The following is a 102408-nucleotide window of genomic DNA, read 5'->3' on the forward strand; positions in this document are numbered from 1 at the left end:
GTTTTTGCTGTCGTAGTAAGAGGGCCGTTAGCTGAATAAAGAAACGTTACATTAACATATAGGACGACCTTTCTGCTTAGGAGGTGAAGCAGTGAAAAATAAATTGATTGCATCATGTTTGTATTTAATTCTCCTATTTTTCTTATCGGGTTGTATGTTCCCGCAGGAAAAAAGAGCGGAAAATCAAGTACCTTATGAAAATCAGCTTGCTTCCGTTCAGCAAGCGGTTGATCAATACAAACAAGATAACAGCGTGCTTCCTATAAAAACAAAGGATGAAGAGACACCGATATACCAAAAATATGTTATAGATTTTCAGCAGCTAATGCCGCGATATATGCAAGAGCCGCCAGGAAATTCTTTTGAAAACGGCGGGTTTTATCAATATGTGATTATTAATCCGGAAGAGGAAGCAGAAGTAAAAGTAATTGACTTGCGTATTATGAGAGAAATACAAGAACTACAGCGAGAAGTAAATAACTATATTAAAGAAAATGAATATGCACCTATTGAAGAACCCATTGGACCTGAAGTTTATTCCATAGATATGGAGAAGCTGGATTACCATCGTGATGCAAAAGTGGAAAGTCCATACAATGAGACATATTTGCCCCTAATCATAAATCAACATGGAAATGTTTTAATCGATTATGCAATGGATTTAAATATAGCTTTGCAAGAAAATGACCATGATTTCAATAAAGGTGATGACATAAGAGAAATATTGACGGACCATTCGCCGATAGTACCTGTATTCTCTGTTCCATATACGATTGATGACAATGGAGAGCCGTCATTTAAAAAAGAATAACGATATAAAAAATAAAGAAAGACACTTCCTCTTGTAAAACATCAGGGGAGTGTCTTTTTTACTTACAGAAACCATTCAATTACTATATTATTTAATGCACAGACTGACGAGTCGGTGTTGTGTAGAGCTTGTTTCATTAATATGGCTATAACCGAATTTTCTAGGTTTTGAGTGAGATATAAGGATCCTCTCTTTTAAAGTTTGAAGCATATAAATGTGAATCATAGCATAAGTAGAAATGAGAAAGTCATATCCGTCGGACATTATCATAAATATATAATGTCATACATGCAAGACCGGTATCGGAATTTCACATTGAACAGGAGGGGATCTAGTGGAAAAGGTTGATATCTTCAAAGATATCGCGGAGCGGACCGGTGGAGACATCTATCTAGGAGTAGTCGGAGCAGTCCGTACCGGTAAATCCACTTTTATTAAAAAGTTCATGGAGCTTGTCGTTCTTCCTAATATGGAGAGTGAAGCAGATAAAGCACGCACTAAAGATGAACTGCCGCAAAGTGCTGCCGGGAAGACGATCATGACAACAGAACCGAAATTTGTTCCTAACAATGCTGTTTCGTTAGAAGTGGATGAAGGGCTTGAAGTAAATGTTAGACTCGTGGATTGTGTTGGATACGCCGTGGAAGGTGCGAAAGGATATGAGGATGAAAATGGACCACGAATGATAAACACACCCTGGTATGAAGAACCCATCCCTTTTCAAGAAGCAGCAGAAATAGGAACACGTAAAGTTATTCAAGAACATTCAACTTTAGGAGTTGTTGTTACTTCAGACGGTACGATTGGTGAAATCCCTCGCATGGATTATATGGAAGCAGAAGAGCGGGTGGTAGATGAATTAAAAGAAGTTGGAAAACCTTTTATAATGATTGTCAATACAGTCAGGCCTCACCATCCAGAAACAGAATCACTGCGTCAAGAATTATCAGAAACGCATGATATCCCAGTGCTGGCATTAAGTATTGAAAGCATGACAGAACATGATATTCATAACGTATTAAGGGAAGTTCTTTTTGAATTTCCAGTGCATGAAGTAAATGTTAATTTGCCTAGCTGGGTAATGGTATTAAGAGATAACCATTGGCTCAGACAAGAATATGAGCAGTCCGTAAGAAATACAGTAAAAGATATTAAAAGGCTGCGAGATGTGGATAGAGTTGTACATCAATTTGCAAATGAATTTGAGTTTATAGAAGAAGCAGGTCTTGCTGGAATTGAAATGGGGCAGGGAATTGCGGAAATCGATCTTTTTGCTCCAGATCATTTGTATGACGAAGTATTAAAAGAAGTTGTAGGAGTAGAGATTCGAGGAAAAGATCATTTGCTTCAGCTTATGCAAGATTTTGCTTATGCAAAAAGTGAATATGACCAAGTGAGTGAAGCGCTAAAAATGGTAAAACAGACAGGGTATGGGATAGCTGCTCCCGCATTAACTGATATGAGTTTGGATGAACCGGAAATTATTCGGCAAGGTTCCCGTTTCGGAGTAAGACTGAAAGCAGTAGCACCTTCGATTCATATGATAAAAGTAGACGTAGAATCGGAATTTGCTCCTATTATCGGCACAGAGAAACAAAGTGAGGAATTAGTTCGCTATCTCATGCAGGATTTTGAAGAAAATCCACTATCTATCTGGAATTCTGATATATTTGGAAGATCATTAAATTCGATTGTGCGTGAAGGTATTCAAGCCAAACTTTCTCTGATGCCTGAAAATGCAAGATACAAATTAAAAGAAACGTTAGAAAGAATAATAAATGAAGGATCAGGCGGATTAATCGCTATTATTCTTTAATGATTAAAAAATAAGTTTGAAAAAGGAGCAGTGTATCAAGCTGCTTCTTTTCTATGCGGAATAAGTTTACATAATAAAATTATTTAAGACTTATATCACTGCTCATCTTTTGCTTTATACCTACCCTTATGCTAAAATTTTTCAAAGGTTATACTTAATTCGATGGGGGGAAAAATAGATTGCCTACTGTTGATCATGATAAAATAAAACAAGCTGTTCGGTTAATATTAGAGGCTGTTGGTGAGGATCCAAATAGAGAAGGGTTAATGGATACACCTAAACGGGTTGCAAAAATGTATGAAGAAGTTTTTCAAGGAATTCATGAGGACCCGTCTGAACATCTACAAACAGTATTTGGAGAAGACCACGAAGAATTAGTGTTAGTTCGTGATATTCCGTTTTACTCCATGTGTGAACATCATCTTGTTCCGTTTTATGGTAAAGCTCATGTAGGATACATACCAAAAGGAGGAAAAGTAACCGGCTTAAGTAAACTAGCTCGTACCGTTGAAACGGTTGCTAAAAAACCTCAGCTTCAAGAAAGAATTACATCGACAATTGCTAATACCATAGTTGAAACCTTAGAGCCTCATGGGGTTATTGTTGTAGTGGAGGCAGAACACATGTGTATGACCATGCGAGGTGTTAAAAAGCCTGGTGCTCAAACGGTTACATCGGCGGTTAGAGGTACGTTTGAAAAAGATGATGCCTCAAGAGCGGAAGTATTAGCATTAATAAATAGATCTTAACTTTTTAAAGCAGGTGATGATATTGAATAGTAAAGACGATTTTTTTGTCATTAAAGCCGAAGAAGACGGTGTTAACGTGATTGGTTTAACGAGAGGTACGGATACAAGGTTTCATCATTCAGAAAAACTTGATAAAGGCGAGGTTATGATTGCACAGTTTACCGAACATACATCAGCAGTAAAAGTTAGAGGGAAAGCTGTTATTCAAACCAGCCATGGAGAATTGAAAACGGAAGAATAAACTGAATGTATAGGGCTGTGAACTTATAGGAACGGGGAATGCAGCAGGAAATAGGAAATATACAATACAGTTATATCCTGTATTATTGTGTGGGAAATGTTGGCTGTAAGCCCAATTTTCTAACGCTGTTAGGATTGTTTAAAAGTAAATTTAATGTAAAGGGCGTACTAAAGCCACCACTTACTGCAGTAAGTGGCGGTTTTAGACAGTTTTCTTTTTAAGCGCTAAGTCGAATTTTCTAATATTAGAATGGATCGTTAACAGGAAACGATAGAGGTTTCGACGGATTTCGCTTCTATGCTATAATAGCACCGTTAACTTTTTTTACAGTCAGGAAACTACGAAAGAACAGCATAAACGTTGAAGCTGCGCTAAGGTTTCTAGTGAATTACATATCATCACCAAGCTAAAATTTTGGGGGGACGTCTAACATGATTCAATCACAACAACAGGCTGAGGAAGTTAAAAACATTGAAGATCAGTTTTTAAAGATGACTACCCACCCATACTTGAAAAAACATATTGATAGTGCAGAAATAGAGTATGATATTATATTCTTTTTGTTAGAAATAATGAAGGAAACTAGTCTTACTCAAGAGGAAAAACGAGAACAGATACTATCTGCTCTGCTTGTTCAAGCAGCTTTTCTTACGCACGAAAAGGTTCACAATACAACGTTAGAAGATAGTAATGAAAAAAAACCAAGACAGCTAACTGTTTTAGCAGGCGACTTTTTCAGCAGTCTTTATTATTTTATGCTTGTTAAAAATGTACATGATGATATACTTCCTGTTTTTAGCAGCTCGATTCAGAAAATAAATGTTGAAAAAATGAGTCTGCATTTTTCTGAACATCAATCTGAAGGTGAATTGATGAAACGTTTAAAGACCGTTGAGGGAGGCTTTATAGCTGACATAGCCTTTTTTTATAAAAAAGACGAACTTGCTTTTCTTGCAGAAAAATTCTTTTTATTAAAACGATTATTTAAAGAAAAAGAAAAGGCAAACTCAAAATACTTATCGGCATTTGCTTCAGCTATTCATTCATTTAGCGAAGGATATAGAGCAGATGAGGTTACAAACTGGCCTCCAGTACGGACAAGCAGTTTTTTAAATGATAAAATTTCTGAACTGCAGGTGAAATTACAAAACCAGCTGGATACTTATCCTGCTATTCATAAGGTACCGCTCTATAATCGGCTTAATAATTGGACCAATCTGGAATTTGAAGCAAAGATAAAGTAATGGGAGAAGGGATAAGATGCAAAAGTCCAAAGAAGAAAGGGTACATGAAGTCTTTGAATCCATTCATGATAAATATGATCAGATGAATTCTATTATAAGCTTTCAGCTTCATAAGTCCTGGCGTAAAGATACGATGAACAGAATGAACGTTTTTCAAGGAGCGAAAGCGCTGGACGTTTGCTGCGGAACTGCTGATTGGGCTATTAACCTTGCTGAAGCGGTGGGAGATAACGGACATGTTATTGGATTGGATTTTAGCCGGAATATGCTTAAAGTCGGCAATCAAAAGCTTAGAAATAAACAGCTTTCAAATGTAGAATTGATAGAAGGAAATGCTATGAGCCTCCCATTTGAAGATAATACGTTTGATTATGTAACTATTGGATTTGGTTTGCGTAATGTTCCTGACTACCAAACAGTACTAGAAGAGATGCATCGTGTACTAAAGCCTGGCGGATTGGCAGTATGTCTTGAAACCTCCCAACCAGAACATAAAAAAGTTAAAGGTGTCTATTCTTTTTATTTTAAGCGGGTGATGCCGCTTTTAGGGAAATACTTCGCTGGCAGTTATGAAGAATATTCCTGGCTGCAAGAGTCGACAATGTCCTTTCCGAATAAAAGTTTGCTTGCTGTTCTTTTTTCTGAATCGGGTTTTCATCAAGTAAACGTGATACCATATTCCATGGGCACAGCTGCTGCACACTTTGCAAGAAAAGGAAAAGCAGCTCAAAGCGAGGAAAATGTAAGATGAAAAAACTTAAAATAATACTAGAAATGATCAAATTTGAACATACCGTTTTCGCCCTTCCTTTTGCATTTTTAGGTGCAGTGTTAGGTAATTTAATGGTAGAAGGAAGTTGGCCTACGATATCAGAATGGATTTGGATCACTCTTGCAATGGTTGGCGCAAGAAGTGCAGCCATGACCCTAAATCGAGTGATTGATGCCAATATTGATAAAAAGAACCCTCGAACCGCTGATAGAGCAATCCCTGCTGGATTGATCACGACCAGCCAGAGTATTTTATTTATCACTGTTTCCTTTCTGTTATTGTTTATTTCTGCTTATCAGCTCAATATGTTATCAGTTTATTTACTTCCGATAGCAGTGTTTTTTCTTACTTTCTACTCTTATACTAAAAGGTTCACATGGCTTTGTCATGTCTTTCTTGGTATAACAATCGCAATTGCACCTCTTGGCGGCTGGGTAGGTGCTACAGGTACTCTTCACAGTGAAGCTTTTTTATTGTTCTTAGCTGTTGCATTTTGGATTGCAGGTTTTGATATTATTTATGCTACCCAGGATGCTGATTACGATCGGCAGGTAGGCCTTTACTCTATACCTGCAAGATTTGGTGTGAAAAAAGCATTATACTTAGCACGTTGTTTTCACGTTATTAGTTTTATATCTTTGTTAACCCTTCACTTTTTATCGCCTCTTTCTGTTGTATATTTAGCAGGTGTTTTGCTAGCCGGTATCATTATGGCTTATGAGCATTCCATCGTAAAACCTGATGACCTTTCCAAAGTAAAGGTTGCTTTTTTTCCAATGAATGGAATTTTGAGTATGGTTATGCTGTTATTTACGATTGGGGATATTCTTCTATGAATGGAAATAAAAAAGTGTTTACGGTAGCAATTACTGGGGCGAGCGGAGCAGTATATGGCGTGCGTCTTGCGCAAATATTACTTCAGAAACACCATTTCGTACATTTTTTGGTAAGTGAAGCTGGATGGCAAGTTTTTCGAGAAGAACTGCTTCTAGATACTAGTGACCGAGAAGCTTGTCTAGAAGAGTTATTTTCTAAGTCTTATCAAGAAAACTTAAAAATCCATGACTTGCGTGATTTTAAAGCACCCGTTGCCAGTGGATCGTATCGAACAGACGGTATGGCAGTTATTCCTTGTTCTATGGGAACCCTTTCTAAAATTGCAAACGGCAACTCCGGTAATCTATTAGAAAGGGCAGCGGATGTGGTTTTAAAGGAAAAGCAAAAATTAATCCTCGTTCCAAGAGAGACTCCGCTTAATGGTATTCACCTTGAAAACATGCTTAAAGCTGAAAAAAATGGCGCTCATATCATTCCGGCAATGCCCGGGTTTTACCATTTGCCGGAAACAAAAGATGATCTTATTAATTTTGTAGTAGGAAAGGTTTTGGACGCATTACATGTCCATCATTCCCTATTTACAAGGTGGGGGAGCGGAAAATGAGTTTAACCATTGGAGAAATTTCATACACTAATATTTTACCTATGTTTTTTTATATAAATCGAGAATATTTAAAGGCTAAAGGATGTACTTTTATCCCAAAAGTCCCCTCTGGTTTAAATGAAGGAATGAAACAAGGTACGATTGATGTTGGAGGTATTTCTTCTTTCGCATTTGGCGAAGCTTCCGGACAATATCAACTAATGCCAGGCTTATCGGTATCTTCTTATGGAAAAGTCGGTTCTATTTTTTTATTTTCACATAAACCTTTGGAAAAACTTGAAGGCGCAAGTATTGCCTTAACTTCTTCGAGTGCAACTTCTGTTCATTTACTAAAAATCATTATGGCTGAATTCTACGATTTTTCAACTATTCATTACACTACAATGGCGCCGGATCCGGTAGAAATGAAAAAAAATTACGATGCTTTTTTATTGATTGGCGATGACGCCATTCAAACTTCCTGGAAAAATGAATCAGAATTATACTGTTATGACCTCGGAGAACTGTGGTTAAATCATACAGGTTATCCGATGACATACGCTGTTTTTGCAGTGAGAAAAGAGGCTGTACGGGAAAAAGAAAGCGTACTGAAGCTGTTGTATAAAGAATTTTTATATAGTAAAAAACGCGCTCTTCATACACACTTAAAAGAAATGACCTCTTCTATTCAAAAAGAACATGGAGGAACTAAAGATTTTTGGATAAATTATTTTAGGAGTCTGCATTACGATTTTCAAGAAAAGGAAAAAGAAAGTCTTTTGTATTATTACAACCTAATGTATAAGCATGGGTACTTTAGTCAACCAGTAAATAAGATTGATATGTGGCTTGCAGGAAACGAGGTGCAATACTTATTTTGAAGGTGAATATAATGAAGTTGGCGGACTTATATTTGTTTCTAAAATCGGACATAAATAAAATTGAAAAAGAGCTGGAAAGGTCCGTGGAAGCTCAGCACCCTGTATTAAGGGATGCTTCTCTTCATTTGCTTCAAGCAGGCGGAAAACGAATCCGGCCTGTATTTGTATTGCTGAGTGCTAAATTTGGCAGCTACGATATTGAAAGGTTAAAACATATCGCAGTAGCTTTAGAGCTTATTCATATGGCCTCTCTCGTGCACGATGATGTAATAGACGATGCAGAGCTAAGAAGAGGAAAAAAGACGATCAAAGCTCAATGGGATAATCGTGTTGCTATGTACACTGGTGATTACATATTTGCCAAAGCAATTGAAAAAGCGGCTTACTTTAAAAATGAAGACATACACCGCATTATTTCACGTGCCATGCATGAAATGTGTCTGGGAGAAATTGAGCAAATCAGGGACCAATACAATTGGGATCAGACATTAAAAACGTATTTAAGGAGAATTAAGCGAAAAACGGCTTTGTTAATTGCAGTTAGTTGCCAATTAGGAGCAGTGAGTGCAGGAGCCTCTTCAAAAGATCAATCACGGCTGTATCATTATGGCTATAATGTTGGAATGTCTTACCAAATCATAGATGATATTCTAGATTTTACTGGAACCGAAAAGGAACTTGGCAAACCTGCTGGCAGTGATCTCTTGCAAGGTAATATTACGCTGCCTGCACTATATGCTATGTCCAAGAGTTCGAGTATCCGCTCAGAAATCTCCGAGCTATGCCAGAAAAAAGACCATTCTAAGATCGACATTACCCCCGTGTTAGAAATGGTAAAAAGCTCTGGCGGTATTGAGTATTCAAAAGAATTAAGCAAAAATTATTTAGCAAAAGCGTTCATTGCTCTAGAAGGGCTTTCCGATATTTCTGCTAAAAAATCACTAACTGATATAGCAACTTACATAGGCGGGAGAAAACGTTAATTACCTTTCCTGTAACTTTCTCCTTTGCAGGAAAGGTTTATAAGGGTTTTCGTTGCTAGCGCTTTCATAGTTTGTTATAATCGATAAGGTTTAACTGTATTACATACAAGGAAAGAGGGATAGTAATGGAAAAAACATTTATTATGGTAAAACCAGATGGAGTGCAACGTAATCTAGTAGGAGAGATTGTTCAGCGTTTTGAAAGAAAAGGGTTTACGCTTGCAGCTGGGAAACTAATGTCTATACCAAAAGAACTAGCTGAAGAACACTATGGCGAACATAAAGATAAACCATTTTTTGGCGAATTAGTGTCTTTTATAACCTCTGGTCCTGTATTTGCTATGGTATGGGAAGGTGAGGGTGTTATTAGCACAGCACGTAAAATGATGGGTGCGACAAATCCTGCTGATGCTGATTCAGGAACGATTCGAGGAGATTTCGGTGTGCAAGTAAGTATGAATGTAATTCATGGATCGGATTCACCAGAAAGTGCTAATAGAGAAATTGGATTGTTTTTTAACGAAAGTGACTTGATTCAATATAAAAAATCAGTTTCAGAGTGGGTTTAATGAACGTATTCATAACGTCTTTTGCTGATGCAGCGAAAGACGTTTTTCTTTCGAAATGAAAATTTTTGAGTTTTCAATAAATGTCAGCAATGTGCGGACATGGTATAATGAGACTAGTTTCGAGAGAGAGGACAATCATTCATGCAAACCCAGTCAAAAAAACATCCTGATAAAGAAGAGTATATTAATGATGATTACACTAGCTTTGTTCGTAAGGTAAAAAAGAAAACGGGCATAGATCTATCGATGTATAAAGAAGCTCAAATGAAACGCCGGCTTCGTTCTTTCTTTGAAAAAAAAGAATTTGCCAGCTTTGAGGATTTTTTTCATAATGGGATTAATAAGGATGAAGACGTCCTTGCCGAGTTCTTAGAAAGGATGACGATTAACGTCTCAGAATTTTTTAGAAATCCTAAACGGTGGGATGTTTTATCGGACGTTATTCTGCCCCGCCTTTTAAAAGACAAAACAAAACTTAAAGTTTGGTCAGCAGCCTGTTCGACCGGAGAAGAGCCTTACACCTTGTCCATTATTCTTGATCAATATTTGGGCAGCAAAAGCAGTTCTATACTGGCAACAGATATTGATGAAGCTATTCTTTTGCGTGCAAAAACAGGATTTTACACAGGGAAAGCGTTAAAAGAATTATCACAAGATATATTATTACATTATTTTATTAAAGAAACATCAGGTTATCGAGTGAAAGATACGTTAAGAAATAGGATTAGGTTTAAGAAACATAACCTCTTAGCGGATAAGTTTGAGACTGGATTTGATCTGATTGTTTGTCGGAATGTACTAATATATTTTACAGAAGAAGCAAAACATAATATATATAAAGAGTTTAATAAAGCACTTAATACAGGCGGCGTGTTGTTTGTCGGCAGTACCGAACAAATATTCAACCCGGCCCATTATGGTTTTGAAGCAGAAGATACTTTTTTTTATAAAAAAATAAATGAATTGGAATGAACCAGGTCTACATATCTAAAAATGATTCATTGGTTCTTTTTCGTAAATTCTAAAAAATTCTTTAGCTGTGCACACATAAAAAAGCAAATATGTTATCATTTAATGCATAAAAGCACTAAAGAGAGAAACGGCAAGTATGTAAAGAGGAGTGGAAAGTAATGAGATACTTAACAGCAGGGGAATCACACGGTCCGCAGCAGACTACAATTATAGAGGGGCTTCCAGCCAACATGGAGCTGCTTGAAGAGGATATTAATACAGAGCTAGCCCGCAGGCAGGGAGGATACGGACGAGGGCGCCGTATGCAGATTGAAAAAGACAAGGTGCAGATTCTAAGCGGGGTACGTCATGGGAAAACGACCGGTGCTCCGGTAACTCTTGTAGTAGAAAATGATGATTTTAAACATTGGCAGAAAATTATGGGAGCAAAGCCTTTATCTCCAGAGGAAGAAAAGGAAGTCAAACGTAAAATAACCCGTCCGCGTCCTGGCCACGCTGACTTAAATGGAGCTATAAAATACAATCACAGAGATATGCGGAACGTACTAGAACGTTCATCTGCCCGAGAAACAACTGCACGTGTTTGCGCAGGTGCTGTCGCTAAGAAAGTATTGAAAACGTTCGGGATAGAAGTCGGAGGACAAGTCCTCGAAATAGGCGGAATTAAAGCAGACAACCCGGCTTATGAAAATGTGAACGATTTAAAAGAAAGAACCGAAGCATCCCCTGTCCGCTGTCTCGATAAAGAAGCGGAAACCAAAATGATGCAGGCCATTGACGATGCTAAAAAAGAAGGTGATTCAATAGGGGGTGTGGTGCAGACTGTAATCAGCGGTGTGCCGTCTGGTCTTGGGAGCCACGTTCATTATGACCGAAAGTTAGACGCAAAAATAGCAGGAGCAGTCATGAGTATAAACGCATTTAAAGGAGTAGAAGTCGGTATTGGCTTTGAAGCAGCCAGCCGTCCTGGAAGCAAAGTACACGATGAAATTATTTGGGATAATGAAAACGGGTATCAGCGTAAAACTAATAATTTAGGCGGATTTGAAGGCGGAATGACAACAGGAATGCCAATTATTATTCAAGGTGTTATGAAGCCTATCCCTACGCTATATAAACCATTAGAAAGTGTAGATATTGATTCTAAAGAGCCGTTTAAAGCAAGTATTGAACGTTCAGATAGCTGCGCTGTACCGGCAGCATCTGTTGTGATGGAAAACGTTGTAGCTTTTGAAGTTGCAAGTGCTTTGCTTGAAACGTTCGGTTCTGATCGTGTAGATGCGATTGAGAGGAATATCAATGAACATATTCAGTGGTCGAGGGATTTTTAATGAAACAATTAAATATTAATACCTCTAATCAATCTTATCCTGTTTATATTGGTAACAATATTCTCGAAGAAGTGCCGGATTTGCTCGGTTCGTTCTTAGGTGATAAGAGTAAGGCACTGATTATTTCGGATACTAATGTTAGCGTGTTATATGGAGATAAGCTAAAAAGGATTCTTGAACCAATTCTCCCGGTGAGCATTGTTACCGTACCAAATGGAGAACATTCAAAATCAATGGCTAGTTATGAAAAGCTGCTGACTGCTTGCATAGAAGAAGGACTTGATCGCCAATCGGTTATTTTTGCGCTCGGCGGAGGTGTGATAGGTGATTTAGCCGGTTTTTCAGCAGCAACTTATATGAGAGGGATTCCTTTTGTTCAAGTCCCTACTACACTATTAGCTCATGACAGTAGTGTAGGAGGGAAAACGGGAATAAATCATTCTTTAGGAAAAAATTTAATAGGGGCGTTTCATCAGCCATCAGCTGTCCTTTATGACACGGGTACTCTGACTACACTGCCTGATGAGGAATGGCGTTCGGGTTTTGCTGAGATGATAAAACATGCATATATTCAAGATCCAGATTTTTTACATTGGTTAAAAGAAAATGTGAAAACAATCGCTGATGTTAAAACGGATAAAATCCGCCAATTTTTAAAACGTTCTATTGCCGTGAAAGCCGAAATAGTAAAAGAAGATGAAAAAGAGGCAGGCATTCGCGCATTTTTGAACTTTGGGCATACACTCGGCCACGCACTAGAAAAGAATTCCGGTTATGATGGGCAGATTACTCACGGTGAAGCTGTGGCAGCTGGGATGGTATTTGCTATGCGGTTGAGTAATGAGTTAGGGCTTTCCGCTTGGAAAGTGTCTGAAGAGATAGATTGGTTGAAATCGTTAGGTTACCCGGTGGAGGCACCTTCTCAATACTCTGTTCAAAAATTAATAGAAGCTATGAAAAAAGACAAAAAAGCAAGTGCAGGAAATATTAAGTTTGTGCTGCTAAAAGAACCTGGCCGGCCCTTTTTATACACTATAGATGAAAAACTTCTATTTGAATTGCTTTCGAATGATCGAAGGGGGATGACTAGGAATGATTAGAGGGGTTCGCGGAGCAATTACAGTTGACAATAATACGGAAGAAGATATAGTAAACAGTACAAAAACGCTGCTTGAAAAGATGATTAATGAAAACGAATTGAAACCGGAATATGTATCACATATTTGGTTTACAACGACTTCTGATATAGATGCTGCATTCCCAGCAAAAGCGACGCGCTTATTTGATGGATGGCAATGGGTTCCTGTTATGTGTGCTCAAGAGATAAATGTTTCTGATAGTTTACCATTGTGTATTAGAATCATGCTGACGGCAGAATTGGATACAGCGCAAGAAGATGTACAGCATATTTATTTGCGTAAAGCAAAACAACTTCGTCCTGATTTGGAGTTGACAAAAAAGAAGTAAGGTGTGTAATATAGAATTAGTTTAGTTGAGATGAGAAATGATAATGAAATACTAAAATATATAATATTATAGTCGAGCAGAGTGCAGTTAGAAGAGAAGAGCAGAGTTCAGTGGAGCGGAGTATATATGCAGAACCGCCTGAAACTGGATGTTTCAGGCTTTATATTTTTAATAATGGCAGCGGCAATTTGATTTGCAACACTTTTTTGCTTTACTTCCCGCTGTTTACATTATTCCTTCTTTGTTCTCTCCTTCCCTTCATGCTCTCTTCTTGTCAATTATAAGAGGTGAGCCCATGTCAGAATCTTCCTATCCGTTATTTAAAGACCAATCTTTGCGCAATAAAATGGTGCCGTATGTTAGACGGTTCTTTACGGATACTTTAACTCCAATAGAAGTATTTAGAAAACTTGAAAGTGAAGCCGTATTTCTGCTTGAAAGTAAAGACGAAGCGTCTCCTTGGTCCAGGTATTCATTTATTGGACTATCTCCGCAATATAAAATTCAAAGTAAAAATGGGAAATACGTATTTGTAGACAATAGCGAAAGAATATTACTGCAAAATGAAGATCTTGCTGTATTGTTTGAAGAGTCCATTGCATGGCTGAAACCGGGATCACCTTCCATTGAAGTGCCTTTTAAAGGGGGAGCTGTCGGTGTTATTCCTTACGATACAGTAGAAGAATTTGAGCCAGACTTGAAATCAAATGATGATTCTGAACGTGAAGATGAAGTTGTTCTTCTATTTTGCCAGACGTTAATTGCCTTGGATCACGATACAAAAGAACTAACATTTATTCATTATGACGCCGATAGTCAATCAGATGTATTGCATCGTTATGAAAATTCAAAAGAGATTGTTTCTAGGTTGATGGAACAACTTACTTTAGGTTCTAAGGAAGAAGCGTTTTTGTCACCAATAGCAAAAACAGTAGATGTTGATTTTGATGGGGTCCGTTCCAATTATCCTAAGGATAAATTTTTGCATGATGTGGAGAAAATTAAAGAATATATAAAAGCTGGTGATATCTTTCAAGCCGTACTTTCACAGCGATTTGAAAAGGAGGTCACTGTTTCAGCTTTTGATATATACCGCACCCTTCGAATGATTAATCCATCACCTTATTTATTTTATTTAAAACTTGACGATCAAGAAGTTGTAGGAAGTTCCCCTGAAAGGTTAATTCAAGTACAGGATAATCATGTGGAAATTCATCCGATTGCTGGGACTAGAAAGCGTGGAACTACAACAGAAGAGGACGGCGAATTAGTCCGTGAACTTTTAGATGATGAAAAAGAGAAAGCCGAACACTATATGCTGGTTGATCTTGCAAGGAATGATGTAGGCAGAGTAGCAGAATATGGCTCTGTAGCCACTCCTGTATTACTTGAGATCGGGAAATTTTCCCATGTCATGCATATTATTTCGAAAGTAACGGGGAGACTTGCTGCAAATACAAAGCCAATTAAAGCTCTGCAAGCCTCGTTTCCAGCTGGAACCGTTTCAGGAGCACCAAAATTTAGAGCTATGGAAATATTGAAAGAATTAGAACCTGAGCGACGCGGCATTTATGCAGGAGCAGTTTGTTATTTAGGATTTGATGGCAACATTGATTCTTGTATAGCCATCAGAACAATGATCGTTAAAAATAATAAAGCTAAAATACAAGCTGGTGCAGGGGTTGTAGCAGATTCTATACCTGAAAAGGAATTTGAAGAAACGCAAAATAAAGCGGCAGCCTTATTAAAAGCAGTGGAATCTGCAGAAAAAATGTTCGGGAATAATGGGGAGGAGAATGTTCATGCTGAAAAATATATTGAACGGATGTATTGAAGGAGACACGTTGACAGAAGAAAATGCAAAGGCTGCGATGGATGAGATAATGCAAGGAAATGCAACAGAAAGTCAAATAGCCAGCTTATTAACCGTATTACGTTTTCGCGGGGAGACAGTAGAAGAAATGACAGGTTTTGCAAGATCTATGCGGGACCATGTAATAAAGATTCCTCATAATGAAAAATTTGTAATTGATACATGCGGAACGGGTGGAGACAAAAGTTCAACATATAATATATCCACTGCTTCTGCTATTGCTCTTTCTTCTTTTGGCGTAAAAGTAGCTAAACATGGAAATCGTTCTGTCTCATCAAAAAGCGGCAGTGCCGATGTGCTAGAAGAATTAGGCCTTTCTGTACAGACTACACCAGAAGAAGCAGCTGTCTCTCTGGAGCGTCATGATATGGCTTTTTTATTTGCCCCTTTATACCACGTAGCGATGAAACATGCAGTTGCTCCTAGAAAAGAAATTGGGTTTCGTACTATTTTCAATTTATTAGGGCCTATAACAAACCCTGCAAATGCAAACGGACAGGTTATAGGGGTTTTTAATAAAGAGTATGGTTTAAAAATGGCACAGTCTCTTCAGCGCATGGGTGCAGAACGTGCTATGTTTGTTACTGGTGAAGACGGTCTTGACGAAATGACGATAACCGGGAAAACATATGTAACGGAACTAATAGATAATGATATTAAGCAGTATTCGATTACACCCGAGCAATTCGGCTTAAAAAGGGCTGACATTAAACCTGTGCAAGTAAATAACGCAAAGGAAAGCGCTCGTCTGATTGAAGGTATTTTTCAAGGAAGTGTAAGTGGTGCTGCCAAAGATATTCTCGTGCTGAATATAGCTGCAGGACTATATATTGCAGATCAAACCCCATCCCTTGAAGAAGGGGTTAAGGAAGCTAAGAGAGTAATAGAAAACGGTGAAGTTCTTAAGCAATTGCAGCGTCTTAGAAAAGAAAAGGTGGAAGAACAGCATGCTTAATAAAATTATTGATACAAAAAAATCAGAAATACAAACTATACAGCTGCCCCCTCAAGCAGATGTATCAAAATACTCTTTAAAGAATGCTCTAGCACAACATAGTGACGTGCAGGTTATTGCAGAAGTGAAAAAAGCATCCCCTTCCAAAGGGTTAATCCGGCCTGGTTTTCATCCAGAAAAAATTGCAGAAAGTTATCAAAAGGGAGGGGCAGCAGCCCTCTCGGTCTTGACTGATGAACCATACTTCCAAGGGAAACGCGAGTATTTAACGGTGGTAAAACATATGGTATCCATACCTGTGCTGCGAAAAGATTTTATTATCGATAGATTACAAGTAGAAGAAAGTGCAAGAATCGGAGCAGATGCCATTCTTCTAATAGCAGCAGCTCTTGAGCCGGCCCATCTTCACGAGCTGTACGAGGAAGCACACGAAAAAGGATTAGAAGTACTCGTTGAGTTTCATTCTAAAGAGGAACTTGAAAGTGTGCTGAAAATCTTTAAACCTGCTATAATTGGTATTAATAACCGGGATTTACGGACTTTTAAAACGACATTGGCAGTGACAGAGGAATTGAGTGAATTTATCCCTTCTGGCAGTGTGCTTGTAAGCGAGAGCGGTATATATACGAATCAAGATATTCGTACAGTTCAGAATGTCGGGGCTGATGCTGTTTTAGTTGGTGAATCTTTAATGAGGCAGTCTGACGTCGAACTTGCTTTACGACAATTAAAAGGAGAAAGATCTCATGACTCGTCCTTACTTTAAACTATGCGGACTTCATTCAGAACAGGATGTAGAGGCTGCACGTTTTTCCCATGCTGATTATGTAGGGTTTGTATTGGCAGAAAGCAAAAGAAAAGTATCGCCTAAAGAGGCTGCTTCCTGGCTTGAAAGGCATCCATTGCCGGAAAAGAAGGTAGCAGCCCTCTTTGTTAATGCCCCATTAAAAGACATTAAAGATGTGGTTAATGTTCTTTCACCTGATATCATTCAACTGCATGGCTCAGAATCTCCTGAAAAGGCAGCAGAGACGAAACTGAAAGTTGGTTTGGAAGTGTGGAAGGCTCTTCCTCACGATGAAGACACCATAAAGCGAATGGAGTATTATTTAACCAAAGTAGATGGATTTGTTATTGATGCGAAAGTAAAAGGAGCCTGGGGAGGAACAGGTGAACGTTTTGATTGGTCACACGTTCCAAAATATGTTGAATTTGGAAAAGAACACGGCATTCCTGTTTTCATTGCTGGAGGGGTAAATCCAGACAATGTAGAAAAGCTGATGCCATTTCAGCCATGGGGAATTGATCTATCTAGTGGTGTTGAAACAAAAGGTGCAAAAGATAAACAGAAATTGACTCGTTTGGAAATGAGGTTGAATAAAAATGAGTAGAGTCTATCCGGACAACAATGGACGTTTCGGCAGTTTTGGAGGGAAATTTGTCCCTGAGACTTTAATGTATGCCCTCGAAGAATTAGAAAAATCATTAACAGAAGCATGGGAAGATACGACATTCGTTGAAGAATACAAACATACGTTAGCAGAATATGCTGGTCGTCCAACTCCTCTCACGTATGCAGAAAGACTTACCCAGAAACTGGGAGGAGCAAAAATTTACTTAAAAAGAGAAGATTTGCTTCACACTGGGGCGCATAAACTTAACAATGCTGTAGGACAAGCGTTATTAGCTAAACGAATGGGAAAAAGCAAAATCGTAGCAGAAACTGGCGCTGGTCAGCACGGGGTGGCGACGGCAACTGTTTGTGCACGTCTTGGCCTAGAATGCAAGGTTTTTATGGGAGAAGAAGATATGCGGCGCCAGGAACTAAACGTGTTTAGAATGGAATTGCTAGGTGCTGAGGTTGTGCCAGCAGTTTCGGGGAGCAAGACATTAAAAGATGCTACAAATGAAGCAATACGTTATTGGGTGGCTAACGTAGAAGACACTTTCTATCTTATCGGCTCTGTTGTTGGTCCGCATCCTTATCCAAAAATGGTCAGAGATTTTCAACGAATTATTGGAGATGAAACAAAAGAGCAATTACAAGATAAAGAAGGGACTCTGCCAGATGCAGCAGCAGCATGTGTTGGGGGAGGAAGCAATGCTATCGGTATGTTTTATCCATTTTTAGAAGATAATGTAGAACTATTTGGAGCAGAAGCAGCAGGGAAAGGCATATCGACTAAAAAGCATGCAGCTACTATAACGAAAGGAACTAAAGGGGTTATTCATGGATCGCTCACTTATTTAATTCAGGATGAAAATGGGCAGATTATCGAGCCTTACTCCATTTCGGCGGGTCTTGATTATCCGGGAATTGGACCAGAGCATGCTTATCTTGCAGAAAGCGGCCGAGTCGCTTATGAAGGAGTGACTGATAAAGAAGCGCTAGAAGCCCTATCGCTATTAACACGAGCAGAAGGAATACTGCCTGCAATTGAATCTGCACATGCTTTGCACCTTGCTTTTAAAAAAGCAAAAGAGATGAAGGAAGGACAAACCATTGTCATCTGTTTATCCGGAAGAGGAGATAAAGATGTTAATTCCATAAAAGAAGAATGGAAAAGGAGTCTAAATCATGACTAGATTGAGTGTGAATGAAGCGGCTAAAAAAGCAGATTATCCACTATTTATACCGTTTATTATGGCAGGAGATCCCGATCCATCTACAACAATTGAACTTGCGCTTCGTATGGAAGAAGCAGGTGCACATATTGTAGAACTAGGAATTCCTTATTCGGATCCCCTGGCTGATGGTCCGGTGCTTCAGCGTTCGGCAAAAAGAGCTTTGCAGCAGGGAATGAGTCTTACGCGCGCGATGGAGCTTGTGCCAGACATGAGAAGAAGAGGTTTAACGATCCCCGTTATCATATTTACGTATTATAATCCAGTATTGCAAATGGGAGCAAAAACCTTTCTTGATAAAGTCAAAGAAAATGAAGCTGATGGAGTTTTAATTCCAGATCTGCCATATGAAGAAAGCCAGGATCTCACAGTAACTGCTAAAGAAAATGGCCTGGCTAATATTTCACTTGTTGCCCCCACATCGTCGACGAGAATCGAGAAAATAGCGAACAAGGCAGAAGGGTTTTTATACTGTGTATCCAGTTTAGGAGTTACGGGAACGAGGGAGTCTTTTTCAGAGGAAGCATACACATTTATAAAAAATGTCAATTCGAGCAGCAAAGTTCCTGTAGCTGTCGGCTTTGGTATTTCAAAACCTGAACACGTAGAGAATCTCCAAGGAGTATGTAATGGAGTTATAGTAGGCAGTGCTATTATGAAAAAAGTAGAAGAACGTTTAAGCGAGTTATCACAAGAAGGAAAAATGAAACAAAATGCTCTCGAAGAAATAAAATCATTTGTTTCTTCTCTCATTTCGTCGTAACATAGAACAAGAGAGTAGAATTTATTAAGGTGAGGTGCTAAAGTATGAAGTTCAAATCACAAATATTGGGGATGACGCCATATAAACCGGGAAAGCCAATAGAAGAAGTAAAAAAAGAACTCGGTTTAAAGGTAGTCCATAAATTAGCTTCAAATGAAAATCCATATGGTGCCTCTCCAAAAGTACAGGAAGCGATTAAACAAGCGGCATTGCATCCTGAAGTGTACCCTGATGGTTATGCGGCAAACATTAGAGAAGCAGTGGCCGAACATTTAAATGTTAAGCAGAGTCAATTATTATTTGGAGCTGGTTCAGATGAGGTCATTTTAATGCTTTGCCGTGCTTTATTGACACCAGATACCAATACCGTGATGGCAACTCCGTCTTTTTCTCAATATAAACATAATGCTGTTATTGAAGGGGCTGAAATTAGAGAAGTTCCATTAAAAAATGGCATACATGACCTGCCAGCCATGCTCAATCAAATAAATGACAAGACAAGGATTGTATGGGTTTGTAATCCGAATAATCCTTCTGGCACATATGTTGGAAAAGAGGAGTTTGAAGATTTTTTACAGCAAGTTCCTGATCACGTCCTTGTCGTATCGGATGAAGCTTATATTGAATATGTTACAGCCAAAGATTTTCCTAATACGCTTTCCTATTTAGATAATTTTTCTAACTTAATGGTGCTCAGAACTTTTTCTAAGGCTTACGGCCTGGCTTCTATGCGAATCGGCTACGGTGTTGCTGCCGAAGATCTAATGAATAAACTTGATCCAGTTCGGCCGCCCTTCAATACGACCACGATTGCACAGCATGCCGCTATTGCAGCATTAAATGACAAAGCGTATATAGAAGATTGCAGAATAAAAAATAGAGAGGCGTTGGATCAATTTGAAGCCTTCTGTGAGGACAGAAAACTTTCCTATCTGCCTTCACAGACGAATTTTATGTTAATTCATACAGGCATTTCGGGCGATGAAATGTTTACTTCCTTGTTGAAGAAAGGAATTATTGTTCGTTCAGGAGAAGCTCTTGGTTTTCCAGAGTGGATACGGATTACAACTGGTACGAGTGAGCAAAACAAATATTTCTTACAGGCATTGGAAGAATGTTTACATGAACACAAACATTCTATTAAAGGATAAATCTAACGCAGCGGCCTGATTCTAGTAGTTTTATAAAGAATAGTCCGCTGCCTTTTGAGTTCGGAGAGAAATCTTTTAGTGCCTCGAAAGAAAAGAGAAGGAGGGGCAGGATTGGTGAAAAGAAAAATATGCATTATTGGTATGGGTCTTATAGGAGGGTCCATCGCTTTAGCCATAAAAAAAGAGCATAATGTACATATTACGGGAATTGATATTGACAGCAATCAATTAAAATTGGCTCAGTCACTAGGAGTCATTGATGAACCCGCCGAAGAATTAGCAGCAGGCGTAGAAGATGCGGATTTAATCATTATTGCTGTTCCTGTTACAAAAACAGAATGTATAATTGAAGAATTAGAGACCCTCTCATTAAAGAGTGGGGCTATTGTAACGGACGTTGGCAGTACAAAGGAAAGAATATTTCATAAAGCAAAGCAGTTATACAACAAAGGTGTAACTTTTATTGGGGGCCATCCTATGGCAGGATCCCATAAAAGCGGAGTCCAGGCAGCTAAGTCTCATTTATTTGAAAATGCATTTTATATACTAACACCTTGTGAAAATACAAACACTAATAAAATCATTCAACTTCAAAACTGGCTGAAAGGGACAAAAGCCCGTTTTATCGAATTGACACCCAAACAACATGATAAACTTGCAGGATTGATCAGCCACTTTCCTCATATCATTGCTGCGGGACTGGTCCATCAAGTAAAAAATACAGAAAATGAAGACGAGCTTGTTTCTAGGCTGGCAGCAGGCGGCTTTCGTGACATTACGCGTATTGCTTCCGCAAGCCCGGTAATGTGGAGAGATATTCTTTTACACAATAAAGATACTATATTATCACTTCTTCATAATTGGAAAGAAGAAATGAACAATGTCGAACAGATGCTGAATGAAGAAGATCCAACTGAAATTTTACATTATTTTTCTGCGGCTAAAACGTTCAGAGATGGTCTTCCAACAAAAGAAAAAGGTGCTTTACCGGCATTTTATGACTTATTTGTAGATGTCCCGGACCACCCAGGTGTAATATCTGATGTGACGGGAATTTTAGGTGAAGCAGATATTAGTATTACTAACATTCGTATTATTGAAACGCGAGAGGATATAATGGGAGTGTTGCAGCTTTCTTTCCGAACAGAATATGACCGGGAAGAAGGACGTCAACATTTAGAGAATGCTTTATACGAAACATATGTTATGGAATAAAAAAACAGCAGCAAACTATTCTGGAGGATTGTAAAATTCACAAGGATAGTTTGTTGTTTGAAATTCTATTTAAATTAAAACATAAAATATTATTGACTTTTACCTGCACTTCGTTATAATAAAAGTAGCGTATGGTTTCTCTCCACTCCTATCCATACTCTTAATTGAATAGCATTTTTGCTAACCCGATTTGTAAGCGTTTACTTATCGGGTGTTTTTTTGTCTGCAAGTCCTTTTGTACTAACGGCCTTTACCTGCACAGTTCATATTTTTTCGTTTTAGCTCATATCTTCGTGTAAAAGACAAGAAAGGTGAGGAAAACGATGAAATATTGGCTCGTTAGTGCTTCGGAAACAGACAGAGGAAAGATCAATATGAAAATTGAAAATCAATCTATTTTATATAGAGGACGTCATCAATTTGATACTACGATAAAAATAAATGCCAAAGGTTTTCGCATAGAACCTGCAAAAGTGGCAATAGGTGGAGCAGTGAAGCAATTTTGCGGGAACGATAGTGTAGAAAGATGGAAGAAGTTAATAAGAAAAGGGATCACTACCTCTCTAATGATTATGCCGATATCTAAAATAAAAAAAATAGAAAAGATAACAGAAGAATCACTATCTTGTTTAGATAAAGCTCCTATTGATTTTATACTTGTTCCATCTATTAATAGTAGAGATTTCACCCCTGAAGTGGTTAAATGGTTAATAAAAAATAACTATCCAATGGTTGAGGTTTTTTTTACTTCTTTAAAAGAATGTCAGTACGTTTCTTGGGATTGGGTTAAGCAAGCTGTTGGTCCTTCTTCGATAAGCTTTACCTTTTGTTTTCCGCCTCTTTATACAAAGGAAGATTTACGATTGAAAGAGAATTGGGAGACAGCACTTTCTCAGTTATTTAATATAGTTACCTTTCAAAGAGGGGCAGCATTAAATAAAGATGAAATGCAGATAACCGGAGTTTATCCTTCTAAAGGCACAATTGCTCGAGGAGATGCTGATTATTTGTTATACTATGATTTCAAAAGAGAACAAATAGAAAACGAAGTATCTGCAAAAATGGGACAAGAACCTGATATTGTAGTATTAAGAGGGAAGGTTTTAAAGGCTGGATCACATATACAGATTGGTGAAGGGTTTGGGCGTTGTTGTAATGACTTTCTCCCCGGACGCCTTCGTTCGATAAATGGTGTGTAAACGTTGGAGGGTTAAAAATGAAAAAGAGCCTTGAAGACATAATTCAAGTTATTCAAGAGGGTGATATAGAAGAGGGACTTAAAAGCCTTGAGCAATATGAAAAGAGTGCAGATCATCAGGAAAAATATGACCTTGTACAATTATACGAAGAATTAGGGAGACTAGATAAAGCAAAGCCTCTAATAGAAGAATTAATTAATTATTACCCTGAAGAAGGAGAATTATTAACAATGGCAGCCGAAATTGCTATTGATATGGACGAAGAAGATGAGGCGATTGAATGGCTGTTAGAAGTTAATGAAGAAGACGAAGCTTTTTTACGGGCACAAATGCTTCTTGCTGATCTTTATCAATTGCAAGGTCTTGATGAAGTTGCAGAAAAGAAATTAAAAGATGCGCTGCAAAAAGCTCCTGATGAACCCGTCCTTTTAGCTGGTTTAGGAGACTATTATTTAGATAGAGGGGACTTTGCAAAGAGTATTCCTTATCTAAAGCAAGCAGAAAGAATGGGGTTTGAATTTCCTGAAGGCGGCTTAGATCTGAGGCTTGCTGAAGCATACAGTGCTACAGGAGAGTTTGAAACGGCATTACCTTATTATCGAAAAGGATTAAACGAAAAAACAGATCCTCATGCTATGTTTGGAAATGGTTACACTGCCCTGCAAATAGAAGACTATGACTTGGCCGTTAAGTCATTTAATAAGCTAAAAGAAGCTGACCCTGATTTTGTTACGCTCTACCCATATTTGATTCGAGCTTACGAAGGCTTAGAAAAATATGAGTTAGCACTGAAAACAGCAGAACAAGGCTTATCTGTTGACGAATATAATGATACATTGTTTACAGAGGCAGGAAAACTGCAATTGGCATTAGGAAATGAAAAAGTGGCAGAAGAACGGTTCAGAGAAGCATTATCAATAAATCCAGGCAATCAAGAAGCTGCGACTTCTGCTTTGGCTTTATGGCTTGAACAGGAAGACTTTGAAGCGATAGAAGATCTTGTTACGTACTTAAAAGACATAGGAGAAGAGGATGCTAGCTTTGATTGGTATCATGGAAAAGCTTTATGGGAAAAAGAAGATTTCCAAAATGCGTCACAAGCATATGAAAAGGCTTCTGCATCTTTTATGGGTAACGAAGAATTCTTAGAAGATTACGGAAAGTTGTTATTAGAGCTGGGACATAGAGACCAAGCTTTACAGATATTTAAAAAGGCATTTCTTCTCGACCCCTCAAATGAGTCACTTCAAATATTAATAAATGAACTTGAAGATAATTTTTTATAATGGAACGAAAGGAATGAAGAGTTTGCTGTCGAATTATACTGTAAATATACTGGGTGGTTAATTCGTAGGGGGATTTGAGATGAACAGTGCAATTTCTACAATCGAAAAGAGAGACTTTTTAAAATGGCTCTTAAAAGGACAGCATATAAAAAGAAGAGAATATGCATGGATTTTAAATTACCTCCTAAGTGACAGTCATTTGCTAGAACATGTTCATTTCGTTGAAAAAGCAGAGTATTGTCCGAAAGCAATTATTTTATCAGCTGAGGGCCTCAGTAATATTCCATTTTCATTTCACAAACATCAATATGTTACGATGGACGCAGAAAGATCATTCCATGACATACGGCTTCATCCGGATGAAGAATTATACGTCCAGTTAAACTTTGATGACGCAGATTTTCAACGTCAATATGTGTCTGTATTGGAAGAGAATCCTTATTTACCAGGACGTGGACAAGAAAAACTGCTAATGGAAGTGGTTGCAGATATAATATTAAATCAGGCTGTAATTGATTTTAAACTTCAAACATTACGGGAAAATATTGATAGAGCCTTAGAAAAAAAGAATAAAGAAGAATTTTATGCTTATAGTAAGGAATTATTAGAATTAAAGCGCAGCATAGACCCATAAACTTTCATTTGAGTTTTTTTAGCGCTGTCCCTCAAAGGACAGCTTTCTTTATTCTTAGGAAAGTTTAATTTTGTTAGGAAGAAAAGTGCAAGAAGACTAAGGCTTCTGCCACATGGATTTGGCGGGAAGCCAACTTTTTAATGATTTCTATAATAAAAAATAGAAAGCGGGTAAAAATATGAAATGGACTACTGAGGATATACCGTTCTTCATAAATGAAAGAGAATATATTGATACGGCACTTATCCCCCTTTTGCCAATTGATTTTGGAAACGGGATACGCCAAAGTGCTGCGATGAGTGAGTTTATTACAGTCATTACAGCTGAGCTGGAGCGGCAATTCAAGGGAAGAGTACTCCTCGTTCCGCCGTTTACTTACTTAGATTCAGAAAATATTACTGTTTGTAGGGACAATCTCGAACAATGGACAAACAAAATGAAAGAAGAAATGAAACATGTGATATTAATAACAGCAGACCCTTCTTGGAAAAAGGTTGAAGCAGATATAGAGGATTTATTAGTATGGATGCCTCTTGTACCTTTGGAAAATATGGAGTCAGAATACAAGAGACAAGTAGTCTCAGAGCAAATAAAACAGCTTATTCCTTTAATAATGGACAAATGGAAAAGTAGCCCTTAACGTCGAAATTGCTCGCAAAATAGACCCGTAAAAGATTGACAGCATATTGAATACTAGGCTATCATGAGTATGTCCTAGTTTTGTAAAAGTGTGTGTAAAATACGTCCGTAAGGACCGAACTTATATAGCAGGGGGGGATATGTGGTGAGTGAAAAAAATCATAACGTGTCGAGGCGTCAATTTCTGACATATACGCTCACAGGTGTTGGAGGTTTTATGGCTGCAGGCATGATACTGCCTATGGCAAGGTTTGCGATTGATCCCGTGCTCAAAGCTGGAGCTGCAGGTGATATGAACGCTGTTGCAGAAGTTGCTGACCTGACGGAGGAACCGCAGCGATTTGACTTTTCCTATGAGCAGCAAGATGCCTGGTACACATCGGAAGTTACGGAAACAGCATGGATTTATCAAGAAGGAGATGACATTGTAGCTCTTTCACCGACTTGTACTCATTTAGGGTGTACAGTGAATTGGGATGCAAATGAAGATCATCCAAATCAATTTTTCTGTCCTTGTCACGGTGGACGTTTTGAAAAAGACGGGACAAATATTGAAGGTACTCCGCCGACTGAGCCGCTTCATAAATATCAGGTTGAGGTGCAAGATGGAACGGTCTACCTTGGAAAAGCTGAACCACAAATTTAGGAGGGGCGTCATTTATGTTACAACGTGTGTATGAATGGGTAGATGAACGCCTGGACATCACTCCAATGTGGCGTGACATCGCTGACCATGAAGTGCCCGAGCATGTTAACCCTGCTCATCACTTTTCAGCGTTTGTTTATTGCTTTGGAGGGTTGACATTTTTCATTACTGTCATTCAAATATTGTCCGGGATGTTTCTTACGATGTACTATGTACCCGATATTGTAAACGCCTACGAATCGGTCAAATATTTGCAAGGTGAAGTAGCGTTTGGACTTATTGTACGCGGCATGCACCACTGGGGAGCTAGTCTCGTTATAGTGATGATGTTTTTACATACCTTGCGCGTGTTTTTTACCGGTGCTTACAAACGACCTAGAGAATTAAACTGGGTTGTAGGTGTACTTATCTTTTTTGTTATGCTTGGATTAGGTTTTACAGGCTATTTACTTCCATGGGATATGAAGGCGTACTTTGCAACAGTAGTAGGGTTGCAGATCGCTGAAAGTGTCCCGCTTATAGGTACTCTAGCTAAAACGTTATTAGCGGGGGATCCGGAGATTATAGGAGCTCAAACACTGACTCGCTTCTTTGCTATTCACGTATTCTTTTTGCCAGGAGCTTTGCTTGGCTTGATGGCAGCTCACTTTATAATGATTCGAAGACAAGGCATTTCCGGACCGTTGTAAGTGCAGCAGGTACGAAAAATGGATAAGACAGAATTTATGAGGAGGGAAACCAATGCATCGTGGAAAAGGTATGAAATTTGTTGGGGATTCCCGCGTGCCTGCCGAGCGAAAACCGAACATTCCAAAAGACTATTCTGAATTCCCTGGGAAAACAGAAGCGTTTTGGCCAAACTTTCTACTGAAAGAGTGGTTGGTTGGGGCAGTTTTTCTAATCGGTTATCTTTGCTTGACAGTAGCACATCCATCTCCATTAGAACGGATGGCGGACCCTACGGACTCCGGTTACATACCATTGCCGGACTGGTACTTTTTATTTTTGTACCAGCTTTTAAAATACGAGTATGCAGCTGGTGATTTCACCGTCATCGGAGCAGTGATCATTCCAGGTCTCGCTTTTGGTGCTCTACTCTTAGCACCATGGCTTGATAACGGACCAAGAAGACGTGCTTCACAACGGCCGGTTGCTTCTGGGTTAATGATTTTAGCTGTTCTTGCAACGGTTTATCTTACCTGGGAATCGGTGGATCACCATGACTGGGAAGCAGCAGCAGAACAAGGTGAAATGCTAGATGAAGATGAAGCAGCCGCTGTAGAAGAGGTTGATACGGAAGCAGAAGGCTACGAGATATTTGCTGATCAAGGTTGTATAGGTTGTCACGGTGATCAGCTTCAAGGTGCAGGATCTGCCGGACCGGCGCTCTTTGATGTTTCTTATGACGCTGATTCTATTAAGGATATCGCGGTTAACGGTATTGGCGAAATGCCTGCTGACCAGTTCGATGGTTCAGATGAGGAACTCGATATTCTTGCTGAATACATTGCCAGTGGGGGTAACCCGGAAGGTAATGACGGTGAGAATGAGGATGATGAAGAAGGATCAGACGAAGAGACTGAAGATGGTGAATCTGAAGAATAATAAACTCTTAATCTTAGCTGCCCTTTTAAAAGGGCAGCTTATTTCATTACAGGATGGTGGCGGAAATTGCAACTTTTTATAAAGTTTTTAGGAATGCCTTCTATACTGACCCTTCTTTTGATTGTAAATATATTAGGTACAATCTATGGCTATTGGTGGTACAAAGTACAGCTTGAGCAAACACCATCTATCTTCCTTATTTTTGTGCCAGATAGTCCTACTGCGAGTTTGTTTTTTTGTATCGTACTTGTTTTATTTTTAAGTAAAAAAAGCAATGGTTTAATAGAGGCTTTGGCATTGGTAACTCTGATAAAATATGGATTATGGGCTGTTGTAATGAATATAGCAGGCGGAGCTTTTGGTGATGAACTCCAATGGCAAAATTATATGTTAATAGCTTCTCATTTTGGGATGGCCGTCCAGGCTGTATTGTTTTCACCATATTACCGAATAAAAGTATGGCATTTAATGGTTACAGCAGTTTGGACCTTGCATAATGACATTATCGATTATGTTTATGGAATGCACCCATGGGTTTCACCGGCGATTAGTGACTACATAACACATATTGGTTATTTTACATTTTGGTTAAGTATTTTTTCTATTACTGTTACTTACTTTTTAGGTGTGAAAAAAAACAGACATACTTTAGAACTTCCTTCATTGTGAAAAAAGTCCACCAAATAGGAAAAGCGCAAGCGCCTTGCCCACGAGCGACAAGTCCTGGAGGGTCGGCATATGGAAAGCTGCTCTTTGCTTTCCATTGACGAACCGAAGGAATCTCGAGTGAGTAGGCGCTGGAGCTAGACATGTAAAACGCCAACTATTTATAATTTCTTGCCTTTTGAAAAAAACCCTTCCGGTCTACTCTTGTCCATTTATTCATAGAATGTGACGAGGAGATTAGGAGGGATTTTTATGAGAAATGATAGCGTGTATGGTTTGCATAATACGCTGCTCAAATATGGATTAGCTGTTATTTTAGGCATATTATTATTTTTCTCTACAATAGGACAAACTATGGCCGAAGAACACGCTGATGTGGACTTGAAAGTGATAGACGAGAAAGCATCTCTAATGTATGATCTCGTAAAAGACGGCAAGTATGAGGAAGCTAAACAGTTACATGAATGGATGGCAGTACATTTTCCTTCCGTTTCATTTGACGATTACGCCATGAATACCAATCAAATGTCAGAATTGTTTCGCGCATTTGATCGAGCAGGTGAATCTGTAACGAAAGCAGAGTTAAGTGAACAGCGGCGAATACAATATATATTTGCTTTTCGGCTGGCTGTTGATGCTGTCATTAGTAAAGAAAACCCTTTGTGGGAAAAATCTGCTGAGAGACTGTTATTAAGTCTAGATGGGATAGAAAAACAAGTGAAACAGGAAGATCCTGAAGCTGCTCGTCAATCTTTTCAAGATTGGCAATTACAATTTGAAATGATACGGCCTGCTATATATGCAGGAGTAGAAGAAAAGCGTTATATGCCTTTTATATCATATGTTCGTTATTTGGATCATCATTCAGGCTGGGTGGAGTCAAAGGATGCTGAAGAAGTAAGAAAATTGAAATCATCTTTACATGACTTACTTTCTGAAACAGAAGAACAGTCTTCAGCAGATCCTTCGCTATGGTTAGTAATGATGTCTATCGGCAGTGCGATATTTGTATCATTGACATATGTAGGCTGGAGAAAATATAAGGGAGAGAAGCAAAGACAACATTTAAGGGATTAACTTTCAAATAACCGTCAAACTCTGCGAGGCAGCTTCATTGACTTTATTTGACGAATTAAATAAAATAAAAATAATTCATAAAAAACACTGGAGGGGGTAATAAAGCAATGGGTTTATGGATTTTGTATATAGCAGCATTATTAATTATTCCAATATGGGCACAAATGAAAGTTAAAAAAGCTTATCGTAAATATTCAAAGGTTTCAAACTCCTCTGGGTTGAGCGGAGCTGAAGTTGCGAAAAAAATATTAAATGAAAATGGTATTTTTGATGTGACGGTAGAGCCAGTAAAAGGACAACTTTCTGATCATTACGATCCAAAAGCGAAAGTTGTACGTTTATCAGAAGACAATTATTATGGCACAAGTGTTGCTGGGCAGGCTGTGGCAGCACACGAAGTAGGCCATGCTATTCAAGACGCGGAGGATTATGCATTCCTGCGTTTCCGTCACACGCTAGTACCTGCAGCTAATCTCGGTTCAAACTTATCATTTTTCCTGATTCTAGCCGGCATGTTATTGCACGCGAGCGGACTATTGCTCGTCGGTATTGTATTTATGTCTGCAGCAGTACTATTTCAATTGGTAACGCTGCCTGTTGAATTTAATGCGAGCAGTCGTGCTATGCACCAGATCGTATCTACCGGTATCATTAGAAACGATGAAGAAAAAGAAACGCGAAAAGTTCTTGATGCTGCAGCATTGACTTATGTAGCTGCTGCACTTGTTGCGGTACTTGAGCTGGTTCGATTTGTTTATATGTATTTCTTGATGAATGAAGAATAAAAAAGCGCAAGCCCCCTTATAGTGGGCGCTTGCGCTTTTCTTAAAAGGTAAGAAATTATAAATAGTTGGCGTTTTACATGTCTAGCGCAAGCGCCTACTCGCTCGAGATTCCTTCGGTTCGTCAATGGAAAGCAAAGATCAGCTTTCCATATGCCGACCCTCCAGGACTTGTCGCTCGTGAGCAAGGCGCTTACGCTTTTCTTAAGTAGAATGTATCGGTTTTTTATTTTCGTCCAATGTGAAGCCTTCTCCTGCGACATCCTGTACATCATTCACCGTTACAAAAGCGTGGGGATCTGCTTTTTCCACTAAATGTTTTAACCGTACTACCTCATTTCTGCCAACGACACAATATAAAACTTCTTTTTCCGACCCAGTAAAAGATCCTTTTCCCCTTAGTACGGTAGCTCCGCGGTCCATTTCTTGAAGAATCATTTGCGAAATTATTTCGGTTTTCTCTGATATAATAAAAGAGGCTTTCGCCGAGTAGGCACCTTGTTGTATAACGTCTATCACTTTAGCAGCTACAAATACTGCAACTAGTGTATACATTGCTTCTTTGTAATCCAAATACACGAGAGATGCCGTAATAACACATGCATCAAAAATAAAAAGGGTTTTTCCCATACTCCATCCTAAATAACGAAAACCTAATTTAGCGAGGATGTCAGCTCCTCCTGTCGTACCCCCGTAACGGAATACAATTCCAAGACCAGTACCAATGAACACCCCTGCAAAAAGAGCTGCCAATGTCATGTCTTGTTCAAGAGGAAGGCGGAGCAGCGGATATTTTTGAAAGAGCCACAAGAAAAGCGAAATTCCAATAGTACCGATAATTGTATATGTAAATACAGTTCTTCCTAGTATTTTCCAACCAATGAAAAATAGAGGTATATTTAAAAATAAATTGGAATAAGCAGGGTCTAATTGAAAAATAAAATACAAAATAAGCGTAATACCAGTAAATCCTCCGTCTGCCAGGTTATTTTGCATATTAAAATAAACGAGACCAAAAGACATAATAGCTGAACCGAGAAGGATAAAAAAAGAATTTTTCACGTGTTTCGTTAATTTCAATGTCCTTTCCTCCTTTCTAAAAAAAGCCTTGCTAAATTCTACCTCATTATAAGAAAAACATATCGAACAAGGCAAGATTCATTAAGATTGTCAAATGAAATGGAATTCGATACGATAAAGTGGAAGGTGAGGGATTCATATGCAGACAAAAACAATAAAAGAAATGCAAAAAGAAGTGGATAACCATATTTCACAATATAAAGAAGGATATTTCAGCCCGCTTTCGATGCTTGCTCGATTGAGTGAAGAAACTGGTGAACTAGCTAGAGAAATCAATCACTATTACGGAGAAAAACCAAAAAAAGAAAGTGAAACAGAAAAATCCCTAGAACAAGAAATGGGAGATATTTTATTTGTATTGATTTGTTTTGCTAATTCATTACATATCGACCTTGAGGAAGCATTTGACCTAGTCATGGATAAATTTCAAACAAGAGATAAAGACCGCTGGACAAAGAAAACGGAAGGAGACGTGGAATAATGGCAGCCGATACAAAAATTATTATTGCTGGTCCAAGAGGAAAGATGGGTAAAGAAGCTGTCCAACTTTTACATGAAACGGAAGAATTTCAATTAGTTGCAGCTGTTGATTCAAAAAATAACGGGAAAACAATAAAAGAGTTATCAGGGATGCCGGACGAAAACGCTGTTATTTATGACGACATGCAAACCTGCTTAGAAGAAATGGAGGCAGATGTACTCATTGATCTTACCACTCCGGCAGCAGGGAAACATCATCTTGAATTAGCACTTGATCACCATGTGAGACCGGTAGTTGGCACAACTGGTTTTACACCAGATGATATTACAAGACTTAGAAAAAAAGCAGAAGAAAAGGAAATAGGGGCAATTATTGCACCTAACTTTGCAGTAGGTGCCGTTTTAATGATGAAATTCTCGCAAATGGCTGCAAAATATTTTTCTGATGTAGAAATTATTGAAATGCACCATGATAATAAATTAGATGCTCCATCTGGTACAGCAGCTAAAACGGCAGCTCTCATCAATGAAGTAAGACTGCATAAAGAACAGGGACATCCTGAGGAACAAGAAGAGTTAAAAGGAGCAAGAGGAGCAGAAGTAGATGGATTGCGAGTGCATAGTGTTCGTTTACCAGGATTAGTTGCTCACCAGGAGGTCATGTTTGGCGGGTCAGGTCAAACGTTAACAATCCGTCATGACTCCCTTAATAGACAGTCGTTTATGCCGGGAGTAAAGCTTGCAGTAGAAAATGTGCTTCGTGTTAATACGCTTGTATATGGTCTTGAAAACATTATGGAGTAGGAGGAGCTTTATTTGGAAATTGCATTGATTGCCCACGACAAGAAAAAAGAAGATATAATTCGATTTGTTCAAGCTTATAAACCAGTTATCGAAAAACATAGTCTCCACGCTACTGGAACGACAGGGGCAAGACTTGAAGAGGAAACAGGAATTACTGTTACAAAACATTTATCAGGTCCACTTGGAGGAGATCAACAAATTGGTTCGTTAGTAGCGCATGGAGTGGTAGACTTAATATTGTTTTTTAGAGATCCTTTAACTGCTCAACCGCATGAACCTGATATTTCAGCTTTAATTAGACTTTGTGATGTACACAGTGTTCCTGTAGCAACAAATATGGCTACTGCAGAAGTATTAGTAAAAGGTTTAAACAGCGGTTTTTTCGAGTTCCGAAAAGCTATACAAAAGGAGCGTAAATCCAAGTGAAAAAAAGGTCATACTTGCAGTAGGAGCCCATCCAGATGATATTGAAATCGGTATGGGAGGAACGGCTGCATCTCATTCTAATAAGGGTGATGATGTATATATTTGTAATTTGACCAAAGGGGAATTATCGTCTAACGGTACTATAGAAGAACGCCAGCATGAAGCAGAGAAGGCAGCTGGCATTCTCGGAATAAAAAAAAGATTTCAGCTGGATTTTTCTGACCGTTCCTTAGATCGTTCGGATAGTGAATATTCTCATTTAATAACGCTTATTCGAGAATTGAAACCAGGCGTCATTTTTGCGCCGTATCATGAAGACAGACATCCAGATCACGGCGCATGCTGTCAATTAGTAAAAGAAGCTGTGTTTGATGCTGGTATCCGCAAATTTCCGGGATCTGAACTAGAACCACATAAAACACCGTCCCTTTTTTACTACTTTATAAATGGTTTTTCAGTTCCTGACTTTTTTATTGATATTTCATCCACACAGAAGGTGAAAGAGGATGCTTTGTCCTCTTATCAAAGTCAATTTGTCAAAAGAGCTAAAAGCGTGAGCACCCCTCTTACCGATCGCTACATAGAAAGCGTGAAATCGAGAGATTCTCTATTTGGAAAAGAAGCCGGTGTAACGTTTGCAGAAGGATTTAAAACTGGTTCTCCATTAGTTTTTTCTGCTATCCCGCAAAGGAGTTCATTATGAAACAGAAAATCGGAATAACGTGTTACCCGACTGTAGGCGGGTCGGGTGTGGTTGCTACGGAATTAGGTAAATTGTTAGCCGAAAAAGGCTATGAGATTCATTTTATTTCAACGAGTCTGCCGTTTCGGTTGAATAAAACATACCCTAATATTTTTTATCATGAAGTTGAAGTAAATCAATATGAAGTGTTCCAGTATCCGCCGTACTCTTTAACACTTGCAAGTAAAATGGCCGAGGTGATAGAACGAGAAGAGTTGGATATTTTACATGTGCATTACGCTGTCCCTCATGCGGTATGTGCCCTGCTGGCAAAAGACATGGTTCATAGAGATGTGAAAGTTGTAACCACTTTGCACGGCACAGATATCACTGTACTTGGTCATGATCCTTCTTTAAGAGGTATTATTCGTTATGCTATTGATCGTTCCGACAAAGTTACAGCCGTTTCAAAAGCGCTAGCTTCAGAAACAAAAGAAATGCTTCATATATCCAAGCCGATTGAAACGATATATAATTTTATTGATGAACGAATTTACAGGCCCCGTTATTTAAAAAGTGAATTAAAAAAAGCGTATAGGATTAAAGAAGATGAAAAAGTAATTATTCATATATCCAATTTTCGGCCTGTAAAGAGGGTCATTGATGTAGTAGAAGCATTTTCGATTCTGCAAAAAAAATGTCATTCTAAATTACTGATGATTGGAGATGGCCCGGAAAGAAACAAGGCACTAAAACGCGCTGATGAGCTTGGAATAAAGGATTATGTTTTATTCTTAGGAAATCAGAAAAATATAGTAGATTATTTAAATATAGCTGACTTGATGTTTCTGCTTTCTGAAAAAGAAAGCTTTGGATTAGCCGCACTTGAAGCAATGGCTTGCGGTGTCCCTGTAATTGGAACAAATACTGGAGGCATACCCGAAGTTATTGTAGACGATCAAACAGGCTATATTTGTTCGGTCGGAGATGTAAAAGAAGCTGGAGAATCAGGAGCGAGTCTCTTAAAAAACAAACAGCTCTATGAAGCATTTTCTTATGCGAGTCAAAAACGAGTAGAAAAAGTATTTGCTTCTTCTCTTATCGTAGAATATTACGAAGCTGTATATAACGAGGCGTGAAGGGCGGCGGGAAGATATGGACGGCCATTGGGAAAAAGCATTTCATTTATTAAATAAATTTGAATCGCAAGGGTATTCTGCTTATATCGTTGGAGGTGCAGTGCGTGATTATCATCTAAAAAGAACGGTGAATGATTTTGATATTGTAACTAATGCTTCTCCGAATGAAATAAAAACACTATTCCCTAAAGCTGTTCAGCCGTCCAAACGATTCCCGACACATATCATTCGCTGGCAAAGCATTTATTTTGAAGTCAGTCCGTTCCGTTTAGCAGCTAAAACGTTACGAGATGACTTATTCTATCGAGACTTTACTATCAATGCCGTCGCTATGGATAAAAATCAAAATATTATTGACCCTTTAAACGGTTTGGCTGATATAGACATGAAAATTATTCGGGCAAGTGATCCAATTGCTCGGTTTAAAGAAGACCCTTTACGTATGCTTAGAGGGTTTCGTTTTGTATCGGAGCTAAACTTTACAATGGAAAAACATACACTCAAACATGTTTTGGATCAACTTCCTGCTTTAAATGATCTTCCTGTGGAAAGAATTCAATTAGAAATAGAAAAACTTCTAAAAGGGCACTGGCATGCTGCTGGACTTTCGTGTTTATTTTTATACGCCATTCCTCAGTTTTTTCCACAGACACTTCAAACGAAAGTCTCTTTCCTATCAAGAAGTTTAAATATGTATGGTTTAAAAACAACAAATGAAAAATGGGCAGCTTTTTTATGGCTGTTATACGGTAGAAAAGCGAGAGAAAAAGCAGGTTCTTGGAAGTTTTCAAAAAAAGATAAAAAAAATATTAAAACGATGCTTTGGTTTGCCGAAGAATACTTATCATATATTCCTTGGAGAAAGTATTTAGTTTATCAAACCGGAAAAAAACTTGCATTCCAAATAGAGCGTGTCCATCAATGGATATATTGTTATAAAAACGAGGATCATTTCATTTTTATACGTAAATTGTTTAGTTCGCTTCCTATTACGAACAGAAAAGAATTAAAGATATCTGGAAAGGATATCATTAAAGCTTTTCCTCATATAGAAAAAGAAAAGATAGGTGTTATATTAGGCTGCCTTGAAAAAGAAGTAGTACTTGGGAATGTAAACAATGAATTTACAGAACTAGTAACTTTTGCAAAGGAGAAACTGACTAATGAGAGGTAAATTATTACAACTGTTAATGCGAACATCCAACTCATTTGTCTCTGGACAGGAGATAAGTGAAAATTTAGGAATATCTCGAACGGCAGTTTGGAAGCATATTGAGGAATTACGTAAAAACGGTTATGAACTTGAAGCAGTGCCAAGAAAAGGCTACCGTCTCACACATACTCCAAACCATGCCACTGCAGATGAAATCGAAGCTATACTTTCCACTGAAAATATCGGCAAAAATATTATTTACAAAAAAGAAGTGACTTCAACCCAAGCGTTAGCACATGACATGGCAAGAAATGATGCATCGGAGGGTACTCTGGTCGTGGCGGACCATCAGCAGAAAGGTAAAGGAAGACTTGGAAGAGAATGGCATTCTCCTCCAGGAACAGGTTTATGGTTCAGTTTAATTTTAAGACCAGATATTCCACCGCAAAAAGCCCCGCAGCTCACATTATTAACAGCAGTAGCAGTAACAGAAGGAATTAATGAGGCTGCGGGAATTGAAGCGCAAATTAAGTGGCCTAACGATATTCTTATTGACGGGAAAAAAACAGCCGGAATACTAACGGAAATGCAGTCAGAGCCTGATCGAGTACAAGCAGTTATTGTTGGGATTGGAATAAATATTAATCAACAACCTGAACATTTCCCTGAGCAGCTTCTGTCAAAAGCTACGTCTCTTTCCATTGCTAAAGAAAATAAAATATTTTCACGTGCTAAAGTGATAGCAGCTATTCTTGAGCGGTTTGAAGAGTGGTATAGTCAGTATTTAACCGATGGTTTTGAGCAAGTAAGAAAACGATGGGAGAAACTAGCTGTCACCATTGGTAAAGAAATCACTGCCACTACTGTAACAAAAACGGTAGAAGGATTAGCCCAAGGAATAACAGAAGACGGGGTATTACTTTTGAAAAAAAAGGATGGGCAAATAGAACATATTTATAGTGCGGATATTCATTAACCTCCTCGCAAATATTTTTTGTTATACTGACATTACAGGCAATATCTAATCAGAATTGCACTGTATGTTTTTTTACAAAAAATTTTTATCTGCCTTGATCCAAATAGGACAGGGACGGAGAGAGTAGAGGAGCAATCGGTTGAAAAGAAGATTACTTCTCACTTCTCCGAAAGAAGGAGGAGGAAAAAATGAAGAGCACAAGCACGTTTTTGAAAATGAAGAAAGAACGTGACCCTATTGCTATGATGACTGCTTATGATGCTCCATCAGCAAAAGCAGCAGCAAAGGCAGGAATGGACATTATTCTCGTAGGTGATTCTGTTGGAATGGTTGTTCATGGTTATGATTCAACAATTCCAGTTACTCTAGACGATATGGTACTGCATTCAAAAGCAGTACGGCGCGGGGCGCCAGATACATTTGTTGTAACTGACCTGCCTTTTTTAACGTTTAACGGGGATTTTGATACTACCCTTTCCGCTGTGAAAAAATTAATGCAGCAAACAGGTACAAATGGTGTGAAACTTGAAGGAGGCGGCAGAACACTTACTGTTATTAAACGATTAACAGAAGCCGGTGTTCCTGTAATGGGGCATTTAGGCTTAACCCCGCAATCGGTTGGAGTTCTCGGCGGGTATAAAGTACAAGGAAAAACAGAAGAATCAGCTCATCGATTGGTAGAAGAAGCAAAAATGATAGAAGAAAACGGTGCATTTGCTCTAGTGCTAGAATGTGTACCTAGACAGTTAGCAGCGCACATATCTTCTTTACTAAATATACCTGTTATCGGCATCGGAGCTGGTGCGGAAACAGACGGTCAAGTTCTTGTATTTCACGATGCAATTGGGTTTTCGGATGGTTTTTCTCCTAAGTTTGTAAAACAGTATGCGAATATCCAAAACGATATTGAAGAAGCTTTAACTGATTATGTCAATGAAGTAAAACAGTTAACATTTCCTGGAACAGAGCATACTTTCACAATGGATGAAAACACACTAGAAAAGCTGTACGGCGGGATAAGGTCATGAATGTAGTTACCACTATTAATGAATTGCGTGACCATATTAATAGCTTAAAATCAGAGCAAAAATCAATAGGGTTTGTGGCTACGATGGGGGCTCTTCATAAAGGTCATTTATCGCTTATGGAAAGGGCAAAACAAGAGAATGACGTGCTCGTTACCAGCATTTTTGTAAATCCGCTACAGTTTGGTCCAGCGGAAGACTACGAAATGTATCCTCGTTCTTTAGAAAAAGACCGAAAGCTGGCACAATCCCAGAAAACAGATATTTTATTTGCTCCTGTAGTTGATGAAATGTATCCGCGCCCTATGTTTAACGAAGTAAACGTTATTTCTGGTACAGATGTCCTTTGCGGCAAAAGTCGGCCGGGGCATTTTAACGGGGTAGCAACAGTGGTTTTAAAATTATTTCAGCTAGTTCAGCCAAATAATGCTTATTTTGGACAAAAGGATGCACAGCAAGTAGCCATTATTAAAAACTTGGTGAAAGATTTTAATATTCCTGTTCATGTTGTGGCTTGTGAAACAATGAGAGAAGAAGATGGTTTAGCCATAAGTTCGCGCAATATTTATTTGTCGGATAAAGAACGGTTGCAGGCTGCTTTTCTCTATGAAAGTTTGCAAAGAGTAATGCGCCGAATAGAAGAAGGAATCACAGATTCACAACTGCTTGAAAAAGAAATGAATGTTTTTTTAAAAAAACATACGGACGCTCCTATTGATTATGCCCAAATTTTATCGTTTCCTGAATTAAAAACGATCGATAAAATTGCTGGATCAATTATTATTGCTGGGGCGGTTCAATTTACCAAAGCGCGGCTAATTGATAATATATTGCTTCATGTCAATGAAATGGAAGGGGGCAATAAATATGTTTCGTACTATGATGAAATCTAAACTGCACCGAGCTACTGTGAAAGAAGCTGATTTAAATTATGTAGGCAGTATAACGATTGACCAAAATTTAATGGAGGCTGTGGATCTTCTTGAAAATGAAAAAGTCCAAGTCGTCAATAATAATAATGGTGCTCGTTTGGAAACATATGTTATATCAGGGGAAAGAGGAAGCGGAGTAATCTGTTTAAACGGTGCAGCTGCTCGTATGGTACAGCCTGGAGACAAGGTGATCATTATAGCATACAGTTTAATGAAAGAAGAAGCTTGTCGTACGTTCAAACCTAAAGTAGCAGTGTTGGATGAAAATAATCAAATTTCCCAGATGCTCTCCTTTGAGCCCTCTTCTACAGTCATGTAAGAAAACGGCCCCCGATGGAGTGAACTGCTAGTCGGGGGTTTCCTTATGGAATATTACTATATAATAAATTTTAAAGTTTGACGCACCGGGGTGAACACAATGTCTGAAAAGTATGTTGTAATAGATACAGAAACAACAGGAAATGCACCAAAAAAAGGTGATAAAATCATACAAATTGGGGCTGCCGTTATTGAAGACAATCAGGTGAAGCAAACCTTTTCTACTTTTGTTCGCCCCTTTCAGCATATTCCGTTTTTTATCAAACAGTTAACAGGGATAAGCAATGAAGATGTAAAAAACGCCCCTTCCTTTTCAGAAATAGCCCCTGAGCTGCTCGAATTATTGGAAAATGCATATTTTATTGCTCACAATGTTCCATTTGATTTGAATTTTATTAATCAAGAACTTATTCAAGCTGGATATCGTCCATTCAACGGCCCGACAATTGATACGGTAGAGTGCGCTCGATTTCTATATCCTACTGCTCCAGGCTATCAATTATCGCAGCTGGCTGATTGGTTAAATATAAATCACGACAGGCCCCATCAAGCCGACAGTGACGCGATCGTAACTGCTTATTTATGGTTGAATATGAAAAAGAAGTTATTTCATTTGCCTGTGCCCACATTAAAATCTCTTTGTTCATTAGCTGTGCACATGGATAGTGATGTTGGATCTTTAATAAAACATGCACATACATTAAAAAAACAGCATTCACTTTCTAAAGAAGACGGAATTGAAATCTACAAAGGCTTAGCGATAAAAAGGCTAGAACCTTTGCAGAAAAAGGAACAAACATTAAAAGATAACATACAAGGCGAAAAAGATTTCTTTTCTCCTGAAGGTATGTTATCACGCAGCTGGGCGGGTTACGAGCCAAGACAAGGACAAGACCAAATAGCAAAAGCAGTAAAAAAAGCATTTCAGATGAGGGAACATTTACTGATAGAGGCAGGAACAGGTATTGGAAAAAGTTTATCCTATTTAGTACCTGCTTTGTTCTATTCTAAAGAAGCTGATCGCCGCGTTGTAGTTTCTACCCATACTGTTAACCTCCAAGAGCAGTTAATGGCAAAAGAAATTCCTTTGCTGAAAAAAATATTGCCATTTCATTTTAATGCAGTAGTAATAAAAGGCAGAAATCATTATCTCTGTCTTAGAAAATTTAAACAGCTATTAAACACTGCCCCTTCTACATATGAGGAAGTATTAGGTTTGGCTCAAATTTTAATATGGATTCTAGAAACAAATACTGGGGATGTAGAGGAAATTAATATTGCTGGTGGAAGCAGCAGTTCGTTTTGGGAAAAAATGATGAGTGATGAAACGACATTTTCAGAAGCTTCGTCATCCTGGTTCCCAAAAAATTATTACAATCGAATAAGAGAACAAGCCAAACATGCTGATTTGTTGATAACCAATCATGCGTTGTTGTTTTCAGATTTGTCAAAAGACAGGGGTGTCTTGCCCTCTTATAAAAATATTATTGTAGACGAAGCACACCATTTAGAGGATTTGGCTGCAAAAAATCTTGGTTTAGAAGTAAACTACTTTGATTTAACGCAAATTTTTCACAAACTTGGTTTATTGGATAAGACCGGTTATTTTCAACGATTAATGGTTTATGAACAATCGGTTCACCAGCATTTTTCTTCTTTTTGGTATCAGTATAGAGAAGATCATTTTACTCTTTTGAAGTATGAAGTTGATGAATTATTTAGGATGCTCCATCAATTTTGCATGAAAACCGCCCAACCCAATCAGACCGATGTAGGCAGAATATCTATTAGATATAATCCATCTATAGAAGTGTCTTCTTATTGGGAGGGCATTCAAGATTCTTTAAAACGAGTACTTGTTTTATTTGAAGAAGAAGCAGATGAATGGCTTTCTTTTTATCAGTATTTATCACCTCATACACCATCTGGGTCTTTGGAGTACGGATTGCTGTATGATTTTAAGGCAGCCGTAAAAGAAGCAGAGGACGTTTGTGATCAGTTATTTTTACTGTTGATGGAAAAAGACGAAAACTACGTATATTGGATGGAAATTGATAAAAAAGGAGCTGCAAATGCTGCCTATTTGTATGCTAGACCGGTTGACGTATCTGATCTGTTAGCAGATCGTTTTTTCGCCAAAAAAGATAGTGTAGTTCTCACATCAGCGGCACTTACTGTTGAAAATTCTTTCACCTACGTGATGGAAAAATGGGGACTTATGGACTTTGCTCCGTCAGTTCTTCAGCTCCCCTCTCCATTTGAATATGACAAAAAAGCAAAAGTTTTTATTCCAGAAGATATGCCAGCCATTAAAGATGGTGAAAAAGAGTTTATAGTACAAACAGCAGAATTCATATATCAAGCTGCCTCTGTTACTGAAGGAAAAATGCTGGTTTTGTTTACTTCATTTGATATGCTGAAAAAAACGTATTATCAATTAAGAAAGTGGGATGAAGCTAGTAATTTTGTTGTGATAGGTCAAGGGCTCAAAAGCGGAAGCAGGTTAAAGCTGTTAAAGGCTTTCAAACAATATGATAATGCGATTTTGCTAGGAACGAATGCTTTTTGGGAAGGGATTGATATCCCAGGACAGGATTTAAGCTGTTTGGTTATTGTTAGACTTCCATTTTCTCCTCCTAATGAACCTGTTGCTCAAGCGAGAATGGAAAAAATCAAATCTGCTGGCGGAAACCCTTTCAGAGAAATGTCACTTCCACAAGCAGTATTGCGTTTCAAACAAGGTTTTGGAAGGCTTATCAGACATCAAAATGATAAAGGGGTGGTTATTGTACTTGACAAAAGAATTTTGCAATCAAAATATGGGATGCATTTTATTCAATCCCTTCCAAACCTGCCGGTTGTACATAAACCTGTAGACTTCGTATTAAATGACATTGCAGCTTTTCTAGACGATTAAGTGGAGAAGACAGGAGTGACAGACCGTGGACCAATATATTCTCAATCATGTTCAAATCATGACAACAGATCCTATTGATAGGTTTCAAAAAGACATGTACCTTGTGATTAAAAACGGATTAATTCAAGATATCGGACAAAACCCTTTACCGGATGCGTTAAGAAAAGGCTTGCCAGTTTTTAATCAGAACGGAAAACTGCTGCTGCCAGGATTATATAATACACATGCACACACTCCTATGTCTCTTTTACGCGGTGTTAGTGATGATGTTCCGTTAAAAACTTGGCTGGAAAAAGAAATTTGGCCGCGTGAAGGATTGCTAGATAAACGAAAAGTGCAGGCCGGTACTTCGCTAGCATTAGCAGAAATGATTAAGTCGGGTACAGTTGCTTTTTTGGATATGTATCACTTACATATGAATGAGGTATTTGAATTAACAATGGATGCTGGCATGAAAGCAGTGTTAAGCCGCGGCATGATAGGGATAGGTACTAAAAAAGAGCAGCAATCAAAACTTAATGAAGCTTGTGAACTAGCAAAACATTGGAATGAAAATGGAAAAGGAAGAGTGAAAGGCATGCTGTTTCCTCACGCACCTTACACTTGTCCACCAGATTTTTTAGAAGCAGTTATTTCACAAGCTCATTATCATCAGCTCCCATTAGGCACTCATTTAGCTGAAACAATAGAAGAAGTGAAAAACCATAAACAACAATATGGTAAGTCTCCACTTCATCACTTGAATGAACTTGGCTTTTTTAATAAAAAAGCCATCTTAACTCATGTCGTTCACGTGACTGATGAAGAGCTGGATCTGTTAAAAGACGGTATGATTACTGTTTCCCATAATCCAATGAGTAATGCAAAACTAGGATCAGGAACAGCTCCTATTCCGAACATGTTAGAAAAGGGGATTTCAGTATCACTTGGTACAGATAGTACTGCTTCAAACAATAATTTAGATATGTTTCAAGAAATGAGAACAGCAGCTCTTCTGCAAAAAGGAGTTAACAGGAATCCAGATATTGTTTCGGCTGAACAAATATTGGAAATGGGTACACTGCAAGGGGCTAGATCTCTTGGCTTTGCAGAACACGGTCTTCTTCAAGCTGGTTCTCCTGCCGATTTCATTATGCTCGATATGTCTTCGTTGCATTTACAGCCTGAAGATAATTTACTTTCCCATTTGATATACTCTGCGTCTGGCCAGGACGTCACAGATGTTTATGTAGATGGAAAGCAGCTTATGAAAGATAAAGAACTCCTCACCCTGGATGAAGAGAAAATTGTGTATGAAGCAAATGAATGTTTTAAAGATCTAGAAAGCAGTTTCCTAAACAAAAGGAGAAAGGAAGACAATTAATGCAGCGTTTGATTGTTGGAGCAGCAGGACTTGGTATCATTATCATATTAGGCGTTATGGCAATCATTTTTTTCTCTGCCCGCTCTTCTTTGGCTGAAGAGCTAGATAATGCTGAACGGGCGCTGCTTGTTGAAGATGATATCACCGCTGTTAACAATGTAAGTTATTTTTTTGGAAATGAAGCGGTTTATACTGCAGAAACCATGAATGCAAACGGGGAAGCTGAATGGGTATTCTATCAAGACGAAGAAATAAGAGAGAGAGTGCTCAAACAAGATAGTTTTGAACGATCGCAAGCTGAAAATGTCGTGAAGGAACGATTTGAGCTGCAAAAGGTTAGAAGTGTAAAGCCTGGATATGAAAATGGAGAGCCGGTTTACGAAGCTACTTTTGAAAAAGATGGCCGTCTTCATTTTTATTATATGAAATTAAAGAATGGTGAGTTTATAAAAAGGTATAGTATGAAGCAATCTTAAAAAACATCCTCTACTGTAAACGAGAGAGACGTTTAATACAGTTCTAGGAACGTAATGAGAGAAAACGGACCTTGAATTACCTGCGGCATTTTTATAAACTGACTTTATTGTATGAAAATGAGAAACATAAAAATGTATAGTTTTGGCGAATATTTTTAAAAAAGAGCCGAATTTTAGACTTCTTAATTAACCCAAGGAGGAAAACAACTGATGCAATTATCTAAACGAGTATCTACCCTTACGCCTTCTTCTACGTTGGCGATTACGGCAAAGGCAAAGGCCCTGAAAGCAGAAGGACATGATGTGATTGGACTTGGAGCAGGTGAGCCTGACTTTAATACTCCTTCTTACATAATTGAAGCTGCTGCTGCATCAATGAGAGAAGGCCATACAAAATATACACCTTCTGGAGGGTTACCGGAACTAAAAGATGCGGTAATAGACAAATTCAAAAAAGACCAGGCCCTTGATTATTCCCAAGATGAAATTATGGTCGGGACAGGCGCAAAACATGTATTATATACCCTTTTTCAAGCTTTGCTTGATGAAAACGATGAAGTAATAATACCTACTCCTTATTGGGTAAGTTATCCAGAGCAAGTCAAACTGGCTGGTGGTAACCCTGTATATGTAGACGGACTAGAAGAAAATGATTTTAAAATTACTCCAGAACAACTTCAAAGTGCAGTAAACAATAAAACGAAAGCAGTAATCATTAATTCTCCAAGTAACCCAACTGGAAATATGTACAGCAAAGAAGAATTAGAAAAAATAGGTGAAACAGCTTTAAATAATAATCTGCTCGTTGTCTCTGATGAAATTTATGAAAAGTTAATTTATGGAGATGTTGTTCATCATTCGATAGCTCAAGTTTCACAGCAGCTAAAAGATCAAACTGTAGTAATTAATGGTGTCTCAAAATCTCATTCCATGACAGGATGGAGAATCGGTTACGCAGCAGGGAACGAAGAGTTAATTAAAGCAATGACCAGTTTAGCAAGCCATTCAACTTCAAACCCTACTGCGAGCTCTCAATATGGAGCTATTGCGGCATACACGAAAGAAGATGGCTCTGTTGAAAAAATGCGTCAAGCATTTGAAGAACGTCTTGACCGTGTTTATGAAAAACTTGTACAAATTCCAGGTGTGTCATGTGTAAAACCTAAGGGTGCATTTTATCTTTTTCCTAATGTGAAAGAAGCAGCCAGCTCTTGTGGTTTTTCCTCTGTAGATGACTGGGTGAAAACTCTTTTAGAAGAAGAGAAAGTTGCAGTCGTACCAGGCAGCGGCTTTGGTTCACCAGACAACATTCGTTTGTCTTATGCCACTTCTCTTGACTTATTGGAAAGTGCGTTGGAAAGAATGGAACGATTCATAAATAATCATTCTTCATAGATAGATATCGCAGCCGGAGAACGCTTCGTTGACGGTGCTTTTTCAAGAACGGTATAATAGAGCTTGTTAGCATAGCCTTTTTTGAAGGAGGAATATTCTATTGAAAACGACTATTCAACATATAGGCAATCATAAAGGAGAGAAGGTTCGTATTGGCGGTTGGATCGCAAATAAGCGGTCAAGTGGTAAAATTGCTTTTTTGCAGCTGCGAGATGGAACTGGCTATATACAAGGTGTCATTGTAAAAAGTGAAGTAGATGAAAAGTTGTTTCAAACGGCGAAAAACCTTCCTCAGGAAAGTTCTGTTTATGTAGAAGGAACAGTCCAAGAAGATGAACGTTCTCCTTCCGGCTATGAGCTGCAAGTGAGTTCTTTAGAAGTAATACATGAAGCAACAGATTATCCGATTACTCCTAAAGAACATGGCACCGAGTTTCTAATGGACCATAGACATCTATGGATTAGATCTAAAAAACAACATGCTATTTTAAGAATTAGAAATGAAATTATAAATGCAACGTATGAATTTTTTAAGAAGGAAGGGTTTATTAAAGTAGACCCGCCTATTTTAACAGGAAGTTCTGCAGAAGGTACTACCAATTTATTTCATACGAAATATTTTGATGAAGATGCATACTTATCTCAATCCGGCCAGCTCTACATGGAAGCTGCTGCAATGGCATTTAATCGAGTGTTTTCCTTTGGTCCGACGTTCCGTGCTGAAAAATCCAAAACGAGACGGCACTTAATTGAATTTTGGATGATAGAACCGGAAATGGCATTTGTTGATCATAATGAGAGTTTAGTTATACAAGAACAATATGTTACTCACGTTGTTCAGTCCGTATTAGAAAAATGTCAGCTTGAATTTAATGCAATAGGACGGGATACCAGCATTTTAGAAAAAGTTCAAGCTCCTTTTCCTAGAATTACGTATGATAAAGCAGTTGAAATGCTTCAAAAAGAAGGGCATGAGATTACGTGGGGAGAAGATTTTGGTGCACCTCATGAAACAGCAATTGCAGAAAAATTTGATAAACCAGTTTTTATCACACACTATCCACTAGACATTAAAGCATTTTATATGAAACCAGACCCTGATAGAGAAAATGTTGCTCTTTGTGCTGATTTAATTGCACCAGAAGGTTATGGTGAAATAATTGGCGGCAGTCAGCGCATTGATGATTTAGAGCTGATGAAGCAGCGTTACAAAGAGCATAATCTTTCAGAAGAGGCTTACCGCTGGTATCTAGAGCTGCGGCAGTATGGTTCTGTTCCACACTCTGGATTTGGTTTAGGTCTTGAAAGAACCGTTGCATGGATAGCTGGAGTAGAGCACGTGAGGGAGACCATTCCGTTTCCTCGTTTACTCAATCGGTTGTATCCTTAATACTTCAGAACATCTCCCCCCTTATTGGGGGGTTTTCTATTAATTTAGAGTAAGGAAAGGAGAGAAAAAAATGGAGCGGTCACAAATTGTTGCACTAATGCAGTACGGTCACTCTTCCATCTCCAAACTGTTACTTGATTATTATGCCAAGCTTGGAATAAAAGAAACGGAAATGATGCTATTACTTCATATACATCGCTTCATAGAAGATAATCATCCTTTCCCTACTCCGGTTGAATTATCCGAACGTATGTCTATTACAGACAAGGAATGCTCTGAATTATTGCGTTCTTTGATAAAAAAAGACTTTTTACGAATGGAAGATAATCAAGATGAAGACCAAGTAATGTATGAAACTTATTCTCTTACCCCGCTTTATGAACGAATTATTCAGGAGATGTTTCATGAAAATGAAAACGAGAGTGCAGTTAACGAAGACGGAAAACTATATGAAATATTTGAAGAAGAATTCTCGCGGCCATTGTCCCCAATGGAATACGAAACGATAAAAGTATGGCTGGACCAAGATAAACACAAACCAGAGTTAATAAAAACAGCGCTGCGTGAAGCTGTGATCTCAGGAAAGCTCAATCTTCGCTACATAGACCGAATTTTACACGAATGGCATAAAAACGGAATAAAGTCATCACAAGAAGCAAAAATGCATGGCGATAAATTCAGGCAGTACCAAAAAGGGAAACGGTCGACTGGAAAAGGGAAAGGAACTTTGCCGCAATATCCTAATATTAACTGGCTTGATGAATCTTAAAAAAGGAGAAAAAAGAAATGTTAACAAAAACACAAGTTCAAGAGGCTCTTTTGCATATAGGAGATATGTTTCCTGAAGCAGAATGCGAATTAACACATACGAATCCATTTGAACTTCTTATTGCTGTTGTGCTGTCTGCTCAATGTACAGATGCCCTTGTAAACAAAGTTACTCCTGGTCTTTTTGAAAAATATAAAAAGCCAGAAGACTATGTAGAAGTAAGTCAGGAAGAGCTAGAACAAGATATACGCTCGATTGGATTATACCGCAATAAAGCAAAAAATATAAAAAAACTATCTCAGTCTTTAATCGAACAATATAACGGCAAAGTCCCACAAACTCGCGAAGAACTGATGAGTTTGGCAGGAGTAGGCCGTAAGACCGCCAATGTAGTAGCTTCGGTTGCATTTCATACACCTGCTATTGCTGTAGATACTCATGTAGAAAGAGTGTCAAAACGTTTGGGTATATGCCGTTGGAAAGATAACGTTCGTGAAGTAGAAGAAACGTTAATGAAAAAAATTCCGAAAGAACAATGGGCACAAACACACCACCGGTTAATTTTTTTTGGGCGTTATCATTGTAAGGCCAAATCTCCGCAATGTCATATATGTCCGCTGCTTGATATGTGCAGAGAAGGGCAAAAGAGAATGAAAAAGCAGGAGGCTCGTCATGGTTGAGCTTGTCATTCCAAAAGAACTAGCAAAAGAACCGTTTTATACTTCTCAAGCTACAGTTTCTTTAACAGATGAGGATATTGCTAAAGAGAGTATTCTTTATATTCCTTTTATGGCGGAAATATTATGGCACAACGATAAATTAGCATCACCTCCGTGGAATAATCCTTTAAAATATATACCAATTATTCAAAAAGAATGGGAAAACGATTTAAAAATGTTAAACTCTTTATATGAAGAACGTAACAGAAAAGATGCGAAATCATTAATGATTAAGCATATTGCTTCTTTAATGAACGCGATATGGTGGATGAACCGAAGAAAAGTTCCTGCTGCGGCGCGGCAAGATGTTAAAAAAGCAGCGCATAAATTACCTAAGGCTCCTGTAAATGCAGGAGAAAGGCTTGCATTTTTATTAGAGACACCAGATCATTATCACAGTTTTGTGCAGTTAAAAGAGTTATTTAGTGAAAGTAAAAAGCAATTTGCTGTCGTAAAAATGAAGGAACAACGTAGCAGATAAACTATATTAAAAAGAGAGGAAAACATATGACGGAAACACAAACAAAGACTTTGACGTCATCGCTAGAAAACCTTCCTTTTCACCCGGAAGATCAAAAACGGATCAGTCGTTTAAATAAAAAAATAGAAGAATCTTCGTTTGAAGTAGCTTTTTGCGGCCATTTTTCTGCAGGGAAATCTACATTGCTGAACCGTCTTTTAGGCAGTGAAATGCTACCAACTAGTCCCATACCTACCAGTGCAAATATTATAGCTATTCAAAATGGATCGGTTAAGTTAGAAGTAACAAATTCGACAGGAGAGGTAGAGACATGGGAGCAAGAAATTCCCTGGAATCAAGCAAAAAAATGGGGAATGGATGGAGAGGGCATTCATTCGATAAATCTTTTTGCACCTTTGCCATTTTTGACGGAACACGGAAAAATTCTTGACACCCCTGGAGTAGATTCTACTGATCCCAACCATCAGCTTGTTACGACAGAACAGTTGTATACAACAGATTTGATTGTGTATGTTTCCGATTATAATCACGTGCAGTCGGAAACAAATATCGAGTTTTTAAAAAAATTAGCTGGTGAAAACAAACCTATTATTCTAGTAATCAATCAAATTGATAAACACGATGATAAGGAATTAACGCTTCAATCTTTTGAAAATGCAGTTCGCAGCATGCTAGCTAAATATGAAATAAAACCTGTACAAGTATTCTTTACATCGATGAAACATGAAGAACATCCTTTTAATCAATATGAAGAACTAGAAACATATATAAAAGCAATTATCTATAACAGCAGCTCGCTAAAAGAGCAAAGTATGATAATGCTTGAAAACGCTGCTGTATATCAACTAATGGAAAGAGTGGAGGAGGAAAAGCACGAAAAGTATACAGAATGGGAAAAGGAAATGGATGAAAAGGGGATTAACCCCGAGGATGCGAGAAAGAGTGATCAATGGCAGCAAACCCTTTTAACTATTGAAGAAGAAAAACAGGAAGTTATTCAAGCAGTATACAAAGAAAGAAATCAATTGTTTAAAAATGTTATCCTTTTTCCATATACAACCACAGAAAAAGCGCAATCTTGGCTTGAGAGCAATCAAAAAAATTTTAAAGTCGGTATGTTTTTTTCTAAAAGAAAAACAGAAGCCGAAAAACAGCATCGAATGCAATTATTGTTAGATGAACTGAATGAAAAAGTAAAAACACAGCTGTTATTTCATATAAGAAATTTGCTTCTTCAAGCAGATACATCTTTTTTAGACGAACCTGCAATGTATGAAAAAAATGTACAGAAACTTTCATTTACAGTTGACGAATCCCTTTTGCTAGCCTATGCGACTACGTCTGAAATGGATCGAAATTTTGTATATACGTATACAAAAAAAGTGACAGATGAGATTGTTAAAATGATAAAGACAAACACGAATGAATTATTTTCACAATACGAAGAATCAATCAAAAGAAAATATATGCAGCAAAAAAATGAATTAGAAACAAAGCTTCACTCATCTGACCAATGGAAAGAAGCGTGGGAAATGTGGAAATCAGTAGAAAGAAGCTATGATCTTCAATTGATTGAGCTTAAGGATTGGTTAAGCAATAGAAAAATGGCAGCAAACTTTTCAGACTTGCTGCAGCAGACAGCAATGAAAGAATATCCTGACGCTCAAACACTAGACATTCCTATTGTACAAGAAGATGAAAGTGTTATTGGTGCAGAAGCAGTTTATTCCTCTATACCAGAGAAAAACATTACGGTAGATGATTCTTTTATGGAACATCTTCAACAATATTTGGAACGTTTTCAATCAAGAAAGATTTTCACAGAAGAGAAAGAGCAATTAAATGAACTAGTCGATCAATATAATAATAATTCGGCCGTTATTTCATTGTTTGGCGCATTTAGTGCTGGTAAATCCAGCTTTATTAATGCGATGCTAGGAGAAGATATTTTACCAGTTTCTCCACATCCTACGACAGCAGCTGTTAATAGAGTGAAGAAAAGCAGTGAAACACACCCTCATAAAACGGTCATTATTTATGTGAAAGATGAAGAGTTTTTAGATAAAGAAATAAAAGCAGCTGCACGAGAGCTTTCTATACAGATCGACTTTTCATCCATTGAACAATGGAAAAAACCGAACAATCAGCTTTTAAATGGATATCAAAGAATGTACGCAGATTACCTTTATACGTTGCAGCAAAGTATTAGAAAACGAACTATACAGCCAGGAACCTTTATAACAACTACTTTAGAAGAACTGAAAGAGTGGGTAGCGAAGGAAGATAGAGCTTGTATGATCAAAGAAGTCGTTATTTATTTTGACTGTGATTGGACGAAAAAAGGCTTGGAGCTAGTTGATACTCCCGGAGTAAATTCTATTCATGGCAGACATACTAATGTCGCATTTGAACAGTTAAAGCGTTCTGATGCTATTTTCTATTTAACCTATTATAACCACGCTTTTTCTAAAGCAGATCAAGTATTTTTGCAGCAGATCGGACGAGCAAACGAAAACTTTGAAACGGATAAGCTGTTTTTTATTATTAATGCAGCTGATCTTGCAGCGACGCCATTCGAGTTAAACGGTGTAACCAATCATGTGAATGAGCAGTTACGTAAAAATGGAATTACAGAACCTCGTTTATTTGCTTTGTCTAGTAAAGAAGGTTTAAAAGTAAAGCAGCACCAAGGGGAAGAAACCAAAACAGGACAAGCTTTTTTGGCCTTTGAAGAAACGTTTTCACGTTCGACATGGGACCAGCTAAAAGTACTGCATCTTAAAAAGATACGCTCTCTATGGGAAAATATTTATGATCAGACTCATCAAATTTTAAACACTTTTACAAACGATGAAGAGGATCTAAAGCTGCGATTGAATGAGCGTGAAGCTTTGGTAAAAAGATTTTTACAAAAGCTAAGTGACTTTAACTTACAGTTTTTATTGCCTTCTTTAGAAGAAGAAATCCAACAGCAATGTGCCTTTTTAAAAGAAAGAACAGCTTTTATTGTACAAGATTACTTTCCCCACGCTGTTAATCCTTCTACAGTGGCGGGTTCAACAAAAAAGCAGCAAAAAAGTCAATTGAATGGTGCCATTCAAGAATTAGAAGGTTTTGCGCGAAAATATATCTCGCAGGAGCAAGAAACAATCCTCATTAGAATAGAGGAACAATTAAAAAGAAAGATGCACTTTTATATTCAATCTTTTTTGGAAACAGAATCTGAGAAAACATTGCACATCATTCCTCCTTCGCTCAACGTCGATCTAAGTGATAAGATCTTGACATATGATGATGTAAATTTTAATAAGGGACCATTAATGGATATGTATCACTCAAATAAAGATTTCTTTGAAAATAAAAAAGTAATAACATTAAAAGAAAAAGTGACAGGCGAGGTTCAAAGAGAAACGAATGAGCTCCTAAATCATTTTGAAAGTGAAGCATGCAAGCGTATTAGAGCTTACATTAAAGAATTAAATGAGGCAGGAAAAAATATGCTCGAAATTGAAGCCCGCAAAGAAACAGAACGGGCAGCTTGGATGTTTGATACGTCAAGAAGAAAAGAATTAGAAGAGGAATACAGATTTATAAAGGAAGGTCTTTTAAACTGATATACGTAACAAGTTAAAAACCACCGGCTAAGCCATTTATAAGCTTAAGCCGGTGGTTTTTACTTATTAGTCATCATCTTCCTCATCATTATCAGAAGGAGTGGCTTCCTCATTTTCTTCATTATTATTTTCATTATTTTCGTCGTTCTCTTCATCTTGTGGAGGTTCTTCTGTTTGATCCTCATTGTTTTCATTATTCTCTTCACCATTGCCATTGCCATTGCCATTGCCGTTCCCGTCGCCGTCACCGTTTCCATTCCCATTATCGTTCCCGTCGCCATTACCGTTCCCGTTTCCATTCGGTAAATCCTCAGGCAAATCTTCTTCCTCGTTCTGTTCTTCGTTATCATCTGATTGTTCATCTGAATCTTCATCTGGATCAGGCACGTTCACCTGGACTTCTGCTGAATCACTGGAATCATCTGGACCTTCCTGATTAATGACTGTGACTCTAAATTGATGAGTATTTCCTTTTGCAGGATTTGAAAGAGAATAGGTCATTTCAGTCTGGCTGCTGATTGATTGATATTCGCCATCACCCACTCGGTGTTCAATTTCAAAGGCTCTGCCCTCTAATTCGTCTTCATCATAATTCCAGCTTAATTGTATCTCATCTGCTTCTTCATTATATACTGCATTTAATCCATTTATTTCATTTGGGGTTGTAAACTCTTCAGATACATCTTCAGGACCTGTTCCTTTTACAAAGAGTTCTGTGATAGTCTCTGAAGAAGGTGTAAACGGACTTGCCCGTTTTCCAGTACCTTTTTCAATTTGTATTTCTTCGACAGAATCCGGTTTTTCAAAATCAGGAGTGTCTATTTCTTCTGATACATTTCCCATGATAAGCCGGAAAATTTCTTTAGCAATATCACTTTCCCCATTAATAAGATAATTTTCCCCTCTTCTTCCGCTAAATCCTGTCCATACAGAAGCCGTATACTGCGTGGTATATCCGGTAAACCATACATCAGGGTCACCTCCTGACGGTATGTTAAATTGTTGATGCTCTTTATCTGTGAAGTTGGTCGTTCCTGTTTTTCCGGCTACAGGTAAACCGGGAATATTAGCTGCACGACCTGTACCTCTGCTGTCTGTTAGAACATCTTTCAACATATCAGTAATCATATAAGCTGTGTAATCACTCATGGCAGAAGTAGATTCTGGTTCTAAATTGATTTCACGCCCATCTGGAAATTCAATCTTTCTAACAGCATACGGTTCTGAATACTGTCCGTTGTTACCAAAAGCTGCATATGCGCCAGCCATGTCAAGGCTGGATACACCTTGGTTGACTCCACCAAGTGCTGCTGCTTCGTTTACTTCATCTATCGGAAAACCTAGTCCGCGAACAAAATCACCAGCTTCTTTTAAACCTGTTTGCTGAAGGGCTTTAACAGCAGGAATGTTTAAGGAGCGAACAAGAGCTTCACGCATACTAACATTTCCTGCATAATTCCCAGAGTAGTTCGTAATTTCTTGCCCGTTTGAATACTGATGAGGTGCATCTTCTAATTGATGATACGTGGACCACTCGTTATGTTCAATGGCAGGGCCATAATCCAATAATGGTTTGATAGTAGAACCTGGCTGGGCATTGGAATGGGCAGCGTAGTTCAGCCCTCTAGCTACGTCCTGGCTTTGACGATTTCCCACCATCGCTTTTATAGCACCGGTCTGGGTATCAAGCAGAGTAAACCCGACTTGAAAATCATCACTTTCTGGATAGTTGTTAATATGCTGATTTGTTTGTATTACTTCTTCTGCAAAATCTTGAGCATTTGTATCTAAGGTTGTGTGTACCTTGAGGCCGCTCGAATAAATATCAGAAGACGTAATTCCATCCACTTCTTCAAGTTCATTTTGGACTTGAGTAATGAAAGAGTCGTAAACGACGCCTTCTTCGGTAGGTGAAAAATCAAGCTGTTCTTCTACTGAAACATTTTTAGCTTGCTGCGCGTCTTCGTCGGAAATAAAGTTATGTTCTGCCATCAAATCTATCACTCGATCGCGCCGGTCTTGTGCTGCATCTGGGTTTTGAGTAGGATCGTAATAACTTGGTCTTCGTGGAATCGCTGCTAATAAAGCTGCATCTTCAATAGTAAGCTCTGTAATATCCGATTTATTAAAATAAATCTTAGATGCTTCGCCAATCCCGTAAGCACCTTGATTAAAATAAATTAGATTTAAATACATTTCGAGTATTTGATTTTTGCTGTATTGCTGCTCAAGACGTATAGCAAGGTACTGTTCTTGAACTTTTCTAGTGATGGTTTTATCCGTGGATAAAAATGCATTTTTTACAACTTGCTGCGTTATCGTACTTGCTCCTTCTGCCCCAAAACCGCCTGTAATATTTGCAGCGAGTGCACCAAACACACGGCGGACGTCTATCCCAAAGTGATGATAATAGCGTACATCCTCAATCGCTACAAAAGCAGCTTTAGCATGCTCAGGGAGTTCATTGATATCAATTAAATCTCTGTTTTCTCCTGCTTGCAGTCTTGTGATTTCTTCTCCATTTTGATCATAAATTTCAGCAGCTTGTGCGAAAACAAGTTCATCTGGATCAAGTGCAGGAGCTTTGCTGATTATAGCAGCGGCTGTAATTGTTCCTGCAGTTAGTATGACAATTCCTGCTATAATGAATGAAATAAAGACTTTACGCCAGATGGAACGTTTAGGTTGTTTTCCTTTATTTGATTTTTTATAGTTGCGCTTTGCAGATTCTTGTGCTTTGCGTCTTTCTTGTCTTGAACGGTAATTGTCGCTCATTTTTCGAATTCTTCCTTTCTATAGATGCCGCTTGCATGTTCGGTTATGCTCTCTAACATGCGTATCATTAGACGTGTATTCAAAAAAAAGGTTACACCTAAAAATAAATTTTATCGATCGTGGAAAGATAGTCTAAACGGGGGATATAGCCTTCTGGAATTAAATGTCCGTTCCTTTCAATATCGTCTTTAGGGATTGACTTTCTGTCGGATTGTTCAAAATACCACCAGCTAAAATGAGAAGCATCATAAAGGTATGTTTGATTATGTTTAGAAAAACGGATAATAAGAAAGGCAATCCCTTCGTGTTTCATGACGGCTTTCATATGTTCAGCTTGATGAACATGAATATTGTTAAATGGAAAAGACGTCTTATTTCTCGTTTCTTTTGCTTCAAAATCTATATATTTTCCCCGGTAAATACCATTATAATCTGTGGTGGAAGGCTGCTTAAAGTATGCTTCGGTTATTTTGGCAGCACTCCTTTTTGGATAATCAACGTTGACAATTTGGACAGGGGTTGGCTTTTTGTGTATTACACATTGACCTGTCGATTGATAATATATATTCGTTTCATTTAAATCTTGTTCTAAAGACATACCTCTGTTTCCAAAGCTTTTATTAGTGGAGCTTATGGTAGAAGCAGAGGAAGCTGCATATTTTTTTCCGCTGGGATAACGAAAGGCCATCTCTCGACACTTCCTTTTTTTATACTTTAGAAATGTTTAACTTTGTAAAAGGATCAAAGTATAAGCAAAACGATAACTTTCGCCATTTGGACTTGGCGGAAACCCAAGTTTTTCTAATAAGGTAAGAAATTATAAATAGTTGGCGTTTTACATGTCTAGCGCAAGCGCCTACTCGCTCGAGATTCCTTCGGTTCGTCAATGGAAAGTAAAGATCAGCTTTCCATATGCCGCCCCTCCAGGACATGTCGCTCGTGAGCAAGGCGCTTGCGCTTTTCTTAAACATTTGTCATCCCTATATATTAGCACATATTATTAAGTTAAAGAACAGGATGAAAGTATTAAGATGTACTTAAATTGGACAATCATGGGTATGGTCATGTTACGATAAGTACGGAAGAGAAAGTGAGGGATATAATGAGTGATAAGCCGGTTAATCTTGGATTTGGAAATATGATGCCACCAGAAAGAATTGTATCTATTGTCAGCTCTGATTCTGCTCCAACTAAACGTCTCATTCAGGAAGCAAGAGAAAGAAAAATGCTTATTGATGTAACGAACGGCAGAAAAACGAGAAGTATTATTTTAGCTGATAGCGATCATGTCCTTCTTTCTGCTATTCAGCCAGAAACGGTTGCTCAACGACTGCATGACAATACCGAAGATGAAGAATAAAAAAAGCTCCGGCTGACCGGAGCTTTTTTCACGTTTTTGGTTCATTCGGACCTTTTAATTTTTTATCTCCATAACCAACATTTCGCTTTTCCGTATTATGTTGATTACGCTTTTTTTCGTCGCTCTTTTTCGTCATTACATACCCTCCTTGACGCTTAATTTCCCCACTTTTACAGGGTTTATTCTATCTAAAAAGGAGGTTATGTAGAAAAAAAGATAATTTCTGTTTTCTTACTCGAAACAACACTAGTTCTGTCACAGCAGCAGGGTATTCCCTCCTTTACTACGAAATCATAAGAACCTACTAAATGAAGGAGGATAAGGATGAAAGAGAATTTATATAAAACAAAAGATGTGGCGGATCAATTAAATGTCTCTGCCGGGACCGTTTTAAAATGGGTGAAAAAGCACGACATTCCTTATTCAGTTAATCAATACGGCCACTACTGTTTTGAAGAAAAACACCTCCCTTTATTTAATGAAATTAAAGAACAAAACCGCCAGCTCGTTTCCACAAGTACAAAAAAAGAACCTCCTGTCACTACAAACGTTCTTACGGAGAAAATAACGGATATGGAAGATAAGATAAAAATATTAGAAAGGTTGGTTTCAAGTAAAGCTGATGACATTGTATCCTTTCAATTAATGGAACATCGAAAAGAGGTAAGATCTGTTAGTAAGCAACTGCAAAAAATTGAGGACAGATTGTATAAACTAGAAGACAAAAAGGAAACTTGGGCAATGACTGAACTGCCGAAACAGACTAAAAAAGATAAACGGGTTTTAACTAGTATTCTGTCTGCAATGAGAATCATGTAAGTATTATTTCTATGTTTTGTATTATTTGATAAGCCTAGTCCCTGCTGGTAAGATAAATAAAAAGGGGGCCCAGATAATAATATGCACCAAGAGATGAAAAACAAACTTTATAAGCGGACGGAGGAACTGAGAAAGCTTAACAATGAAGCATTGCAGTCCTTTGTGAGAATAAAAGAAGAAAAGGAGACTACTCCTGATTTTTATGAATGTGTGAAGCCTTTTGCTGATAAAGTTAAAGCATGTGCTGATGAGTGGAAGCCTTTAGCGGAACAATGGATATTAGAAGACAAGCCTGATTATTTTTATATAAAACAAATGGACGATACCCATGAAAATCTGCTTATTTCTTCTGTGCTAGCCTTTCAAATTGATACGAAAGAAAAAAGGTTCCGTGAAATGATACAGTCTATTGATTACATTTTGACAGGAATAACAAACCAATTAAAATAAAATTGCTATAAAACTTTTTAGAGCTGATGTGACTTATCTAGGACAGGAGGGGGAACAATGCGTTATCTTGTAACTTCAGGGTGGCTAGAACAACAGTTGAACAAAAAGGAATATAGAGTAGTGGATTGTCGTTTTCATTTAGATGCTCCATATAAAGGAAGGGACCTCTATAAAGAAGGGCATATCCCAGGAGCAGTTTATTTTGATTTGGAAATGGATATGTCTGCTGAAGAAGAAAATCATGGAGGCCGCCACCCGCTGCCAGATATGAATGACTTTGCGGAAAAACTTTCTAATTGTGGCATAGACAAAAGCACTAAAGTAGTAGCGTATGATGATCAAGGTGGTGCAATGGCAGCCAGGTTTTGGTGGATGCTTATGTATTTGGGGCATAAAGATGTTTATGTGTTAGACCGGCCATTCTCTATATGGAAGGAAGAAAAAAGACCGGTAGAACAGCACATACCAACCTATGAACCAAAAGTATTTCTGCCCGAAATCGAGCCGCATTTGCTCGTTCATTTAGAAGAAGTAAAGCTGGTACTGCAAGATAAGACTGCTGCTCTTATCGATGCAAGAGATAAAGATCGTTTTAAAGGAAAACGTGACAATGTAGATGGTATTGCTGGGCATATCCCAGGAGCACGCCATTATTTTTGGAAGAACGTGCTGGATGAAAGTGGAAAGTGGAAAGATAGTAATAAATTAAAGACGTATTTTAAAGATCTGCCTAAAGAAGATGATATTTTTTCCTATTGCGGCTCAGGGGTAACTGCTTGTGTGAATGTACTTGCTTTAAAAGAAGCAGGGCATGAAAATGCGAGACTATATGCCGGAAGCTGGAGTGATTGGATAACGTATGATGATCTCCCTATTGAAACAGATAAAGATAATTAATTAAAAGGAAAGCCTGCTTAACTATATGCTGGCTTTCCTTTTTAAATAGGTAAGAAATTATAAATATTTGCGTTTTACATAGCTCCAGCGCCTACTCGCTCGAGATTCCTTCGGTTCGTCAATAGAAAGCAAAGATCAGCTTTCCATATGCCGCCCCTCCAGGACTTGTCGCTCGTGAGCAAGGCGCTTGCGCTTTTCTTAATAGCTAAAACCTCCCTGATTTAAATATGGCGTATAAAAGCCAAAGAAACATTAAAAATGTAGCTATAAAACTGATTTCAATGACAGGCAAACGGACAAGCGGTGAGGACGAATCGCCGAAAGTAGATCCAATAATTAATCCAACCATAATAATGCTGAATGCTAACAAGATTATACTAAAGGAAAGGCGGTTACTGATTCTGTCTAATTTATTAAGAAAGATATTGATTTTTGGGATTTTCATTTCCACACCAACATGGCTGTTGTTTAATTTTTCAAGAGCAGCGCGTAACTCGCGTGGAATGTCTAATAAGTATTCTTTTTGTTTTTGGCCTTCTTTAAGCCATTCACTTACCTTTGTTTTCGGATTCAATCTTTCTTTTGCCAGCATCTTTCCGTAAGGCTCCGCTACTTCAACAATACTAAGCTCTGGATCAAGATGTTCCACTACGCTTTCAAGAGTAATAATAGCTTTGGCAAGCATTGTGTACTCTTTATAAATTTGAATTTCATATCGGTGAGCCGTGGAGAAAATATCATTAATGGCTTCACCAATACGTACCTCATTAAAAGGCCGATCGTAATACTTAAATAAAAGATATTCAACATCTTCTGCAAATTGGTCATCATCAATAGCGTTAGGGATGTCTGCCATGTCATAAATAGCACTAGCTACTAGGTCTGGCTGTTTTTTTGTCATAGCAATAATGTAATTAATAAATTGTTTTCTCATTGCTTTGTTCAAACGGCCAATCTGCCCAAAATCAATAAAGGCTGCTGTATCATATCCTGTGAAAATAATATTCCCAGGGTGAGGATCACTATGAAAAAATCCGTTCACTAAAACTTGGTGCAAAAAGGAATCAGTTAATGTACGAGCAAGTCCTTTCTTATTAAATTCTTTTTCTGTATCTGTAAGTTCAGACAGTTTAACGCCTCGTGAAAATGACATTGTCAATATACGCCGGCTAGAATAGTCTTCTAATATATCAGGTATTTCAATTTTGGAAAAGCCGGCCATATTATTTTTCATTTTTTCAGTATTTCTCGCTTCTACATAATAATCGACTTCGTCACGAATAGCATCCACATATTCTTCAATAATATCTTGCAGCCGGTAGTAACGCGCCCAATGAAATCTTTGAGTAAATAATTTAGCTAGGTCGCGAAGAATATCAATATCTTTTTCCATCGTTTCTTTAATATTCGGTCTAGAAACTTTTACTGCAGCTTCACGCCCATCATGAAGGACTGCATAATGGACTTGGCCAATAGATGCTGCAGCCAGAGGTTCTTCACAAAAGTGTGAAAATACATCACTTAATGAGCAGCTCAAATCATTTTCAATAATTTGTTTCCCATATTCAAAGGGAAATGGCGGAACTTCATCTTGAAGTTTTTCTAATTCTTCAATGATTGAAGGAGGAAAAATGTCTTTTCTAGTGCTTATAAGCTGCCCTAATTTTATAAACGTAGGGCCTAACTCTTCAATAACTAGCCGAACTCTTTTGCCGATCGAGTGAGTATTCACATCTTTAGAGTCAGCAGCCAGTCTTTTAGGGAGGGATAATATATGAAATAGTCCAACTTCTTGTAATATATAGCCAAATCCGTGCCGGGCTAATGTGGCTGCAATTTTTCGATAACGGTTAGCGTGTTTCAGTCCGCGGGTTAAAGCCATTTGAAAATTCCTTTCTAGAGCTTCAGCAGGATATGATACTAGTTAAAGAATGAATTTTTTCATACACTTCATTCCTTGTTGTCCTCAAAAGAATTTCTTGAGTTGAATTCTAATTTTTGTTCTAACTCTTGAAGTTTGTTTTCTAATGCTTCTACATCTTTTGCTGTTGCTAATCCCATTTCTTTTAAAGATTCCTGCATTTTTTCTTTGGCCTGGTTAGACCACTCCATTTCTGTGTCGCGGCCTTTTTGAATAAACTCCTCTTTCCATTGTTCTGCTTCACGAGGAGTTATTTTCCCTTTTGTCACGAGATCATCAACATAGTTTTGAATCTTTTCTTTGCCATAGGCTGCTGCCCCTAATCCGAGAAAAAAACCTTTTTTAAGCATTTCATTCATTTAGATGATCCTCCTTGTTGAGAGTTATAATCTACGTTTTATTTTACCAAAACCTTGCTGGATAAAACATCAAAAATGGGCCTTACCTGAATGTCAAACTTGTTCAAGTAAGGCCCATTACTTATCCGTTATCTCTTAACATTAAATAAATAAATACAAAAATGGTGATCACCGATAGGATGGTAAGTACGGTGATAAACATCGGTTCTGCATCATTCCATCCGTTAACGGATGCAAATACGTTGGAAGGTACGAGTGCTAAAACCATAGCAGTAAAGAATGCTGCTATCCATTTATTCATTACAGCTCCTCCTTTTTGTTTGTATTGTAGTATGTAACAAAATAAGCTAATGATTATCCAATTTTATTATATAGGGTGATGCAGAAATTATCAATTAGCCCGGTCAGCTTTTAACCTTCTAAAAAAATGTTATAATAGGTACTGTTTTTATTGTGTGAAAAAAACTTGAACTTATTAGGAAAAGGTTATATAAACAACTTGGACAGTGTGGAAAGGATAATGAAGATGGGTAAGATTCACATTGAAGACATCATTATAGCGAATCAGACACTAAAAGATGTTGTAACACATACACCCTTGCAAAAAAACCAAGTGTTATCGGAGCGTTATGATGCTAGTGTTTATTTGAAAAGAGAAGATTTACAGGTGGTTCGTTCTTTTAAAATTAGAGGAGCCTTTCATGTTATGCATAGTCTTCCAAAGGAAAGAATGGAAAATGGTGTAGTGTGTGCTAGTGCTGGGAACCATGCTCAGGGAGTAGCTTATTCGTGTAAAGCTCTTCAAGTCAAAGGGAAAATTTTTATGCCTACGACAACACCTCGTCAAAAAGTTGAACAAGTAAAATTATTTGGAAAAGAATTTGTAGAAGTCATTTTGACGGGAGACACTTTTGATGATGCGTATCTACAAGCAAATTCTTATGGTGAAAAAAATGACATGGCTTTTATTCATCCCTTTAATAACGAGAAAATCATTGCCGGACAGGGCACAGTGGGGATGGAAATTATGAATGATATAGAAGAGACGATTGATTATTTGTTTTGTTCGATTGGAGGAGGAGGGCTGATATCTGGAGTTGGAACGTATATAAAGTCCATTTCTCCAAATACAAAAATTATCGGGACAGAACCTGCAGGCGCTCCGGGAATGAAAGAATCACTCGCTCGTAATGAAGTAGTAGAACTTGATAAAATAGATAAATTTGTAGATGGTGCTGCGGTAAAGAGAGTAGGGGATATTCCATATGAAGTGTGTCAAGCTGTAATAGACGATATTTCGCTTGTTCCGGAAGGGAAAATTTGTACTACGATACTCGAGTTATATAATGAAAATGCATTAGTCGCAGAGCCAGCAGGAGCTATGCCTATTTCAGCACTCGATTTTTATAAAGAGGAGATTAAAGGAAAAACAGTTGTTTGCGTTGTAAGTGGCGGGAATAATGATATTGGAAGAATGGAAGAAATGAGAGAAAAATCTCTCCGCTACGAAGGGCTGCAGCATTATTTTATTATTGATTTTCCTCAAAGGGCTGGGGCACTAAGAGAATTTCTTCATGAAGTTTTAGGACCAGATGATGATATTACAAGGTTTGAATATGCGAAAAAAAATAACAAAACCAACGGCCCGGCTTTAGTTGGTATTGAACTGACCGACAACAAAGATTACCTTCCTTTAATTGACCGCATGCAGAAAAAAGGTTTCCATTACAATGAAATAAATAAAGAAGAAAGCTTATTTAATTTTCTTATCTAACCTTCCTGCGGGAAGGTTTTTATGTAACTGAATATTGGGTATGAAAGTACTAAGGGGGAGAGTATAATGATTGTAAATGAGTATAAATCTTACTTTGAAATGATACCTCAGCATGAACACGCCAGAATATCTTATGAAATATTAAAAAACTGGGGTGATCACTCATTAGAAAAGAGTCCATTATGGGAGGCTCTCCTGCTTGCAGTACGAGAACATGACAGGGCATGGATACCGCTTGATGCCAGTCCAATAATGAATAAACAACAAAATAAACCATATTCTTTTACGGATTTCCCTGAAAAAGAAAAAATGACTGCTTACCAGCAGGGTATACAGACAGTGGCTGAACAGAACGCGTACAGCGGACTGCTTAATAGTTTACATTATGCATCTTTTTTTAAAAACAGTACATCAAAAGATGCTGTATCGTTTTTAAAAGAAGAAGAAAAAAGGCAGGAAAAATTACGTAAATTACAAACACATTCTGAGGAATCTTTTCATTTAAGGCTGCTGCAATTTTGCGATGATCTGTCTTTATATGCGTGTATGAACGATCCTGGAGCTAGGAAAGACGAAGAAATAAGCTGGTTTAAAAACGGCTTTCGACATACCTTCGAATTTCTTGACTATAAAACAATTCAGGCACAGTTCATCTCTACAAATGAAATTCAACTCATCCCTTTTCCTCTTCGTTCACTGTTGAAAGTAACCATTCACGCAAAGGCTGTGAATAAAACGGAGATAGCAGAAGAAAAGGTGGAGGCAGCTTATCAATCGGGAGAAGAAGCAGTTAGAAATTTAAGCTTTGTTCCTTGATGAGCTGGGGAAAATATATGAAGATAGGAAGAGACGTTATAAATGAAAGGAGTATACGATGCAATTATCACAAACACGAATTATAGCACTAGTAGATGAAGATTTTGAAGATTTAGAGCTTTGGGTGCCTGTGATGCGTCTAAGAGAAGAAGGGGCAGAAGTGGTATTAACAGGGAAAGAAAAAGGGAAAACCTATTACGGGAAGTACGGTGTACCTGCTGAAGCACAAGCTGGTTTTTCCGATATTAATCCTGAAGATTTCGACGGCATTTTAGTTCCTGGGGGGTGGGCTCCAGATAAGCTGAGACGTTTTGATGAAGTGATCGACATGGTAAAACATATGGATGCCAATGAAAAAGTAATCGGTCAAATCTGCCATGCAGGCTGGGTTTTAATCTCAGCTGATGTGTTACAAGGCAAAAAAGTAACGAGCACGCCAGGTATTAAAGATGATATGAAAAATGCTGGTTCTCTATGGAGTGACAAAGCAGTTGTCGTAGACGGCCATCTCGTATCAAGCCGCCGGCCGCCCGACATTCCTGAATATGGAAGAGAGTTAGTAAAAGCCTTTCTTAACAAGTAGCTTGAGTATCACATGGCAAGGCCTAAATTTCTAAATCGATGTGTAGTGAAAAAATGGAGAAGCAGGTCTGATTCTTAAAGGGATCAGACCTTGTTTCATGAAAAAGGAGCAGACATGATTGAAAAAAATGAAAAGCAAATCTTTCATATGAAAGCAAGCGGAGAATTCTTTATATTATTTCTTTATTCCCCGTTATGTGGCACATGTAAAAAAGCTGAGCAAATGATGTTTGCTTTGGAAAATGTATTTGATAGCATGCTTTTTGTAAAAGCAAATATAAATACGATTCCTTCTTTTGTAAGAGAAGAAAAAATAAAAAGTATTCCATGTTTACAAGCGGTGCAAAACAAAAATACTGTAAAAACAATCTATGCGTTCCATTCCATCCCCTCGCTCGTTGAACGGCTGCACCCTATTATAGAAAAGCGTCACGCTGAACATGAATAGAAAGGATGAACTTTTTTGATTACACCTTCCTTCGAATTAAAGGATATGTTTACAGACCAAACCGTTCCATTGCATGCCTATAAAGGTAAGCCTCTAATGCTTACGTTCTGGGCATCGTGGTGTCCGGATTCACAAATTGATTTATCTCAAAAACAAAGGTTTTATGATTATCTAGATACACATCAACTTGGATTTTTAACGATAAACGTTACCGGAAGAGAGGGAAAAGAAGAAAATGCAAAAGAATTTATAGAAAAAGAAGGCTACACTTTCCCGGTACTATTAGATAATGGCACAAAAACATACGATCGCTACCACTGTATGGGGGTCCCTACTACCTTTATTCTTGATGCAGATCAACAAATTATCAATCGCTTCAACGACAAAGCAGCATTTTTAGATATTATGAAAGGAATGAATCAAGTTCTAGGCAAAAAATAAACCCCGGCTTATATAAATACAGCCGGGTCCATATTCCTTTTAAGGCTTTTTTCCCTGTTTTACTACTGCTTTCATTTGTTCACTATTGGGATAATCATTAGCGTCATATTGATTTAAAACCCTTTGCAGATCATAAGACACCCGGTGAATAGAGGCAGAAAAAGTATCATTTTCTATGTGAAGAAGGACATAAGAGGGGCGTGGATCACCATCAAAAGGCAGGCCGACACTGCCCGTGTTAATAAAGGTTTTATCCCCGATTGTTTTTATAAATGGAGTATGGATGTGGCCGTAAACAATAATGTTTGCCTCTGTATCAATTGATAGTTTTTCTTCTAATTCCTTGTCTGAATGGTCCGCAGTAACTACATCAAATAAGCTTGTTGGCGTAGCGTGGAAAGCATGCATGGTTACAGAATCACTAAAACTCTCTAAAAATGATTCAGGAAGACGGCTTAAATAATTTACATCTTCTTGTGAGAGTCGTTCCACGGTCCAGTCGCGTTCTTGATTCATTAAAGCAAGAGCATTATCTGGGACTTCATTTTTTAAAACACCGCGCACTACCCATTCGTCTGCATTACCTTTTAATACTTTAGCAGGAGAGGAACGCACAGTCTCTAAAGCGTTTTTTGGTTCTGGACCTCTGTAGCACAAATCACCGAGTATATACATTTTATCTACTTTTTTATCTTTTAGTTCATTGAGTACCGCTTTTAAAGCTCGGGCATTTCCGTGTATGTCTGATAATAGAGCAATTTTCACAACGATAACCTCCCTGATTATGTATAAGTAAAAATTCACGTATGATTTTCACGTTTTACCCTTCCATTATACAGGATAAAAGCTGCTTCAATAACCCTCACAATGAAGGTTTAGAAATTGGAAGAAAATCTTGCGGTTATGTTACAATCAAAATTACCTAATATAGTGGAAACGTTTGGGATGAACTTAAGTTTGGAAAGGAGTTTACTTTACTGGTATGAAAATTGTATCCATAGAACCAACACCTAGTCCGAATACAATGAAGTTAATATTAGATGAATCCTTGCCTTCAGGGAAAAGCAATAATTATTCTGCTAAAAACATAGAGGATGCTCCTGATTTTATTCAGCCGATTTTAGAGATTGAGGGTGTAACGGGAGTGTATCATGTTTCAGACTTTATGGCGGTGGAGAGGCATCCTAAATCAGATTGGAAAGCACTTCTTCCTAAAGTTCGGAAAGTTTTTGGAGAAAAAGATGTTGAAGAAGACCGGCAGTCTAATGAGCAGGGAGAAGCATTTGGTGAAGTGCAGATTCAAGTTCAGGCTTTTAAAGGGATACCAATGCAATTAAAAATAACAACGGCAGATGAAGAAAAAAGACAAGGACTGCCAGAAAGGTTTCAGGAGGCAGCTTTTGCTGCGCAAACAGAGAATGACAATGTAGTTATGCAAAGAAAATGGGAAGATCATGGTGTACGCTATGGAAATGATTTAGAGTCGATCGGTAAGGAAGTAGCAGAAGAAATAGCGGCAGCCTATCCAAAAGAAAGACTTGACCGTCTCGTGAACATGTCGCTAACTGGTGAAGAACAGGCACAAAAAAATGCTAGCCGTTACATCAAAGTTACATTAGATATGCTAGATGATCCGGATTGGAAAAATCGTTATGCAGCACTAGAACAAATGGACCCTAAAGAAGAAGATATTCCAGTGCTTGAAAAAGCTTTACAAGATGAAAAATCTTCAATTAGACGTCTTGCCGTCGTATACCTTGGAATGATTGAAAAGCCTATTGTATTACCGCTTCTTCGTCAGGCGATGCAAGACAAATCTGTAACGGTTAGAAGAACAGCAGGTGACTGCTTTTCCGACATTGGTGATACAGCCGGTATTCCTGCAATGATTGATGCATTAAAAGATAAGAATAAGCTTGTACGCTGGAGAGCGGCTATGTTTTTGTATGAAGCAGGAGATGAAACAGCAGTGGAGCCTCTTAAAGAAGCCGTAAATGATCCGGAATTTGAAGTAGCTTTACAAGCTAAAATGGCTCTTGAAAGAATAGAAGGCGGGGAAGAAGCCAAAGGTTCGGTTTGGAAACAAATGACTGAAAAAATGGCTGAAGGAAGAAATAATAGTTAACAATAAAAATAAGCTGACGTTAACAATGTTGTGCTGCTTGAACGAAAAGGCCGTCTCCCGCAAATATTAGAGACGGTCTTTTTACACTTGTTAGGAAAGTATAAAATTTATGGAAAACAGTATAAGTAAAACTACGGCATTTAACGTACAGTATTAATGCCGCTGCTGCCACAGGACGTGGCGTTATTAGGCGGTGTCCTTATATTATATATCGCTGCCAGCCCAGTTTTTCTAAAAATAAACGGCTAAGCAATTAGGAATGAAAAGACACAGCAGGAGGCGTTAATAATGACAAAGGAAGAAATAAAAAGTATATTAAAAGAAAAACAAATGGAAGAAGCGCTTGAATTGATTGAAGAGGCAGAAGCGGGTGAACTTGAAGAATTAGAGTTGGTACAATCCTTAGGGCTGCTGCGGGATCCTGCCCTAAATGAAGAAGTAATACGTGTACTGCAAGAAGAAGGTGTTTCCATCATATATATATCAGACGAAGATGTTTAAAAAGAGAGGAAGCAAAAAGTGCGTGGTCAACCAACACATCGAATATCAAAAAAAGCATTATCCGTATGGCATTTAAAAGGAGTAATAACAACCGGGCTATTATTAATCATACCAGCTGCATTATTTTTTTTCACTTACAGATTTCAATTTCCACTTTTTTATGTTTGGACAAGCGGAATACTTGTTGCTGGATATGGTTTGTGGAAAATTATTGTATTGCCAAAAATTCGGTGGAATATGTGGCGGTATGAAGTATATGACAAAGAAATAGAACTTCTGCGTGGAGTGTTTATTATACGGCACACACTTATTCCGATGACACGCGTTCAGCACGTTGATACAGAACAAGGTCCAATTTACAAAAAATATGGACTGACGACTGTTACGATCTCTACCGCTGCTGGAGTACATGAAATTCCTGCTTTATCAGAAGGAGTTGGTAGCAGACTGCGAGACAAAATTGCATATTTAGCAGGAACGGAGGAGAGCGATGAATAATTGGCACAAATTGCACAGCGCCTCCATTTTATTACTGTTTACATCCAAAGTGAAAGATTTACTAATTCCTTTATTGTTAACTTTATTTGCTGGCGGTACAAGTTATGGGTCTCGATTTTCATCTTTGCTTTTTCCTGTACTAATTATCGTTATTTTGTTGTACAGTATCCTATACTGGGCGTCGTTTAGGTATCAATTTGATGAAGGTGAGCTGAGAATAAAACAAGGCATCTTTATCAAAAAAAACCGCTACATTAGAAAAAATAGAGTACAATCTGTAGATATTGTTACCGGAATGTTTCATAGGCTGCTGAAAGTAGAAAAAGTTAAAATTGAAACGGCAGGAGGAGGAATGGAGCCTGAAGTTGAATTAGCAGCAGTCAAACAAAGAGAGGCGCAATTTATTCGTGCACAGCTTAAAAGCGTTGAAGTACCAAACCAGTCTGAAGGTGAGGAGGTACAAGAACTCGGACGGTCTACGCAAAGAAGTTTTTATTATAAAGTGCCATTAAAATCAATTATAATAACAGGATTAACTTCAGGAAAAGTAGGCCTTGTTTTTTCAGCAGCTGCTGCTCTTATTTCTCAAATTGATCAATTTCTACCTCGGGGATTTTACGAAAATTCTATTGGTGTACTCATTTCTAAGGGAGCTGTCTTTTTGACAGGTCTATTACTAGTTGTCGCATTTATTGCATGGATCATTTCTATCTTTATTACAGTAATTCAATATGGTAATTTTGAGATTGCCAAAAATGATAAAGAATTAATTATTTCTCGAGGATTATTAGAAAAAAGACACTTGACATTACAATTAAACCGGATAACAAGCGTACGCTATGTGTGCAATCCCTTACGGCAATGGCTTGGTGTTTGGAGTATTTACGTCGATAGTGCAGGGGGAGGCTCTAAAGAAGAACAGCTTTCTACATTGCTTTTGCCGCTTGGCAGCAGAAAAGAAATTGATCATTTGATGAAAGAAGTGCTGCCTTATGCCAAAATGCCAGAAACAATCCAGCCTTTACCCAAAAAAGCTGCCTTTCGCTATATTATTCGTACATCAATTGTTTGGTGGCTTCTCGCTTTTCCGGTTATGAGTTTCCTTCCAAATGGCTGGGTGTTTTTTGTACTGCCGCTCTCTTTTTCTTATTTGGGCTGGCTTAGATATAAAGACAGTGGTTATACGCTTTGCCGGAATCAGTGTGTATTACAAACGAGACTTTTTAGTTTATCTTGTAATATACTTCCAAAAAATCAAATTCAGTCCATTACTTATCAGCAAACTTTTTTTCAAAAAAAAAGAAAGTTGTACACATTATCAGCAGATATTTTATCAACTACCGGGGGCCGTACATTTCAATTAAAAGATATGGAAGCAGATGAGGATCAACATATTTTTGAATGGTATAGAAGAAACAATATATAAAAGCTGCAGGAAATACTTCACTGCAGCTTTTATTATTCATTAAAGAAAATTATTATGATTCGTAGTCCTTGCTGTAAGCATTTGTATAAGTGGAGATACTTCTTTCTCCGCTGTCGGTAGTACATTCAAACCGGTCAAATACGTAATCTTGGGAGTGAGTACGTAATATCCGTTCGTAATGATGCTGGATAAGTAATGTTTTACCTGGCTTTCGAAAGGTGAGGAAATTTACACCTTTAAAAGAAGATACTCCTTCTGATTGCAATAGTTCATATAATAATCGATTGTGGCAATCTTCTAAGTGGTTTCTTTCAAATCCAAAAGAGTGGATCCTCTGCCAAAGACTTTTACGTGCAGGGTGTTCCAATTCGTTTAACAGAATAGTAAAGGGCTGGAATTGCTCTTTATGAACTCTTACCGAATCGTTTTTCTTTATTTTATATTCTTTCCCTTTATGGTCTTGAAAAATAAAGCGGTTTTTATAGGTAACCGGAACCCATGTATTACTTGATTTTTGAATTTCAAGCTCAAATGGACAGCCTTCTAACTCCAGCGTATCTCCATTTGTTGGTTCAATAAGATGCACATCTCCTTGATTTTCTTGGATTTGATAATAAATATAATTTTGTTCCTCTGTTTGGTTTTCCTCTTTGTTTAATGACAGGGACGGTATAGTAATCTGGCCGTAAACGGAACCAATATCTTTCCATGTCTGAGCGGTTTCTAATTGTTGCTTAGAAGCAGTGTATAACTCATTGATAGTTGTTTGTATAGCTTGCACAACGGAATCGTTGAAAGACATATCCCATTTCTTATCCGGTAAATGGATTTTTGAACCGGGGACGGTAACATAAGCATTCTTTTTTTCATCAATAGTATCTGCTGCATGCAGTTCTGGTGTTTGGGCTACTCCGAGGATGAAAACTTTTCCAGACCAAGTTTTTTTAGGAGGAGTAAATACCTCATCTAAACGACCATAAAAAACGCCTTCTATTCCTTTATCAACCAGGACGGTGCTGCCTTTATGTTTAGTAGCTTCTGTACGATTCATGTAAACCCTCACTTTTGGTTGTCGTTTTTTTTAGTTTATTTCTCGGTGTGAATTTCCGTGTTCCCTTGAATTCGAGGGAGGGCAGAAACGCACGCCAAATATGAATAAGAATAAAATGTGTCAATCTTTCCGGATAGATATAATAGAGCGTAGTTAGTTATTAACACATTATTTATAGACATATGTATACGTCTCATTGAGAGATTATCTGAGAAATTTGAACATGAGGCTGTCCCAAAAGGATTTTTCACTTTAGGAAAGTTTAACTTTATTAAAGGACCCGACTTATGGGACAACTGTTTACTTCATTATACGAAAAAAAGGGGTCTTCCGGCAAGAAGACCCAATAATGAAAATGGAATAAGTTATTTGGAGAGATAATCAAAAATCCCCATTGCTGATACGATAGCGTCCATTTTAATAATAGTAACGAGAGGATGATCATCTGCAAGGTGATCCAAAGAATAATGCCTTAATACATCTTGTCCTAATCGTTCAGCTAATACTCCAAAGTCTAGACCTTCTCCTTTAACAGCTTTTCCTTTTTGAATAAAGTACGGAAGCCAAAATCTTATTTGTCTTTGTATTTCATCGATATTTTTAGAAGCTCCGTAATGACCGAAAAATATAGAAGAAGGCTCGTATGAAAGTATAAGTTTAAGCGATTCTTCCATTTTGTCAGGGTCAAATTGATTGGGAGAAGTGGATGGCAAATAAATTTCTTTTTGAAGATTATTTGCATCCGTATATTGAATACCAATGGTGTCCCCGGTAAAAATTCCATTACTGCGTGAATCTATAATGCTAAAATGATGAGCGGCATGCCCCGGCGTGTCCAGGAAAGTGAACGTTCTTTCAGAAGAGATGGAAAGTGTCTCTTTATGATTTTTAATAATAATTTTTTCTTCTGCAATAGGAACAACGGGATCAAATAAAGATTCGAATCTTTCCCCATAGACTGCCTGAGTCCCTTTTACGAGACGAGCAGGATCAATTAAATGCCTGAGACCGCGGGGGTGGACCACCACTTTAGCATTTGGGCAATCTTTTAAAAGTAGACCAACTCCTCCTGCGTGATCAAGATGGACATGAGTGACAATTATATATGTAACTTCGTCTAGTGATCTTCCCAAGTGCTCAATACTCTTTATTATGCGGGGGACAGCCAGGCTCGGTCCAGGGTCAATTAATGTTAAGTCTTTTTCATTAATAATATAAGTGCCGGTCCGATTGGGCAGATGAAGGTCAAACCCATCTGAAATCCAAATATCATCCGTAATAAATTCTGGTTTTTTCCAATTCACAAGATATCATGCCTCCAATGTAAGGGTTTTCCTTTATGGGTGGAAAGAAGCGGGCGAACAGGCCCGTCTTCAGGCTGTATGGCATAACGTTTTAATATATTTTTTGTCGGTTAATGGCATCAATCGAACATATTTTTATTCTGTTTTCCCGGGTACCGTTTTTCGTATAATTTTAATAGCTGTTCCATTTTTTCTACTTTTGTGTGTTCTGCCTTCTCTCTTATTGTGCGGATGTTTACTTCCATTTTAGTGAGCGTTTCATACAGCTGTTCTGTTTGGGCAGTTTTCAAATCCGAAGAAAGAGATAAATAAGTCTTAATTAAGGATGGTACATCTCTTTGAAGCAGCCGCTTTAAAGTGTACTTTTCCTCTATATCGAGCAATTCATATACGTTTCCAGTACGTTCGGTTTCTTCTAGAAGTCTCTTTAGTCGATTTTCTATTAATTTCCCGAGCTTATCATAATGATTTGCTAAAAATTCTTCAAGTTCTCTAATGTATGGATAAGGTTCCTCTGAAGATTGAATTAACTCTTTATCTTCCATAGAATCAGGAAGAGAAGAAGCGGTAGGATTAGCTGATGTTTTTTCAATCAAACCGCCTAACAGTGCATCATCAAGAAGTTCAAATTTATAAAAAAGGCCCTCAAAATATCTTGATTTTTGAATACTCCGTACAAATGTCTGGCCGTTTTTAATATATTGAACAGTTGCCTCTTTAAAGCGGTTTGGCCGTTTTTTAGACAGATGGGTTTTACGAAGGTATTCAATAATAATTCTTTTTTTTATTGCTGCTTCTGATTTTGGAGTTTCATAGCTTAATAATTTCATCCGTTTTTGATTGATTTTCAAACGAAAATGAAATGTTTTACCATTCTTTTTGAATGTTTGCGCAGATTTTACTTGTTTGCCGTGATGAATCAAGCGATCCAACGCTGCTTCTGTGTCTTGAACAAGCACTAAACCGTGCGCATCCGAAAAGATATGGTCATCCACTGGCCTTAAATGGTCCGGCAAAAACTTTTCGAGCCAGGGATGAGTAAGCCAGTCTTTTGTCAACGCGACCACCTTCTTAAACGATGTTCAAAGGCTTTAGTACACCTTATTCCAACAATTTTGTTTTCATTTGGTTATTTAGTTCATCTAATTCAGAAATAAATTTCTTTCCAGTTTGTACTATGCGTTCATTCGATTGCTCCGTCATTTGAATGGCGGCATACACATCTTCATATGCTTTTCGAAAGGTTTCAATTGCCACAGCAGGTTCTTCTAGTGTTTTTAAAGTGTCTTCTGTGTTGCTTTTCAGCATTTCTGCGTTGCTTAGGATCATATTTTCTGTGGCTTCGTTTACGCTTTGAACAGCATTAATCACTTTACGCTGATTGCCAAGGGCAAGCTGAATAGAGGCAGTAACAGTAATGATGTTTTTTGTCATCGTAATGGCATTGAAAATAGCTTCTTCTAATTTCTCATTATTATCTAATATTAAATCAACCGAAGCTAAAGACTGCTGTAAGACCATTACTGCCTGGGTCATGTTTTTTATTCTTGAGACCACTTTTTGCTGCCCCTTTTGAAGTGCACTCGAGTTGTCCCGCCATTCTTCTTTTGTCATTTCATTTTCCAGCATTTCATTTAACGTTTTACCGGTTTGTATCTGTTCTTCTAGGTCAGATATTCGTTCTTTTGCAGTCTCTTTTAATTGTTCAAGCATAACATTATCTTCTTGAAGTTTATCTCTGCCTGAGAGCAAACCTTCTATAATATTCTCTACTTGAGCTTCAACGGTATCGTACTTTTTGGCGTATTGTTCGATTGGATTTCTTCTTAATATTTTATTCCAGGTTTTTTTCCATTTTCCCTCTTTTAAATAATCAGGTTCTAGCTCTCCAACCATGCCTTTTAATTCATGAAGTTTTTCCGGGAGTTCATTATCTTTTTGATTCATCATTTCTCGAACAGGTTTTTTTAAAGCATCTAAAGAGTCGCCTGCTTTTTGTTGTTCTGCTTCTCCAAGTCCTCCAAGTGCGGACACTAAATCCTCAGAACTTTCTGCGCTTTTAAATCGTTCTAAAAACTTTTCTGCCTTCTCTTTGGCTCCGCTCGTTTCAGCAGGATGGTTGTGTGGTTCCTGGGTCATTTAGCGCTCTCCTTTCTGTTTATGCTTATATATAAAGCGGTCACAACGCTGATAAGTTTTTCGTAGGATAGTAATATTATATCATTTATTGCCAGGTTTCGTCGTATATCACTTTTCATTATTGTGTGATTTAGGTACGATGTAGTCTACAATAAAGTTTCGGAAATAAAAAATTATTTTCTTAAAGCTTGAATTTCGATATATTTATACTAGGGGGAGTGTATGGGGAATGTTTAGTAAATATCTCACGCTTCAAGAAGCAAATGATCTGCTCCCGTCCGTTAGGGAAGAATTGGTACATCTTCAATCTTTAGAGCGCGAATGTAAAACTGTTCATCATCATCTTAAAGCTGTTAAAAAGGGTGCTTTAGAGGAAGTGACCAGTAGAGAAGAAGACATTTTTCTTCTGGAAACAGGGGTCGATTTTTTAGAAATTCAAGCCCAATGTTACGTAAGCCAGTTAGAAAAAAATGGGATTTATATCAAAAGTATTGATGAAGGACTGGTTGATTTCCCTGCAAAAGTAGAAGGAAATCCAGTACTGCTTTGCTGGAAACAAGGTGAAGAATTTATTACTCACTATCACCATTTATTTGAATCTTTTAAAAAGAGAAAGAAAATTTACAGCACGGATGATAGGTGAGATAGAAGGAGGTTAAGATGTGCCTGATCGTTTTTGGGTATGGTGTTCATGAAGATTATCCATTGATTGTGGCAGCAAACCGTGATGAATTTTATTCTAGGCCGACAGTTCCTCTTCATCATTGGCCGCATTCTCCAATTAAAGCAGGAAAAGACAATGAAAAGGGCGGTACATGGATGGGGGTTACAGAGAGCGGACGTTTTGCTGCTATAACCAATGTGAGAGCACCAAAACAGAACCCTGCCAAGTATTCGAGAGGAGAAATTGTTAAAGGATTTTTAGAAGCAGAAGATCCGCACACGTTTTTAGAAGAATGTAATGTACACAACGAAGATTTTGATGGTTATAATTTGATTTCTGGAAACAGTAACCAACTATTTTATTCAACCAATCAGGACAAGCATACTAAGCACCAGTTACAAAAAGGTATTTATGGTTTGAGTAATGCGTTTTTAAACACGCCGTGGCCCAAAGTAGTACACGCTAAGAAGAAATTCACCAGCATTTTAAAAAAGCAGATGGAACCTTTCTCGCCCGAACCGTTATTTGAAATGCTTTCTAATACGGATGAAGCAGACGAGAACGATCTGCCTGAAACAGGAGTGAACAGACAACTTGAAAAAAAGCTGTCTCCCTTGTTTATTAGAATGAAAGGGTACGGTACACGTTCTCAAACGGTAATCGTATTTACGAAAAAAGGTGAAGTGATGATGGAAGAGCGGACATATAGTGAAAACGGACACATATTAAATCAAAAGAACATAAATTGGACAATAAAATAAAGATGAATATGTATTAAATAAAATGAATAAATATAAATATTTACGATTTCTTAAAATTAATTAATAATATAAAAAAAGTGAAAAAAACGCGGCAGAAAGCGTTTTCATTGAGTTTTCCTCATGTAAAATAATTTGCCGAAATGTCAGAAAAATGATATGCTTTCGTATATTAGATAAAACTACAGGGATATGTTTTGTTAGACAGTTTTTAGAGAGGTGGAGAGGGCAATGACACAACCTTACATTTCACAGAGAGAAGGCCTTTACGATTCTGATTTTGAGCATGATAATTGCGGGATCGGATTTTTGGCTAATATTAAAGGGAAGAGATCACATGACATCGTGAAGAAAGCCCTTGACATTTTGGTCAACCTTGAACATCGCGGCGGTCAAGGTGATGAACCAAACACTGGTGATGGTGCCGGTATTTTATTACAATTACCGCATCGATTTTTCAAAAACAATGAAAATGACTTAGGATTTGAAGTTCCTAAAGAAGGTCATTATGGAGTAGGGATGGTATTCCTTCCTTCTCAAGACCAAAAAAGACATCAATGTGAAAAAGAGATTGACCAGATCATAGAAGAAGAAGGGCAGACTGTTTTAGGGTGGAGAGAAGTTCCAGTAGATGACTCAATGATCGGAAAAGCTGCACTTAAAGCAAAACCTGCTGTGTATCAAGTATTTATCGGACGAAGTGACGATGTACAGTCTAGAGAAGAGTTTGAAAGAAAGCTGTATGTCATTCGAAAGCGTGCTGAGCATGAAGCGGGGCAAGAATTAGAAGAAAATGATTCTTTTTATTTTGCCAGCCTTTCTTCACGTACCATTGTTTATAAAGGAATGCTTACGACAGAGCAAGTGCCTCAATTTTATAAAGACGTAAATGATAAAGATTTTGAAACAGCTGTAGCACTTGTACATTCCCGCTTCTCTACAAACACATTTCCAAGCTGGGAACGTGCACATCCAAACCGTTACCTGATTCATAATGGGGAGATAAATACGGTTAAAGGTAATGTAAATTGGATGCATGCTCGTGAAGCGGTTTTTCAATCGGAATTATTCAAAAATGATCTTGATAAAGTGCATCCTGTCATAGACCATCACGGCAGTGACTCCTCGATGTTTGATAACACGTTTGAATTTCTAACACTTGCAGGTCGTTCTATGCCTCATTCAGCTATGATGATGATACCGGAACCCTGGCAGAATGACCCATTAATGAACGAAGAAAAGAAAGCTTTTTATCAATTTCACAGCTGTTTAATGGAACCATGGGATGGTCCGACAGCGATTGCTTATACAGATGGCAATAAAGTAGGAGCATGTCTGGATAGAAATGGACTGCGTCCAGCAAGATATTATGTAACAAAAGATGATCATATATTGATGTCTTCTGAAGTGGGCGTTTTAGATATTGATCCAGAAGATGTCTTGTATAAAGAGCGGCTGCATCCGGGCCATATGCTTTTAGTAGATATGGAAGAAGGCCGGATTGTGCCTGATGAAGAAATTAAGCATTCTATTGCTTCTGAAAAGCCATATAAAGAGTGGGTAGATACTTATATGGCTGACCTAGAAGACGTAATGGAAAGCCAGGATGTTTACAATACGGAATTTGATCAATTACAAAAAAGGCAGCTAACTTTCGGGTATACGTATGAAGAGCTTGAAAAAATGGTGAAGCCAATGGCTGCAGAAGGTGTCGACCCGGTAGGTTCTATGGGTTACGATTCCCCATTAGCAGTTTTGTCTAAAAAACCACAGCTTCTATACAATTATTTTAAACAATTGTTTGCCCAGGTAACTAATCCGCCGATTGATGCTATTCGTGAAGAATTGGTTACTGCGGTCGGAACGACGATTGGTAAAGAAGGAAATCTTCTTCATCCCGAACCAGAAAGTGCCCGGCAGCTGTTTTTAAAGACGCCGCTTTTAAACAATGAGGACTTTGCAAAACTGCGTGCCAATAAACAAAAAGGATTTCAATCGGTTACGCTGCCTATGGTATTTGATGCTTCGAAAGGAAAGGAAGCATTAAAGCCTGCACTCGATCAGTTATTTGCATCTGCAGACCAAGCAGTGGAAAACGGAGCGACAGTAATTATTTTAAGTGACAGGAATGTAGACAGCCAGTATGCTCCGATACCTGCACTGTTAGCTGTTTCTGGTTTGCATCACCACTTTATCCGCAACGGTATGAGAACTCGTGTGAGCCTGGCAGTTGAAACGGCTGAACCAAGAGAAGTTCATCACTTTGCCGTATTGCTTGGCTACGGTGCAGAAGCGATTAATCCATATCTTGTCTTTGATTCTATTGACGGGATGTTAAAAGATAATTTAATAGAAGGCACATCGTATGTTGAAGCTGTCCAAAAGTATATTAAGGCAGCTACAAAAGGCCTCATGAAAGTACTTTCAAAAATGGGGATTTCTACGATCCAAAGTTATCGAGGCGCTCAAATATTTGAAGCGGTTGGTATTGATTTAGAGGTTGTAGATAAATACTTTACGTGGACTCCTTCACGCATAGGCGGAATAACACTTGACATTATTGCAGAAGAAGTACTGCTCAGACATAAACGAGCGTTTACTGATCAAGAAGGTCAAGATTTAACACTTGAACCAGGTGATGACCTGCAGTGGAGAAGAAATGGGGAGCCTCATCAATATAACCCACATACGATCCACATGCTTCAGCATGCAGCACGGAAAAACGATTATGACTTGTATAAAAAGTATTCAAAAGCAATAAACGAACAAGAAAAAGAGCAAACATCTTTACGAGGTTTACTCTCGTTCAATACGACAAAGACCAATCCTGTTTCTATTGACGAAGTAGAATCTGCATCAGATATTGTGAAACGTTTTAAAACAGGAGCGATGTCGTTTGGCTCTATTTCCAAAGAGGCACATGAAGCGCTTGCGATCGCGATGAATCGAATTGGTGGCCGATCCAATACTGGCGAAGGCGGAGAAGACCCTGCGCGCTTTAAGCCAGATGCTAATGGTGATTTGCGCAGAAGTTCTATAAAACAGGTGGCTTCTGGACGTTTTGGAGTAACGAGCCATTATTTAGTGAATGCAGATGAAATCCAAATTAAAATCGCTCAAGGCGCAAAGCCTGGTGAAGGCGGCCAGTTACCTGGCAATAAAGTATACCCATGGGTAGCAGAGGTTCGCGGCACGACAGCTGGTGTTGGACTAATTTCGCCTCCGCCTCATCATGATATTTATTCCATTGAGGATTTAGCAGAATTAATTCATGATTTAAAGAATGCTAATCCTTCAGCGCGCGTAAGTGTGAAACTTGTTTCAGGTACCGGTGTAGGCACCATTGCAGCCGGTGTTGCCAAAGGCAGGGCAGACGGACTTGTAATCAGCGGCTATGATGGCGGTACTGGAGCTGCAGCTAGAACGAGTATTAAACATGCTGGCCTTCCTTGGGAAATTGGTCTGGCTGAAACGCATCAAACTTTAGTATTAAATAATCTTCGTGATCGTATAAAAGTGGAAACAGATGGAAAGCTCATGACGGGCCGGGATGTAGCAATTGCTGCACTTTTAGGTGCTGAAGAGTATGCCTTTTCTACAGCTCCTCTTGTTGTATTAGGCTGTGTTATTATGCGTGTCTGTCATTTAGATACGTGTCCAGTGGGAATAGCTACCCAAAACCCAGAACTGCGCAAAAAGTTCATGGGTACCCCGGATCATGTAGTAAACTTTATGCATTTCATTGCAGAAGAAATGCGTGAGATCATGGCGGAACTAGGATTTAAAACTGTGAACGAAATGATCGGAAGAACAGATCTGGTTGAACAGAAAGAAGAAGTTGATAATTGGAAAGCAAGCACAGTGGATTTGAGTAATCTGTTGTATCGTCCTAAAAAGCTTGATCAGTCAAAACATTTCGGTCACCTTGAACAGGACCATATGCTTGAACAATCTCTGGATTATACTACTCTATTAAAAGCTGCTAAACAGGCTATAACCAATAAAGAACCTGTATTTGGCGAGTTTTCAATAAAAAATACAGACCGTGTTGTCGGAACCATTGTTGGAAGTGAAGTCACGAAACATCATGGAAAAGATGGCCTGGAAGAAGACACAATTCGGTTTACGTTCAGAGGATCTGCAGGGCAAAGTTTTGGAGCCTTTATTCCAAAAGGTATGACCCAAACATTAATTGGAGATGCCAATGATTATCTTGGAAAAGGTCTTTCAGGCGGGAAAATTATTGCCTATCCTCCTGAAACGTCCACTTTTGCTCCGGAAGAGAGTATTTTAATCGGTAATACGACTTTTTACGGGGCAACAGCAGGAGAAGCATATATTCGCGGTGTAGCAGGAGAACGTTTCTGTGTTCGTAACAGTGGTGCCCATGTAGTAGTAGAAGGAGTCGGCGACCATGGCTGTGAGTATATGACAGGAGGTATAGTAGTTAACCTCGGTGGTACTGGCAGAAACTTTGCTGCTGGTATGTCTGGCGGGATTGCTTATGTACTGGATAGAGACGGTAATTTCGCTGATTACTGTAATCATGAAATGGTGCAATTAGAGGCCTTAGAAGATACAGAAGAAATCAAACAGCTCAAAAGCTTAATTGAAAACCATGTGTATTACACGGAAAGTTCGCTCGCAGAGAGCTTGCTGCAGCAATGGAAAAGCTCTGTCTCTAAATTTGTGAAAGTTATTCCAAAAGATTACAAACAAATGCTGGAATCGATTGAAATTGCTAAAAAAGAAGGTTTATCTGAGCAGGAAGCTATCATGACAGCTTTTAACGAGACGAAAACGAGCAAAGCAAGAGTTGGTGGAAAGTAAAATTAAAAAAACGGGCAGCGGTGAATGAAAAGTGGTTCACCGCTGTCATAAACATCAAGATTTAGAATGTCTGGAGTGAGAGATGTGGGGAAACCAACAGGTTTTATGGAGTATACAAGGGAAGCTCCACCTAAGAAAGATCCACTTGCCCGAGTGAAAAATTGGCAGGAGTTTCAAATAGTTATGCCTGAAGAAAAACTGCAAGAACAGGGAGCGCGCTGTATGGACTGCGCGATACCTTTTTGCCAGGCAGGCACAACAATGGAAGGGTCAGAAGAAATTGGCTGTCCAGTTTATAATCTTATCCCTGAATGGAATGATTTAGTTTACCGTGGAAAATGGAAAGAAGCATTAGCACGTCTTCACAAAACAAATAACTTTCCAGAATTTACAGGCCGTGTTTGTCCGGCACCTTGTGAAGGTTCTTGCACCGTTGCATTAAATGACGACCCTGTTACTATTAAATCTATCGAATTTCATATTGTAGAAAAAGGATTTAAAGAAGGTTGGATCAAACCTGCTCCTCCTAAAAAGCGAACGGGGAAAAGTGTCGCTGTGATAGGGTCAGGTCCAGCAGGTCTTGCTGCAGCCGCTCAGTTAAATAAAGCGGGTCATCATGTTACTGTATTTGAGAAAGATGATCGAATCGGGGGACTGCTCACTTACGGTATACCAGATGTGAAACTCCCTTATCATGTCGTTGAACGCCGTTTAACGCTTTTAGAAGAAGAAGGCGTGGAATTTGTAACGAACACGGAGATAGGAAAAGATTATTCTACGGAAGATTTGCATAAAAATTTTGATTCCGTTATTCTTTGTACTGGTGCCCAGGTTCACCGCGATGTTCCGGCGGAAGGCAGAGGTCTTGATGGTATTCATTATGCAATGGATTTTCTACGTCCTAATACAAAATCTTTGTTAGACTCCGAGCATAAAGATGGTAATTACATTTCTGCCGAAGGTAAAAATGTAATTGTTATAGGCGGGGGAGATACGGGGGTTGACTGTATTACGACATCACTAAGACACGGATGTAATTCCCTTGTTCAATTTGATATTCATCCGGAAAAAGACAGCACACGTGATGAGAATAACCCATGGCCGCTTTACCCTCAAGTGTACACACAAGAAGAGGGCCATAAAGAAGCAGAAGCTGTTTTTGGGAATGATCCTCGTGCGTATAAAGTGATGACTAAAAAATTCGTAGGGGACGAAAATGGACAAGTAAAAGAACTTCATACCATTGAAGTAGACACAGTATATGAAAACGGGAAAAAGATTAGAAAAGAAATTCCTGGGACGGAAAGAGTATGGAAAGCAGATCTTGTTTTTCTTGCAATTGGGTTTACAGGTCCAGAACAAGAATTGCTCGAGCAAATGGAAATTGAAACAGATGAAAGAAGCAATGTGAAAGCAGAGTATGGAAAATATTCTACTAATAAAGAAGGCGTTTTTGCTGCTGGAGACAGCAGAAGAGGACAAAGTTTGGTCGTTTGGGCTATTCATGAAGGCCGAGAAGCTGCCAGAGAATGTGATAAATATTTGATGGGAACAACTAATTTAACTTAAAAAGACAGAAGCCCCAGTTTAATGTGACTGGGGCTTTACTAAACACATCATAAAATTTCACGCACCGTATTTGACCTTACAATAAACTATAAACATCAAATAATATTTGTTAGAATAAACAAAAGAGATCATGAGGAGGATATTAGTATGGCTGAAAACAACATAGTAAAGGCTCCATATAAAACGGGCCTTTATGCGGGGGAGATTTTGAAAGAAAAAGAGAATAAAAGATTGATAAAAGTTTTAGCTGTTTTAAAACATCCTAAGCAAGGTGATCTTCATAACCCAAATCAAGTAGAAGTGCCGTTGTTTCATGAACGAAAAGCTTTGGCGGAAAATGAAAAGGTTTGGGTACCTGCATCTGTTTTAAACGATTATGAAGAAAGTATCCCATCATACGAAAAATCTTTAAAATTTGCGGTAGAGGCTATGCTACAAGATCTTCAAAACAAAACAGATACTTATTCTCAAAAGGCACTGGAAACTTTAAATAATGTTTCTAAAGATTATCCCTTTACGATTCATATTTAGTAGGTAAATTTTTTGAGATAAAAACAAACCCAGCAGGTAAAATGTTGTACCTGCTGGGTTTTAACGTACAATCGTCCCTGGATCATTTTGTGCGCTAATCGTATGAAGCCGGATGGATAAATCTATTAGGAATGTATCGTCTGAATTATCAAGGCTACATCCTGTCAAAGTTTCAATTTTACGAAGTCTGTACAATAAGGATTGCCGGTGTAAATTAAGTTCTCGTGCTGTTTGACTGACATTTCCTCTATGCCGGTTATAAACGATAAATGTATGGACTAGATCGATGTTTCGTTCACGTGAATATTTCTGTAAAGGCGCAATGATAATATCGGTAATTTTTCGAAGTTCCTCATTTTCTGCTAAAGCTAATAAAGCCCGATCAAACCGAGTATCAGCATACGTACTGATATAGCCTTCCCCTTTTTGCCTTCTTCCGATATCTAAAGCAGAATAAGCCTCTTGAAAACCGGTATGAAATGAATCTTTACCAAAAGTTTTAGCGATCCCCCAAGAAACAACAAGGCGCGGCCATTTTTGATTCAAACGGTATTGCAATAACTCTATAAATGGAAATGCGGTTTCTATGCTTTTCTCAGATAGCAATTCCACGTAAATAATAAGTTCTTCTTTTTGAAAAGTAGACATGGTTTTTAAATGCATTGTTCTGCCAGTATGATACACTTCTTCTTCAAGCATATCCCCTAGCTGTTTCAGCCAATTTTCAAATGACATATTGCCAAAAGGTTCTTGGTCATAAAGGATGGAAAGATTTTCCGGCTTTGCAATTAAACATAAGTATGGAATTTTTAAATTATAGCCTAACGATTTTGCTCTTGAAAGGGCTGTATCTGTGGAGTCAAATTTTCCCTTTGCTAAACTCCATACGAAATCATCTTTTAGTCTCATTTCCGTTTCTAAAGCAGCTTGGTCATGTAGAAAACATAGGGCAGAAGAAGTTACAGCATGTTCAAGCAATATTAAAATTTGTTCAGAAAAGACTTCATCTTCTTGTAAATGTTCTGGCCAATCTAATAAAAGAAAGCCTTGTATTTCTCTTGCACTTTGTATAGCTAGCTGCAAAATAGTAACAGTATCGGTGTGAATCCAATGCATATTATTAGGAAGTGAAATCGATTCATTGCTTTCATCGTGCTGGAAATATAAAGGGTCACCATGAGTAAGTAAATGAGCATTCCATTTTTCTTCTAAAGCTTTAGCGCTTTTACTTTTACTTTTTACGATACCTCTTCGATCTGTAATCACTACAGGCATATGAAGAGACTTGCCAAGATAAAAAGCGATTTTGGCAATCCCTTCCCCTTTTAAAATAATTTCAAGCATTTCTTTGCGCACTCTATCTGAATACTCAACTAAACTTCTTTCTTTTTGATGCAGAGCAGTAGATATAGCGTGACTGACATCTGCAAACCGGACTTCCCAGGGAAGTTCAATTAATGGAAAGCCGTGTTCTTCACAAAATTGAATGACTTTTTCAGGAAGGTTAGTAATGTATCGGCCTGTAGCGATAACGAGAGCTGCTGCTTCAGCTTCCATAACTTCTTTTGTAAAAGTCAATAATTTATTTTCATCTTCTTCACAGCCTATACCTGCAGAAAGCACAAATTCATTTTTTCTTACAAAATTTTCTACTGGCATCTCAATAATTGATACCCACTCCACTGGGGTTTGTAATCGAGATTTGGCTTCTGTGGCCAGCTTGGCTTGCTGCATAATAGGCAGCTGCAGGACATCTTTTACTGTAAACATCGTTATCCCTCCCCAAAAAATCCAAAAACTCTTTAAGAACAATAGTCATACAACTTCTTCATTATTTTAGCATAACTGCATGGCAGTTAACCTTTCATTCACATTGTCAGGTGCGGGATTATTAATTTCATACAAATTGGTGAATGGATTTATTTCATCCATATAATAAGATACAAGTAAGAATTAAAGAAGTATTCAGAAAAAGGGGTGTTCCTGTGAGAAAATATAACGAACAAAACATTAATCGTTCAACCAAGGCTGTTTGGGCAGGGGAAAAAGAATACAGAGTGCACGGTGCAAGCCAGGTCCCTGTTGTACACAGTGTAGCATATACGTATGACGACCTTGACGATTGGTACGAAGTAGCAATAGGAAATAAAAAAGGACATATTTATGGAAGGAACACTAATCCAACTGTCGAGTCATTTGAACAAAAAATTAAAGAGCTTGAAGGAGCAGAAGCAGCGACAAGCTTTTCAACAGGTATGGCGGCAATCAGTAATTCGTTGGCGACATTTTTAAAACCTGGAGATCGTGTTGTGTCTATAAAAGATACCTATGGAGGAACGAATAAAATATTCAGTGAGTTTTTGCCGCAAATGAATATAGATGTCGTTCTATGTGAAACCGGAAATCATGAACAGATCGAAAAAGAAGTTCGAAAAGGATGTAAGATATTATATTTAGAAACTCCAACGAATCCTACGGTGAAGATTACAGATATCAAAAGAATGGTAAAGTCTGCTAGGGAAGCAGGTGCTCTAGTTTTTGTAGACAATACTTTTGCCACTCCGATCAATCAAAACCCGCTTGAATTCGATGTAGACCTTGTCATTCATAGTGCTACAAAATTCTTAGGGGGTCATGCCGATGCACTTGGGGGTGCAGCATGCGGAAGGAAAGAACTCGTAGAAAAAATTTATCATTACAGAGAAATTAACGGAGCGACGATGGACCCCATGGCAGCTTATCTTATGATAAGAGGGATGAAAACATTGCATCTTCGCTTAAAACAATCGTGTGATTCTGCGCTTAAAATTGCAAAATATCTACAATCTCACGAACAGGTTGATCAAGTGTTTTATCCTGGTCTTGAAGATCATCCAGGACATGATATTGCCAAAAAACAAATGCGTCAATTTGGCGGCATGCTTAGTTTTTCAATGAAAGGCGGATTGGATGCTGTACGAGAATTTCTCCCAAAACTTAAATATGCTAATCGTGCAGCAAACTTAGGAGCGGTAGAAACAACAGTCGGGCCGGCTCGTACGACAAGTCATGTAGAGAATACTCCGGAGGAAAGAGCAGAACTAGGCATCCCGGAAAGTTTAGTGCGCTACTCAGTGGGAATAGAAGATACACAAGACTTAATCAACGACCTAGAACAAGCTATGGCCCACATCCCAGAAAAAATGGTAGCTAAACGTTAAAAACAGGAGGAATAAAGATGAACTCCGGACAAACGCTGCATAAAAAAGTTCAAGAAATGCACTCTTCTCTCGTGAAGTGGCGTCGTTATCTGCACCAATTTCCGGAGCTTAGTTTTCAAGAAATAAATACAGCATCGTTTGTGGAGGCAAAGTTGCGTGAAATAACAGGAATGAAAGTGCTGGCTGGAACACAAGAAACAGGAATTAAGACGGGTGTAGCTGGAATCTTAAAAAAAGGAGAAGGCCCCGTTGTCGCATTAAGAGCCGATATGGACGCTCTCCCTATTCGTGAAGAAAACGAAGCAGTCTATAAATCTCAGCATGATGGAGTAATGCATGCTTGTGGACATGATGCTCACACATCTATTCTTCTAGGGGCAGCACATTTGCTAGCAGATAGAGATATCCCTTTTTCGGGTACTGTGAAGTTTTTATTTCAGCCTGCAGAAGAAGATACGGATCAATCCGGACGGACGGGAGCTCCATATTTTATTGAACATGGATTATTAGATGACGTTTCGATGGCGTTTGCACTGCATATGGATCCAGAACATGAGCCAGGAAACATTAAACTTCATGCGGGGCCAAGTATGGCAAATGTCGATACTTTTAAAGGAATCATACAAGGCACGGGCGGCCATGGCGCCTATCCTCATTTAGGAACGGATCCCATCTGGATGTTATCTTTTGTGCTTCAAGCAATACAAGGCGTTGCCTCTAGAAAAACATCCCCGTTATCACCAGCAGTTATAAGCGTCGGGGAAATTAAAACGGGGTCGTCTACGAATGTTATTCCAGAAAAAGTAACACTACAAGGAACGATGAGAAGCTATGACAAGGATACTAGACGCCATTTAGAAGAAGAACTGGAAAATGCATTTTCCATTTCAGAATCCATGGGAGGAATGTATGAGCTTGATATCGAACATGGAGAACCCGCTTTAAATAACGATGAGAAAGCGGTAAGCATTTATCAGTCAGTCATACAGGAATTCTTTCCAAGCTTTCATATTTTAAATGAACCTTATGGACTCGGTGGAGAAGATTTCGGGCATATCGCAGAAAAAGTACCAGCTGCGATGCTGTTTTTAGGGGCGGGTTTTACCAAAAAAGACAATCGCGGTCTGCATATGCCTTGTTTTGATATTCAAGAAGATATATTGCCTATTGGGGTTTCATTACTAGCTGGAGCCGCTCTGCACTATATAAATGAAACAGAAGAGTGAGGAGGGGACATTTATGGCACACAAACTAGCCTTTATAGGATTTGGCGGTGTTGGACAGGGGCTTGCCAATATTATAAACACGAAAGGTTCATGGCTTAAAGAACAATTCGGTACAGATTTTCAAGTGGTTTCAATAGCTGATTTATATAAAGGATCACTGCATCATCCGGAAGGATTAAATATTGAAAAAGTGCTGAATACGTTACAAGAGTATGGCAGCTTAGAACATTATCCAGAAGAACGAGGCTTAATTCGCGGCTGGGACAGTATAACCACGATAGAAAAATCGAATGCAGATACTATGATAGAAATCACTTTTACCGATGTGCACACAGGTCAGCCTGCTATTGATCATTGCAAAAAAGCATTTGAGTCCGGCAAAAATGCTGTTTTGACAAACAAAGGCCCGGTTGCTCTTGCTTATCAACGTTTAAAACAGCTGGCTGATGAAAATAACGTCCGTTTTTTATTCGAAGGAACAGTAATGAGCGGTACACCTGCCCTCAGAATGCCTTTGGTCTCTTTAGCAGGTAATGATATTAATGAAATACGCGGTATTTTTAATGGTACAACTAATTACATGCTTACAAAAATGGAAGAAGGAATGTCTTTTGAAAATGCATTAGAAGAAGCTCAATCTAAAGGTTATGCGGAAGCAGATCCAACAAGTGACATCGAGGGTTATGATGTATTGTACAAAGTCGTTATATTAGCAAACGTGGTGATGAATGAACCATTACGCAAAGAAGATGTGGCTTGCAAGGGAATTTCCCATTTAACACCTGAAGATATGAAACAAGCTGCTGAAGAAGGGAAAAAATGGAAATTATTAGGGAAGATAAAAAAGACAGATGGCCGAATCGAAGCATCGGTGGAGCCCGAAAAAATAGCAGCAGATGACCCGCTGGCTGGAATTTCAGGTTCATTAAATGCAGTTACGTATGATTGTGACTTGTCCGGTCCTGTCACTTTAATAGGAGCAGGAGCGGGGATATCTGAAACGGGTTTTGCTCTTTTAATAGATTTAATAAATTTGGAACGGGAAAATATGTAAAAAAATAGGGACAGAAAGGTGGCGGGTAATATGGCAACAAAACTAGCTGGTAAAAAAATGCTGATAGCTGGTGAGTGGGAAGAAAAGGAAGACAAAATAGAGGTATTTAACCCGGAAAATAATGAATTGATTGATTCTGTTCCTGCCGCGAAAGCAGATGATGTGCGAAGGGCTATTACGCTTGCTAAAAAAGGTGCTGATGTTGCAGCTGATCTTTCTGTACGGGAACGCATGGATATTTTAAATAAGACGGCGTCCTATATTGAAGACAATTTAGAAGATTTTGCGACTACGATCGCCTTAGAAGGAAGTAAGACGATAAATGAAGCTAGAAGTGAAGCAGCTAGGGCTGCAGAAACGATCCGTCTTAGTGCAGAAGAGGCCAGACGCTTAAAAGGAGAATCTATAAATTTTGATCAAATGCCGGGTAATGAGGATAGAATGGGTTACTATTTTCGTTTTCCGGTGGGAGTTATCGCAGCCATTACACCATTTAATGATCCCTTAAACCTTGTAGCTCATAAACTAGGACCGGCAATTGCTGCTGGAAATGCCATCATTGTAAAACCTGCTACTAAAACACCTTTAAGCGCCCTGAAGTTAGCGGAAGCATTTATGAAATCAGGTCTTCCTAAAAAAATATTAACTGTTATAACAGGCCGCGGCCGCGATATTGGAGACTCATTGATTGAAAGTAAAGATGTTCATATGATTAGTTTTACAGGTGGCTTAGAGACGGGAGAAAAAATCTCGAAAAAAGCCGGGTTAAAAAAATTATCAATGGAACTTGGCTCTAATTCACCGGCAATTGTAAGAGGAGACGCAGACTTAGAGCTTGCTGCAGAAGCAACAGTCTCAGGAGCTTTTGCAGCAGCTGGGCAGAATTGTCTCAGTGTCCAAAGAATATATGTGGAAGATGAAGCGTATGACGCTTTTAAGGAACTATTTCTCGAAAAAGTAAAAGGCGTTAAAACTGGTAATAAATTATCTGAGTCAACAGATATGGGGCCGCTTATTAATGAAAAAGAGGCAATGCGGATTGAAAACTGGGTGAACGAAGCTGTTGATCAAGGCGGAACACTTCTGAGCGGTGGTACTAGAGATGGAGCACACTACGAACCAACTGTTTTGGAAAAAGTTCCAGAAAAAACTAAAATTGTGAAAGAAGAAGTTTTTGGTCCAGTGGTTCTTTTATTTAAAGTTAAGGATTTAGACGAAGCAATCGATCGATCCAATAATGTGAATTATGGGCTTCAAGCTGGTATATTCACTTCCAATATTAATGCGGCGTTAAAGGCTTCAAAAAAACTCCATACTGGAGGCGTAATGATTAATGACAGCAGTGACTTCCGCATAGATGCAATGCCTTTTGGGGGTGTAAAAGGTTCCGGTTTGGGAAGAGAAGGCGTTGAATTTGCGGTTAGAGAAATGTCAGAGGAACGAATTGTATGCTTTAAAATAACTGAGTAATTTCATAGTATTTTGGGGTGCTATTCTTTATAGGATAGCACATCCTTTTCTATAGAGACAGAAAGGACAGAAAGGGGTGGCAGACTTGTTTTCTAAAGAAGAATATCTAACTAGAATGAATCATACAAAGCAAAAAATGATGGAATATGGAGTGGAAGTTCTCCTTATTTCTAATCCTTCAAATATGTTTTATTTAACAGGTTACAATGCTTGGTCTTTTTATGTGCATCAAATCTTAGTTGTTATGATTGATGAGGAGCAGCCCATTTGGATAGGAAGGGAAATGGATGCTCATAGTGCAAAAATAACAACCTGGTTAGACGAGAATCATATCATTCCTTATCCAGATGAATTTGTACAATCAACGATTAGGCATCCGATGGATTTTGTTGCCAATATATTGAATGAAATCGGTCAAGGAAATCGAAAAATCGGCCTGGAAATGGACGCCTTTTATTTTACGGGGATGTGTTATGAGCGGATCACTCAAGGTCTTCCGAATGCCGAATTTAGGAATTTCAGCACTTTGGTTAACTGGGTGCGTTTAATAAAATCAGATGATGAAATTGAATGCATGAAAAAAGCAGCAAAAATTTTAGAAAATGCAATGCATGCAGCATATTATACTGCTGACGTCGGGATGCGGGAAAATGATGTAGCAGCAGCTATATATCAAGCTCAGATTAGCGGTACTGCGGAATTTGGCGGAGACTATACTTCGATCGTGCCAATGATTCCCACCAGTGAAAACACGGCAAGCCCCCATTTAACTTGGACAGATCGCAGGTATAAACATGGTGATTATTTAACGATTGAAATTGCTGGCTGCTATCGCCGTTATCACACTCCGATGGCAAGAACAATGGCTATAGGGGAGGCGCCAGACAAAGTAAAAGATCTGGCAGAGGTTGTTGTAGAGGGTATTGAAACAACTATGGATGCTATAAAACCAGGGATGACTGCAGAAGAAGTTGAAAGCATCTGGAGCAAAACAATAGCAAAACGAGGTTATTTTAAGGAGTCAAGACTTGGCTATTCAATTGGTTTAAGTTTTCCACCTGATTGGGGTGAGCACACAGTAAGCTTTCGAAAAGGGGATCGAACGATATTACAGCCTAATATGACCTTTCATTTAATGCCTGGAATATGGCTTGATAATTATGGAGTAGAAATTACGGAGTCTATAAGGATCACGGACAATGGCTGCGAAACGTTTGCAAACGTTCCAAGAGAACTTTATATCAAAAAGCCATCGAATATATCAGCCATGACTAGAGCTCATAAAGAACACACAGGTTCCTAACAAGCATTTCCTTTCTCTGTAGTGGAAAATATCCGCTGCAGATTTTTTCGCGATTAAACATTTATACAGGAGCTAATCCAGATGATGCGAGGGCGTGCTGTTAAGAATAAATAGTATAGGCTTTACTAACATGCAAAATGCTGTTCAGTCCGTTCTTTACATGTTAGCATATAATAGAGAAAGATAAGGTGAGGTTTGCAGGAAGGCGGAGAGAATATATATGACACAAACCTACCTTGGGATTACCTCTTTTTTGGCAGTTGTCATCTATTTAGTGAGTGTATTTTTCCCTTCACAAATACTTACTTCTATATACAGTTCTATCGCTCTTTTATTGTTACTGTTTGCATTAAAAAAAATGAATGGAGCCAATCGGTTTGTAGTATTACTTCTTTTGATCAGTGGAAGTATACTTTTTTTATTTTACAACGTTTCTTTTTTGGAGGCGCTATTTAGTTTTGGAGAAAATCTGAACCTCTTAGGATTATTTTTACTCATTCCTTTATTTGGGGTTTTAATGTCGGAAGCTGGTTATTTACAAGCTTTACAAACAGCTTTACGCAAAAGAGAAAAAAGCAGACAAGCTCATCCTTATCGCCTTGGTTACATATTGACAGCCTTTATGGGTTCATTACTAAATTTGGGTTCTATGCCGCTTGTATATAAAATAGGTTCCGAAAGTTTTTCTTCCTTTGAAAATAAGAAATTTGGGTTAACACTCCTAAGAGGATTTGGCTTTTGTATGCTATGGTCGCCTTATTTTGTCAATGTGGGGCTTGTTCTCATTCTATATGATCTGACGTGGCAAGAAGTAGGGGGATATGGATTTCTCATAGCTGTCGTTTATACAATTCTCGTTGCGGTTTTTTATCCATTTATAACATTTTCTAAAGAAGAATATATACGAAATGATTCGACATCAAAAAATAATTTTTATTACGCTACGTCACCCTTAAAAGGTTTATCTTTTTACATTATTATATTATTATTTTTATCTGTTGCTATAGAAATAGTATTGCCAGTAAACATGTTAACAGTCGTCTCACTTCTTGCTCTTGTATATCCGCTCGTATGGTCCGTTTCGATAGGAATGGTACAGGGGTATTTTCAAGCTGCTTTACATCACATTTCTCATTCTTTTGAACGATTAAATAATGAGATTGGAATATTTATAACAGCTGGGTTTTTTGGAGAAGCGCTGGCTAGAAGCAATGCCGGAAACTTGCTTGCAGATGCAATTTTATGGGTTTCCAAAGGTATTATCCCTTTATTAATTCTTATTCTTATAATAAGTGTAATGTTTCTAGCTTTTATCGGTGTTCATCCTGTCATTATCGTCTCAGGACTTGGCAGCTCTTTAACTCCAGAACAATTCGGAGTTCCTCCTGCTTTTATGGGAATATTGCTTTTGTGCGCTTGGACGTTATCAACCCAGATGTCGCCATTTTCCGGCTCCATCCTCATGGGAGCACATTTAATGAAGGAACGTCCATGGAATATAGTGAAAAAAAATGCAGCATTTGTCTTCACCGCTCTTATCGTTTTTACACTACTTTTAACTGTTTTTGAGTGGATACAAGCAAGGTAGCTTCGTTAACAAGAAAGGATGTATAATGAATCAACAAAATAAAATATGGATCAATTACTTGTTTGTAATTGGTGTAATGGTTTTATGGGGATTAAATGTTGTTGCTTTAAAAGTATTAGTTGCATACATGCCTCCTGCAAGCATGCAGACTTTACGTATTATGGTTGCTGGAGCTATTATATTGATTATTATGTTATGCTGTAATGAATGGCGAAAGATTTCTAGAAAAGAACTAAAGCATATTGCAGCAGCCTCAGTATTTGGTGTTATGGGCCATCATTTTTTCTTAGCATTGGGGCTTATGAGCACTTCTGCGGTTAATACGTCTTTAATTTTAGCGCTTGTTCCATTAACTACATCCCTTTTAGCAATGATATTACTAGGAGACCCGGTGACAAAAACTCGATTTTTAGGAGTAGTGTTAGGATTTATTGGTGTTGGACTATTAACCATTGCAGGATCTGGCAGTCAAGTCAGTGGTTTGTCATCTGGTGATGTACTGATATTTTTAAGTATGTTTTCACAAGCAGTCAGCTTTATTTATATAAAAAAAGCGACCACGACGCTGCACCCGCGAGCTATGACAGGTTTTATGTTTTTAATTGGGTCGGCAGGTCTTCTTCTTATTAGTTTGTTTATGGAACCAGGCGGGATAGTACAAGTATTTAAGGCTCCCTTATTTGTCTGGCTGATTTTTTTTGGCTCTGCTGTACTGGCTACAGCTCTAGGGCACCAGCTATTTAACAGCTCCATTCAGAAGATAGGAGCTGGTGAAACAGCAGTATTTAATAACCTTGTTCCATTTTTCGGATTAATAAGTTCGGCAGTCCTTTTAAAAGAAACGGTGTATCCTGCTCAACTGACAGGATTCATTTTTATAGTCGGAGGGGTTTTATTAGGGACGGGATATGTGGAGCAAAAGTGGATCAACAATCGACGCAAAGCACATCAGCATTAAGATTGACGCTTTTTCTCCGGTACCGGGTCAAAGCCGCCGGGGTGAAAAGGGTGACATTTACAAACTCTAACGATGGTTAAACATCCGCCTTTCACAGCACCGAATCGTTCAATTGCTTCTATGCCATATTGTGAACAAGTAGGATAAAAACGACATGTCGGGGGAGTGAGAGGAGAAATAAATTTCCGGTAAAAAGATATAAAGATAAGGAGAATGTTCTTCAAGAATTAACACCCCTTTTTTAGTCAAACTATTCATAATATAAAACATTAACCTTTTGCATAGACATTAAAAGAAAACGGACTGTTTCTTCCGCAAAATAGGGGAGAAACAGTCCATTTTAAATTAGCTAACGTAAAATGTTGTTTTTGGCCGCAGAGTAGAGCGTAGCATATTCATTTCTTCTTCATTCAAGCGAACCATTGGAAGTCTTACATCACCTGATATTATCCCCTGAATTTCTAAAGCAGCTTTTACAGGGGAAGGGCTTGGAGCTGTAAACATTGATTTCATGGTTGGAAGCAGCTCTCTATGGCGTTTGGAAGCATATTGAGGATGACCATTTAAAAAGCTTTGAACCATATCCTGCATTTCATTACCAATAATATGGGAAGAAATAGAGACTACTCCAGTTCCTCCAATAGACATTACAGGAAGTGTTAAACTATCGTCTCCGCTGTATAAAAGGAAATCTTCAGGTGTATGTTCGATGATATAGGCCATCGCATCTAAATCACCGCTAGCCTCTTTAACGGCCATAATATTTTCCATTTCGGCCAAACGAATAATTGTTTCAGGTGTGAGACCTGCAGCACTTCTTCCTGGAATATTATAGAGCATAACCGGAAGCTGAGTAGATTCGGCTACTTTTTTGAAATGTAGATACATGCCTTCTTGAGATGGTTTACTATAATAAGGAGTAACTAGCATGACTGCATCCACGCCGGTTTTTTCTGCTTTTTTTGTTAATTCTATCGAAGCTTTTGTATTATTACATCCCGTACCTGCAATAACTGGAACACGCCCATTTACTACTTTTACGACATGTTCAAAAAGCGTAAGTTTTTCTTCTTTTGACAACGTAGGAGATTCACCTGTTGTTCCTGCTATAACTAAGCTGTCTGATCCGTTAGAAATAAGATAGTTGACTAACTTTGTCACTGCACTGTAATCTACTTCTTCGAGATTATCAAATGGTGTTACCATTGCTGTACTAATTCTTCCAAAATTCATTTTCAATCACCCTCTGTTAGAGATTAAAGTCTCGTTAATAACAATTTACAGAGGAGGGCCGGTTCTCACCGGAAAATTCAAAGTTACGCAAAAAAACAACAATGAGAGCCTCATTGTTGCATGAACGTTCCAGCTATAAACAGAACCGTTTATGCGTGAGATAGCCCTCCATATAGCATGAGTATGCTATATGACAGTTTCGTACTTATTAAATACGAAACCAGCATCCAACTCATGAGAAGTTGTCTGCTTCGGCAAATCCCCCTTTCAGCAAAAATCACTGGACCTCATGCTCCTCCTAATGCTTACTCATGGTCTTTGCGCCTCTAACCTCACTTCTTATAAAGAAGTAGGAAATTAATTTATAATATTTTCGTTACTGAAAACTTTACCAGACCATGAATAGAATTGCAATTAATTCAAAGAAAATTACTAAAAAAATTTTTTCAATGATTCATTATAGCAATAAATTGTAAGGGCAGTACTTGGTGTAATTCCTCTTTTATATCAGCAGAAAGTAATTAAGGGTTCTTTTTACTCTACTCCTGCCGAGCAGCAAAAAGTCATCACGTCTTCTGAAAACTAGGGCGGTGCCATTTCTTAAAAGGTTAGAAAATATATAAACTTGGTGTTTTCTAGCGGAGCTGTCCCATAGGTCACTTTTCGGCAAACGAAGTTGGAATATCCCCGCTTTCACACTAAGGGCACAAGTGCGACATCTACTCCGGCTCTTTACTCTATCTTGTAGTGTCTTCTTTGCCGCGGGCCGTGGTTTCCCCTCCCTCGTGAGCTGCCCCTTCGCGGTCATCACACTGACCTATTTCCAGCAGCAGTCTTATATACCTTTAAGACAGCCGCCCTTTTCTTATAGCCCGTTATCAAATAAAATGTCTTTATACGTTTCATCCATTGTTTTGTCAACATAGAACAAATTGTTTAAATGGGTTTGCATTTCTTGACAATGGTTATTAGATTTAAAACAATCAGAGGCATTTGTTTTTGCCATCTTCAACTCATAAGCTGCACTTAACTGAACTTCTTTAAGCGGCTCAAAAGCGTTTGGTGCATCAGATGTAATATTATCTGTCTTCTTTAGCATTTGATTTAGCTGTTTTTGCACCCAGTACTCATTAATATCATTTCTTTGTACCTCATCAGCTACCTGACGTAAAGAGCGGTGAAAATAAGTGAGATAATCCTCATATTCATTAGCTGCATTTTTAAGTTTATCATTTACTTGATAATCTTTCTTTTGTTCATAGGAACTAGGCTCTGTTTTTAACTCTGTGTTTTCACTCTGTTCGTTCTGTGCAGGATTACAAGCAGAAACAAGAAAACAACAGATTAGACATGAAATTGTCTTTTTCAATCAAATGCCTCCCTTCTCCACTGTAATAAAAATTGAATAATGTGGCATTATGTAGTATGAGACAGATTATGAAAAGATTATTCTTATTAAATAAATTTTTCCTTTAAAACAGGCTTTATATTATAAAATTTGAAAGGAGAGAATTAAATTTATTAGAAAATACGTTTTATTTACTATAGAAAATCATTTATAATGGTGTGTGGGAATAAACCATGCATGGGGGGCCGTCCAGGTATGTCTCAATTTCAGCAAATTGCATTAGAACTTCCAGAAGAAATTTATTCTGAAATTGAGCACCTTACGGAGGAAGAAAAAAATTCTTTCTTTCGTAATGTGTTACAAGAACAAATTGAACAACGGAAATCATCCGATTTAGAAAACCAAATGAAACAAGGATATTTAGAAATGGCTCAAATTAACATGGAGCTTTGCAAGGAATTTGAAATAGCGGAAGAAGAAGCCTTGCGTACCGGAGAACGTCTTATTGTTTCAAAAGAATAGGAATAAGACTTTCCTTTTCAGCATATCCTGTTAACGGAACCGGTGAAGGAGGTGAATGGATGAGTTGAGTGATACGCAAAATTATCACCAATCCAAAAAAGTTGTAAAGCGTGGAGACGTTTTTTTTGCTGATCTTTCACCGGTAGTAGGTTCGGAACAAGGCGGTGTGAGACCTGTTCTCATCATTCAAAATGATATTGGCAACAGGTTTAGCCCCACCGTCGTTGTTGCTGCCATCACAGCCCAGATAAAGAAAGCAAAACTTCCTACCCACGTGGAAATTGATGCGGCGAAACATCGTTTTGACCGGGACAGTGTTATATTGCTCGAACAAATTAGAACCATTGATAAACAGCGTTTAACAGATAAAATTACCCATTTAGATGAAGATACAATGGAGAGGGTCAAAGAAGCACTTGAAATTAGTCTCGGCATAAAAGAAGTGTAACAATGGCTTCAAGAATAAACCGTACATAACATCGGGCATGTTCTCTAGTTTAAAAGAGGACATGCTTTTTTACCTAGGCGCAGGTAAAAACAATTAAAGAAAGGCGGATTGGATGAACACCACCATTGAAACGATACTAAAACACCGTTCCGTAAGAGCGTTTACTGAAGGAAAAATACCGCAAACAGACGTAGAAAAAATTATAGAAGCAGCTCAAGCAGCTTCCACTTCAAGTTTTCTGCAAGCATATTCTATTATAGGCATAACAGACCCCGAAAAGAAGAGGACCTTGTCTATTTTAGCCGGAAATCAGTCTTATGTAGAAGATAATGGATATTTTTTAGTGTTTTGTGCTGATTTGTATCGTCATGAACAAGCTGCAGAACAACACGGCGTAGATATTAAACAAACGACCGAAAGTACAGAAGCTTTTATGATTTCTTTAATAGATGCTGCTTTAGCAGCTCAAAATGCTGCGGTTACAGCGGAGTCAATGGGTCTTGGGATTTGTTACATAGGTGGAATAAGAAATAACCTTAAAAAAGTATGTGAATTACTTCAAACTCCAGATAAAGTTGTTCCTTTGTTTGGAATGGCTATAGGTTATCCAAAGCAAATGGAAGAACAAAAACCTCGGCTTCCAAAAGAGGTAATCTTTCATGAAAATGAATACATGCAAGATAACGACAATTTACATGAAAACTTACAGCAATATGATCAAATTATTTCGGACTATTATAAACAAAGGACCAATGCAAAGAAAAACTTGACTTGGACAAAACAAGTAACCACTACTTTGGAACACTCAAAAAGACTTTATTTAAACGATTTTATAAAACAATGCGGCTTTTTGCGTTAATTCAGTTCCCCTCTAAAAATGGAGGGGGATTTTTTTTGGAACGATTATGTGAAAATATGAAAAAAGATGATATTTTTTAAAGAAATTTTAAAAAAATTTGTTATAATATAAAGTATAAGAAATAGCAGCTGTCTCTGGGAGGGGATAGGCATGTGGAAAAAAACAATTAAAATAACTATATTTCTTAGTTTAATAGTGAGTTTGATTATAGCATGGTCGATTGAAGATTGGTCTAGAACTGTACACGGTAAACTTCCATCAAAAACAGCAGTCATTCTGCATGCTGTTAATAATAATTTGGTACCGCTTGATCCCGATCTTGAGCCTCCTGGCTTTCTTGCCAACTCAGGAAAAAAAAGTCAAGTGACGATGGTAAGAGATGAAGAAAGCATTCAATTAAACAATGAAAAAGAAATTCCTGTACGAATTTACAGATATTCCGATGCAAAGGAAGCACCAGTTATTTTGTATTTTCATGGAGGGGCTTTTTTAGAAGGGTACGGTAGTATTGACACCCACGACAATATAATCCGCTCTCTGGCAGCCAGAACAGGTGCGGTAGTAGTAAGTCCTGGTTATCGGGTTGCTCCTGAACATGTTTTTCCGACTGCTGTTAATGATAGTTACCGTTCTTTGGAATGGGTATATGAAAATGCGGAGAGGTTTGGTGGTAACCCTGAAAAAATTGCAGTAGCTGGGGATAGTGCAGGAGGGAACTTAGCAGCTGTCACTGCCCTGAAATCACGGGACTCCAATGGACCGGATATATTCGCCCAGCTTTTATACTATCCATTAACCACTTTTAAAGATATAGAATTCAATTCGAGAAGTACCTATGACAGCGGCTATTATTTATTATCAAAACAAGTCATGTTAAAAGCTAGAGAAGCTTATACCCCGGAAGAAGAGATGTGGAATAACCCTTATACTTCTCCGCTTGAAGCGGAAAGCTTAGAAGGGCTGCCCCCAGCCATGATCATAACAGCTCAATATGATCCTTTAAGGGATGAAGGGGAATTATATGCGGAAAAACTACATGAAGCTGGAACACCGGTAAACGCTGTTCGCTATAACGGGGTAATGCACGGGTTTGTATCGTTTTTTGAAATTATGAAAAGCGGCGAAATGGCATTAAATGAATCAGCACTTTTTCTTACAAAAGCATCCGATGAATCCATTCCTTTAGAGAATGAATATAAGCTGACTGTGCAAAAAGCACCTGCAGGGCTTAATCGGGTAAAAGAGGAAGCTGAAGCTTTTGCAATAGCTGCATTTTTAGTTGGCAAGCATACTTTTACCACAGTAACAAAATAATATATTTTGAAAGGATCTGTTAACAAGCAGGTCCTTTTTTGAAAGGTAAGAAATTATAAATAGTTGGCGTTTACATGTCTAGCGCAAACCCCTACTCGCTCGAGATTCCTTCGGTCCGTCAATGGAAAGCAAAGATCAGCTTTCCATATGCCGACCCTCCAGGACTTGTCGCTCGTGAGCAAGGCGCTTGCGCTTTTCTTTCTGATTTCTTAGACAGTTTATTAGCTTATTTATTGCGAATATAGACGATTTGACCTTCTATGGAATGATCATGAAGGAATATAGTTGTATAAGTCCGAAATAGATAAAAAAACTTTCAAATACTCTATTTTATTTTTCGTTAGGATGTGATACACTCTTCATTGGAAATCGACAGAAAGATAAAAACGCCTGCTGTGACGGGCAAAGAAAATACAGATAAGATGGAGGGAGGCTTTCAAATGTTGAAGGCAATGAAACACAAATTTTACCAAAAAAAATCCGTGTGGGCAGAAGAGACAGCTAAACGGATAGAAGAGTACGCAGAGCAGCAGCGATTAGAATCATTAGAAAAAATGAAAAAAGAAGAAGATTTAAGTCACTTATTGCACCATGAAATTGAAAAATATTTATATACTATCCATCCTTCGTTTTTGCTAAATCCTGATGTGGTACGTGCTCTTCATAATAGGTTGATTGCCCGTTCACAAGGAAGGTTTTCCGTATCTTTGCACGTTACTAGTGAAATGAGACTTGCTTTGGATTTTTACAACTCAGATTTATCTGTATTCATCAGATTGCTTGAGAAAAAAGGCTTTCAACTAAAAGGGAATGAGCAGCGTTTACTAACGGCGCTTTTAAATAAACTAAGCGAAAATAATTATCGTACGTACTTGGAACGTTATGGAGATTTTGTAGACGAAAATCTTTCTTTACAGAGTGCTGTATACAAATATCTAGAAAGAGTAGAAGATCATAATAAATATGACAGCGGTCGTCTTGATTTTCTTCATAAGTATTTAATCAACAAAGGTTTATTAATGCCTGATTTTACAATTAAGAAAATGAAGAAGCTTGTTAAATCTTTTGATAAAATGTATGCGGACGATTATAAGGTAACTCGACTGGAAAAGAGAATGCATGAGATTGGTTAATTAAAAAAGCTCTTCTTTGCACATACAAAAAAGAAGAGCTTTTTTACGTATTCGGATTAGAAACATCTATTAATATTATGCATTTCTCTTTGCGTTTTCGAAAACTTATGGCAAAATGATATTAAATAAGATTATCTGTTTAGGGAGGGAGAAAAATGGCAAAAGACATTCCTGCTTTTTTCAAGGAAAAACTTAATGATGCAAAAAATCAGTTTGAACGTACGATTGATTGCAAGCACACGGAATTTGATGATCTTTATCCTTATATGAGCGAGCAGCCGCAGTTTTTCTGGTATAAAAGGTATGTTGCTTGGCAGGAGCTCCTTACCATTGTCAAATTAGCTGATGAGTTAGATGTTTCTTGGAAAGATGAATTTAATGAGGCGCAGCAGCGTTTTATAGAAAAAAAGGTTTTAGATGCGAAAGTCCTTGATGATTGGTATGGAAAAAAACGAACAGAAGCTTAAAGCACAAAAAACTGGACGCCTGGCGGCGTCCAGTTTTTTTGTCCATTTTACGGAAAATCTATTAAAAAATTAGATGGGCAAACCCGATAATAATAGGAAGCGTGATGATGGTGCGCTCTAAGAAAATGAAAACAAGATCCGTAAACTTGACAGGGAGTTTAGAGGCAAGCAATAGACCACCAACCTCAGACATATATATAAGCTGAGTAACAGATAATGCAGCAATGATAAAACGAGTTAGTTCACTTTCTATTCCTGACCCTATAATAGCTGGCAGGAACATATCCGCAAAACCGATTACCATTGTTTGTGAAGCTTCTGCAGCTTCAGGCACTTGCATGAATTCTAAAAGAGGCACAAACGGCATTCCAATTATTTCAAAAAACGGAGTAGTCTCGGCAATAACCACAGCAGCAGTACCCAAAGCCATAACGACCGGAATTACTCCAATCCACATATCTAAAACGTTTTTTAGACCGCCGTTAACAATAGAAGAAGCTCTATTTTGAACAGCTTTTTGAGCAGCTTGTTTCAAGCCCCATTGAAATGGATTATATTCAGGAGGGCTTGAATCATCTTCTTTTTTATTTGTTTCGTTAAAATAGTGATCTTTTTTTAAGGACAACGGCGGGATTCGCGGCATTATTAGTGCAGCAACAACTCCTGCAGCAACAATAGTAAAGTAATAAGGCACAATATATTGCATCAAATCCATTTCTGAAAGTATTACAATACTGAAAGTGATGGAAACGATAGAGAAAGTAGTACCGATCACAGCAGCTTCTCTTTTGGAATAGTAGCCTTGTTCATACTGCTGGTTCGTGAGCAGCACGCCAATTGTACCGTCCCCCATCCACGAAGCAGCACAATCAATGGAAGAACGCCCAGGCAGTGTAAAAAGCGGTCTCATTATTGGAGTTAAAATCGCACCGCAAAATTCCAGCAGGCCGAAATTTAAAAGAAACGGAAGAAAAAAACCAGCAAACAAAAATACAGTAATAAGAAGCGGAATTAAATCAAATAACAATAAACCGCCAGTATCTGGTGAAACAATCCATTCGGGACCTGCATTAAATAAAACCATTAAAGAAAATATAAGACCTAAAGCACGAATGCCAAGCCAACCCCAACTAACGTCAAATAATGATTTTATGAAGTGATTCGAAAAATCCGTTATTTTCACTAAAATGGAGCCTGCCACCGCAACGAGCATAAAAAAAGCGGCGATAGGCGGGAGAGCTCCAGCTGCTTCACCTTGCAGCCAGTTTGCCAGTAAAGCAACTGGGATTGTTATTTCACCATCGGCCGATATCGGGATCATAAATAAGAAAATTCCTATGAGAGAGGGAATTAAAAACCTTAAGGTCGAACCCTCTTTGTTTAAATTGCTATTGTTCATTTTCTCACCTCTTTATATGTGTAAATATGCATAGTTATACTTTTTGATCACAAATAATACTATTTTTCACTCGTGATAACCTGCATATAACTGCATAAATTCAAAAATGCATTTATAAATATAACATCTTTTCCGTTTTGAATAAAGAGAAGGATAATAATATTAATTTTCAAAATTCCTCATGATAACAGGAAGTGCGGTTTAAGTAATAACAAATAATGAACGTCATTTATTAGTATGTTTTTGGTTGAATAGTATTCTGAAAAATAAAAAGAGGCTGGGACAAAACCCAGTAATTAAAAAGAGTGGTCCTCGCCAATACGTTGGTGAGGACCAC

Annotated in this window: 104 protein-coding genes and 1 riboswitch (1 of these 105 only partly in view); of the genes, 87 read left to right on the top strand and 17 right to left on the bottom strand. The window is 38.1% G+C overall.

All coding sequences use genetic code 11. From position 1 onward, the window contains the following. The 32 genes from FZF09_RS04225 to lhaT all read left to right on the top strand — a co-directional run. Positions 1–39 carry the 3' end of a DUF2768 family protein gene (locus tag FZF09_RS04225; RefSeq protein ID WP_233269392.1) on the top strand. Its footprint begins 156 nt before the window's first position, so 39 of the gene's 195 nt are visible here — the last part of the coding sequence; the start codon falls outside the window, past its left edge; the stop codon is at positions 37–39. Between the two features lie 52 nt (positions 40–91). Further along, positions 92–811 carry a hypothetical protein gene (locus FZF09_RS04230; protein ID WP_233269393.1) on the top strand — a complete coding sequence of 240 codons (720 nt, stop codon included), beginning with the start codon at positions 92–94 and terminating at the stop codon, positions 809–811. 334 nt (positions 812–1145) lie between these two features. After that, positions 1146–2627: a stage IV sporulation protein A gene (spoIVA, locus tag FZF09_RS04235; protein ID WP_091579627.1), complete on the top strand. Its 1482-nt coding sequence runs from the start codon at positions 1146–1148 to the stop codon at positions 2625–2627. A 179-nt stretch (positions 2628–2806) separates the two neighbouring features. Next, on the top strand, positions 2807–3376 hold the full coding sequence (folE, locus tag FZF09_RS04240; protein WP_158735324.1) for a GTP cyclohydrolase I FolE: 570 nt from the start codon (positions 2807–2809) through the stop codon (positions 3374–3376). Positions 3377–3398: 22 nt separating this feature from the next. Next, positions 3399–3617, top strand: coding sequence for a trp RNA-binding attenuation protein MtrB (gene mtrB, locus FZF09_RS04245; protein ID WP_158735325.1), 219 nt, complete (start codon positions 3399–3401; stop codon positions 3615–3617). 431 nt (positions 3618–4048) lie between these two features. After that, the gene (locus FZF09_RS04250; protein ID WP_158735326.1) at positions 4049–4861 is read left to right on the top strand and encodes a heptaprenyl diphosphate synthase component 1; all 813 of its coding nucleotides are present in this window, start codon (positions 4049–4051) and stop codon (positions 4859–4861) included. Positions 4862–4877: 16 nt separating this feature from the next. Beyond that, the gene (locus tag FZF09_RS04255; protein ID WP_158735327.1) at positions 4878–5612 is read left to right on the top strand and encodes a demethylmenaquinone methyltransferase; all 735 of its coding nucleotides are present in this window, start codon (positions 4878–4880) and stop codon (positions 5610–5612) included. Further along, complete coding sequence (locus tag FZF09_RS04260; RefSeq protein WP_158735328.1) at positions 5609–6469, top strand: UbiA-like polyprenyltransferase; 861 nt, start codon at positions 5609–5611, stop codon at positions 6467–6469. Before FZF09_RS04255 ends, FZF09_RS04260 begins: the two co-directional genes overlap by 4 nt. Beyond that, positions 6466–7074, top strand: a complete 609-nt coding sequence (locus tag FZF09_RS04265) for a UbiX family flavin prenyltransferase (RefSeq protein ID WP_158735329.1) — start codon at positions 6466–6468, stop codon at positions 7072–7074. The genes FZF09_RS04260 and FZF09_RS04265 overlap by 4 nt, the downstream gene beginning before the upstream one ends. Continuing rightward, positions 7071–7934, top strand: a complete 864-nt coding sequence (locus tag FZF09_RS04270; RefSeq protein ID WP_158735330.1) for a menaquinone biosynthesis protein — start codon at positions 7071–7073, stop codon at positions 7932–7934. The genes FZF09_RS04265 and FZF09_RS04270 overlap by 4 nt, the downstream gene beginning before the upstream one ends. 11 nt (positions 7935–7945) lie before the next feature. Next, positions 7946–8917, top strand: a complete 972-nt coding sequence (hepT, locus tag FZF09_RS04275) for a heptaprenyl diphosphate synthase component II (RefSeq protein ID WP_158735331.1) — start codon at positions 7946–7948, stop codon at positions 8915–8917. A 125-nt stretch (positions 8918–9042) separates the two neighbouring features. Beyond that, positions 9043–9486, top strand: coding sequence for a nucleoside-diphosphate kinase (gene ndk / locus FZF09_RS04280; protein ID WP_158735332.1), 444 nt, complete (start codon positions 9043–9045; stop codon positions 9484–9486). Between the two features lie 141 nt (positions 9487–9627). Beyond that, a complete protein-coding gene (locus tag FZF09_RS04285; protein WP_158735333.1) occupies positions 9628–10458 on the top strand; it encodes a CheR family methyltransferase in 831 nt (276 codons plus the stop codon). 158 nt (positions 10459–10616) lie between these two features. Beyond that, complete coding sequence (aroC, locus tag FZF09_RS04290; RefSeq protein WP_158735334.1) at positions 10617–11789, top strand: chorismate synthase; 1173 nt, start codon at positions 10617–10619, stop codon at positions 11787–11789. Continuing rightward, on the top strand, positions 11789–12889 hold the full coding sequence (gene aroB, locus FZF09_RS04295; RefSeq protein WP_158735335.1) for a 3-dehydroquinate synthase: 1101 nt from the start codon (positions 11789–11791) through the stop codon (positions 12887–12889). Before aroC ends, aroB begins: the two co-directional genes overlap by 1 nt. Beyond that, on the top strand, positions 12882–13256 hold the full coding sequence (gene aroH, locus FZF09_RS04300; RefSeq protein WP_158735336.1) for a chorismate mutase: 375 nt from the start codon (positions 12882–12884) through the stop codon (positions 13254–13256). The genes aroB and aroH overlap by 8 nt, the downstream gene beginning before the upstream one ends. Positions 13257–13551: 295 nt before the next feature. Continuing rightward, on the top strand, positions 13552–15090 hold the full coding sequence (gene trpE / locus FZF09_RS04305) for an anthranilate synthase component I (RefSeq protein ID WP_158735337.1): 1539 nt from the start codon (positions 13552–13554) through the stop codon (positions 15088–15090). Further along, on the top strand, positions 15059–16084 hold the full coding sequence (trpD, locus tag FZF09_RS04310; RefSeq protein ID WP_158735338.1) for an anthranilate phosphoribosyltransferase: 1026 nt from the start codon (positions 15059–15061) through the stop codon (positions 16082–16084). Before trpE ends, trpD begins: the two co-directional genes overlap by 32 nt. Beyond that, on the top strand, positions 16077–16850 hold the full coding sequence (gene trpC / locus FZF09_RS04315) for an indole-3-glycerol phosphate synthase TrpC (protein WP_158735339.1): 774 nt from the start codon (positions 16077–16079) through the stop codon (positions 16848–16850). Before trpD ends, trpC begins: the two co-directional genes overlap by 8 nt. Beyond that, positions 16831–17475, top strand: a complete 645-nt coding sequence (locus FZF09_RS04320; RefSeq protein WP_158735340.1) for a phosphoribosylanthranilate isomerase — start codon at positions 16831–16833, stop codon at positions 17473–17475. The genes trpC and FZF09_RS04320 overlap by 20 nt, the downstream gene beginning before the upstream one ends. Next, on the top strand, positions 17468–18670 hold the full coding sequence (gene trpB / locus FZF09_RS04325; RefSeq protein ID WP_158735341.1) for a tryptophan synthase subunit beta: 1203 nt from the start codon (positions 17468–17470) through the stop codon (positions 18668–18670). The genes FZF09_RS04320 and trpB overlap by 8 nt, the downstream gene beginning before the upstream one ends. Then, positions 18663–19472 (top strand): tryptophan synthase subunit alpha, encoded by an 810-nt coding sequence (trpA, locus tag FZF09_RS04330; RefSeq protein ID WP_158735342.1) that lies wholly within the window; start codon positions 18663–18665, stop codon positions 19470–19472. Before trpB ends, trpA begins: the two co-directional genes overlap by 8 nt. 44 nt (positions 19473–19516) lie before the next feature. Further along, positions 19517–20623 (top strand): histidinol-phosphate transaminase, encoded by a 1107-nt coding sequence (gene hisC / locus FZF09_RS04335; RefSeq protein WP_158735343.1) that lies wholly within the window; start codon positions 19517–19519, stop codon positions 20621–20623. A 78-nt stretch (positions 20624–20701) separates the two neighbouring features. After that, complete coding sequence (locus tag FZF09_RS04340) at positions 20702–21838, top strand: prephenate dehydrogenase (RefSeq protein WP_158735344.1); 1137 nt, start codon at positions 20702–20704, stop codon at positions 21836–21838. Positions 21839–22161: 323 nt separating this feature from the next. Beyond that, a complete protein-coding gene (locus FZF09_RS04345; RefSeq protein ID WP_158735345.1) occupies positions 22162–23037 on the top strand; it encodes a hypothetical protein in 876 nt (291 codons plus the stop codon). A 17-nt stretch (positions 23038–23054) separates the two neighbouring features. Beyond that, positions 23055–24323, top strand: coding sequence for a tetratricopeptide repeat protein (locus FZF09_RS04350; protein WP_158735346.1), 1269 nt, complete (start codon positions 23055–23057; stop codon positions 24321–24323). Between the two features lie 79 nt (positions 24324–24402). Beyond that, positions 24403–24957 carry a ReoY family proteolytic degradation factor gene (locus FZF09_RS04355; RefSeq protein WP_158735347.1) on the top strand — a complete coding sequence of 185 codons (555 nt, stop codon included), beginning with the start codon at positions 24403–24405 and terminating at the stop codon, positions 24955–24957. Between the two features lie 178 nt (positions 24958–25135). Further along, positions 25136–25597 (top strand): YpiF family protein, encoded by a 462-nt coding sequence (locus tag FZF09_RS04360; RefSeq protein ID WP_158735348.1) that lies wholly within the window; start codon positions 25136–25138, stop codon positions 25595–25597. Between the two features lie 144 nt (positions 25598–25741). Further along, a complete protein-coding gene (locus tag FZF09_RS04365; RefSeq protein ID WP_158735349.1) occupies positions 25742–26242 on the top strand; it encodes a QcrA and Rieske domain-containing protein in 501 nt (166 codons plus the stop codon). A gap of 14 nt (positions 26243–26256) precedes the next feature. Beyond that, entirely contained in the window at positions 26257–26931 is a 675-nt protein-coding gene (gene qcrB, locus FZF09_RS04370) for a menaquinol-cytochrome c reductase cytochrome b subunit (RefSeq protein ID WP_091579692.1), read from the top strand. A 52-nt stretch (positions 26932–26983) separates the two neighbouring features. Further along, on the top strand, positions 26984–27847 hold the full coding sequence (locus FZF09_RS04375; protein ID WP_158735350.1) for a menaquinol-cytochrome c reductase cytochrome b/c subunit: 864 nt from the start codon (positions 26984–26986) through the stop codon (positions 27845–27847). 66 nt (positions 27848–27913) lie between these two features. Next, complete coding sequence (lhaT, locus tag FZF09_RS04380) at positions 27914–28516, top strand: lipoprotein heptaprenylglyceryl N-acetyltransferase LhaT (protein ID WP_370514421.1); 603 nt, start codon at positions 27914–27916, stop codon at positions 28514–28516. Here the strand turns inward: lhaT and FZF09_RS04385 are convergent. Next, positions 28458–28658, bottom strand: coding sequence for a hypothetical protein (locus tag FZF09_RS04385; RefSeq protein WP_158735351.1), 201 nt, complete (start codon positions 28656–28658; stop codon positions 28458–28460). The genes lhaT and FZF09_RS04385 overlap by 59 nt on opposite strands. A gap of 107 nt (positions 28659–28765) precedes the next feature. On the opposite strand from FZF09_RS04385, the gene FZF09_RS04390 reads away from it, so the two are divergent. The 3 genes from FZF09_RS04390 to FZF09_RS22955 all read left to right on the top strand — a co-directional run bounded on the left by FZF09_RS04390 (position 28766) and on the right by FZF09_RS22955 (position 30584). Beyond that, entirely contained in the window at positions 28766–29590 is an 825-nt protein-coding gene (locus FZF09_RS04390) for a sporulation protein YpjB (RefSeq protein ID WP_158735352.1), read from the top strand. Between the two features lie 107 nt (positions 29591–29697). Continuing rightward, complete coding sequence (locus FZF09_RS04395) at positions 29698–30375, top strand: zinc metallopeptidase (protein WP_158735353.1); 678 nt, start codon at positions 29698–29700, stop codon at positions 30373–30375. 77 nt (positions 30376–30452) lie between these two features. Continuing rightward, complete coding sequence (locus FZF09_RS22955; RefSeq protein WP_255450342.1) at positions 30453–30584, top strand: hypothetical protein; 132 nt, start codon at positions 30453–30455, stop codon at positions 30582–30584. Here the strand turns inward: FZF09_RS22955 and FZF09_RS04400 are convergent. Beyond that, a complete protein-coding gene (locus FZF09_RS04400; protein ID WP_255450343.1) occupies positions 30577–31452 on the bottom strand; it encodes a YitT family protein in 876 nt (291 codons plus the stop codon). The genes FZF09_RS22955 and FZF09_RS04400 overlap by 8 nt on opposite strands. A 139-nt stretch (positions 31453–31591) precedes the next feature. On the opposite strand from FZF09_RS04400, the gene FZF09_RS04405 reads away from it, so the two are divergent. The 19 genes from FZF09_RS04405 to FZF09_RS04495 all read left to right on the top strand — a co-directional run bounded on the left by FZF09_RS04405 (position 31592) and on the right by FZF09_RS04495 (position 52511). Beyond that, positions 31592–31933 (top strand): nucleotide pyrophosphohydrolase, encoded by a 342-nt coding sequence (locus tag FZF09_RS04405; RefSeq protein WP_158735354.1) that lies wholly within the window; start codon positions 31592–31594, stop codon positions 31931–31933. Further along, positions 31933–32736 (top strand): 4-hydroxy-tetrahydrodipicolinate reductase, encoded by an 804-nt coding sequence (dapB, locus tag FZF09_RS04410; protein ID WP_158735355.1) that lies wholly within the window; start codon positions 31933–31935, stop codon positions 32734–32736. The genes FZF09_RS04405 and dapB overlap by 1 nt, the downstream gene beginning before the upstream one ends. A gap of 12 nt (positions 32737–32748) precedes the next feature. After that, positions 32749–33162, top strand: coding sequence for a methylglyoxal synthase (gene mgsA, locus FZF09_RS04415; protein WP_158735356.1), 414 nt, complete (start codon positions 32749–32751; stop codon positions 33160–33162). A 10-nt stretch (positions 33163–33172) separates the two neighbouring features. Then, positions 33173–33865, top strand: coding sequence for a bacillithiol biosynthesis deacetylase BshB1 (gene bshB1 / locus FZF09_RS04420; protein ID WP_255450350.1), 693 nt, complete (start codon positions 33173–33175; stop codon positions 33863–33865). Then, the gene (bshA, locus tag FZF09_RS04425) at positions 33862–34983 is read left to right on the top strand and encodes an N-acetyl-alpha-D-glucosaminyl L-malate synthase BshA (RefSeq protein WP_158735358.1); all 1122 of its coding nucleotides are present in this window, start codon (positions 33862–33864) and stop codon (positions 34981–34983) included. Before bshB1 ends, bshA begins: the two co-directional genes overlap by 4 nt. 16 nt (positions 34984–34999) lie before the next feature. Then, a complete protein-coding gene (locus FZF09_RS04430; RefSeq protein ID WP_158735359.1) occupies positions 35000–36157 on the top strand; it encodes a CCA tRNA nucleotidyltransferase in 1158 nt (385 codons plus the stop codon). After that, complete coding sequence (locus FZF09_RS04435) at positions 36147–37112, top strand: biotin--[acetyl-CoA-carboxylase] ligase (protein ID WP_158735360.1); 966 nt, start codon at positions 36147–36149, stop codon at positions 37110–37112. Before FZF09_RS04430 ends, FZF09_RS04435 begins: the two co-directional genes overlap by 11 nt. A gap of 188 nt (positions 37113–37300) precedes the next feature. Next, positions 37301–38140 carry a 3-methyl-2-oxobutanoate hydroxymethyltransferase gene (gene panB, locus FZF09_RS04440; protein ID WP_158735361.1) on the top strand — a complete coding sequence of 280 codons (840 nt, stop codon included), beginning with the start codon at positions 37301–37303 and terminating at the stop codon, positions 38138–38140. Next, entirely contained in the window at positions 38137–39030 is an 894-nt protein-coding gene (panC, locus tag FZF09_RS04445) for a pantoate--beta-alanine ligase (protein WP_158735362.1), read from the top strand. The genes panB and panC overlap by 4 nt, the downstream gene beginning before the upstream one ends. Next, a complete protein-coding gene (gene panD / locus FZF09_RS04450) occupies positions 39005–39388 on the top strand; it encodes an aspartate 1-decarboxylase (protein WP_158735363.1) in 384 nt (127 codons plus the stop codon). Before panC ends, panD begins: the two co-directional genes overlap by 26 nt. A 99-nt stretch (positions 39389–39487) precedes the next feature. Beyond that, positions 39488–42304 (top strand): ATP-dependent DNA helicase DinG, encoded by a 2817-nt coding sequence (gene dinG, locus FZF09_RS04455; protein WP_158735364.1) that lies wholly within the window; start codon positions 39488–39490, stop codon positions 42302–42304. Between the two features lie 25 nt (positions 42305–42329). Continuing rightward, complete coding sequence (locus tag FZF09_RS04460; RefSeq protein ID WP_158735365.1) at positions 42330–43667, top strand: amidohydrolase; 1338 nt, start codon at positions 42330–42332, stop codon at positions 43665–43667. After that, complete coding sequence (locus tag FZF09_RS04465; protein WP_158735366.1) at positions 43667–44143, top strand: hypothetical protein; 477 nt, start codon at positions 43667–43669, stop codon at positions 44141–44143. Before FZF09_RS04460 ends, FZF09_RS04465 begins: the two co-directional genes overlap by 1 nt. Positions 44144–44353: 210 nt before the next feature. After that, positions 44354–45538 (top strand): pyridoxal phosphate-dependent aminotransferase, encoded by a 1185-nt coding sequence (locus FZF09_RS04470; protein ID WP_158735367.1) that lies wholly within the window; start codon positions 44354–44356, stop codon positions 45536–45538. A gap of 100 nt (positions 45539–45638) precedes the next feature. Next, entirely contained in the window at positions 45639–46928 is a 1290-nt protein-coding gene (gene asnS, locus FZF09_RS04475; protein WP_158735368.1) for an asparagine--tRNA ligase, read from the top strand. 70 nt (positions 46929–46998) lie between these two features. Continuing rightward, positions 46999–47697, top strand: coding sequence for a DnaD domain-containing protein (locus FZF09_RS04480; RefSeq protein ID WP_158735369.1), 699 nt, complete (start codon positions 46999–47001; stop codon positions 47695–47697). A gap of 17 nt (positions 47698–47714) precedes the next feature. Further along, the gene (nth, locus tag FZF09_RS04485; RefSeq protein ID WP_158735370.1) at positions 47715–48377 is read left to right on the top strand and encodes an endonuclease III; all 663 of its coding nucleotides are present in this window, start codon (positions 47715–47717) and stop codon (positions 48375–48377) included. Further along, the gene (locus FZF09_RS04490) at positions 48370–48897 is read left to right on the top strand and encodes a YpoC family protein (RefSeq protein ID WP_158735371.1); all 528 of its coding nucleotides are present in this window, start codon (positions 48370–48372) and stop codon (positions 48895–48897) included. Before nth ends, FZF09_RS04490 begins: the two co-directional genes overlap by 8 nt. Positions 48898–48923: 26 nt before the next feature. Next, positions 48924–52511 carry a dynamin family protein gene (locus FZF09_RS04495; RefSeq protein WP_158735372.1) on the top strand — a complete coding sequence of 1196 codons (3588 nt, stop codon included), beginning with the start codon at positions 48924–48926 and terminating at the stop codon, positions 52509–52511. 66 nt (positions 52512–52577) lie between these two features. Here FZF09_RS04495 and FZF09_RS04500 read toward each other — a convergent pair whose 3' ends face one another. Further along, positions 52578–55286 (bottom strand): transglycosylase domain-containing protein, encoded by a 2709-nt coding sequence (locus FZF09_RS04500; RefSeq protein WP_158735373.1) that lies wholly within the window; start codon positions 55284–55286, stop codon positions 52578–52580. Between the two features lie 97 nt (positions 55287–55383). After that, positions 55384–55974 (bottom strand): Holliday junction resolvase RecU, encoded by a 591-nt coding sequence (gene recU, locus FZF09_RS04505; protein ID WP_158735374.1) that lies wholly within the window; start codon positions 55972–55974, stop codon positions 55384–55386. 151 nt (positions 55975–56125) lie between these two features. Here recU and FZF09_RS04510 point away from each other — a divergent pair, with 151 nt between their 5' ends. The 5 genes from FZF09_RS04510 (at position 56126) to FZF09_RS04530 (ending at position 58812) form a co-directional block, all read left to right on the top strand. After that, the gene (locus FZF09_RS04510) at positions 56126–56290 is read left to right on the top strand and encodes a hypothetical protein (RefSeq protein WP_158735375.1); all 165 of its coding nucleotides are present in this window, start codon (positions 56126–56128) and stop codon (positions 56288–56290) included. A gap of 98 nt (positions 56291–56388) precedes the next feature. Continuing rightward, positions 56389–56646, top strand: a complete 258-nt coding sequence (locus FZF09_RS04515) for a DUF370 domain-containing protein (RefSeq protein ID WP_091580728.1) — start codon at positions 56389–56391, stop codon at positions 56644–56646. 324 nt (positions 56647–56970) lie between these two features. Further along, positions 56971–57465, top strand: coding sequence for a helix-turn-helix domain-containing protein (locus FZF09_RS04520; RefSeq protein WP_158735376.1), 495 nt, complete (start codon positions 56971–56973; stop codon positions 57463–57465). Between the two features lie 81 nt (positions 57466–57546). After that, positions 57547–57915 carry a YppE family protein gene (locus FZF09_RS04525; RefSeq protein WP_158735377.1) on the top strand — a complete coding sequence of 123 codons (369 nt, stop codon included), beginning with the start codon at positions 57547–57549 and terminating at the stop codon, positions 57913–57915. Positions 57916–57972: 57 nt separating this feature from the next. Next, positions 57973–58812, top strand: coding sequence for a sulfurtransferase (locus FZF09_RS04530; protein ID WP_158735378.1), 840 nt, complete (start codon positions 57973–57975; stop codon positions 58810–58812). Between the two features lie 205 nt (positions 58813–59017). Here the strand turns inward: FZF09_RS04530 and FZF09_RS04535 are convergent, their stop codons facing one another. The 3 genes from FZF09_RS04535 to FZF09_RS04545 all read right to left on the bottom strand — a co-directional run bounded on the left by FZF09_RS04535 (position 59018) and on the right by FZF09_RS04545 (position 61393). Beyond that, positions 59018–60694 carry an ABC1 kinase family protein gene (locus FZF09_RS04535; RefSeq protein ID WP_158735379.1) on the bottom strand — a complete coding sequence of 559 codons (1677 nt, stop codon included), beginning with the start codon at positions 60692–60694 and terminating at the stop codon, positions 59018–59020. Between the two features lie 68 nt (positions 60695–60762). Then, complete coding sequence (locus FZF09_RS04540; RefSeq protein ID WP_158735380.1) at positions 60763–61092, bottom strand: phasin family protein; 330 nt, start codon at positions 61090–61092, stop codon at positions 60763–60765. 121 nt (positions 61093–61213) lie between these two features. Next, on the bottom strand, positions 61214–61393 hold the full coding sequence (locus FZF09_RS04545; RefSeq protein ID WP_158735381.1) for a hypothetical protein: 180 nt from the start codon (positions 61391–61393) through the stop codon (positions 61214–61216). A gap of 225 nt (positions 61394–61618) precedes the next feature. On the opposite strand from FZF09_RS04545, the gene ilvA reads away from it, so the two are divergent. The 5 genes from ilvA to FZF09_RS04570 all read left to right on the top strand — a co-directional run bounded on the left by ilvA (position 61619) and on the right by FZF09_RS04570 (position 65153). Further along, complete coding sequence (ilvA, locus tag FZF09_RS04550) at positions 61619–62866, top strand: threonine ammonia-lyase IlvA (protein ID WP_158735382.1); 1248 nt, start codon at positions 61619–61621, stop codon at positions 62864–62866. 66 nt (positions 62867–62932) lie between these two features. Beyond that, positions 62933–63682: a DUF3891 family protein gene (locus FZF09_RS04555; RefSeq protein ID WP_158735383.1), complete on the top strand. Its 750-nt coding sequence runs from the start codon at positions 62933–62935 to the stop codon at positions 63680–63682. Between the two features lie 58 nt (positions 63683–63740). Further along, positions 63741–64265 (top strand): type 1 glutamine amidotransferase domain-containing protein, encoded by a 525-nt coding sequence (locus FZF09_RS04560; RefSeq protein ID WP_158735384.1) that lies wholly within the window; start codon positions 63741–63743, stop codon positions 64263–64265. Between the two features lie 114 nt (positions 64266–64379). Further along, positions 64380–64712: a thioredoxin family protein gene (locus FZF09_RS04565; RefSeq protein ID WP_233269394.1), complete on the top strand. Its 333-nt coding sequence runs from the start codon at positions 64380–64382 to the stop codon at positions 64710–64712. Positions 64713–64727: 15 nt separating this feature from the next. Then, positions 64728–65153 carry a TlpA disulfide reductase family protein gene (locus FZF09_RS04570; protein ID WP_158735386.1) on the top strand — a complete coding sequence of 142 codons (426 nt, stop codon included), beginning with the start codon at positions 64728–64730 and terminating at the stop codon, positions 65151–65153. 39 nt (positions 65154–65192) lie between these two features. Here the strand turns inward: FZF09_RS04570 and FZF09_RS04575 are convergent, their stop codons facing one another. Further along, entirely contained in the window at positions 65193–65918 is a 726-nt protein-coding gene (locus FZF09_RS04575; protein WP_158735387.1) for a metallophosphoesterase family protein, read from the bottom strand. 217 nt (positions 65919–66135) lie between these two features. Between FZF09_RS04575 and FZF09_RS04580 the strand changes: the two genes are divergently transcribed. The 4 genes from FZF09_RS04580 (at position 66136) to FZF09_RS04595 (ending at position 69703) form a co-directional block, all read left to right on the top strand. Beyond that, positions 66136–67278: a conserved virulence factor C family protein gene (locus FZF09_RS04580; protein ID WP_158735388.1), complete on the top strand. Its 1143-nt coding sequence runs from the start codon at positions 66136–66138 to the stop codon at positions 67276–67278. A gap of 288 nt (positions 67279–67566) precedes the next feature. Then, positions 67567–67779, top strand: a complete 213-nt coding sequence (locus FZF09_RS04585; RefSeq protein ID WP_158735389.1) for a hypothetical protein — start codon at positions 67567–67569, stop codon at positions 67777–67779. A gap of 18 nt (positions 67780–67797) precedes the next feature. Beyond that, positions 67798–68277 (top strand): PH domain-containing protein, encoded by a 480-nt coding sequence (locus FZF09_RS04590; RefSeq protein WP_158735390.1) that lies wholly within the window; start codon positions 67798–67800, stop codon positions 68275–68277. Then, positions 68270–69703 (top strand): PH domain-containing protein, encoded by a 1434-nt coding sequence (locus FZF09_RS04595; protein ID WP_158735391.1) that lies wholly within the window; start codon positions 68270–68272, stop codon positions 69701–69703. The genes FZF09_RS04590 and FZF09_RS04595 overlap by 8 nt, the downstream gene beginning before the upstream one ends. Before the next feature lie 52 nt (positions 69704–69755). On the opposite strand, the gene FZF09_RS04600 is transcribed toward FZF09_RS04595, so the two are convergent. The 4 genes from FZF09_RS04600 to FZF09_RS04615 all read right to left on the bottom strand — a co-directional run bounded on the left by FZF09_RS04600 (position 69756) and on the right by FZF09_RS04615 (position 74197). Beyond that, positions 69756–70754: a DUF2777 family protein gene (locus FZF09_RS04600; protein WP_158735392.1), complete on the bottom strand. Its 999-nt coding sequence runs from the start codon at positions 70752–70754 to the stop codon at positions 69756–69758. 365 nt (positions 70755–71119) lie between these two features. Continuing rightward, positions 71120–72058, bottom strand: coding sequence for an MBL fold metallo-hydrolase (locus FZF09_RS04605; protein WP_158735393.1), 939 nt, complete (start codon positions 72056–72058; stop codon positions 71120–71122). A 119-nt stretch (positions 72059–72177) separates the two neighbouring features. Beyond that, positions 72178–73116 (bottom strand): hypothetical protein, encoded by a 939-nt coding sequence (locus FZF09_RS04610; RefSeq protein WP_158735394.1) that lies wholly within the window; start codon positions 73114–73116, stop codon positions 72178–72180. 43 nt (positions 73117–73159) lie between these two features. Continuing rightward, positions 73160–74197, bottom strand: a complete 1038-nt coding sequence (locus FZF09_RS04615) for a toxic anion resistance protein (protein ID WP_158735395.1) — start codon at positions 74195–74197, stop codon at positions 73160–73162. 229 nt (positions 74198–74426) lie between these two features. Between FZF09_RS04615 and FZF09_RS04620 the strand changes: the two genes are divergently transcribed. The 5 genes from FZF09_RS04620 (at position 74427) to kapB (ending at position 82549) form a co-directional block, all read left to right on the top strand. Beyond that, positions 74427–74840, top strand: coding sequence for a DUF2203 domain-containing protein (locus tag FZF09_RS04620; protein WP_158735396.1), 414 nt, complete (start codon positions 74427–74429; stop codon positions 74838–74840). A gap of 17 nt (positions 74841–74857) precedes the next feature. Next, the gene (locus FZF09_RS04625) at positions 74858–75622 is read left to right on the top strand and encodes an NRDE family protein (RefSeq protein WP_158735397.1); all 765 of its coding nucleotides are present in this window, start codon (positions 74858–74860) and stop codon (positions 75620–75622) included. A gap of 228 nt (positions 75623–75850) precedes the next feature. Next, on the top strand, positions 75851–80449 hold the full coding sequence (gene gltB / locus FZF09_RS04630; RefSeq protein WP_158735398.1) for a glutamate synthase large subunit: 4599 nt from the start codon (positions 75851–75853) through the stop codon (positions 80447–80449). An 84-nt stretch (positions 80450–80533) separates the two neighbouring features. Continuing rightward, the gene (locus tag FZF09_RS04635; RefSeq protein WP_158735399.1) at positions 80534–82018 is read left to right on the top strand and encodes a glutamate synthase subunit beta; all 1485 of its coding nucleotides are present in this window, start codon (positions 80534–80536) and stop codon (positions 82016–82018) included. A gap of 147 nt (positions 82019–82165) precedes the next feature. Next, positions 82166–82549, top strand: a complete 384-nt coding sequence (gene kapB / locus FZF09_RS04640) for a kinase-associated lipoprotein KapB (RefSeq protein ID WP_158735400.1) — start codon at positions 82166–82168, stop codon at positions 82547–82549. Positions 82550–82609: 60 nt separating this feature from the next. On the opposite strand, the gene FZF09_RS04645 is transcribed toward kapB, so the two are convergent. After that, positions 82610–84319 (bottom strand): PucR family transcriptional regulator, encoded by a 1710-nt coding sequence (locus FZF09_RS04645; RefSeq protein WP_158735401.1) that lies wholly within the window; start codon positions 84317–84319, stop codon positions 82610–82612. 215 nt (positions 84320–84534) lie between these two features. Here FZF09_RS04645 and FZF09_RS04650 point away from each other — a divergent pair, with 215 nt between their 5' ends. The 7 genes from FZF09_RS04650 to FZF09_RS04680 all read left to right on the top strand — a co-directional run bounded on the left by FZF09_RS04650 (position 84535) and on the right by FZF09_RS04680 (position 93348). After that, entirely contained in the window at positions 84535–85749 is a 1215-nt protein-coding gene (locus FZF09_RS04650) for a cystathionine gamma-synthase family protein (RefSeq protein ID WP_233269395.1), read from the top strand. Between the two features lie 17 nt (positions 85750–85766). Further along, positions 85767–86975, top strand: coding sequence for a M20 metallopeptidase family protein (locus FZF09_RS04655; RefSeq protein ID WP_158735403.1), 1209 nt, complete (start codon positions 85767–85769; stop codon positions 86973–86975). A gap of 13 nt (positions 86976–86988) precedes the next feature. Beyond that, positions 86989–88029, top strand: a complete 1041-nt coding sequence (locus FZF09_RS04660) for a homoserine dehydrogenase (RefSeq protein ID WP_158735404.1) — start codon at positions 86989–86991, stop codon at positions 88027–88029. Positions 88030–88059: 30 nt separating this feature from the next. Then, entirely contained in the window at positions 88060–89499 is a 1440-nt protein-coding gene (locus FZF09_RS04665; protein WP_158735405.1) for an aldehyde dehydrogenase family protein, read from the top strand. Between the two features lie 85 nt (positions 89500–89584). After that, on the top strand, positions 89585–90802 hold the full coding sequence (locus FZF09_RS04670; protein ID WP_233269396.1) for a M24 family metallopeptidase: 1218 nt from the start codon (positions 89585–89587) through the stop codon (positions 90800–90802). A gap of 220 nt (positions 90803–91022) precedes the next feature. Next, on the top strand, positions 91023–92390 hold the full coding sequence (locus FZF09_RS04675; RefSeq protein ID WP_158735406.1) for a hypothetical protein: 1368 nt from the start codon (positions 91023–91025) through the stop codon (positions 92388–92390). Positions 92391–92415: 25 nt separating this feature from the next. Beyond that, positions 92416–93348: a DMT family transporter gene (locus tag FZF09_RS04680; protein ID WP_158735407.1), complete on the top strand. Its 933-nt coding sequence runs from the start codon at positions 92416–92418 to the stop codon at positions 93346–93348. Here FZF09_RS04680 and yidD read toward each other — a convergent pair. The 3 genes from yidD to FZF09_RS04695 all read right to left on the bottom strand — a co-directional run bounded on the left by yidD (position 93345) and on the right by FZF09_RS04695 (position 95950). Next, on the bottom strand, positions 93345–93572 hold the full coding sequence (yidD, locus tag FZF09_RS04685; protein ID WP_158735408.1) for a membrane protein insertion efficiency factor YidD: 228 nt from the start codon (positions 93570–93572) through the stop codon (positions 93345–93347). The genes FZF09_RS04680 and yidD overlap by 4 nt on opposite strands. Before the next feature lie 121 nt (positions 93573–93693). Further along, positions 93694–94581 carry a 4-hydroxy-tetrahydrodipicolinate synthase gene (dapA, locus tag FZF09_RS04690; protein WP_158735409.1) on the bottom strand — a complete coding sequence of 296 codons (888 nt, stop codon included), beginning with the start codon at positions 94579–94581 and terminating at the stop codon, positions 93694–93696. 153 nt (positions 94582–94734) lie between these two features. Beyond that, a riboswitch (Lysine riboswitch) is annotated at positions 94735–94918 on the bottom strand. 528 nt (positions 94919–95446) lie between these two features. Continuing rightward, positions 95447–95950, bottom strand: coding sequence for a hypothetical protein (locus tag FZF09_RS04695; protein ID WP_158735410.1), 504 nt, complete (start codon positions 95948–95950; stop codon positions 95447–95449). A 234-nt stretch (positions 95951–96184) separates the two neighbouring features. Here FZF09_RS04695 and FZF09_RS04700 point away from each other — a divergent pair, with 234 nt between their 5' ends. The 7 genes from FZF09_RS04700 (at position 96185) to FZF09_RS04730 (ending at position 100672) form a co-directional block, all read left to right on the top strand. Continuing rightward, entirely contained in the window at positions 96185–96451 is a 267-nt protein-coding gene (locus tag FZF09_RS04700; protein WP_158735411.1) for a hypothetical protein, read from the top strand. Between the two features lie 55 nt (positions 96452–96506). Further along, a complete protein-coding gene (locus FZF09_RS04705) occupies positions 96507–96899 on the top strand; it encodes a type II toxin-antitoxin system PemK/MazF family toxin (protein WP_091579849.1) in 393 nt (130 codons plus the stop codon). A gap of 112 nt (positions 96900–97011) precedes the next feature. Then, positions 97012–97758 (top strand): oxygen-insensitive NADPH nitroreductase, encoded by a 747-nt coding sequence (nfsA, locus tag FZF09_RS04710; RefSeq protein ID WP_158735412.1) that lies wholly within the window; start codon positions 97012–97014, stop codon positions 97756–97758. Positions 97759–97908: 150 nt separating this feature from the next. Beyond that, positions 97909–99072 carry an alpha/beta hydrolase gene (locus FZF09_RS04715; protein ID WP_158735413.1) on the top strand — a complete coding sequence of 388 codons (1164 nt, stop codon included), beginning with the start codon at positions 97909–97911 and terminating at the stop codon, positions 99070–99072. 74 nt (positions 99073–99146) lie between these two features. Continuing rightward, entirely contained in the window at positions 99147–99317 is a 171-nt protein-coding gene (locus FZF09_RS04720; RefSeq protein ID WP_158735414.1) for a hypothetical protein, read from the top strand. A gap of 195 nt (positions 99318–99512) precedes the next feature. Next, a complete protein-coding gene (locus FZF09_RS04725; RefSeq protein WP_158735415.1) occupies positions 99513–100205 on the top strand; it encodes a hypothetical protein in 693 nt (230 codons plus the stop codon). Between the two features lie 155 nt (positions 100206–100360). Beyond that, positions 100361–100672, top strand: coding sequence for a hypothetical protein (locus tag FZF09_RS04730; RefSeq protein ID WP_158735416.1), 312 nt, complete (start codon positions 100361–100363; stop codon positions 100670–100672). Positions 100673–100733: 61 nt separating this feature from the next. On the opposite strand, the gene FZF09_RS04735 is transcribed toward FZF09_RS04730, so the two are convergent. Beyond that, positions 100734–102071, bottom strand: a complete 1338-nt coding sequence (locus FZF09_RS04735; RefSeq protein WP_158735417.1) for a YjiH family protein — start codon at positions 102069–102071, stop codon at positions 100734–100736. Positions 102072–102408: the final 337 nt, after the last annotated feature.

The sequence above is a fragment of the Alteribacillus sp. YIM 98480 genome (assembly GCF_009765375.1).
In the GTDB taxonomy this organism is placed as follows: Bacteria; Bacillota; Bacilli; order Bacillales; family Marinococcaceae; genus Alteribacillus.

Bases quoted from the DNA above. Each gene is read 5' to 3' on its own strand.
- FZF09_RS04265 (WP_158735329.1), top strand. From the start codon at position 6,466: ATGAATGGAAATAAAAAAGTGTTTACGGTAGCAATTACTGGGGCGAGC.
- aroC (WP_158735334.1), top strand. From the start codon at position 10,617: ATGAGATACTTAACAGCAGGGGAATCACACGGTCCGCAGCAGACTACA.
- FZF09_RS04560 (WP_158735384.1), top strand. From the start codon at position 63,741: ATGCAATTATCACAAACACGAATTATAGCACTAGTAGATGAAGATTTT.
- FZF09_RS04270 (WP_158735330.1), top strand. From the start codon at position 7,071: ATGAGTTTAACCATTGGAGAAATTTCATACACTAATATTTTACCTATG.
- trpE (WP_158735337.1), top strand. From the start codon at position 13,552: ATGTCAGAATCTTCCTATCCGTTATTTAAAGACCAATCTTTGCGCAAT.
- FZF09_RS22955 (WP_255450342.1), top strand. From the start codon at position 30,453: ATGTCTAGCGCAAGCGCCTACTCGCTCGAGATTCCTTCGGTTCGTCAA.
- FZF09_RS04700 (WP_158735411.1), top strand. From the start codon at position 96,185: ATGTCTCAATTTCAGCAAATTGCATTAGAACTTCCAGAAGAAATTTAT.
- FZF09_RS04385 (WP_158735351.1), bottom strand. From the start codon at position 28,658: ATGTCTAGCTCCAGCGCCTACTCACTCGAGATTCCTTCGGTTCGTCAA.
- FZF09_RS04600 (WP_158735392.1), bottom strand. From the start codon at position 70,754: ATGAATCGTACAGAAGCTACTAAACATAAAGGCAGCACCGTCCTGGTT.
- FZF09_RS04515 (WP_091580728.1), top strand. From the start codon at position 56,389: ATGAGTGATAAGCCGGTTAATCTTGGATTTGGAAATATGATGCCACCA.
- FZF09_RS04585 (WP_158735389.1), top strand. From the start codon at position 67,567: ATGACAAAGGAAGAAATAAAAAGTATATTAAAAGAAAAACAAATGGAA.
- recU (WP_158735374.1), bottom strand. From the start codon at position 55,974: ATGGCCTTTCGTTATCCCAGCGGAAAAAAATATGCAGCTTCCTCTGCT.
- FZF09_RS04285 (WP_158735333.1), top strand. From the start codon at position 9,628: ATGCAAACCCAGTCAAAAAAACATCCTGATAAAGAAGAGTATATTAAT.
- dinG (WP_158735364.1), top strand. From the start codon at position 39,488: ATGTCTGAAAAGTATGTTGTAATAGATACAGAAACAACAGGAAATGCA.
- FZF09_RS04350 (WP_158735346.1), top strand. From the start codon at position 23,055: ATGAAAAAGAGCCTTGAAGACATAATTCAAGTTATTCAAGAGGGTGAT.
- FZF09_RS04520 (WP_158735376.1), top strand. From the start codon at position 56,971: ATGAAAGAGAATTTATATAAAACAAAAGATGTGGCGGATCAATTAAAT.
- FZF09_RS04730 (WP_158735416.1), top strand. From the start codon at position 100,361: ATGGCAAAAGACATTCCTGCTTTTTTCAAGGAAAAACTTAATGATGCA.
- gltB (WP_158735398.1), top strand. From the start codon at position 75,851: ATGACACAACCTTACATTTCACAGAGAGAAGGCCTTTACGATTCTGAT.
- panB (WP_158735361.1), top strand. From the start codon at position 37,301: ATGAAGAGCACAAGCACGTTTTTGAAAATGAAGAAAGAACGTGACCCT.
- FZF09_RS04580 (WP_158735388.1), top strand. From the start codon at position 66,136: ATGAAAATTGTATCCATAGAACCAACACCTAGTCCGAATACAATGAAG.
- FZF09_RS04320 (WP_158735340.1), top strand. From the start codon at position 16,831: ATGACTCGTCCTTACTTTAAACTATGCGGACTTCATTCAGAACAGGAT.
- FZF09_RS04540 (WP_158735380.1), bottom strand. From the start codon at position 61,092: ATGAATGAAATGCTTAAAAAAGGTTTTTTTCTCGGATTAGGGGCAGCA.
- FZF09_RS04345 (WP_158735345.1), top strand. From the start codon at position 22,162: ATGAAATATTGGCTCGTTAGTGCTTCGGAAACAGACAGAGGAAAGATC.
- FZF09_RS04495 (WP_158735372.1), top strand. From the start codon at position 48,924: ATGACGGAAACACAAACAAAGACTTTGACGTCATCGCTAGAAAACCTT.
- qcrB (WP_091579692.1), top strand. From the start codon at position 26,257: ATGTTACAACGTGTGTATGAATGGGTAGATGAACGCCTGGACATCACT.
- FZF09_RS04555 (WP_158735383.1), top strand. From the start codon at position 62,933: ATGATTGTAAATGAGTATAAATCTTACTTTGAAATGATACCTCAGCAT.
- FZF09_RS04615 (WP_158735395.1), bottom strand. From the start codon at position 74,197: ATGACCCAGGAACCACACAACCATCCTGCTGAAACGAGCGGAGCCAAA.
- FZF09_RS04255 (WP_158735327.1), top strand. From the start codon at position 4,878: ATGCAAAAGTCCAAAGAAGAAAGGGTACATGAAGTCTTTGAATCCATT.
- FZF09_RS04360 (WP_158735348.1), top strand. From the start codon at position 25,136: ATGAAATGGACTACTGAGGATATACCGTTCTTCATAAATGAAAGAGAA.
- FZF09_RS04545 (WP_158735381.1), bottom strand. From the start codon at position 61,393: ATGAATAAATGGATAGCAGCATTCTTTACTGCTATGGTTTTAGCACTC.
- trpA (WP_158735342.1), top strand. From the start codon at position 18,663: ATGACTAGATTGAGTGTGAATGAAGCGGCTAAAAAAGCAGATTATCCA.
- FZF09_RS04260 (WP_158735328.1), top strand. From the start codon at position 5,609: ATGAAAAAACTTAAAATAATACTAGAAATGATCAAATTTGAACATACC.
- aroH (WP_158735336.1), top strand. From the start codon at position 12,882: ATGATTAGAGGGGTTCGCGGAGCAATTACAGTTGACAATAATACGGAA.
- FZF09_RS04480 (WP_158735369.1), top strand. From the start codon at position 46,999: ATGGAGCGGTCACAAATTGTTGCACTAATGCAGTACGGTCACTCTTCC.
- FZF09_RS04395 (WP_158735353.1), top strand. From the start codon at position 29,698: ATGGGTTTATGGATTTTGTATATAGCAGCATTATTAATTATTCCAATA.
- FZF09_RS04565 (WP_233269394.1), top strand. From the start codon at position 64,380: ATGATTGAAAAAAATGAAAAGCAAATCTTTCATATGAAAGCAAGCGGA.
- nth (WP_158735370.1), top strand. From the start codon at position 47,715: ATGTTAACAAAAACACAAGTTCAAGAGGCTCTTTTGCATATAGGAGAT.
- trpB (WP_158735341.1), top strand. From the start codon at position 17,468: ATGAGTAGAGTCTATCCGGACAACAATGGACGTTTCGGCAGTTTTGGA.
- FZF09_RS04500 (WP_158735373.1), bottom strand. From the start codon at position 55,286: ATGAGCGACAATTACCGTTCAAGACAAGAAAGACGCAAAGCACAAGAA.
- aroB (WP_158735335.1), top strand. From the start codon at position 11,789: ATGAAACAATTAAATATTAATACCTCTAATCAATCTTATCCTGTTTAT.
- FZF09_RS04735 (WP_158735417.1), bottom strand. From the start codon at position 102,071: ATGAACAATAGCAATTTAAACAAAGAGGGTTCGACCTTAAGGTTTTTA.
- kapB (WP_158735400.1), top strand. From the start codon at position 82,166: ATGGCTGAAAACAACATAGTAAAGGCTCCATATAAAACGGGCCTTTAT.
- FZF09_RS04725 (WP_158735415.1), top strand. From the start codon at position 99,513: ATGTTGAAGGCAATGAAACACAAATTTTACCAAAAAAAATCCGTGTGG.
- FZF09_RS04430 (WP_158735359.1), top strand. From the start codon at position 35,000: ATGGACGGCCATTGGGAAAAAGCATTTCATTTATTAAATAAATTTGAA.
- FZF09_RS04390 (WP_158735352.1), top strand. From the start codon at position 28,766: ATGAGAAATGATAGCGTGTATGGTTTGCATAATACGCTGCTCAAATAT.
- ilvA (WP_158735382.1), top strand. From the start codon at position 61,619: ATGGGTAAGATTCACATTGAAGACATCATTATAGCGAATCAGACACTA.
- FZF09_RS04535 (WP_158735379.1), bottom strand. From the start codon at position 60,694: ATGGCTTTAACCCGCGGACTGAAACACGCTAACCGTTATCGAAAAATT.
- trpC (WP_158735339.1), top strand. From the start codon at position 16,077: ATGCTTAATAAAATTATTGATACAAAAAAATCAGAAATACAAACTATA.
- FZF09_RS04530 (WP_158735378.1), top strand. From the start codon at position 57,973: ATGCGTTATCTTGTAACTTCAGGGTGGCTAGAACAACAGTTGAACAAA.
- dapB (WP_158735355.1), top strand. From the start codon at position 31,933: ATGGCAGCCGATACAAAAATTATTATTGCTGGTCCAAGAGGAAAGATG.
- FZF09_RS04465 (WP_158735366.1), top strand. From the start codon at position 43,667: ATGCAGCGTTTGATTGTTGGAGCAGCAGGACTTGGTATCATTATCATA.
- FZF09_RS04510 (WP_158735375.1), top strand. From the start codon at position 56,126: ATGTCTAGCGCAAGCGCCTACTCGCTCGAGATTCCTTCGGTTCGTCAA.
- ndk (WP_158735332.1), top strand. From the start codon at position 9,043: ATGGAAAAAACATTTATTATGGTAAAACCAGATGGAGTGCAACGTAAT.
- hepT (WP_158735331.1), top strand. From the start codon at position 7,946: ATGAAGTTGGCGGACTTATATTTGTTTCTAAAATCGGACATAAATAAA.
- FZF09_RS04470 (WP_158735367.1), top strand. From the start codon at position 44,354: ATGCAATTATCTAAACGAGTATCTACCCTTACGCCTTCTTCTACGTTG.
- FZF09_RS04645 (WP_158735401.1), bottom strand. From the start codon at position 84,319: ATGTTTACAGTAAAAGATGTCCTGCAGCTGCCTATTATGCAGCAAGCC.
- panD (WP_158735363.1), top strand. From the start codon at position 39,005: ATGTTTCGTACTATGATGAAATCTAAACTGCACCGAGCTACTGTGAAA.
- FZF09_RS04675 (WP_158735406.1), top strand. From the start codon at position 91,023: ATGACACAAACCTACCTTGGGATTACCTCTTTTTTGGCAGTTGTCATC.
- FZF09_RS04620 (WP_158735396.1), top strand. From the start codon at position 74,427: ATGTTTAGTAAATATCTCACGCTTCAAGAAGCAAATGATCTGCTCCCG.
- FZF09_RS04720 (WP_158735414.1), top strand. From the start codon at position 99,147: ATGTCTAGCGCAAACCCCTACTCGCTCGAGATTCCTTCGGTCCGTCAA.
- FZF09_RS04375 (WP_158735350.1), top strand. From the start codon at position 26,984: ATGCATCGTGGAAAAGGTATGAAATTTGTTGGGGATTCCCGCGTGCCT.
- FZF09_RS04490 (WP_158735371.1), top strand. From the start codon at position 48,370: ATGGTTGAGCTTGTCATTCCAAAAGAACTAGCAAAAGAACCGTTTTAT.
- hisC (WP_158735343.1), top strand. From the start codon at position 19,517: ATGAAGTTCAAATCACAAATATTGGGGATGACGCCATATAAACCGGGA.
- bshA (WP_158735358.1), top strand. From the start codon at position 33,862: ATGAAACAGAAAATCGGAATAACGTGTTACCCGACTGTAGGCGGGTCG.
- dapA (WP_158735409.1), bottom strand. From the start codon at position 94,581: ATGAATTTTGGAAGAATTAGTACAGCAATGGTAACACCATTTGATAAT.
- FZF09_RS04355 (WP_158735347.1), top strand. From the start codon at position 24,403: ATGAACAGTGCAATTTCTACAATCGAAAAGAGAGACTTTTTAAAATGG.
- FZF09_RS04435 (WP_158735360.1), top strand. From the start codon at position 36,147: ATGAGAGGTAAATTATTACAACTGTTAATGCGAACATCCAACTCATTT.
- FZF09_RS04525 (WP_158735377.1), top strand. From the start codon at position 57,547: ATGCACCAAGAGATGAAAAACAAACTTTATAAGCGGACGGAGGAACTG.
- FZF09_RS04250 (WP_158735326.1), top strand. From the start codon at position 4,049: ATGATTCAATCACAACAACAGGCTGAGGAAGTTAAAAACATTGAAGAT.
- FZF09_RS04625 (WP_158735397.1), top strand. From the start codon at position 74,858: ATGTGCCTGATCGTTTTTGGGTATGGTGTTCATGAAGATTATCCATTG.
- FZF09_RS04705 (WP_091579849.1), top strand. From the start codon at position 96,507: ATGGATGAGTTGAGTGATACGCAAAATTATCACCAATCCAAAAAAGTT.
- FZF09_RS04405 (WP_158735354.1), top strand. From the start codon at position 31,592: ATGCAGACAAAAACAATAAAAGAAATGCAAAAAGAAGTGGATAACCAT.
- FZF09_RS04680 (WP_158735407.1), top strand. From the start codon at position 92,416: ATGAATCAACAAAATAAAATATGGATCAATTACTTGTTTGTAATTGGT.
- FZF09_RS04595 (WP_158735391.1), top strand. From the start codon at position 68,270: ATGAATAATTGGCACAAATTGCACAGCGCCTCCATTTTATTACTGTTT.
- FZF09_RS04715 (WP_158735413.1), top strand. From the start codon at position 97,909: ATGTGGAAAAAAACAATTAAAATAACTATATTTCTTAGTTTAATAGTG.
- panC (WP_158735362.1), top strand. From the start codon at position 38,137: ATGAATGTAGTTACCACTATTAATGAATTGCGTGACCATATTAATAGC.
- nfsA (WP_158735412.1), top strand. From the start codon at position 97,012: ATGAACACCACCATTGAAACGATACTAAAACACCGTTCCGTAAGAGCG.
- FZF09_RS04665 (WP_158735405.1), top strand. From the start codon at position 88,060: ATGGCAACAAAACTAGCTGGTAAAAAAATGCTGATAGCTGGTGAGTGG.
- trpD (WP_158735338.1), top strand. From the start codon at position 15,059: ATGCTGAAAAATATATTGAACGGATGTATTGAAGGAGACACGTTGACA.
- FZF09_RS04660 (WP_158735404.1), top strand. From the start codon at position 86,989: ATGGCACACAAACTAGCCTTTATAGGATTTGGCGGTGTTGGACAGGGG.
- FZF09_RS04655 (WP_158735403.1), top strand. From the start codon at position 85,767: ATGAACTCCGGACAAACGCTGCATAAAAAAGTTCAAGAAATGCACTCT.